The sequence below is a fragment of the Thermoactinospora rubra genome (assembly GCF_002093975.1).
GTDB lineage: Bacteria > Actinomycetota > Actinomycetes > Streptosporangiales > Streptosporangiaceae > Nonomuraea > Nonomuraea rubra_A.
Window position 1 is genome coordinate 55,022 of the sequence record NZ_MSZZ01000033.1, and the last position, 109,024, is coordinate 164,045.

The following is a 109,024-nucleotide window of genomic DNA, read 5'->3' on the forward strand; positions in this document are numbered from 1 at the left end:
AGGCACGCGCTGACCAGGATCCGCTCCACAGACCACAGGCTAGCCCCGCTAGCCTTCTGCTCATGTCCCAGACCGTCGCGACCGGCGTGATCGCCCTGGCGCTGCTGCTGGCCGTGGTGGCCCTGATCGTGGCCATCCGCGACCGGGCGATGGGCATGGTCCTGCTGATCGGCTTCGCCCTGCTGGAGATCGCGGTGCTCGTGCAGGCCGGGCTGGCGGTCGCCGCGCTGGCCGGCGGCCACGAGCCGAAGGAGAAGGTCACCTTCGTCGCCTACCTGGCGGGCACGGCGCTGATCCCGCCCGCCGGGGTGTTCCTGGCGCTGGCCGAGCGCAGCCGGTGGGGCTCGGCGATCCTCGTGGTGGCCGGGTTCGCTGTCGCCGTCATGACCGGGCGGCTGCTGCAGCTGTGGGCGGGCGCGTGAGCACGCCGATCGGCACGGGCCCGGGCCGGGCGCTGCTGGCCGTCTACGGGCTGTTCTCGGTGGCCGCGGGGTCGCGGGCGACCGTGCAGATCCTCCAGCGGTTCGACGAGGCGCCGCTGGCGTACTCGCTGTCGGCCTTCGCCGCGGCCGTCTACGTCGTGCTCACGGTCGCCCTGGCCCGCGGCGCCCGCCGGCTCGCGCTGTGGGCGCTGGCCATCGAGCTGGCCGGAGTGCTGGTGATCGGTACGGCGAGCGTCGTGCGTCCCGCGGCGTTCCCCGACGAGACGGTCTGGTCGGTCTACGGAAAGGGTTACCTCTTCATCCCGCTCGTGCTGCCGATCGTGGGTTTGTACTGGCTCCTCCGCAGGAGGCGTTAAGCGCCCGGGAGCCCGGGCAGGGGCAGGCTCATGAGCACGATCGAACACTCCGTAGACGTCAACGTCCCGATCCGGACGGCCTACAACCAGTGGACGCAGTTCGAGACCTTCCCCGAGTTCATGGAGGGCGTGGAGTCGGTCAAGCAGCTCACCGACACCCGCACCGCATGGGTGGCGGAGATCGCCGGCGTCCGCCGCGAGTTCGAGGCCGAGATCACCGAACAGCACCCCGACGAGCGCGTCGCCTGGCGCACGCTCGACAGGCCGCACCATGCCGGTGTGGTCACCTTCCACCGCGTCGGCGACGACACCACGCGCGTCACGCTCCAGATGGAGTACGACCCCGAGGGGTTCGTCGAGCAGGCGGGGGACTGGCTCCAGCTGGTGCGCATGCGGGTACGCGGCGACCTGGAGCGCTTCAAGAACTTCATCGAGTCGCGCGGCGGCGAGACCGGCGCCTGGCGCGGCGACGTCCCCGGGCCGCACCAGAAGGGCTCCACCTACGGCACGGGCACCGAGCCGATGCCGCCCGGCACCATCGGCGGCGACGACCTGCCGCCGTCGCCCGACCTGCCCCCGCCCGGCCCCGGACCGGTCCGGCCGCAGGAGCCGCCGACGCCCCCGCGGCCGATGCTGTGACCGCGAGTTCCCCAGGCCCCTTCCCGACTCGGGAAGGGGCCTTCGCTTGGGGTCAGGAATAAACCCCACTTTTGGGCCTGTTAGGCTAAAGGTCCCATCATTGGATGAGTGGAGGTTTTGCCCTGTCATGAGTGTGCTGACCGAGTCCAGGACCGAAAGCAGGAACGGATCGCTCGTCTGGCTGCTCGTGGTGGGGATCGTCCTCGCGGCGCTCAACCTCCGCACCGCCGTCACCAGCGTAGGCCCCCTGCTGGACCAGCTGGCCCGCGGGCTCGGCATGACCAGCGCGGGCACCGGCCTGCTCACCACGCTGCCCGTGCTGGCCTTCGCCACCGTCGGCGCCGTCACCCCGGCGCTGGCCAGGCGGATCGGCGAGCACCGGCTCCTGCTGGGGGCGCTGGTCCTGCTCGGCACCGGCATGCTCGCCCGGGCGGCGGTGGACAGCGCGCCGATCTTCCTGGCCGGCAGCGCGGTCGCGCTGTCCGGCGGCGCGATCGGCAACGTGCTGATCCCCACGCTCATCAAGCGGCACTTCCCCCGCCGCGCCGGGGCGATGACCACCGTCTACACCACCGCCCTGGCCGTGGGCACCATGCTCGCCGCCGCGGCCACCGTCCCGATCGAGCGCGCCGCCGGCGGCGACTGGCACATCGCGCTCGGCGTCTGGGCCGCCCTCGCCGCCGTCGCCGCCATTCCGTGGCTTGCGCTCCTCCGCGTGGACCGCAGTGAGCCGGAGCGGGACGCCGCCGGGGCCCCGGCCGGGCTCAGGCACCTGGCCAGGAGCAGGCTGGCCTGGTCCGTCGCCCTCTACTTCGGCACCCAGTCGATGATCGCCTACATCATGTTCGGCTGGCTCGCCAAGATGCTCACCGACGCCGGCTACAGCACCGGCCAGGCCGGGGTCGTCCTGGGCGTCTTCACCGCGCTGAGCATCCCCGTCTCGCTGGCCGTCCCGGCCGTGGCGGGCCGCTTCCACGACCAGCGCCCGGTCGTGGCCGGGCTGGTCGCCTTCTACGCGGTCGGCTTCGCGGGCATGTGGCTGGCGCCCCACTGGGTCTGGACCGTCTTCATCGGCATCGGCATGGGCTCCTTCCCGCTCGCGCTGACCATGCTGGCGCTGCGCACCCGCACGCCCGAGCACACCGCCGCGCTGTCGGCCTTCGGGCAGAGCGTGGGCTACCTGGTCGCCGGGGCCGGTCCGCTCCTGGTCGGCCTGCTGCACGAGGCGACGGGCGGGTGGGGCCTGCCGTACGCGCTCATCGCCGTGGTGCTCCTCCTGCAGCTGGCGACGGGCCTGTACGCCGGGGGCAACCGGTACCTGGAAGACGAGAGGATGGCGGGGTGAGAACCACCCACGTCACCTTCCCCCACGGCCAGGTCTCCGGCCGCTCCACCGTGGTCGCCACCGTCCCGGCGGACGGCCGGCACGGCGTGGTCGTCGCCGAGACCCCGTTCCACCCGCTCGACCACACCTGGCCCGACCAGCCCGCCGACCGCGGCACCCTGGACGGCTCGCCGGTCCTCGACTGCGTGACCGGCGCGGCCCGCGACGGGCAGGTCCTGCTCGGGTCCGACATCCCGGTACGGCGGGGCGACGACGGCTGGGCGTGGCTCGTCGTCCACGTCCTCGACAGGCCCGTCCCGGTCGGCGCGGAGGTCGAGCTGGAGGCCGATCCCGCCTACCGCGCGGCGCTGTCGGCCGGGCACACCGGCTGCCACCTGGCCGCGCTCGCCCTGAACGGCGTGCTGGCCGGTCGCTGGCGCAAGGAGGTCGCGCCCGACTCGCTCGGCCATCCCGACTTCGACCAGGCCGCGATCACCTCCTCGCGGATCGTCGAGCACGGCAGCCTCGACGTCTACCGCCTGGGCAAGTCGCTGCGCAGGAAGGGCTTCTCGGCCGACGGGCTCGACCCGGTGGAGATCGCCGACCAGGTCAACGAGGTGCTCAAGGGCTGGGTGGCCGCCGACGCGCCGGTCTGGGTGGACGCGCCGGGGCCGGAGCTGACGGCCCGCCGTACGTGGAACTGCGACCTGCCCGTCGGGCGGGCCACGATTCCCTGCGGCGGCACCCACGTCACCCGCACCGGCGAGCTGGGCGGGGTCCGCGTCGAGCTCTCGCTGGAGGAGGCGGCGCTGACCATGCGGACCACGGTCGGGCCGTAAGGCGCCGCCTCCTCCGAGCGAGCGGTTACCGGGCGTTACCGGGTGAACGTCCAGCCGGGCAGGCCGGGCAGCGGCCCGGCGATCGGCGGGCGGGCCTGCCGCGCCGACACCTCGGCGGGCGGTACGGCCGGGCACCGGGCGCCGCGCGCGGGCAGGGCGAGCGAGACCAGGTAGCGGTCGACGGCCGTGGTGGCGCACTCCCCGTTGCCGTAGATGCCGTGGCCCCAGCCCTCGTGGGTGAGCAGCCGCGCCTCACGGCCGATCTGCAGCGCCGTGCTCACCGCCCAGGGGTAACCCGTGGCCGGGTCGTGCAGCGTGTTGCCGACCAGCAGCGTGGGCGTGCCGTCGACCCGGAGGCGGTGCTGCGGGTTGGGGATCGGCGCCCGCTGCCCGAGGCACGCGGCGAGCATCGACGCCGCGAGCGGGCTGTAGCGCATGTCCGGCGCGATCAGGGCCGAGCGGCGCAGGTGCCGGGCGTACTCGCGGTAGTCGCGGACCGGCAGCAGGTAGTCCAGGCAGAACACCTGGGCCGGGTAGGGGACGACCTCCTCGCCGGCCTGGCGGGCCAGCGGGCGCAGCGCGGAGTCGGCGGTCCCGGCGCCCGTGTCGAGGGCGAGGAGGAACTCCGCCAGGCCCGCCCAGTCGGGTCCGTAGAAGGCGCCGAGGGCGTTGTAGACGAGCAGCAGCGGGGTGATCTTGACGTCCGGCTCGCCGGGGAGGTGCAGCTCGCCCCGCTCGGCGCGCTCCAGCAGCCGGGCCCACACGGCGCGCACGTCCTGGCCGTGCAGGGCGCACTGGGCGGACCTGCCGCACCAGGCGGCGAACTCGTTGAAGGAGTCCTGCGCGGTCCAGGCCTCGGTGTCCAGGAAGGCCGCGGTGCCCAGGCTGTGGTCCATGTTGCTGTCGAGCGCCAGGGCGCGCACCCTGCCGGGGAAGCGCTCGGCGTAGAGCTGGCCGATCAGCGTGCCGTACGAGATGCCGTAGTAGGTGAGCTTGTCCTCGCCGAGCGCCGCGCGCAGGGCGTCGAGGTCGCGCACCACGCTGCCGGTGTCGACGTGGTCGAACAGGGGCCCGGTCCGCGCCCGGCAGTCCTGGCGGAGCCGCTCGTTGTAGGCGAGCATCGCGTCGAAGTCCGCCTGGCTCTTCATGATCGGGTCGGGGGAGCGGCCGAGGAGCTCGCGGGAGCAGACCACCGGATGGCTGCGGCCCACGCCGCGGGGGTCGAAGCCCACGACGTCGAAGCGGCGGGTGAGCTCGGGGGTGAAGGGCAGCCAGTTCCGCACCACGGCGTCCACGCCGGAGCCGCCGGGGCCGCCGGGGTTGATCACCAGGGAGCCGATCCTGGCACCCGGGTCGGTGGCCTTGCGGCGCGCCAGCGCCAGCTCGAAGGTGCCGGCTGCGGGGTTGTCCCAGTCGACGGGTACGGCCAGCGTTCCGCACTCGGCGGTGGGGTCCTCCTCGCACGGCGCCCAGGAGATCGCGGCGGGGCTCGCCGCCGCCGGCGCGGTGGGGAGGAGAAGGGGGACGATGAGGGCGAGGAGAGGAACGAGGAGCAGCTGTGGTCTTCGCACGTCCGGTCCAATCGTCGGGGACTTGATCGTCCATCATGTGGACCGGGCGATCATCCGACTTGAGGACGAAAGTCGGGATCATACCCGAGGCTTGTCAGCATGGGCTGACAAGACGACACGTGTCAGCATATGCTGACAGTGTGGCCGACATGAGCGACAAGACCGACACGGGCGACACGGGCCTCGGCGAGCTCGCCGAGGCGGCCGCCGGCCCCGACCCGGGAGTGGGCCTGGCGGCGGTGGCGGCGCTCCGGGCCGTCCTGGAGGAGCTGGAGGCGGTCCACGTCACCAACGCGCGGGCGCAGGGCTGGTCGTGGGAGCAGATCGCGGACGCCCTGGGCGTCAGGCGGCAGACCGCGCATCGCAAGCACGCGCGCAGGATCGGAAGGTAGCGGGATGCCGGGAGGTAGCGGGATGTTCGACAGGTTCACCGAGGAGGCGCGGCAGGCCTTCGTGCGCGCGGGCGTCATCGCCGTGGACGCCGGGCTGCCCGCCCTGGGCACCGACGCGCTGCTCGTGGCGCTGGCCGAGCGGCGGCCCTTCGGCCGCGGCCTGCCCGCCTTCACCGCCTCGCCCGAGGAGCTGGCCGCCCACCTGGACCTCGGCCGCTCCCGCGAGCTGCTGGCGGCGCTCGGCATCGACCTCGACGAGGTGCGCAGGCGGGCCAGGCGGGGCGCCGACGACCCGGCCCGGTGGCGGCTCACCCGCTCGCGGATCCGTCCCCTGCGCGTCACGCTCGACGGCCCGCTCGGCCGCCTCCCGCTGACCATGCACCTGCGCAAGGCCGTCGAGGTCGCCCTGTGGCGGCCGGGACCGGTCACCGGCGAGCGGCTGCTGTGGGGCCTGCTGGCCGACTGGCGCAACGGCGCGGCCGCCCGGCTCAAGGCGGCTGGCGTCGACCTCGCGGCGCTCACCGCCGAGGCCGGGATCCCCGGCCGGCGGGCCTCAGCGTAGGCGGGCCAGCTTGTCGGGGTTGGCGATCAGGTAGACGGTCTCCACCCGCCCGTCGGCCACGACGAGCGAGATCACCGTGACGACGCGCCCGCCGGCGCGGAACACGACGGCGGGAGCCCCGTTGACCTCCTCGACGCCGGCCGCGAAGTCGGCGGCGCCCGCCAGGCCCACCGAGGCCAGGAACTTCTCGATCCCCGACGGGGTGGCGGCCGAGGCGAGGAAGCGGACCACGGCGTCCACGCCGGCCAGCGCCCGCAGCGGCGAGCGCGCCTTGCCGCCGCCGTCGCTGACCAGGGTGACCTCGCTCGACAGCAGCTCGCGCAGCCCGTCGAGATCACCCTCGGCCGCGGCGTTGACGAACCGCTCGGTGATCTTCCTGCGCTGCTCCATGTCCACGTCGAACCTGCGCCGCCGCTCCTGCACGTGCTCGCGTGCCCGCTTGGCCAGCTGCCTGGTGGCGGCCTCCGACCGGCCGATCGTCTCGGCGATCTCCGAGAAGGGCAGGTCGAACGCCTCCCGCAGCACGAACACCGCGCGCTCCAGCGGCGACAGCGTCTCCAGCACCACCAGCAGCGCGAGCTCCACGCTGTCCCTCAGCTCGGCGTCGTCGGCCACGTCGGGCGACAGGCTGATCGGCTCGGGCAGCCACGGCCCCACGTAGGACTCGCGCCGGGATTCGGCCCACTTCAGCCGGTCGACCGCCAGCCGCGAGACCACCCGGATGAGGTACGCCCTGGGCTCCTCGACCTTGTCCTGGTCCACGCCCGACCAGCGCAGCCACGCCTCCTGGACCACGTCCTCGGCGTCGGCCATGCTCCCGAGGATGCGATAGGCCACGCCGGTCAGCAGGTCGCGATGCCGCTGGAAGACGTCGTCGGTCATCCGGTCACACCTCTCGGTCGCTTCCGCTAGACTAACGGTCGAATCTTGAGGGGCTATAGCGCAGCTGGTAGCGCACCTCCATGGCATGGAGGGGGTCAGGGGTTCGAGTCCCCTTAGCTCCACCCGAGTGCCGTTACTCGCACACGGCTCGCTGAGAGCGGTGGCGAGTAGCGGGGACGTTCCGCCAGCGGCGGTGCCGGTCAAGGCGCCGCCGCTGTTGTGCGCAGCCCCGCGGAAGGCCTGCCGGCGAGTCGGTTCCGGCGGGTGGAGCGAGCCTCCGTCGCTTACGGAGGGTAATTGTCTCAATGTCTCATCTCGGCAGGCTGTCGTCCCGTACCGCACAGGCGTGCGCGAGGTGTTGAGACGATCGCAGAGAGTGATGGGTTCGGCTGAGGGGCTTGCCGTAGCACGACGTGGTACATCGGGGTACAGTGGCGCCATGGACGCTTCGAGGCTTCGTCCGACCGAGGTGAGCGTGCGCCAGTTCGTAAATGACTCTGGCAGCATCACGCGCGGCCTGCGGGAGGGGAAGCGGTACATTCTGACGATCAACGGTGAGCCGCTCGCCGAAGTAAAACCGATCAAGCGTCGCCGGTTTGTTCCCACGACCGAGGCGCAGGCCGTCTTCGCTACCGCCCCGGCCATTGACTGGAGCGAGGTTCGGGCCGACCTGGACACGGTGATCGATGACGAGCTACGCGATCCGTTCGAGGGGACCGGGCTGTGACTCGGTATGAACGGGGGGTCCTGGACACCACCATCGTGGCGGCGTTCAAGCTCTTCGATCCCACCGAGCTGCCCGCGGAGTCGGCGATCACCGCCGTCACGCTCGGGGAGCTGTCGCGCGGCCCGTACGCCACCGATGATCCGGTCAAACGCGCGGGAAGGGTCGCGGTGCTCCAGTACGCCGAAGCCGCGTTCGGTGATCCGCTGCCGTACGACGCCGAGGCGGCCCGCTTGTTCGGGCAGATCTGCGCCATCGTCTATTCCCAAGGCCGACAGCCACGAAGCCGGACCGCCGACCTGATGATCGCGGCAACGGCGGCCAGCAACGAGTTGCCGTTGTTCACCGCGAATCCCAAGGACTTCGACGGCTTGGAACGGCTGGTGAACGTGGTCACCGTGACACGGCCCCACAGCGCTACGGGCTGATCCGGACACTCCAGAGTCGTCTGGTTCGGGCTGCGGAGCAGGTGCCTGGGGCGGCCCAGCCGCGCGCCTGTCCGAGCTGGGCGGGCGAGTGGGGCGGGCTGACGGTTGTGGGGCTTTCGGGTGAGGAGAGCGCGTGTCGCCCCACACATCACCGATGGCGCGGCGTATAGGGCTCCAGAGCGGCGACGTCGATGTCCGCGTCGGGCCAGCGGCGGCGTAGCGCCTCGGCCAGGCGCTGACACAGGCCTGCCAGCTGCGGCAGGGCATGATGCTCCCGGGCGGCGCAAGCGGCCGCCTCCAAGGTGGAGACGAGCTGGGCACGGCTCGCGTCACCTGCCGCACGCCTGTCCAACGTCTGCAGACGCCAAAGCCGGACGAACGCGAACGCCATACACGCCGCCGCCAAAGCCCTCCCGTAGAGCCGCTCGTCCTCGGCCTGCGGTACCCCGGCCGCCAGAGCACGCCGGTAGACCTCGCCAACCCGCGGCAGAGGAGCCGAACCCGCACAGCGCGCCGTCAGATCCACCCGCATCCACGCCGGACCCGGAACGTGCAGGCAGACGGCATCGTGCAGGGCATGGGTGAAGCCGGCGAACTCGAAGTCGATCAGACGCGCATCGGGCGGCCCGTCCGCGCGAACCAGGACATTGTTGCTTTCCGGATCGCCGTTGCTCAGGGCCAGGAACGGCCCCGGATCGGCCAGCTCCGCCAACGCGAGGGCGAACTCGCGCTCCACCGCCCCGGTGACCGGCACCCCCAGCAGCCCGGCCTGCGACAGCCCTTCCCGGCGCAACCGGGCGACGTGACCGAGCCGATCGGCCTCCGCGTCAACCGGTCCCAGGCGCTCCCGCCGCCGATAGTACCGCTCCGCCTGTCCGGCGGTGACCGCGCCAAGCTCGCCGCGGGCGCGAGCGAAGGCCTCCAGGCGTTCGGCGTGCGCGGCGACGCCATCCCTGCGTAACAGCCCATCCAGCGCGACCCGCGGTGCCAGATCCTCGAGAATGACGCGCCCCGCGAGAAGGTCCTCCGCCAGCACGCGCGGTGCCAGATCGACTCGGAGATCCTCCGACAGGAACCGCAGCGCGGACACCTCTGTACGTAACCGCCACGCCTCGGTGTGCCTGCCGTCGACATGAGGGCCCGCCCACTTGACGATCACGGACTCCCCGCGGTCGGTGCGAGCGCGGGCGACCCGCCACGGCTCCAACCTGGTCCACTCCACCACGTTGATCACCGCTACAGCCTAGGACGGCACAGGCGAATACGGCCCGGCCTGCATTCCGGCTGGGGCCTTCCCGGCCCCGTGTGTCGTCGAGATGTCCCAAGGGCCGCTTGTCTGGAAAGACCGTCCCGGTCAACGTCGTCGGCCGGCCTGCGGAGGGCGGACCGTGAGCATCGGGCGTCATCCCTCTGTCCCAGAGGTCTTCTCCTACTATCGGGAGCTCCTGAAAGAAGAGGCACGGCTTGAGGCGGCCGTCTGCTGGACGGTCGTCGTTCCTCATGCTCCCGGGCCGGTCTCCGTCTCCGACATCGGAGCGCGAGTCAGCGGCGGGACCCGGTACGCCGTGCACGAGGCCGCGCCGCTGGAAGTCTTCCCCGACGGCGGGGAGCTGCCGATGCACGTCGGAGTGGAGGACGGAGCCGTTGTGCTGTTCGAGAACAACGGCTTCCTGGGAAGCCTGCCCGACGTCCTGCGGCGGCTGAGCCGCGGCGGCCGGGATAGTCGGGATAGTGCTGTGCGGTCGGCGGCGGTGGCGCGGGGGCATCCGACAGACCCGGGGCGGTTCAATCATCGCTGACCCGGAACAGCGCAGCGCCGTTCCCGACGAGATCGGCGCTCAGCGGAGCGGCACCATTGATCACGGATCTCTTCCAGGTAGCCCTCATCCGTGAACCCGGGCAGATGCCGTGCGGGGAGCGAGGGGCAAGGACTGCTCGGTCCAGATACACTTGCCGGTAGGGGTGTAACGGGTGCCCCAGCGGTCAGAGAGGGCAGCCACCAGTTGCAGTCCGCGTCCTCCCTCGTCGGTCTCCGAGGCGCGGCGGATCCGGGGTGTGGTGAGGCTCCCGTCGGAGACTTCGCAGATGAGCGTGTCGCTGCGGAGGAGACGCAGCCCGATAGGGCCCTTGGCATGCCGGATGACGTTGCCCACCAGTTCACTGGCCAGCAATTCGGTGCTCATCACCAGGTCCTCCAGGCGCCAGGTGGCGAGCTGGGCCCGGACGTGTTCGCGAGCTTGACGCGCAGCCTGGGCGGCTTCTGGTAGCGACCACGCGGCGATGTCGTCGTCCGGCATCGCGCGTGTGCGGACGACGAGCACAGCGGCGTCGTCCGTCATTCCCGGCCGGGCGGGCAGGGCGGTTGTGGTCAAGCGCTCGCACAGGTCTTCGAGGAACTCGACGTCGCCTCGCCGCGTCGTCTCGGGCGCCTTCGACTGCCCCGCCCCGCTGGCGAAGGTCTGGGCAAGGACGTCGGCAAGATTGGCCATGCCACGGTCGATGTTCAAGGTGGCGGATTCCACCAAGCCATCGGTATACAGCAGGAGGACAGTGCCTTCGGGCAGTTCCATCTCGACCGTGTCGAAGGGCGGGGTGGCGGCGCCGAGGGGCGGGTTGACGCCGGTGGTAAGGAAGTGAACGGTGCTGTCGGGGTAGACGATGGCCGGCGGGGGATGGCCGGCGCTGGCCAGGACGCAGCGGCGGTCTGTGGGGTCATAGACGATGTACTGGCAGGTGGCGTAGAAGTCCTCGCCGAGGTCGCAGACGAGATCGTTGAGGTGCGTGATGATCTCGTCGGGCGGTAGTTCAAGATCGGCGAGAGTGCGCACGGCGGTGCGCAGGCGTCCCATGGTGGCCGCCTCGGAGACACCGTGACCCATGACGTCGCCGATGACGAACGCCACCCGGGCCGCCGACAGGGGGATGACGTCGTACCAGTCGCCGCCGACCTCCATGTCCTTGCTGGCAGGAACGTAGCGCGCCGCGGTGGTGACGAACGGGAGCCTGGGCAGGGTGCGGGGAAGCAACTCTCGCTGCAGTGCCTGGGCGCGGGTACGCTGGGCGTCGTACAGCCGGGCCCGTTCCAGGGCCTGTGCGACCAGTCCGCTAAGCGTGGTGAGCAGGTTGCGTTCCTCACCGGTGAACTGCCGCGGCTCGTCGAAAGCGATCACGGAGATTCCCACGGTGCGGCCCGAAGCCGCCAGCGGCAGGAATGCCCAGGCCTGTTTGCCGCCCGCCGCCATAAGGTCTGCCGTATCGGGGTAGCGGCTGATGTACTCCTCCGCCGTGGAGAGAAACGTTGGGACACGATCGTTGATGACCGCCATGACCGCTAGGTTGCTCACGGGAGTCTTCTCACTGATGCGCTTGATGAACTCCTTCGGGTAGCCCGCGAACGCCACCGGCCGCCAGTGGTCGCCCTCAACGAAACCGAGCGTTAGCCCGCTGGCGCCGAACAGGGGCCGAATCTGATCGGCGACGGCGGCCGCCACATCCTGTACGGTGATCGCTTCAGCCAGGGTCCTGATCAGTTGTCTGACGTGGAAGCCTCGCCGGAGGCCAACCTGCGTTGCGATGTGCCTCGTGTGCTCCTTCGGATTCTCGGTGAGGACATCGAAGACGACGTGCGTTTCCGTGGTGTCCGTTAGCGTGCCGATCATGTGCGCCGGTCTGCCGTTCGTGTCGAAGAGCAGCAGGCCGCGGGCCTGTACCCAAGCCGGTTCTCCGCCGGGGCGACACACCCGATATTCGGCACGGTACGCCCTGCGATCGCGGATCGTATTGTGAATTTCGGCGAGCACCCAGGGCTGGTCGTCGGGGTGGATACGGCTCGTCCAGCTTTCTATCCGTCCGTCGAAGGCGTCGGGATCGAGGCCGAATATCAGGAGCATTGTGTCATTCCATACGACCTCACCGGTTCGGATGTCCCAATCCCACGCGCCGACCGTTTGGAGGGTCTGCTGCAGACGCCAGTTGACGGCCTGCTCCTGCCACCACGCAGGGCTCTGGCGGGGCGGCACGTCGGCGGGCCTGTGCATGTGGTCGTAAACCCACCGGGTGATCTCGTGGAGAAACGCCTGGTGTTCGGCGGATGGCTCGTCGGGCGAGGTCGTCAGTACCGACAACGCGCCGACGGGCCGGTGAGGACCAAGGAGCGGTACGGCTGTAATGGCGGTCTTGACTGCGGCGTCCGATGCACCGGATGTGAACTCTTGCGCAGACCGGGACGCATGATGCTCGTGGGGTGAGATGGCGACATCCGAAGACGGCGACCACACCAAAGCGTTCCTGCGAATTGCGCGGGCAGGAGCGATCGCGTCCTCCTCATCGATCTTCTCCCACGCCCGCGTGAGCGCGGGGGGCAATCCACTGGCCACAATCAAGCGAAGGTCACCGCCGGGAGAAGGACCGGTAAGGTGCGCCATACCACCGAGGCCACCGAGGAAGGCCACCGCCTGATCAACCGCGAATCGCAGGAGCTCGACGCCGTGCAGGTCGTCGTCGGCGGCCGCCAGCATTCGCATCCGCCCCTCGGCGTCTGGGATGCCGGGAGCAATGTGTGGACGTTGCGCGTCTCGCTTTTCCATCCGCATCCCCCTTGCCCGCCTGCTGCGGTACTCAGGGGCAACCTTGGGGGAGGGCACCTGGCAAGCGGTCGGCAGCTTGCGCATTCACGAATTGCCGTTCATAGGGGGATGCGGGCAAGTATATCTGCACGAGGCCGCGCCGTTGGAAGCTCTCCTCGACGGCGCGGAGCTGCCGATGCACGTCGAAGTGGAGGACGGAGCCGTTGTGCTGTTCGAGAACAACGGCTTCCTGGGAAGCCTGCCCGACGTCCTCCGGCGGCTCAGCCGCGGCGGCCGGGCATGCAGCGTCTACTGGAATGTGGAAGACGGCAACAGGCTGAGCTATGCGGCTGATGGAGAGCTGCTGTTCGCGGTGGACGCGACGTTTCCCGAAGAGTGGGGCGACCGTGACTTCGCCGTGCTGAGGCAGGAGCTCCACGCCGTGACGGAGTCGCTGTCCGAGCATCCTGACGATTGGCAGGCGGCGGCCATGGCGGTGGTGGAGTCGGCCACCGGGATCCGGCTGACCCGCGAATGGCTGAGGCAGGCGTGGTCGCCGTCCTGGCGGGACGGCGGCTCGGCACGGTGGCGGGCGTCCTGGCCGTTCCGGTCGTGGCGGTGGTCGCGCTTGACTGGCTGTTCCTCGCGATCTCCTACTTCCTGGTGCTCGACTGCGCGGGCTGGGAGGGAAGGCTCCCATGGCTGCTGTGGCAGCTGGTGCCGGTGTTCGGGTACGGCGGCGCGATCGTGCTGCTGATCGCGGGAATTCGTGCCCGCCGGCGGGTTTCGTAGGATTCCCGCGTGATCAGAAATTGGGCGGGCAACGTCACCTACCGCGCCGGGCGGCTGCACAGGCCGGAGAGCATCGAGGAGCTCAGAGCCCTCGTCGCCCGGACGTCGAAGATCAGGGCCATGGGCACCGGGCACTCGTTCAACACCCTGGCCGACTCGCCTGGCGAGCTGGTGTCCCTGGAGCGCCTGCCGTACCAGGTGGAGATCGACTCGGCGGCGCGCAAGGCGAGGGTCGGCGGCGGGATGACGTACGCGCAGGTGTGCCCCCGGCTGCACGAGCACGGGTTCGCGCTGCGCAACCTGGCGTCGCTGCCGCACATCGGCATCGCCGGCGCGGTCGCGACCGGCACCCACGGGTCCGGCGCCGGCAACAGGTGCCTGGCGGCCGAGGTGGCCGGGCTCGAACTGGTCACCGCCGACGGCGACGTGGTCGAGCTGTCCAGGGGCGAGCCCGGCTTCGACGGGGCGGTCGTGTCGCTGGGCGCGCTCGGCGTCGTCACCGCGCTCACCCTCGACCTGGTCCCGGCCTACGAGCTGCGGCAGTACGTCTTCGAGGACGCCTCCCCCGAGGACTACGCCGTCGACGGCTACAGCGTGAGCGTCTTCACCGACTGGAACGTCTCCCGGCTGTGGGTGAAGGACGCCGGCGAGCCGCGCGTCGACGCGCCGCCCGCCGACGGCCCGCGCCACCCGATCCCCGGCATGTCGCCCGAGCACTGCACCCGGCAGCTCGGCGTGCCGGGACCGTGGCACGAGCGGCTGCCGCACTTCCGGGCCGAGTTCACCCCGAGCGCGGGCGAGGAGCTGCAGTCGGAGTTCATGCTGCCCAGGAACCGGGCTGATGAGGCGCTCCGGGCCCTCGCCGAGATCGGCGACCGCGTCAGGCCCGTGCTGCACATCTCCGAGATCCGCACGATCGCGGCCGACGAGCTGTGGCTGAGCCCGTGCCGCGGGCGTGACACCGTGGCCGTGCACTTCACCTGGGTCAAGGCGCCCGAGCGGGTGCTGCCGGTGATCGAGCTGGTGGAGGAGGTGCTGCGGCCGTTCGACCCGCGCCCGCACTGGGGGAAGGTCTTCACCCGCTTCCCCGAGCCCGAGCCGCGCTTCCGCGAGCTGGCCGACCGGTTCGACCCGCGCGGCAAGTTCCGCAACGACCTGCTGACCGGCGTGCTGGGATGACCGTCGCCTCGGTCGTGTTCGACCTGGACGGCACGCTCGTGGACACCATGGGGTCGGTGCCCAGGGCGTACGCGGCCGCGATCCGGGCGCTGGGCGGGCCGGAGGTGACGCCGGACCAGGTCGTCGAGGTCTGGCACATGGGCCCGACGCCGGTCGTGCTGGCCCACTTCCTCGGGCGGGAGGCCACCGAGGACGACCTGGAGTGCTATTTCCGGCACGCCGCCACGGACGTGCGGGTCTTCCCCGGCGTGGCCGACATGCTCCGGGCGCTGGCCCGGACCGGCGTACGGCTCGGCGTCTACACCACCGCCACCCGCCGCGCCGCCGCGAGGGTCCTGGCCTCGACCGGCCTGGCCGGGTACTTCTCCGCGGTCGTCGCGGGCGACGAGGTGGCCAGGCCCAAGCCCGCGCCGGAGGGCCTGGAGCTGGCGTGCGAGCTGCTCGGCGTGCGGGCAGCCGAGGCGGCCTACGTCGGCAACGAGGAGGTGGACCTGCGGTGCGCCGAGGCCGCGGGCTCGCTGGGCGTCCACGCCGCCTGGGACGCGCCCGCCCGGTCCGTGCCTCCAGTGCCTCGCGTGCCGCTGGTCGCCGCCCGCCCGCTCGACGTCGTGACCCTGCTCGGGCTTCCCGGGGAGGAGTAGGCCCGCCTGACCGGTACCTGACGGCGGTTGACAGGTATCGCCCCTAGCGTCGGCCGCATGACCGCCAAAGGCACCTTCGACGTCCACGACTGGACCCCTCAGCCGCCCCTCGCCGACCACGACGGGATCTCCGTCGCCCACGTGACGCTGCGCAAGACCTTCCACGGCGACCTGACGGGCAGCAGCGTCGTGCACATGACCATCGCCACGACGCCCGTCGAGGACTCCCGCTCCTACGTGGCCGTCGAGCGCGTCACCGGCACGCTCGACGGCCGCGAGGGCACGTTCCTGCTCCAGCACAGCGCCGCCATGGACCGCGGCGAGCAGACGCTCCGCATCAGCGTCGTCCCCGACTCGGGCACCGGCGAGCTCGCGGGTCTGCGCGGCGTGATGGACATCCACATCGCGCCGGACGGCGGCCACTCCTACACCTTCGACCACAACCTTGAGGGCTAGCCGGAGCGCCCGGCCAGGTCGGTAACCGCCGCGATCAGCTGGGGGCCGTCGAGGAGCGCCCGGTCGTTGTGCCCGGCGTCCTTCACCTCCACCACCGTGGCGCCGGCCGCCTCGGCGACGCGGCGGCTCATCTCCGGCGGGATGATCGTGTCGCGCGTGCCGTACACCACGGTCGTCGGCACCCGCACCGAGGCCAGGTGCTCGGTCAGCGGGAAGCGGTCGCGCAGCAGCAGCCGCACCGGCAGGAACGGGTAGTTGTGGTTGCCCGCGTCGGCCAGCGAGGTGAAGGGGGAGCGCAGCAGCAAGGCGTGCGGCGGCTGCTCGGCGGCCAGCGCGGCCGCCACGGCCGCGCCCAGGCTCTCGCCGAAGTAGATCACCTTGCCGGACAGGAAGGCGCGGGCCGCGCGTGCGTCCTCCAGCAGGCCCTCCTCGGTCGGCGTGCCGGGATTGCCGCCGTAGCCGCGATAGTCCACGAGCAGCACCGACAGGCCCTCGCGCGCCAGCGCGCGGGCCAGCGGCGCCCGATACAGACGGTTGCCCGCGTTGCCGCCCGTCACCAGCACGGTCACCTCCGAGCGGCCCGGGACGTGCCAGGCGCCCAGCCGCAGCCCGTCCCGGGTCACCAGGGTGACGTCGCGGGCGCCGTCGATCACCGACCCGGCGGGCGGCACGGCACGCGGGTCCGGCAGGTAGATGAGCCGCCGCTGGAACACCCACAGCAGCGCCAGCACCACCGCCACCGCGACCAGCAAGCCGACGACCGCCCTCATGCCGGCCCGGCCGCCTGGGCCATCACCGGCACTCCGAGGCAGTGCTCAGTGTGCGATAGGTCACACTCTTGATGATCTCCCCGGTCTCGTGCGGTAACAAGGGGAGATGGAAAGTTGGTGGGCCTGGGGCCCCGAGCCCGGCCACGACGAGCTGCGCGCCACCGCCCGGCTGATCCGCGAGGCCACGGGGCTCGGCTCGCCGGAGTGGGAGCCGCCCGTCCCCTTCGAGCAGGTACGGCTGCCGCCCCCGCGCGTGCCGGTGCCCGCCGAGCTGGCCGGGTTCTGCACGGCCGAGCCGTACGGCAGGGCCACCCACACCTACGGCCGGGCCTTCCGCGACCTCCTGCGCGCCTACCGTGGCGACTTCCGCACCGCGCCCGACCTGGTGGCCGTGCCCCGCACCGAGGAGGAGGTCACGCGCACGCTGGAGTGGGCGGCCCACGCCGGGGTGGCCGTCATCCCGCGCGGCGGCGGCACGAGCGTGGTCGGCGGCGTGGAGGCCCGCTTCGACGGCCCCGCGCTCGCGCTGGACCTGCGGCGCATGGACCGGGTCCTGGAGGTGGACGCCGCCTCGCGCGCCGCGCTGATCGAGGCGGGCGCATCGGGGCCGGTCCTCAACGCGCAGCTGCCCGGCGAGCTGCGGCTGCGCTTCTACCCGCAGTCCTATGAGTTCTCCACGCTCGGCGGCTGGCTGGCCACCCGCGCGGGCGGCCACTACGCCACCGGCGACACGCACATCGACGACCTGGTGGAGGCGATCAGGGCGATCACCCCGGCGGGCGTGTGGGAGTCGCGGCGGCTGCCCGCGAGCGGCGCGGGCCCCTCGCCGGACCGCCTGCTGCTGGGCTCGGAGGGCACGCTCGGCGTGATCATCCGGGCGTGGGTGCGGCTGCAGCCCCGCCCGGCGGCCCGCGTCTCGGCGCCGGTGCTGTTCGAGGAGTGGGAGGCCGCCGTGGCCGCCGTCCACGAGCTGTCCCAGTCGGGGCTGCGTCCCTCGAACTGCCGCCTGCTGGACGCCCGCGAGGCCGCGCTCGCCGCCCGGGGCGACGGCAGGCACGCCGTGCTCATCGTGGGGTTCGAGTCGGGCCCGGTCGACGCCCTGCTGGCCGCGGCGCTGGAGATCGCCTCGCGGCATCGCGGTCGTGCCGGCGAGGTGCGCCAGGACCGGGACTGGAAGGGGTCGTTCGTGCGCATGCCGTACCTGCGCAATGCGTTCCCGGGCATGGGCGTGCTGGTGGAGACCGTGGAGACGGCCGTCACGTGGGACCGCTTCCCCCGCCTGCACGCCGAGGTGACGGCCCTGGGCGGCGTCACGTGCCGCTTCGCGTTCGTCTACCCCGACGGGCCGGCGCCGTACTACACCGTCATGGCTCCCGGCCGGGAGGTCGCCGAGTGGGACGCGCTCAAGGAGCGGGTCTCGGAGGTCATCCTGCGCGAGGGCGGGACGATCACCCATCACCACGCCGTGGGGCGCGACCACCGGCCCTGGTACGACCGGCAGCGGCCGGAGCCGTTCGCGCTGGCGCTGAAGGCCGCCAAGGCCGCGCTGGACCCCGCCGGGATTCTCAATCCCGGGGTGCTCGTCTAACCTACCGACCAACCGGTATGGGAGGTCGTGACGTGTGGGAGCCTGAACTCGCGGAGCTGCGCCGCCGCAAGGAGCTGGCCCGGCGGATGGGCGGCGCGGAGCGCGTGGCCCGCCAGCACGCCGGCGGCCGCCTGACCGTGCGGGAGCGCATCGCCGCGCTGGCCGACTCCTGGACCGAGGTCGGGGCGCTCACCGGGCGCGCCGCCTACGACGCGGACGGTGCCCTGAAGGACTTCACCCCGGCCAACGTCGTCGTCGGGCGGGCGGTCGTCGGCGGGCGCAAGGTCGTGGTCGTGGGCGACGACTTCACCGTGCGCGGCGGCGCGGCCGACGCGGCCATCCACGACAAGCAGGTGCTCGCCGAGCGCATGGCGGGGGAGATGCGGGTGCCCCTCGTGCGGCTGATCGACGGCACCGGGGGCGGCGGGAGCGTCAGGCAGCTGGAGGAGTACGGGCGCACCTACGTGCCCTTCAACCCCGGGTGGGACCAGGTGGTGGCCAACCTCGGGCGGATCCCGGTGGTGGCGCTCGCGCTGGGACCGGTCGCCGGGCTGGGCGCGGCCCGGCTGGTCACCTCCCACGTCTCGATCATGGTCAAGGAGCTGTCGCAGGTGTTCATCGCCGGGCCCGCCGTGGTCGAGGCGGGCATGGGCGAGCGCGTCGGCAAGGAGGAGCTGGGCGGCTGGCGGGCCGTCTCGGCCGCCGGGACCGTGGACCTGGTGGCCGCCTCCGAGCGGGAGGCGTTCGAGCTGACCCGCCGCGTGCTGTCCTACCTGCCGCAGAGCGCCTGGCAGCGGCCGCCGGTCGGGTCCGGAGGCGAGGCGCCCGACCAGGCGCCGCTGCGGGAGATCGTGCCCAGGGACCGGCGCAAGCCGTACGACATGCGCGCGATCCTCTCGCTGGTGTTCGACCCCGGCAGCGTGCTGGAGCTGGGGCGCCGGTTCGCGCCTTCGTCGATCACCGCGCTGGCCCGGCTCGACGGGCATCCGGTGGCCGTGCTCGCGAGCGACCCCCGCTTCTACGGCGGCGGGATGACGGCGGCCGGCGCCGACAAGATCGCCAGGTTCGTGGACCTCGCCGAGACCTTCAGCCTGCCCGTCGTCCACCTGGTCGACCAGCCCGGCTTCGTCATCGGCACCGCCTCCGAGCGGGCCGGGACCATCCGCCGCGGCGCCCGCGCGCTGGCCGCCGTCTACCAGTCCACCGTGCCCTGGGCCTCGGTCCTGGTCCGCCGCGTCTTCGGCGTGGCCGGGGCCGCCCACCGGCCGCATCACCGGTACGGCCTGCGCATCGCCTGGCCGTCGGGCGACTGGGGGTCGCTGCCCGTCGAGGGCGGGCTGGAGGTGGCCTTCAAGCGCATGCTGGCCGAGGCGGGCGAGGACGCCGAGCGGCTGAAGGCGGAGATCGCGGCGCGGCTGGAGGCGGTGCGCTCGCCGTTCCGCACGGCGGAGGCCTTCCTCGTGGAGGACGTCGTCGACCCGGCGGAGACCAGGCCGCTGCTGGTGGACTGGGTGCGCGACGCCTACGCCGTGCTGGAGCCCGGTCCCCGGCCGGCGACGCGGCCCTGACGATCAGCGCGCCGCGTGCGTGAACGAGCGGCGGTAGGCCGAGGGCGAGGTGCGCATGGCCTGGCTGAAGTGGTGGCGGAAGGTCACCGGGCTGTCGAAGCCGACCGTGGCGCCGATCTCCTCCACGGGCGCCGCGCTGGATTCCAGCAGGGGCAGGCTGGCCGCGATGCGCTGCGAGATCACCCAGCGCAGCGGCGAGGTCCCGGTCCGCTGCTTGAAGCGCCTGATGAACGTCCGCTCCGCCATGTGCGCCCGCCGCGCCAGGCCGGCGACGGTCAGGGGGGTGGCCAGGTTGTCCAGCGCCCAGGCCATGGCGGCGGCCACGCCGTCGGTCTCCTCCTCGACGGGAGCCACCGCGGCCTGGATGAACTGCGCCTGCCCGCCCTCCCGGTGCGGCGGCACGACCAGGCGGCGCGCCACGCTGTTGGCCACGCTCGGGCCGTGGTCCTTGCGCACGAGGTGGATCAGCAGGTCGAGCCCGGCGGCGCTGCCCGCGCTGGTCAGCACGTCGCCGTGGTCGACGTAGAGCACGTCGGGGTTGACCTTCACCTGGGGGAAGCGCCGGGCCAGCAGGTCCGCGTAGCGCCAGTGCGTGGTGGCCTCCCGCCCGTCCAGCACGCCGGCCGCGGCCAGCGCGAACGCCCCGGAGCAGATCGACACCAGCCGCGCGCCGCGACCGTGAGCCCGCCGCAGCGCGCCGGCCAGCGCGGGCGAGACCTCCCCGCGCACGTCGGCCACGCCGGGGACGATCACGGTGTCCGCCGCCGCCAGCTCCTCCAGCCCGTGATCGGTGCGCAGGGTGAAGCCGCCGACCGCGCGCAGCGGGGCGGCGGTCTCCGCGCACACCTTCAGCTCGTACCAGGGCACGTCCAGCTCGGGCCGGGGCAGGCCGAAGACCTCCACGACGCAGCCCAGCTCGAAGGGCGCCATGCCGTCGAAGGCCAGGACGGCGACGGTCGGCAGCCCCGGGGCCCTGACGGGCGGCGGCACGGGCCTGCCGGGCATTGCGGGCTTGTCGGGCGTCCCAGGCTGATCGGGCGTCCCAGCCTGGTCAGGCGGCAGCGGCATGGCGCGATGGTATCGGTCAGCCGGATCCGGCCACCGACCGGGCGTAGGCCGCCGGCGGCACGCCCACCGCGGCGGTGAAGTCGCGCGTCAGGTGCGCCTGGTCGGCGTAGCCGAGCTCGGCGGCCAGCTCGGCCACCTCCAGCCCGTCGGCCAGCCGCGCCGCCGCCTCGTGCAGCCGGAAGCGGCGGATCACCCACTTGGGGCCCACGCCCACGTACTCGTGGAAGAGCCGCTGCAGCGACCGCACCGACCGGCCGGCCAGCGCCGCCAGCCGGTCGACCCGCGTCAGCGCGGGATCGGACTCCGCCATTGCCACCAGGGCGGCCACCTCGTCCACGAGAGGGTCCGGCTCCGGCTCCCGATCGAGCACGAACCGCTCCATGAGGCGCATGGCCTCCTCGTCGTCCGCGCGCAGGACCCGGCGCACCAGCTCGGCCCCGGCCGCGCCGTACATCTCCTGGATCGGCACGAACCGGCCGGTCAGCTCGGACACCGGGCGGCGCAGCAGCGGGCGGAAGCCGCCCGGGCGGAAGCGCAGCCCCACCACCCGGCCCCGGCCGCTGAGCCGCTGGGCGAACCCGTCGCGGACGACCCCGGCCACCCTGGCGAAGTCCTCGCTGATCGTCATGTTGACGTTGGGATGGGTGACGAGCCTTTGCGTGTACGGCTCCACCAGGTCCCACGTGATGACCCAGAAGTGCATGGCGAAGGGGGCGACGGGCGCGGAGCAGGCGTAGGCCGTGTAGGCGAGGGGCGCCTTGTCCGGCTCGACCCAGCCGCGCCGTCGCGTTTGTACAAGCGGCCGAGTCGCTCCTTCCGGGACACTGGCGCCCATGCACGACATCATGACACGTCAGGCGGAGCGCACGGTCGCCCTGGTCGAGGCGGTGCGGGAGGACCAGCTGGGCCTGCGCACGCCCTGCCAGGACTTCGACGTCAAGGCGCTGATCAACCATCTGGAGTGGGTGGCGGCCATCTTCGAGTCCTTCGCGGGCAAGGGGCCGATGCCGCCGCAGGAGCCGTACGCCGGGGACCTCCGCGCCCGCATGGACCGCACGCTGGCCGCCTGGGGCAAGCCCGAGGCGTGGGAGGGAGCGCTGCCCGGCCTGGGGCTGCCCATGGCGGACGTGGCGAGGATGTTCGTGTGCGACCTCGTCGTCCACGGCTGGGACGTCGCGGTGGCCACCGGGCAGGGCTACAAGCCGGTGCCGGAGGCGGTGGCCGAGGCCCTGGACTTCGCCGCGCGGATGGCGCCCATGGGCCGGCAGCAGGGCGCGTTCGGCGAGCCGGTCCCGGTGCCCGAGGACGCCCCGGCCCTGGACCGGCTGCTGGGGCTCACCGGCCGGGATCCGGCCTGGCGACCGTGACGGGCTCCAGGCCCTCCGGCTCCTTGCCCGGGTACACCCCGGTCAGCAGCGTGCTGACGGTGTAGAGGTGCCAGGCCAGGGCGGGCTTGGCGACGACCGGGCCGGCGAACAGGGCGCGCACCTCGTCGGGGTTCACGATCGGCTCCAGCGCGTCGAGGCTGCCGAGCACCTGCTCGCGCAGGATGGCCGACAGCTCGGGGCCGGGCGAGGTGCGCCAGGACCAGCCGCCGCCCGTGGCGACCGTGGGCATGGGCGGCGGCGGGACGTGCTGCCCTGTCAGCCAGTGGGGCCACCGCTTGCGCAGCCCCTGCGTGAACCGCCACGGCTTCCCCTCGATCGGGACATCCCGCAGCTTCGGAGCGAATCGCAGAATAAGGCGATAAATCACCTCTTCTGAGAGCCGCCAGCCCTGGTCGAGGCCCAACGCGGCCCGCACGACCCGGTTGTCCAGGAACGGCCGCACCGGATCGCCCCGGCGCAGCGAGCCGGCCCTGGCGCTGGCCTGCCACCGGCCCACCTTGTACCAGATGTAGATGTGGTCCAGCGCCTCCAGCCGGTCGGGCCGCTCCCGCCACGGCCTGGCCAGCTCGCGGGCGTGCTCGTTGGCCGCCGCGCTGAAGAGCCCGGCGTCCTTGACGAAGGTCGTGTCGATGCGCTTGAGCAGGGCCTTGTCGCTCAGGTCGGTCTGCAGCAGGTTGAGGCTGCCCGCCCGCAGCGTCTCGCCGCTCTGCCCGGACATCGTCGGCTTGCCGGAGTACGGCAGGTAGCTCACGATCGACTCGTACGCCGAGGTCATCCCCTCGCAGGTGCGCAGCGTCTCCCACGCTCTGGCCAGGGGGTGCTCGACCACGACCGCGTCCTTGCTCGCGGTCTGCTGCGGCGGGATGACCGTGTGCTCCACCCCGAGCCGGGCGGCGATCCGCCCCGCCAGGATGACGTCCGGATGGGTGTCCAGGCCGTTGGTCGTCACGCGGAACGGCACCCGCGCGGCGTGCAGCAGCGCGGCCAGGATCCGCGTGTCCCGCCCGCCGGTCAGCGCCAGGTTCACCGGCTCGCCGGCGTCCCTGAGCGGCTCCACCGTGGCCAGCAGCGCCTCGGCCAGCTCGTCGATCGCCTTCCGCTTGAGCCGCGCCGACGCGGGCGGGGGCGCCGCCTCCGGCAGCGGAGTCTCGGTGATGGTACGGCGGCCGCCCCGGATGTCGATGCGCGAGCTCGGACGCAGGGCCGTGACCCCGAGGTAGGGCGTCTCGTCCGACAGGAAGAAGCCCTGCCGGGCCATGGACTGCAGGGCCAGGACGTCGAAGGCGATCCGGTCGTCCTCCCGCGCCACCAGGTGCACCAGCAGCGCCCGGCTGCCGATCACGTGCAGGCCGGGGGTCTCGGCGTAGAAGACCGGGCACACGCGGTTGATCGCGGTGGCGGCGCTCAGCTCGCCCTCGCGCGCCACCCAGGCCGAGAAGCAGCCGCCGACCGAGTCGTCGGGCAGCCTGACGACGTCGCGCGGATCCGCGAGATGCCCGTTCACGCCGACCACCCGGTCGCCCACGGGGTGCAGCAGCGTCGGCCGCCGGGAGTCGTCCGGCTCGTTCGTCCAGGCCAGCAGCGAGACGCCGGGGCGGTGCCACTCCCGTCCTCTGATCACCTCCGGGGGCACCGGGAAGGCGGTCTCGATCACGGAACGGGCCCTGGCCAGGACACGATCCGGAATATCGCCCGCCTTCGCGGCCAGGCCCAAGTAGACGCGCATGGTTCACATGCGTACCGGATGTCCCCGGTTCATCACAACCGATCCAATCTTCGCCACGGTTTGCACTCGCTTGCGTAACGGGCCCGTCCAGGAGCGTCCGGGTTCCGTCGTAGGCGGGTGGAGGTGCATGCCATGAAAACCCGCCCCCTCGTTGTCGTGGTCTTAGCCGCCCTGCTGGGCCTGTCCGCCTGCGGCGGGCCCGGCGGGAGCCAGAGCGGCGCCCACGACCGGGCTCCCCAGCCGGCCCAGGCCGAGTCCAAGACCCAGTCACAGGACGAGTCGCAGGCCAGCGCCGCGCCCGAGGAGGACTCCGCCGCGGCGCAGATCTCCACCTTCGCGCTCGACGTGGACACCGCGTCCTACTCCTACGCCCGCCGTACCCTCACAGAAGGCGGCCGCTGGCCCGAGCCCGCGTCGATCCGGCCGGAGGAGTTCGTCAACTCCTTCCGGCAGGACTACCCCGAGCCGCCGGGCGACGGCTTCGCGGTGCGCGTCGACGGCGCCCGGCTGCCCGGCCAGGAGGACGCCGCGATCGTCCGGGTCGGGCTGCGCACCCGCGCCACCGAGCAGGCCGAGCGCGGCCCGGCGAACCTGACCTTCGTCGTGGACGTCTCCGGGTCCATGGGCGAGGCGGGCCGGCTGGACCTGGTCCAGCACGCCCTCCGCAGGCTGCTGGACCAGCTGGCGCCCGGCGACCAGGTGGCCATCGTGTCCTTCAGCGAGGACGCCCGGGTGCTGGCGGGCATGACGCCCCTGAGCGCCAGGGACGAGCTGCGCGCCGCGGTCGACGGGCTGAGCGTCGGAGGCGGCACCAACGTCGCCGCCGGGCTCGTCAAGGGCTACGAGATCGCGGCCGGCGGCTACCGGCCCGCGGCCACCAACCGCGTCATCCTGCTGTCCGACGGGCTGGCCAACCAGGGCGACACCACCTGGCAGGGCATCCTCGAGCGGGTCAAGGAGCACGCCGGGCGGCGGATCACGCTGCTCACGGTCGGCGTCGGGCGCGAGTACGGCGACGAGCTGATGGAGCAGCTGGCCGACAACGGCGACGGGCACGCCATCTACGTCAGCACCCAGGAGGAGGCCGACAAGGCCTTCGTCGAGCAGCTTCCGGCGACCCTGGAGCTGCGGGCCCGCGACGCCAAGGCGCAGGTGGCGTTCAACCCGTCGGTGGTGGAGGGCTACCAGCTGGTCGGCTACGACAACAGGCGGCTGGCCGCCGAGGAGTTCCGCGACGACTCCCGCGACGGCGGCGAGGTCGGGCCCGGGCACTCCGTGACGGCTCTCTACACGGTACGGCTCAAGCCGGGCGCCTCCGGGCAGATCGCCACGGCCACCGTCCGCTGGCAGGACCCGGACACCAGGCAGCCGGCCGAGGCCAGCGCGACCGTCGCCTCGGCGCAGCTGGCCGAGCGGCTGTGGGCGGACGCCTCGCCGCGGCTGCAGGTGGACGTGGTGGCGGCGGCCTTCGCCCTGTACATGCGCGACCGCGAGGCCTTCGGGATGGACCTCGGGACGCTGGCGGAGCAGGCGCGCCGGCTCGCCGGCGAGGTGGAGGACCCGATGGTGGCCGAGCTGGCCGGGCTCATCGACACCGCCAGGTCGGTCGGCTGACCCGAGGCCGGGGAGCGGGCCCGGGTCAGCGGCGGCCGAAGATCGGCACGTCCGCCCCGGGCCCCGTCCCGAAGTGGTACTCGTAGAGGGCCTGCGCGAACTCGTCCTTGGACAGCAGGCCGTCGAGGTAGCCGTCGCCGTTCATGTCGCTGGAGTCGAAGGCGTAGCCCGCGTTGCGCGCGTGCCGGTTCGTCCCTCGCCCGTCACCCGTCAGTGGGAGGGCTTCCACATGGGTCATGTAACGGAAGGTATCAACTCGGACACCCACTGTGCCGGTGCTTGCGGATGTCCGAGGCACTGGTCGAAGTCCTATAGACTTGCGAGGTGCCGTTCGCGGCAGCGGGGCTATGGCGCAGTTGGTAGCGCGCCTCCATGGCATGGAGGAGGTCTGGGGTTCGAATCCCCATAGCTCCACCCGGTCCTGTGAAGAGGCGGCCGAGCTTTCCGGCTCGGCCGCCTCTTCACTTTCATGACAGCAGCTGGCGCACCTCGTCCATGGAGAAGCAGCGCAACGTCTCCGTCGTGGCGTTGCCGCGGCCGGCGATGAGGAAGGCCAGCTTGGCCATGGTCTCGTCGTCGGGCGCCTCCCCGAGGGCGACCTGGTCGTACTGCCCCATCGTGACGAAGACGCCCAGCAGCCTGCCTCCCATCTCCTCGAAGCGCTGCTTGACCTGCTCCACCCTGTCCGGCAGGGTGGCGACGTCGCGACGGCCCTGGTCGGTCCACCGCAGCAGGGTGACGTAGGTCGGCATGGTTCCCCCGATCCCGCGGCGGCCTCAGCGCCGCTTGGCGTAGTCGCCGAATTCGCCGAAGTCCAGCATGACGCACTGGTCCGAGCCCACGACCTCGGCGTCGTGGTTGGGCGGAATGGTGAATACGTCGCCGGGCCCCACCTCGTGCTCGGTGCCGTCCTGCATGAAGATCCGCATGCGTCCGGACAGGACGTAGCCGAGGTGCGAGACCTCGCACAGCTCGGTGCCGGCGATGGGCTTGACGTTTCGCGACCACCGCCAGCCGGGCTCGAAGGTGCCGCGCCCGACCGTCCGGTCGCCCAGCGTCACCACGTCGGCCCTGCCGTTGCCCTCGAACGGGCGTGTCTCGTCGGGCTTGTCGAAGTTCTTGACCTGCATCTGTGCCACCGTCGTTCCCCCCGTCAATGGCGATTCGTGGGGGTCCTACCCGGCCCGCGTCGCCCGACACGGGGCGCGGACCGCCTGACCCGCTAGGAGGCCCGGAACGTCTGCCGGTAGGCCAGCGGCGAGACCCCCACCACGGCGTTCAGGTGCTGACGCAGCGAGACGGCGCTGCCGAACCCCGAGCGCCGCGCCACCTGGTCCACGGTCAGGTCCGAGGTCTCCAGCAGGTGCCGCGCCAGCTCCACCCGCTGCCTGATCAGCCACTGCGCGGGCGACAGCCCGGTCTCCTGGCGGAAGCGCCGGGTGAAGGTCCGCACGCTCATGCGGGCGTGCCCGGCGAGGGTGGCGAGGTCGAGCGGCTGGTCCAGGCGCTCCAGCGCCCACGCCCGGGTGGCCGCGGTGCCCGTCCCGGAGGCGGGCGGGAGCGGCCGTTCGATGTACTGCGCCTGCCCGCCCTCGCGCCAGGGCGGCATGACGCAGCGGCGGGCCGTACGGTTGGCCACCTCGCTGCCGTGGTCGCGGCGGACCACGTGCAGGCACAGGTCCAGCCCGGCGGCGACGCCGGCGGAGGTCAGCACGTCGCCGTCGTCGACGAACAGCACGTCGGGGTCGAGCCTCACCCGCGGGAACAGGCGGCGGAAGCGCTCGGCGTCGCGCCAGTGGGTGGTGGCCGGGCGGCCGTCGAGGAGCCCGGCGGCGGCCAGGACGAAGGCGCCGGTGCAGATCGACATGACCCGGGGCCTGCCCCGCAGGGCCTCGCGCAGGACGTCCGGGATGGTCCCGTCGCGCACCACCTCGCCGCCGTGGACGCCCGGGACGACGACGGTGTCGGCCCCCTCCAGGGCCTCCAGGCCGTGGTCGGGCAGCACGCTGTAGCCGACGTGCGAGCGCACCGGGCCGCCGTCGACCGAGCACGTGACCACCTCGTAGAGGTGCTCCCCGTCGGCCGTGCGGGCGGCCCAGAAGATCTGCCCGGGCGCGCCGAGGTCCAGCGGGGCGAACTTGTCCAGCACCAGGACCGCTACACGATGCACCATGGCCGGATTCTTGCACACATTGGCTTTCCGGCCACTCGCCGGGCGGCGCCGGGAGCCAGAAGGATCGGGGCCATGCACCGCGCCTGGTTCGTCGCCGCCGTCGCCTTCGTCGCCATCCTGGGAGCAGCGGGCTTCCGCGCCACGCCCGGAGTGATGATCACCCCGCTGCACGAGGAGTTCGGCTGGAGCACCGCCACGATCTCGCTCGCCGTCTCGGTCAACCTCGTCCTGTACGGCCTGACCGCGCCGTTCGCCGCCGCGCTCATGGACAGGTTCGGCATGCGGCGCGTGGTCTCGCTCGCGCTGCTGCTGGTGGCGGCTGGCAGCGGCCTGACGGTCGTCATGACGGCGAGCTGGCACCTGCTGCTCCTGTGGGGCGTGCTGGTGGGCCTGGGCACCGGCTCGATGGCGCTGGTGTTCGTGGCCACGGTGACCGACCGCTGGTTCGTCCGGCACCGCGGCCTGGTCACCGGCGTGCTCACCGCCGCGGGCGCCACCGGCCAGCTGATCTTCCTGCCCGTCCTGGCCCACCTGGCGGGCGGGCCCGGCTGGCGGACGGCCTCCCTCACCGTGGCGGGCGCGGCGCTGGCCGTCGTGCCGCTGGTCTGGTGGCTGCTCCGCGACCGTCCCGAGGACGTCGGCACCACCGCGCTGGGCGCCGAACCCGGCGCCCGCCGTACGGAACCGGTGCGGGCCAACGCGGCGGTCAGGGCCGTCACGGTCCTCGGGCGGGCGGCGCGGACCCGGCCGTTCTGGCTGCTGGCCTGCGGCTTCGCCATCTGCGGCGCGAGCACCAACGGCCTGGTGGGCACCCACTTCATCCCGGCGGCCCACGACCACGGCATGCCGCAGCCGACCGCCGCCGGGCTGCTCGCGCTGATCGGGATCTTCGACATCGCCGGGACCGTCGTGTCGGGCTGGCTGAGCGACAGGATCGACCCCAGGCTGCTGCTCGGCGTCTACTACGGCCTGCGCGGGCTGAGCCTGATGGTCCTGCCCGGCCTGTTCGCGGCCACCGCCGAGCCGAGCATGCTGGTGTTCGTCGTCTTCTACGGGCTGGACTGGGTGGCGACCGTCCCGCCCACCGTGGCGCTGTGCCGCAGGATCTACGGGGCCGACGGGGCCGTGGTGTTCGGCTGGGTGTTCGGCTCCCACCAGGTCGGCGCGGCCGTCGCCGCCGTGGCGGCGGGCCTGACCCGCGACCAGCTGGGCGCCTACGATCTGGCCTGGTACGGCGCCGGCGCGCTGTGCCTGCTGGCGGCGGGAATGTCGCTGGCCGTCGGGCGCGTTGGAAGGCGGCGTGATGATGGTTCTCCCGCTGGTGGTCAGGATCGAGCGAGCCAGCCCGCCGGAGCGCACGGACGCGCTTGAGGCCGCGGCCATGGCCGTGCTGAGCATGCTGGCCGACCCGGGGGAGTGGGCCGGCGAGATCGACGCCTGGGAGGCCAGTGGCAGGATCCGCAAGGTGGTGCGCCGGGCGCGCGGCGCGGAATGGCGCCGGGCCGTCGCGCTGCCGGGCCGCACGATCGAGCACCGCACGGCCGAGGTGCGCGTGCACCCGCCCGTCCCGCTCGACGACTGGCCGCGCGACCTGGCCAGGCTCCAGGTCTCGGGCACCGAGCTGACCGACACCCAGGCGTACGGCGAGCCGCGGCCGCCCGTGCTGTGGGAGAACCCGGCGCTGGGCATGTCCGCGGGCAAGGCGATGGCCCAGGCCGGTCACGCGGCGCAGCTGGCCTGGTGGTCCGCCTCGGCCGAGGACCGGGAGGCCTGGCGCGCCAAGGGCCTGGAGGTGGCCGTGCGCACGGCGGCGCAGGAGCGGTTCGACCGGCTGGCGGCCTCCGGGCGGCCCGTGGTGCGCGACGCCGGGTTCACGGAGATCGCTCCGGGATCGTGCACGTTCGTCGCCGACGTGCCCTGGGTCACCCCAGTGCGATGACGTCGGCGTAGACGCCCTCGGGCGTCAGCCGGTCGGGACACGGGCTGTCGTAGACCACCAGGAGCCCGCCGCCGGGCAGCACGGCCACGCCCTCGGGACGGTCGCAGCCCACCCCGTGCGGCAGCTCCGCCACGACCTCCACCTCGTGCTCGACCGTCCTGCCCGGGTCCGGCCGCCAGCGCGCCAGCCGTACCGGCCCGTCCAGGTCCATGCTGGGCCCGGCGAGCAGCAGCAGGTCCTCGCCGTAGGGGCACATGTCCCGCACGCCCAGGCCGCCCAGGTTCAGGAAGTGCTTGCGGTACGGCTCCCGCATCCGCAGCCGCGCGCCGTCCGCCTCCACCCGCAGGCTCAGCACGCACGCCCAGCCGCGCAGCACCGGGCCGCGCAGCCCCACGTACACCCGGCCGCCGGCCACCGCGATGCCCTCGATGTCCAGGCCGTTGTCCTTGCCGGGAAGCGCCAGGAACGGTCCGAGGTGCGGGTCGTCACGGAGATGGGCGGCCAGGTTGCCGGCTCCCGCCATGATGGCGCCCTTGGCCGGCACGCCGTCGCGCAGCGGCAGCCGTACCAGGACGAACCGGTTCTCCTCCCGCACCACGGTGGCCAGGCGCCGCTCGGGGTCCTTCGAGGTCGGCTTGACGCGGCGGCGCTTGAGGCTGTGCGAGCCGATCGCCCACAGGTGCCCCTCGTGCAGGGCCAGGCCCTCGATGTCGGCCTCGTCGTCGGGACCGGCCGGCAGGTCGACGTAGTCGCCGAGCCGGAAGCTGCGCTGGCCGGCGTACATCTCGCCGGTCCACGTGAGGTGTTCCACCGTGGCGGTCTCGTCGCCCGCGACCCACAGCCCGCCAGAGTCGCCGCGCACGGCGGACAGGTTGGTGTGCGTGCGCGCCGCCCGCGACACCTCGTCAAAGCGCAGTTCGACCCGGTTCACCCCGACATGATGACACTTCGGCCACGACGTGGGCGTGAGGGGCGCGGATGCCGTACGCTCCCGATCGTGCTCGATGGGGAAGGTGAGACCGTGGGTCCTCGAGTCGTGACTTCCCCTCCCAAGCGGTCCCTCATCGGCGATCTGCGGATGAAGGTGGTCTACCGGGGGCTGGCCGTGGCGGCCGTCGTGCTCGGCGCGCTGGCCTGGCTGGTGCCCTCGCTTGGGCAGGGAGCGCCGGAGGAGGGGTCGGCACGGCCGGTCGCCGCGCCATCGGCGGTGCCGTCCTCGTCCGGCTCCGCCGTGCCGTCCGTGGAGCCGTCCGTGGCCGCGGGCGCGTCGCCGCCGCCCAGCGCCTCGCCGACGCCCGGCGCGAGGCCGGCGCCGACCAAGGGGGCCAGGCTCGCGCCCGGCTACACCGCCATGGAGGCCCTGCAGGCCGACCCCCGCGTCCCCGGCCTGCCCGAACGCCTCCCGCTCAAGGCCGCCGCCCGGCTGAAGGTCCCCTCCGTCAAGGACAGCCGCTCGGGACTGCTCCTGCCGCGCCTGGGCAGGCCGTGGAGCCGGTACGGCTCGGGCCCGTTCGAGACCAGGCAGGTCATCCGCGGGACGAAGGCCATGTTCGTCACCGCGCCCGTGCCCATCGAGCCGCAGCGCGAGATCCGCGACACCGCCCTGCTGACCGCCCGCTGGACGCTCAACCACCACCCCAAGGGCGCCAGGATCAGGTGGGTCGCCTCCCAGCGCGTCTCCAAGGGCTGGCTGCTGGTCTACCGCGTCGTGTACGGCAGGCGCTCCTCGCTCGCCGCGGTCGCCGTGGTCGACGGCGGCGGGGCCAAGCCCGGCATGGCGTTCGTCACCGTCCCCGACTCGCGCAAGAGCCAATGGCGGCACGTGGCCCGCATCGCGGGCGCCGTGCGTGCCATAGGCTCGAAGTGAGTGATCGCAAGGGGGAGGTGGCCGTGGAGCGCTCTGGCCCGCCGGCACAGGAACAGGACAAGGACAAGCCGAAGCCGTGGCGGGCCGAAGGCCTCCCCGGCACGCCGGGCGGACGCCCGAAGATCAACTGGATGCGGTTCGCGCTGACGCTGCTGGCGGTCTACGCGGTCTTCTTCCTGATCTCGTCCTTCTTCGACGCCGACGCACCGGAGACGATCTCCTACACCCAGTTCACCACGCAGGTGAACGCCGGGAACGTCAAGGAGGTCTACGCGACCGGCTACTCGGTCGAGGGCGTGCTGAAGCAGCCGGCCACCGACCCCGACGACAACCGCGCCTACACCAAGTTCGTCACCGAGATCCCCGTCTTCGCCAGCGACGAGCAGCTCTACCAGAGCCTCGTCGGCAAGGGCGTGCAGATCGTCGCCGAGTCGCCCACGCAGGGCCGCGGCCTGTTCTGGAACCTGGTGCTGTCGCTGCTGCCCGTGCTGCTGCTGGTCGGCCTGTGGGTGTGGATCATGCGACGCGGCGCCAGCCTCATGGGCGGCGGCGGGCTGGCCGGGCTCGGCAAGTCCAAGGCGGCCAAACCGGTCGAGGCCGGGAAGGTGCGCGTCAACTTCGACGACGTCGCGGGCATCGACGAGGTCGAGGCCGAGCTGGTCGAGATCGTCGACTACCTCAAGGACCCGGCCAAGTACCGCCGGCTGGGGGCCAAGCTGCCCAAGGGCATCCTGCTCGCCGGCCCGCCCGGCACCGGCAAGACGCTGCTGGCCCGCGCGGTCGCCGGAGAGGCCAATGTGCCGTTCTTCTCCGCCAGCGCCTCGGAGTTCATCGAGATGATCGTCGGCGTCGGCGCCTCGCGGGTGCGCGACCTGTTCGAGGAGGCGCGCAAGGTCGCGCCGTCGATCATCTTCATCGACGAGATCGACGCCATCGGCCGCGCCCGCGGCGGCGCCAGCGGCATCGGCGGCCACGACGAGCGGGAGCAGACGCTCAACCAGATCCTCACCGAGATGGACGGCTTCTCCGGCGCCGAGGGCGTCATCGTGATCGGCGCGACGAACCGCCCCGAGGTGCTGGATCCCGCCCTGCTGCGTCCCGGGCGCTTCGACCGCACCGTGGTGGTCTCCCCGCCCGACGCCAAGGGACGCGCCGAGATCCTCAAGGTCCACACGCGCGGGGTGCCACTGGACGCCGACGTCTCCCTGGAGCAGCTCGCCAAGACCTCGCCCGGGATGACCGGCGCCGACCTGGCCAACCTCGTCAACGAGGCCGCCCTCCTGGCCGCCAAGCGGGGCAAGGAGAAGGTCTCCATGGCCGACTTCGCCGACGCGCTGGAGAAGCTCCAGCTCGGCGCGGCCCGCAGCATCGTCATGCCGGAGGAGGAGCGCAGGCGGACCGCCTACCACGAGGCGGGCCACGCCCTGCTCGGCATGCTTCAGCCGGGCGCCGACCCGGTGCGGAAGATCTCGATCATCCCCCGCGGGCGGGCGCTCGGGGTGACCCTGTCGACGCCCGACACGGACCGGTACAACTACGACTACGACTACCTCCGGGGCCGCATCATCGGCGCGCTGGGCGGGATGGCCGCCGAGGAGGTCGTCTACGGCGTGATCACCACGGGGTCGGAGAGCGACCTGGAGCAGGTCACGATGATCGCCCGCGGCATGGTCGGGCGCTGGGGGATGTCGGAGAAGATCGGGCCGCTGACGATCCTGCCGAGCGAGGGCCAGCCGCAGGCCGCGCCCGCGACGCTGGCGGCGGTGGACGACGAGGTCCGGCGGATCGTGGACGAGTGCTACGAGCAGGCCGTGCGGCTGCTGAAGGAGAACCGGGAGCGGCTGGACGCGATCGTCGAGGCCCTGCTGGAGCACGAGACGCTGGACGAGGAGGCGGCCTACGCCGCGGCGGGGCTGCCCAGGAAGACGGAGTAGGCGTCCCGCCCTTGGCGTAATTTGGCGATCACCGGTAGGTCCCTCGATCAATCCCCGGGGACGCTCCACCAGAGCGACGATCGGGGGACTGCCGTGACACTCAACGACGAGCTCCTTGAGCAGCTGGGCCAGTCCGGCCTAGAGCAGATCGCCGGCCTCCTCGGCACCGACCTGGCCATGGCGCGCCAGGTGATCGAGGCGGCGACCGGCGCCATCGTCGGTGGCATGGCCCGCAACGCCCGGGAGCTCGAAGGCGCGCACGCCCTGCTCAGCGCCCTCGACGAGCACGCTCAGCGCAACCCCTTCACCGCCGACGTCCACGCGCTGAGCAGGGACGGGCAGGGCATCCTCGACCACGTCCTGGGCGAGCAGGGGATCATGCGGGTGGCCGCCGGCATCTCCAAGTTCGCCGGGATCGACAGGAGGGCCATCATGAGGCTGCTGCCCCTGATCGCTCCGATGGTGATGTCCCTGCTGGCGGACCGCGTGCGGCGGCAGGACATGGACGCGGGCCAGGTGGCCGGGGAGCTCAGGCGGGAGACCTCGGCGATCTCCAACGCGCTGGGCGGGCTGCTGAACGCCGTGCTGGGCGGATTCGGCGACGGGCCCCGGCCGTATCCGGACGAGACGCAGTAGCGCGGGCCGTACGCGGAGGGGATGCGGGAGGGCAGGCCGTACCCGGAAGGGGACACGGGGCCGCCGGGCGGGCCGTGGACCGTTGGTAGGCTGGGGCGATGATCGTCCTGGCCTCGGCTTCCAGTGCCCGGCTGGCGCTCCTGCGCGGCGCGGGCATAGATCCCAAGGTGATCGTCAGCGGTGTCGACGAGGAGGCGATCACCGCGCCCACGCCCGCCCAGCTCGCGCTCCGCCTCGCCCAGGAGAAGGCGCGCAAGGTCGCCGCCGGGCTGTCGGAGGGCGTGGTGATCGGCTGCGACTCGGTCCTGGAGCTCGACGGCAGGCCGTACGGCAAGCCGGGCACCGCCGAGGTGGCCGTCGAGCGGTGGCGGATGATGCGCGGCCGGACCGGGCGGCTGATCACCGGGCACTGCCTGATCGACGTGGCCGCGGGGCGGGAGGTCGCGGCCGAGGCGGCGACCGTCGTGCGGTTCGGGACGCCGTCGGAGGAGGAGATCGCGGCCTACGTGGCGACCGGCGAGCCGCTGGGCCTGGCCGGGGGTTTCTCGCTGGACGGCTACGGCGGGTGGTTCGTGGAGCGCATCGACGGCGACCACGGGAACGTGCTGGGCCTCTCGCTGCCGCTGGTGCGCTCGCTGCTGGAGGATCTCGGGTACGCGGTGACCGACTTCTGGCGCTAGGTTTCTGGCCATGCGTGAGTTCTTCGGCGGGGTCGGGTGCTTCTTCCAGGGGCTCGGCTGGGTGGCCAGGAACGGTCGGTGGTGGCTGTTCGGGCTGATCCCGGCGGTGATCGCGTTCGCGGTGTATGTGGCCGCGCTGGTGCTGCTGGGGATCTACGCCTTCGACATCGCCGACGCCCTCACGCCCTTCGCCGACTCGTGGAGCTGGCGCGATGCGTTCCGCACGGCGCTGGGCTTCGTCATCTTCCTGGGCGGGCTGGCGCTGGCGGTGATCACGTTCGCGGCGCTGACCCTGGCGATCGGGGAGCCGTTCTACGAGCGGCTGTCGGGGGAGGTGGACCCGGTGCCGGGGCACGAGGAGCAGCCCTGGTGGCGGACCCTGCCGCGGTCCATCCGTGACAGCCTGGTGACGTTGTTCTATGTGCTGCTGTTCACGGTTCCGTTGTTCGTGCTGGGGTTCGTTCCGGTCGTCGGGCAGACGGTGGTGCCGGTGATCGGGGCCGCCATTTCCGGATTTTTCCTGACAGTGGAGCTCACGACGCTGGCCATGGAGCGCCGCGGGCTGGCCCGCAAGGCGCGCTTCGCCCTGCTCAGGAAGAACCTGCCGCTGGCCCTGGGGTTCGGCGTGCCGGTCTTCCTGCTGTTCCTGATCCCGCTGCTCGCGGTGCTCGTCATGCCGGCCGCCGTCGCGGGCGCGGCCCTGCTGGTGCGCAACCGGCTGGCGCCGCGGGCCGTGTGACGGCGGGGCGGCGGCAGTCCCCGGCGGGCGGACCACAGCATCGCTGTCGCCCCAGCGGGCGGACGACGGCCTCGCGGTCTGCCGCAGCGGGCGGACGGCGTCGCCGTTATCCCCAGCGGCGGGCGACGGCCTCGCGGTTATCCCCAGAGCGGCTTTCGGCGGCCGGGCCGCCGTCCCGATCCGGCACCCTCATGGCCCATGACCACCGACGCCGCCGAGGCCCCGCTCAGCCTCACCAGCCCGTTCGACATCCTGGCCGCTGTGCCCTACCTTCTGGGGTTCCACCCCGCCGACAGCCTCATCGTCCTGGGGCTGGTCCACACGCGCCTGCAGTTCACGGCCCGATGGGGCCTCCCGCTCCCCGACGACGCCCTCGCGCCGCTCGGCGGGCTCGTCCGGCGTGAGGGCATCACGCACCTCATCGCCGTCGGCTACGGCCCCGGCCCCCTGGTCACTCCGGCGACCGACGAGCTGAGACGGGTCGCGGCCGGGCACGGCACTCCCGTCACCGAGGCGCTGCGAGCCGAGGGCGGCCGGTTCTGGTCGTATACCTGCGACCTCCCCGGCTGCTGCCCGCCCGACGGCACGCCGTACGACTCGACGACCACCGAGGTCGCCGCCCGCGCCACCCTCAAGGGCATGGTCGCGCATCCCGACCGGGAGAGCCTGGAGCGCGTCGTCGCCCCCTCGACCGGCCCGGTACGGCTGGCCATGCGCCGCGCGACCGCCGAGGCCGCCGCCTGTCTGGCCACCCGGATGTCCGCGTGCCGCGACCCCGACACCCTCGCCAAGGAGCTCGTCGCCGAGGGCCTGGCGCGGGTCCACGAAAGCCTCGCCCTCGCCGCGGCGGGCGGGCGGCTCGACGACCGGCAGGCCGCCCGCCTGGGCTTCGACCTGGCCGTGGTGCGGGTGCGCGACGAGGCCTGGACCCTGTCCACCGAGTCCCATCTCGCCCTCTGGAAGGACCTCACGCGGCGAATGGAGCCTCGCTTCGTCCCGCCGGCCGCCTCGCTCCTCGCCATGGCGTCCTGGCGCACGGGCGACTGCGTCCTGGCCTCCATCGCGCTGGAGCGCGCCCTGGCGATCGACCCTGACTACTCCATGGCGGTGCTGCTCCGGCACGCCCTGGACAATCTGCTGGCGCCCCGGCTGCTGACGGAGCGCATGCCGACGCCGTCGGAGCTCGACGCGACCATGGGCACGCCCACCGCGGCCTGGCTGATTCCCATGCTGGAGCTGCTCGACGACGCCGGCCCGACCGCGCGAGGGCAACGCCGCTCCATTGCGCGCCACGCCGACGACCCGCCTTACCCATGACCGGAATTCTCTTGCCGTCGCCGATCCGTACTCGCGAGCTGAGCAGCGCGTTCGTCAAACGCCGTGGCGGGAGGACACGGAAATTCGCCATGCGGCGCGACGCCGTACTCCTGTCGCGTTTCGAAAGTTTCGAAAAACGGCCGGCTCAGGTCTCTTCGCGACGGCGGCGCTCGTTGTACGCGCGCATGCGGGCCGGATATCCGGTGAGGTTCACGTCATACACGGGGAGGCCCAGACCATGGGCGACCTTGCGGATGACCGCGGGGGAACCGACGCGCCGCCGGGTCCATTCGCCGTCGTCGGCCACGGCGACGGCGGTGGTGTCGGTCGCGAACGTCTCGGGTTCGACGTAGAACTCGACGCCGCGCCTGGATTTGGCGAAGGCGATGAGCGCTTCGATGTCGGAGTCGGTCGCCTCGCGGTCGAACCTCGCGACCTTCGGTCCACGCAGGCGCCGGAGTCCATAGCGGTCACGCCATCTCATGACTCCTTTTTATATCGTCATGCAGCCCGGCGCGTCGGGGCTTATTAGGGGACACTTCGGGGTTCGCCCCGATGTCTGAAACTCCGGCGGGAGGCACGATGGGAGGACAACGCTCGATCTGAAGGGAACGGCATGGCTCGCATGGCAGGGGCGCCCACACCACCTCCGATGCCGGGACAGGTGCCCATGGAGCAGCTGCGCGTCGGCAACCAGGATCGCGAGAACGTGGTGGAGCACGTCAAGGCCGCCTACGCGGAGGGCCGGTTCGACAAGCTCGAGTTCGACGACCGGCTCGAGCGCGCGATGACGGCCAGGACGCATGCCGACCTCATGCCCATCATGCAGGAGCTGTACGGCACGCGCCCGGCTCCGATGGTCAGGCCCGCGCCCGTGGCGATGCACCGCCCGTCCGGCCACACGGAAAGCAACGAGCGCCTGGGCGCGGCGGTGTCACACTGGCTCGCCGCGGTCGGCCTCCCCATCGTGGGCCCGCTGATCCTGCTGCTGACCGCGGGCAAGACGTCGCCCTATGTCCGCGCCCACGCGGTGGAGTCCTTGAACTTCCAGATCACGGTGCTCGGCGCCACGATCCTGCTGCCCATCACGGTCGTCGGCGTCGTGCTCGTCCCGGTCGTGTTGGTGGCGGCGTTCGTCCTGGCGGTCGCGGGCGGCATCTCGGCACTGTCGGAGAGCAATTTCCGCTACCCGATGACTTTGCGCCTGGTGAGGTAGGGGGTTCTGCCGCTCGGGGCCTTGTGACGCGGCGACCTGCCGTCGACCTGCCCGACCTGCCCGACCTGCGGTCGATTGGCCGCCTCAAGATGCGGCCGCACGCCTCAGCTCGCTGCCTGGTCCCGGTGCCTGGTCCCGCTGCTTGATCTCGGTGTCCGGCCTCGGTGCCTGGCCGAGTTCGCAGCTGTGCCGAGTTCGCAGACGTGTGACCGACCGCGTGACGGGCCGTGTGTGACCAGCCATGTGTGGTCTAACCCCGGTGAACCATGACCGGCTCCGGCACCGCCATTGCCTCGACCGCTGCCAGGCCGCCCTGACCAGCGGTCGAACGACGAGCGGTCGGCCACTCGCCAGCGGCCGACCCGATGAGCCCTCATCACTTAGCCCTCATCACTTAGCCCTCATCACTTAGCCCTCATCACTGAGCGCTCATCACTGAAGGAGCGGCATGCCGGTACGGTCCATCCGCACAAAGGTGGGCGTGGGGGTGGCTCAGGGCGAGCGCTGGGGCGTTCCCGCACACGGAAGGTGACGGGAGGCCCCAACGCTGGGCATGGCCTGGCTCAGCGTGCCAGGACCTCGTACTTCACCCGCATGACCCCGGAGCCGAGGTTCCCGATGGCGTCGAAGGCGGCCCTGGACAGGTCGAGGCAGCGGCCCCCGACGTACGGGCCACGGTCGTTGATGCGCACGACCACCGAGTCGCCGTTCGACGGGTTCGTCACCCTGACCTTGCTGCCCATGGGCAGGGTCTTGTGGGCTGCCGTCATCGCGGAGGGGTTGAAGCGCTCGCCGCTGGCGGTCATCTGGCCTTCGGCGTAGTAGGAGGCGCCGCAGGCGCCGGAGGCGATGACCCGCTTGCGGGGCTTCGCCTTCGCGGGGGTCGCCTTGGCGGGCAGCGGCTTGGCGAGGGCGCCCTTGTTCGACGACGGGGAGGCGGTCGCCGCGGGGGTACGCGGGGCGGCGGGGCGCGCGGCCGAGTTCGGCTGCCGCGCCGGGGAGGAGGTGGGAAGCGGCGTGGTCGAGGCCGTCGTGGAGGGCGCCGCGTCGAGGGGCTGGCGGAGGGAGGCGCTGCTCGACGGCGCGCCCGCGGTGGTCTTCATGGCGCTGGCCGCCGGTGCCTCGTCGCGGGCCACGGTGGCCCAGGCGGCGGTGGAGGCGGCGGCGAGCACCGCGGCACCGGCCGCGACGGCGGTCCAGCCGCGCTTGACGGGGGTGAACTGACGAGACGGCTTGCTGGAATGCTGGCCCAAGGAGAACCACGGTCCTAGATCGGGGACAAGGACAAGGACCTGGCCGGAAGGAACGTCAGCCAAGTCCCATGGGCGGGCAAAGCGAAACCCGCAACGGGGTCGAACCTATGCGGAGTGAACCAGCCAATGGCAAATTAAACGGACAAAACGTGATATTTATCACTTATGGGGCAATCTTGATTGCAAGGTCATCGAGGGCCACAAAGGCTCCGGCGGGCTCCTGGTCCGGACCGTGCCGCGGGTGCGGTGGCGGGCCGCCAGCCGTGGCATAACAGCAGTTCAAGACCGTGAATGGCGTGGTGGTCAGGACCTGGCAATGAGCTGAGACGAGCCGATGCGCCCTCTTGCGCCGGGGTCAACGTGAAGTGCCGGGGCAGAGCAGACGGACGCGAGCCGTTCAGGACAGCGGCCACCAGGACAGCAGTCGCGGAGCGCTGCAGCCGCCGCCAGGACGGCGCCCGTTCAGCGGCGTCTAGCGAGGAACCTCGGGCGTTTACGCCGGGAGGAGTCGCTCCCCCGAACCTGGGGTTTTGTGTCCGGACGCCTCTGGTTTCCGATGTACTCTTTGATGATCGACAGGGGCGCCGCCGCGGGAGACGGCGAGGTAGGAGGGGGGCCAGAGGTGGCCGCCCCACAGATATTTGCCGATATGACCGGGGTATTCCTTGCTCAGCAGCCTGGATGAGACGCCCTTGAGGCTGTTGACCAGAACCGGCAAGGCGACCTTGGGCGGGTAGTGGACCAGCAGATGGACATGGTCGTGCTCGCCGTTGAACTCCACCAGGGCGGTGCCGAAGCTGTCACACCTCGATCGTGATGTCCCCGCAGCGGCGCAGGATCTCGTCGATGAACACCTTCCGCCGATACATGGGTGTGAAGGCCAAGGGGGCGTCCAGGCGGTAGACCATGCTGCGGCCTCGTTGGATATCGGGGTTCGGTTCCCACCGCGGCGACGTGGACCGAACGATAGTGTGTTCGATTGTGAGGCTGGTGGTGCAGGTGAAGCCATTGCCGACGCCCGAGCAGGCGGCGGCGTTGGAGGCCACCCTGCATACCGTCAACCGGGCCGCGACACTGGTCGCCCGCATCGCCCACCAGCAGCGCTGCTTCCGCAACTTCGACCTGCGCAAACACGCCTACGCGCGGATCAAGGCGGAGTTCGGGCTGGCCGCCCAGGCCGCCCAGCATGTGATCAAGAAGGTTGCCGACGCCTACCGGACGCTGCACGCCAACCTGGCGGTCGGCAACCTCGGCAAGCCCGGCTCGCGGCGGCGACGGGCGGCAGAGACCCGGCCGATCGTCTTTCGCTCCCGCGCTGCCCAGCCCTACGATGACCGCTGCCTGTCCTGGCAGCACGCCACCCGGACGGTGTCGATCTGGACGGTGGCCGGGCGGCTGAAAGCCGTCGCCTTCACGGGCTCGGCCCGGCAACTCGCCCTGCTCGCCGAGCATCGGCGTGGCGAGTCGGACCTGATCTGGCGGGAGGGGGCCTGGTATCTGTACGCCACCGTGGAGGTGCCCGATCGCCCCGTGGCCGCCCCCGACGGCTTCGCCGGGGTGGATCTGGGCATCGCCAACATCGCCACGACCAGCGACGGCATCCGACACAGCGGCAAGCACCTGAACGCCTTGCGCCACCGCCACCGCGAACTGCGCCGCCGCCTGCAGGCCAAGAAGACCAAGTCGGCCAAGCGGCTACTCAAGCGGCGGCGCCGTAAGGAAGCGCGGCTCGCCGCGCAGGTCGACCACGCCATCGCCAAGCAGATCGTGACCGAGGCAGAACGCACCGGACGCGGGATCGCTCTGGAAGATCTGGGCGGTATCCGCGAGCGGGTACGGCTTCGCAAGCCCCAGCGGGTCACCCTGCACTCGTGGAGTTTCCATCAACTGGGAGCCTTCATCACCTCCAAGGCCGCCAGGGCCGGGGTGGCCGTGATCTTCGTGAAGGCGGCCTACACCTCCCAGGAATGCTCCGCCTGCCATCACATCGATAAACGCAACCGGCCCGACCAGGCCACCTTCTCGTGTACGTCGTGCGGCTTCGCTGAGCACGCCGACGTCAACGCAGCCCGCACCATCGCCTCACGCGGTGAGACGGGCTGGGCAGTGAGTCACGCTGCCTGACGCGGACCAGACCGTGCACTCCATGTACGGCGAGGAGCTGCAAGCTCGGTCGTTTACGGCCGAGAAGCTGACAACATCAACGACCTGACGGTCTCCACCGTGTCCGCGTCCTCCGGCCGCTTGTCCGGCCGATACCGCAACACCCGGGCGAACCGCAGAGCCATCCCCCCGGGATAGCGCGGCGAATGCTGCACCCCGTCGAACGCGATCTCCACCACCAGCTCGGGCCGTACCTTCACCACCCACGAGTCGGTCGGCCCGTCCGCGATCTCCAGGAACCGCTCCGTCTGCCACGTCAGCAGCTCGTCCGTCAGCCCCTTGAACGTCTTGCCGAGCATCACGAACCCGCCCGTGTCGGGGTCTCGGGCGCCCAGGTGCAGGTTGGACAGCCAGCCCTCGCGCCGCCCGTGCCCCCACTCGGCGGCCAGCACCACCAGGTCGAGCGTGTGCCGGGGCTTGACCTTGATCCATCCCGATCCGCGCCGTCCGGCCGCGTAGACGGAGGCCGGCGACTTGACCACCAGCCCCTCGTGCCCCGCCCTGACCGCGTCGGCGAACCACTTCTCGGCCTCCGCCACGTCCTGCGTGACCAGCCGCGGAGTGATCAGTTCGGCGGGGACGACCCGCGCGAGCGCCTCCTGGCGCACGGAGTACGGCTCGTCCAGCAGATCCCGCCCGTCCAGCCGCAGCAGGTCGAAGAAGAACACGCTCAGCGGCGTCGTCTCCCGCAGCCGCGCCACGTCGTTCTTGGTGGTCGCCCGGCTCGCCGTGACCTGGAACGGGTGCGGGCGGCCGTCGGGACGCAGCGCGATGACCTCGCCGTCGAGGACGATGTCGGCGGCCGGGAGGGCGAGGACCGCCTCGACGAGCTCGGGGACCTGGCGGGTGATCTGGTCGAGCGTGCGGGTGAAGACCTTGACCTCCTGGCCGGAGCGGTGCGTCTGGACGCGGATGCCGTCGAGCTTCCACTCCAGCGCCGCCGTGCCGCCGACCTTCTCCAGGGCGGCCGCGACGTTGGGCGCGCTGCCCGCGAGCATCGGCGCGACCGCCCGCCCCACCTCCAGCTTGACCGCCCGCAGCGCTGCCACGCCGCCCGACAGCGCGGCGGCGCCCACCGCGGGCAGCCAGCCGCGCAGCGTGAGCGCCCGGCGGACCTCGGCGGCCGGCGCGCCGGAGGCCTTGGCGACGGCCTCGATCATGACCCCTTCGAGCGCGCCCTGGCGCAGCTCGCCGCTCAGCAGCCGGACCAGGAACGCCTGCTCCTGCGTGGTGAGCCCGGCGAACAGCTCGTCGACCAGCGCCTTGCGCATGGCCTGCGAGCCCGGCCCGGCGACCGCCTTGATCCGGCTGAGCAGCGCGTCGACGTCGGTGAGCGTCGCCGTGGCCACGAGCTTGGGCGGCGGCAGCTCCTGCAGGGCGCGCCAGCCGACGCCGACCTGCCGCTGCGGCAGCTCGCCGGACAGGTAGGAGATCGCGATCTCCGCCTCCTCGGGCGGCACGCGGCTCAGCAGCTCGGCCAGGTGGCCGATCTTGCCCAGCCGGGCCGACGTCCGAGTGACCGCCTCCGACACCCGCACCACGTCGATGAACAGCACACCGCTATCGTGCCCTACCCGGACGACAAACGCCCCTCCGCTTCGGGGCCGACGCGCTCCAGCACCACCACCGGGATCTCGTGCCGCGCCGCCGCCTCGTAACGCCGGTAGATCGGGGCCCGGCCGAGCATCATCCGCCACAGGCGCTCGCGTTCGGCGCCGCCCGCCGTACGCGCGCGGACCCTGAACCGCTCGGCCTTGACCTGCACCTCGGCCTCAGGCGTGGCGACCAGGTTGAGATACCAGTCGGGCAGCCGCTCGCGTCCCGGGACCGAGCCCGAGGCCACCAGGACGTAGCGGTCGCCGTCCCGGCCGAAGAACAGCCCGGTACGGCGCGGCCGCCCGCTGACGCGGCCGACGGTGGTGAGGACCAGGTTCGTCGTGCCGCCCTCGAGGTAGCCGTCCGCGCCGCCGGTGCGCAGGTAGCGCTGCACGTGCTCGGCCACCGACGGGTCGGCGCTGTCGGTCGCGTGGTCCCAGGCCGATCCGGAAGCGTGGGAAGGAGCCTCGTCAGTCATGCGCCCATGACGCCACGGCGGCCTTCGGCTTTCCTTCGGATCTGCCTCGGGCGTAGGCGTCGGCGAACCGCCGTTCGCCCAGCGCCGCCCGCGCGGTCGCGCCGATGCGGTTCACGTCCCCGCGCTCCGCCGCGGGCAGCGGCGCCCCGACCGACTCCCGCAGCGCCGCGGCTACGCCCAGCAGCCGCGCGGCCTCCTCGGCGGCGCCCGCCGCCGCCTCCACCCCCGCCAGGCCCTCGAAGGCCAGCGCGAGCGCACGCGGGTCACCGGTCTTGCGCGCCGCCTCCAGCCCTTCCTCGTGCAGCGTCCGCGCCGCCTCCAGGTCGCCGCGCTGCTCGGCGACGAAGCCCAGCTCGGCCAGGATCAGGGCCAGCGCGATGGCCGAGCCGAGCCGCCGGTCCCAGTCCAGCCACTCGCGCAGGTGCGCCTCCGCCTCGTCGAGCCGCCCCTGCCGCCGCGCGCTCAGCGCCAGCCCGAGGGCCGCGTACTCCTGCCCGATCGTGTACCCCTGCTCGGCCGCCAGCTTCCCGGCCCGCCGGTGCAGCTCGTCGGCCTGCGCGTGGTCGCCGGTCAGCAGGGCGATCCGGCCCAGCTCGGACAGCGCGTCGCTGACCTCGGTCCACAGCCCCAGTTCCTCGGCCATGCGCAGCCCTTCGCGGTGCAGGCGGGCGGCACGCCGGTAGTCGCCGGTGATCTGGGCGTGCCAGCCGAGGGCGACGGTGGCGTGCAGCCTGCCCCACTGGTCTCCGAGCTCGGTGAACAGCGCCCGGCTGCGCTCGCCGTACTCCCGCATCGAGGCCAGGTCGCTGCGCAGCAGAGCCCGCCGCGCGGACGTGCTGAGGGCGGCGGCGATGCCCCACTGGTCCCCGATCGCTCGGAAGACGGCGAGCGTCGGCTCGATGTCGGCGGGCTCGCCGATGCCGAGCATGGCGAAGGCGAGGTACCACTGGGCGCGCGTACGGCCTGCCAGGTCGTCGAGGTCCCGGTGCGGTACGGCGGGCGGAACCGGCTCGGCGGGGCCGGGCGGCTCGCCCATGCGCAGGGCGAAGGCGCTCCGCCAGAGTCTCGCGGTGACGGCGGCCGGGCTCTGCCCGTCGAGCGCGAGGGCGGCCTCCAGCGACCTGCGCCCCTCGCCGAGCCGGCCGCGCAGCACCCAGTACCAGGCCAGCGAGGTGGCCAGGCGCAGCGCGGTGTCGCCGTCGCCGTGCCGTACCGCGTCGTCGAGGGCGGCGCGCAGGTTGGCCGCCTCGGCGTCGAGCCGCCGCAGCCACTCGCGCTGCGCCGGGCCGCGCAGGTGCACGTCGGCCGTGGCGGCGAAGGCCGCGTAGTGGCGGCGGACGCGCCGGTGGACCTCCTCCCACTCGCCCGCCTCGCGCAGCCGCTCCTGGCAGTAGGCGGCCACCGACTCCAGCAGCCGGTACCGGGGCAGGCCGCCGTGCTCGGCGAACACCACCAGGGAGCGGTCGACCAGCCCCGCCAGCAGGTCGAGCACGTCCAGGCCCGGCTCGCCGCACGTGGCCTCCGCGGCCTCCAGCGTGCAGCCGTCGGCGTGGACGGCCAGGCGGCGCAGCACGGTCCGCTCCTGCTCGCCGAGGAGCTCCCAGCTCCAGTCGATCATCGCGCGGAGGGTGCGCTGCCGGGCGGGCGCGTCGGCGTGGCCGCCGGTCAGCACCCGGAAGCGGTCCTCCAGCCGGGCGCGCAGCCCGCTCAGGCCGAGCGTGCGCACGCGCGTGGCGGCCAGCTCGACGGCCAGCGGGATGCCGTCGAGGCGGCGGCAGACGGCGGCGACCGTCTCGGCGTTGCCTGAGTCGAGCGTGAAGCCGGGCGCGGCGCGTGCCGCGAACAGGCGCACCGCCTCCTCCTCGGTCAGCGGCGGCACCCGCCACAGCGTCTCGCCGGCCACCCCGAGCGGGCGCTGGCCGGTCGCCAGGACGCGCAGGCCCGGTACGGCCCGCAGCAGCCGCGACACGAGGCGCGCGGCGGCGTCGGCCACGTGCTCGCAGTTGTCCAGGACGAGCAGCATCCGCCTGTCGCGCAGGGCGTCGGCGAGCCGTTCCACGGGTTCGCGGGCGGCCTGCCCGCTCTCGTCGCGGATCAGCAGCGTGGCCGCGACCGTCTCCGCGACCGCCCGGTCGGCGTCCCCCGGCCGCGCGGGAATCGCCGCCAGCTCCACCAGCCACACGCCGTCGTCGAAGGCGCCGGCCAGCCGGCGCGCCGCCTCCACCGCCAGGCGTGTCTTGCCCACCCCGCCCGGTCCCGTGAGCGTGACGAGGCGGGCGTCGCCCAGCAGGCCCGCGATGAGCTCCAGGGCGCCGTCGCGCCCGATGAGGTCGCTGACCGGAGCCGGCAGGTTGGTCGCGGCGGGCCGGGCGGAGGCGGCGCGGAGGGCGGGGTCGCGCCGCAGGATGGCCCGGTGCAGCGCGACGAGCTCCGGTCCCGGGTCCAGGCCCAGCTCCTCGGCCAGCCGCTCCCGCAGGTCCCGGTACGCCTCCAGCGCCTCCCGCTGCCGTCCGGCCAGGTAGAGCGCCCGCAGGTGGGCCGCGCGCAGCCGCTCGCGGAACGGGTGCCGCGCCACCAGGTCGCCCAGCTCGTCGGCCAGCAAGGCGTGCTCACCCAGGTCCAGCCGGGCCTCGGCCAGCTCCTCCTGCGCCGTGAGCCGCAGCTCGGCCAGCCGTGCCGCCTCGGTCCTGGCGAACTCCTCGTCGGCGAAGTCGACGAGCGCCGGCCCCCGCCACAGCGAGAGGGCCTCGCCGAGCAGGTCCGCCCGGGCCCGCGGAGACCCGGCTGAGCGGGCGCGGGCCAGCAGGTCCTCGAAGCGGCGGACGTCCACCGCGCCCGGCGGGACGTCGAGCACGTAACCGGGGGAGTGGGAGCGGACCAGCGCACGCCCGCCGGGCTCGGCGTCCTCCAGGGCCCGCCGCAGCTGGGAGACCCGGCTCTGCAGCGCGGCGGCGGGGTTGGCGGGCAGGCGGGCGGGCCACAGGTGGTCGATCAGCCGATCGGCGGGCACCACCCGACCCGCGTCGATCACCAGCTCGGCCAGCAGCGCGCGGACTTTGACCTCGGGAATCCGCACCGGCCTGCCGTCGGAGGTCCACACCGCGAGCGGACCCAGCACCCCGAAGCGCATGGTCGCCACGGTACCCAATGCCGATCTGAAGGATTTCCGAAGCCCCTCCCCGCACGGTGGGCGGCATGGAGCGGATCCGAGTGGCGATCATCGCCGACCGCGCCGGGCCCGGCCGCGCTCTGGCCGACCGGCTGGCCGACCTCGCGTGCGAGCGGGGCGACCTCGAGGCCGACCTCCTCGACCTCGCGGTCGCGTGCCTGCCGTGCGAGGGCGAGGGCGGCGGCCCCTGCGAGGACACCCCGCCGCAGGTGCGCGACCTCTCGCCGTGGCTCGCGGCGGCCGACGCGTACGTGCTGGTCATCCCCGAGCTGGCGTGGTTCGCCCGGGAACTGGCCGGCAAGCCCGTCGTCCTGGCCGCCCCGGAGGCGGCGGATCTCCTCTTCGACGACCTGATCGGCAAGCTGAGGAAGGACCATTCATGACCGTCGAGACCCGGGCCGGAGCCAGGCAGTGGCTCGGCCTGGCCGTGCTGCTCTTGCCCACCGTGCTGCTGTTCCTGGCCATGACCGTGCTGTTCCTGGCCACCCCGAAGATCGCGGCGGACCTGCGGCCCAGCGCGGCCGAGCTGCTGTGGATCAACGACGTCTACGGCTTCATGATGGCCGGGCTGCTGGTGGCCATGGGCACCGTCGGCGACAGGATCGGCCGGCGCAGGGTGCTGCTGTTCGGCGCGATCGCGTTCGGCGCGGGCTCCGCGGCGGCGGCGTTCGCCCCGAATGCCGCGGTGCTGATCGCCGCCCGCGCCGTCATGGGGGTCGGCGCGTCGGCCATCATGCCCTCCACGCTCTCGCTCATCGGCGTCCTGTTTGAGGACCCGCGCCAGCGGGGCACCGCGATCGGCATGTGGGCGGCGTCGGTGTCGGTCGGCGTGGCCGTCGGGCCTCTGGTCGGTGGGCTGCTGCTGGAGTCCTTCTGGTGGGGTGCGGCCCTGCTGGCGGGCGTGCCGGTGATGGCGCTCGTGGTGGTGGGCGCGCCGCTGCTGGTGCCGGAGTACCGCGACGCGCGGGCCGGCACGCCCGACCTGCCCAGCGTCGCGCTGTCGATGGCGGCGCTGCTGCCGTTCGTCTACGGCGTCAAGGAGCTGGCCAGGGCGGGGCTCACCCTCACCGCGGTCGCGACGATCGCGCTCGGCTCGCTGCTCGCGGCGGCGTTCGTGCGGCGGCAGCTCACCCTGGCCACCCCGCTGCTGGACGTCAGGCTCTTCCGCGACCGCGTCTTCAGCGGCTCTCTGGGCGTCTTCATGCTGAGCGCGATCGCCCTGGGCGGGGTGTACCTGCTGTTCACCCAGTACCTCCAGCTCGTGGCGGGCCTGTCGCCCCTGGAGGCCGGCCTGTGGATCCTGCCCGCGGCGCTGGCTCTCGTCGCCGTCTCCACGCTGGCCCCGGCCGTCGCGCGGCGCGTGCGCCCGGCCTACGTCGTGGCCGCCGGGACCGCGCTGTCGGTGGCCGGCTATCTGGTGCTCACCCAGGTCGGCAGCGTGGGCGGGCTGCCGCTGCTCATCACCGGGTTCTACCTGCTGTATCCGGGCATGGCGCCGACGATGGCCCTCACCACGAACCTGGTGATCGGCTCGGCCCCGCCGGAGAAGGCGGGCGCCGCCTCGGCGGTCAACACCACGGCCAGCGACCTGGGCGTCTCGCTCGGCATCGCGATCCTGGGCAGTGTCGGCGCGGCCGTCTACCGCGCCCAGCTGCCGGCCTCCGCGCCGCCCGAGGCGGTGGAGAGCCTGGCGGGCGCGCTCGGCGACCCCGCCCTGGAGGCGACGGCACGCGCCGCCTTCGCCGGCGGGCTCAACGTGGCGAGCGGTGTCGCGGCGCTGCTGGCGCTCGCGGCCGTGATCCTGTCGGTGACGCTCCTGCGCCGCGTCCCCGCCGCGGGCCGGGCGTCCGAGGAGGAGGCGGCGCCGGAGCCGGTCGCCGCCTGAGGGTTGCGGCACCGCGGGGGAAGAGGACGCCGCGGCGGTGCCGTACAGCGGGAAGGGGCGGGCCCGGACGTCGGGCCCGCCCCTTCCCGAGGCGTCGCGCTCAGCGCACGCCGAGCAGGTCCACCATGAAGATGAGCGTCTCGCCGGGCTTGATGACGTTGCCCGCGCCCATGTTGCCGTAGCCGAGGTGCGGCGGGATGACCAGCTTGCGCCGGCCGCCGACCTTCATGCCGGCCACGCCCTGGTCCCAGCCGGCGATGACCCGTCCCCCGCCCAGCGGGAACTCGAACGGCGTCCCCCGGTTCCAGGAGGCGTCGAACTCCTCGCCCGTCGAGAAGGCCACGCCGACGTAGTGGACGCTGACGGTGTGACCGGGCTTGGCCTCGGGGCCGTCGCCCTCGACGACGTCGACGATCTGCAGGTCGGCGGGCGGTGCGCCGTCCGGGAAGTCGATCTCCGGCTTCTCCAGTGCCACGTGCTACTCCTTGTTCTGCGCGAAATCCTGACGCTACCAGCTCTGGTGGAGCGGCATGCCCTCGCTGTAGCCGGAGAAGCTCTGGATGCCGACGATCGCCCGCTCGTGGAACTCCTCGAGGTTCGACGCGCCCGCGTACGTGCACGCCGAGCGCAGCCCGGCCACGATCGCGTCGATCTGGTCCTCCACGCTGGGCCGCTGAGGGTCCAGGTACATCCGCGAGGTGGAGATGCCCTCCTCGAACAGCGCCTTGCGGGCCCGCTCGAAGGGGGTGTCCTCGGCGGTGCGCAGGCGGACGGCGCGGGCCGAGGCCATGCCGAAGTTCTCCTTGTAGCGGCGGCCGTCGGCGTCGGTGCGCGCGTCGCCGGGCGACTCGTACGTGCCCGCGAACCAGGAGCCGATCATCACGTTGGACGCGCCCGCGGCCAGCGCCAGCGCTACGTCGCGCGGGTGGCGCACGCCGCCGTCGGCCCACACGTGGCGGCCGAGCCGCCTGGCCTCGGCCGCGCACTCCAGCACGGCGGAGAACTGCGGCCGGCCGACGCCGGTCATCATGCGGGTGGTGCACATCGCGCCGGGGCCGACGCCGACCTTGACGATGTCCGCGCCCGCCTCGACCAGGTCTCGCACGCCGCCGGCCGTCACCACGTTGCCGGCGGCGACCGGCACGGAGGGGTTCAGCGCCCGTACGGCCCGCAGCGCGGACAGCATCTTCTCCTGGTGCCCGTGCGCGGTGTCGACCACCAGGCAGTCGATGCCCGCGTCGAGCAGTTCCTTGGCCTTGGCCGCCACGTCGCCGTTGACGCCCACGGCGGCGGCGACCCGCAGCCTGCCCCGCGCGTCGACCGCGGGCTGGTAGAGCGTGGCGCGCAGCGCGCCCGTGCGCGTCAGGATGCCCACCAGGCGGCCGCCGGCGTCGACGATGGGGGCCAGGCGGTGGCGTCCCTCGTGCAGCCGGTCGAAGGCCTCGCGCGGGTCCAGCCCGGCCGGCAGGGTCAGCAGTTCGGCGGACATGACCTGTTCGAGCTGCGTGAACATGTCCACGCCCTGGCAGTCGGCCTCGGTCACCACGCCGATCGGCCGCTCGTCCCCGTCGACGACGATCACCGCGCCGTGGGCGCGCTTGGGCAGCAGGTTGAGCGCCTCGCCGACGGTGGCGTGCGCGGTGAGGGTCAGCGGGGTGTCGTGGACCAGGTCGCGCTGCTTGACCCAGTCCACCACCTCGGCGACCACGTCGATGGGGATGTCCTGGGGGATCACGGCGATGCCGCCCCGGCGGGCCACGGTCTCGGCCATCCGGCGGCCGGCCACGGCGGTCATGTTGGCCACCACGATGGGAATGGTGGTGCCGGTGCCGTCGCTGGTCGCCAGGTCGACGGCCAGCCGGGAGCCGACGGCCGAGCGCGAGGGGACCATGAAGACGTCGCTGTAGGTCAGGTCGTACGCCGGTTCGATCCCGTTGAGAAATTTCACGTTCGTCTACCTTATGCGGTGATGGGTCATGCCTCGAGCTTTCCCCCGTTCACCAGGCGTTATGATCTGCTGCCATGGACGTCATCGAGCGGGACGAGCTGCTTGTCGTTGGCTTCGCCGTACGCACGACGAACGCCGAGGAGGCCGATCCCGCTCGGGCCCGGCTGCCGCGGCTGTGGCAGCGTGCCGCGCAGCCGGGGGCGTTCGCGCACGTGCCGGGGCGTGTCGACGAGAACCTCTACGCCGTGCTGACCGACTACGAGAGCGACCACCACGGGCCTTACACGCAGGTCGTGGGCGTCGCCGTCCGCGCGGTGCCCAAGCTGCCCGAGGGCATGGTGGCCGTGCGGGTGCCCGCCGGGGCGTGCCTGAAGGTGGAGGCGCGCGGGCCGATGCCGGGCGCGCTGATCGAGGCCTGGCAGCGGCTGTGGAAGCACACCGAGTCCGGCGGCCAGCCGGCGCGCTCGTTCGCTACCGACCTGGAAGTGCACCACCCGGGCGGGGTCGACCTCTACGTAGCGGTCTGAAGACCGCGTACGCGGCGCCCACGCACGCCACGGGCATCGCCGGGAGCATGTAGCGGTGGTCGAAGTCCATCGCGGCGATCGGCCCCAGGTAGAGGAAGACCGCGGTGGCCCACGGCAGCGACGGCCGCGCCAGCCCTGCCGCGAGCATGACCAGGAACAGCGGCCCGTGCAGGACATAGGGGTACGGCAGGGCCGCGGCGAGGATCGGCGCGTACGGCTCGACCGAGCGCAGCCCGGCGATGTCGCGGTCGTACTCCTTCCTGACCTTGCCGATGAGCGCGTGCTGCTCGGGCAGGTCCCAGGAGCCGATCGGGAACCCGGTCTTCTGCGGGATGCGCTTGGGATGGGCGACCGGCGTGAGCGACCACGGCAGCGAGGCGTCCCTGGCCACGTCGGCCAGGTAGTCCAGGGGCTGGGCGAGGATGGCCTTGACGGCGAAGCGCCTGGCCAGGTCGTTGTGGCTGAAGCGGTCGCCGCCGAGCCGGTTGAGGGAGGCGCCCGGCGCCCACACGTACTCCGAGGCCGCGTCCACCACGGTGCCGTTGGGGCACAGCCTGGCCAGGTCGGGGCCGGGCTTGATGATCGAGCAGTCGGCGAAGGTCATCGTGCGCGCCCACAGCGACACCCCGTCGGCGCCGCTGAGCGCGAAGCGGCCGTGGTGCTGCTGGAACCACGCGGCGTAGCCGGCCAGCGGCAGCCCGCCTGCGAGGAGGAGCGCCACGACGGGCCGCCAGCCGGCCCGCCTGACGACCAGGGACAGGACGAAGATCCCGAGCAGCGGCACCGCCGCGGTCCTGACCAGCCCCGCGCAGCCGATGAGCAGGCCCGCCAGCGCCGGGCGCCGCCACGTCATCGCGGCGAGCGCGCCGACGATCAGCAGCATGAGCAGCGTCTCCGACAGGATGGCGTGCTCGATGCGGAAGAACGCCGGGTTGAGCAGCACCGGCACCGTGGCCAGGGCGGCGGCCCACCCCGGCAGCCCCTTGCGGCGCAGGATCGCGTAGATCAGCACGCCGATGCCCAGCCCCATGACGTGCTGCACGCCGGCGACCAGCCGGACGCTGTGGAAGGGCGACAGCAGCCACAGGAAGGCCGAGTACCCGGCCGGATGGAAGGCTCCCGACGGCTTCATGTGGAGGGCGGTGTCCAGGTAGGTGAACGAGTCGTACCAGTACACCTGGGCGGTGTTGTAACCCAGCATCATGAGCACGCGCAGCGCCGCGGCCACCGCCAGCACGGCGGCGAAGACTCCGTGGCCGGTACGGCGTGCCCTCCGGACGGGCGTGCTGAGGACGGGACGGGTCAAGAGCATGGCTCAGGAGTCCACGCGAAGATCCATAACCCGGGTGTTACGGAAAGTGGTTACGCTCGCGTTACACCGCAGGGCTGACAATCCGGGGGATGTGGTGCGGATACTGATCGCGGAGGACGAGCAGATGCTCGCCGACTCGCTGGCCGAGGGATTACGGGCGGAGGCGCACGCGGTCGACGTGGCCTACGACGGCGAGGCGGCGCTGGAACGGCTGGCCGTACACGGCTACGACGTGCTGATCCTCGACCGGGACCTGCCCAAGGTGCACGGCGACGAGGTGTGCAGGCAGGTGGCGGGCGGGCTGGTGCGCATCCTCATGCTGACCGCCTCGGGCGACGTGCGCTCGCGGGTGGCGGGCCTCACCCTGGGGGCCGACGACTACCTGCCCAAGCCGTTCGCCTTCGAGGAGCTGCTGGCCCGGGTCCACGCGCTGGGCCGGCGGGCGCGTCCGGCCGACCCGCCGGTGCTGGAGTTCAAGGGCGTGACGCTGGACCGCGGCCACCGGCAGGTCTTCCGCGAGGGCCGCTACGTCCCGCTGGCGCGCAAGGAGTTCGGCGTGCTGTACGAGCTCATGCGGGCCAGGGGCGCGGTGGTCTCCAGCGAGGAGCTGCTGGAGAAGGTCTGGGACGAGCACATCGACCCGTTCACCAACACCGTGCGCACCACGATGGTCAAGCTGCGCAAGAAGCTGGGCGACCCGCCGATCATCGAGACCGTCCCGGGAGTGGGGTACCGCATCGCATGACGATCAGGGCCAGGTTCGCGTTCGCCTGCGGCGCGGTTTTCCTCATCCTGGGCACGCTGCTCATACTGGGCATCTACCTCCTCGTCCGGTCCCAGCTGGAGCCGGTGCCCGGCTGGCGCAACCCGGAGTACGTGAGGATCGACGGCTGGCAGTTCTGGCCGGGCGAGGCCGGCTACGAGGTGGCCAACATGCGGGGCATCCAGATCCGCCGCCTCTACCAGCAGCACACCCTCGAGGCCGTCCGCAACGTCGGCGTCCTCGCCGTCGCCGCCGGCACGGCCCTGGCGGCCTTCCTCGGCTGGCGCTTCTCCCACCTGGTCTTCCGCCCGCTCCAGGACGTCACGGTGACGGCCCGCCGCGTGGCCCAGGCCTACGACCTGAGCGAGCGCATCGACTACCGAGGCCCGTCGGATGAGCTCAAGGAGCTGGCCGACACCTTCGACACGCTGCTGGCCAGGCTGGCGCGGGTCTTCGAGGGGCAGCGCCGCTTCGTCGCCAACGCCTCGCACGAGCTGCGCACCCCGCTGGCCATCAACCGCACGCTGGTGGACGTGGCCGTCCGGCGGCCGGACGCGGGCGAGGACCTCAAGCGCCTGGGGGAGTCGCTGCTGGTGGTCAACGAGCGGCACGAACGGCTCATCAACGGCCTGCTGGCGCTGGCCGAGGGCGAGCAGGCGATGCTCGACCGGCGCGACTTCGACCTGTCCGACGTGGTGGAGCACGCCCTCGACCAGGCGGCGGGGGAGGCGGAGGAGCGGAAGGTCACCCAGCACCGGCTGCTCGACGCCGCCCCGGTGCAGGGCGATCCGGTGCTCCTCGAACGGCTGGTGCAGAACCTCGTGGAGAACGGCATCCGGCACAACGAGCTGGGCGGGGAGCTGTGGGTCACCACCCGGCAGCGCGAGGACCGGGTGGAGCTGGTGGTGGCCAACACCGGGCTGCCGGTCCAGCCGTACGAGGTGGAGACGATCTTCCAGCCGTTCCGCCGGCTCCACGGCGACCGGCTCAACTCCGACCGCGGCACCGGCCTGGGCATGTCGATCGTCAAGACCATCGCCGACGCCCACGGCGGCACCGTGTCGGCCCGCCCTCGCGAGGAGGGCGGCCTGATCGTGACGGTGGAGCTACCGCTCCAGGCCTAGCTCCAGCACGATCGGGAAGGACGTCACGCCGCGCACGAAGGCGTTGCGCATGATCCGCGGGCCGGTGTCGTCTGCCCAGCGCGCCGAGCCGACCCGGCGCACCCACTCCTCGAAGAAGATCCGCAGCTCCAGCCTGGCCAGGGCCGCGCCCAGGCAGAAGTGGGTGCCCAGGCCGAAGGCGATGTGGCCGCCCGGCTTCCTCGTCACGTCGAAGACGTCCGGGTCGTCGAACACCTCCGGGTCGCGGTTGGCCGAGCCGTACATCAGCAGCACCTGCTGCCCCCGCCGGATCCGCTCGCCGTGCAGGACCGTGTCGCGCGTGGCCGAGCGGCACATGTTGAGGACGGGCGTGGTCCAGCGGACGAACTCCTCCACCGCGTTCTCGATCAGGCCGGGGTCCTCGCGCAGGAGCCGCCACTGGGCGGGGTGGCGGATGAGCGCGTCGATGGCCGTGGCGATGACCGTGCGGGTGGTCTCCGCGCCGCCGTCGAGCAGCAGCAGCGCCTCGTTGGCCAGGTGCTCGTCGTCGTAGCCGGGCTGGCACGCCCACAGCGACAGCAGGTCGTCGCGCGGCTCGCGGCGCCGCTCGGCGGCCAGGGCCAGGACGGCCTGGCCGTACTCGGCCGCGGCCATCGCCGCCTCGTGGGTGACGTACCGCAGGCCGCCGCCGGCCGGGATGGTGGTCTGCGACCAGTGCACCAGCCGGGGCCAGTCCTCCTCGGGGAAGCCCAGCAGCCAGCCGATCATGCGGGCGGGCAGCGGGGCGGCCAGCGCGGGCACCGCGTCCACCGTGCCCTCCTCCAGCGCGCGGTCGATCAGCTCGACGACCACGGCGCGGATGCGGCCGGCGTATTCGGCGTGGACATGGCGGGGCGTGAAGCGGCGGTAGACCAGGCGGCGGCGCTCGGCGTGCTCGGGGTCGTCCATGCCGATCATGGACGGGTCGGAGGGCAGCTGCGGGCGGTAGCCGCCGGTGCTGGTCCACAGCTTGGAGTCGCGTTCGATCGCGCTGATGTCGGCGTGCCGGGAGACGCCCCACAGGCCGTTGGCCGCGTCCCAGTAGGCGGGGGCGTGCTCGCGCAGCCAGGCGTAGACGGGGCCGGGGTCGCCCGCGTACAGGTCGCCGTCGAGCAGGTCGATGTCAGGCATGTGCGCTCCGTGTCGTGAGGTTGTCGCGGAGCCGCACGATCGCTCGCGCCTTCGATCGGGCGGTGAGCCGGGCAAGGGGGTTAGGCCATCACCCCCAGGGAGCGGAGCTTGGCCGCTTCCTCGGCCGGGATGCCCCACTCGGTCAGGTCCTCCAGCCGGGTGGCGGGGGACAGGTCGGGGTCCGGCGCGCCCAGCAGCCGGGGCGCGGGCCGCGGCTGGCTGACGCCGCCGACGTCCACGAACGTGCCGCGCGCCACGTTGTGCGGGTGCCGTACGGCCTCGCCCATCGACAGCACGGGCGACACGCATGCGTCGGAGCCCTCGAAGAGGGCCTCCCACTCGGCGCGTGTCTTCTTGCTGAACTCCTCGGCCAGGCGGGCCTTCAGCGCGGGCCACTGGGCGCGGTCGTCGCGGTCGGGCAGGTCCGCCAGCCCCATGAGCCGCACCATCTCGGCCCAGAACTGCGGCTCCAGCGAGCCGACCGCGACGTACCGCCCGTCGGCCGTCTCGTAGGTGTCGTACATCGGCGCGCCCGTGTCGAGCAGGTTGGTGCCGCGCTCGCCCCACAACCCGCTCTGGACCGCCTGGTAGAACATCGCGAACAGCAGCGCCGCGCCGTCGACCATGGCCGCGTCGATCACCCGCCCACGCCCGGTCCGCTCCCGCTCGATCAGCGCGAGCAGCACGCCGTACGCGAGCATGAGGCCGCCGCCGGCGAAGTCGCCGAGGATGTTGATCGGCGGCGTCGGCTTGTCCCCGGCGCGGCCCAGCATGGACAGCACGCCGGAGATCGCGATGTAGTCGATGTCGTGCCCCGCGGTGGGCGCCAGCGGGCCGTCCTGGCCCCAGCCGGTCATGCGCCCGTAGACCAGCCGCGGGTTGACGGCGTGCAGGTCTTCGGGACCGATGCCGAGCCGCTCGGCCACGCCCGGCCGGAACACCTCGATCACCACGTCGGCGTGCCCCGCCAGCTGCTTGAAGGCGGCCATGCCCTCGGGGGACTTCAGGTCCAGGCCGATCGTGCGCTTGCCGCGGTCCATCACGTCCCGGCGCGGCTTGTCGGTCACGGCGGCCACCCGGTCCACGCGAAGCACCTCGGCGCCGTGGTCGGCCAGCATCATCCCGGCGAACGGCCCGGGGGCCAGCCCGGCCAGCTCCAGCACGCGCACTCCGGCCAAGGGTCCACTCATGACCATCACTCTAGAAGATTGTTCTCCTCTCGTGCCAGGACCGCTGCCGGGGGATCTTTCGAGCCCGCCCGAATGGCGTCCGCGCCCGCTGAGCGTGTGGGAAACTCTTCCCTTGTTGCGGAGGTTGAGATGGTTGGACGGCTTATCGCCCGGCGCTACCTGTTGAGGAGCGAGCTCGGCCGAGGCGGCATGGGAGTGGTGTGGCAGGGCCACGACACCCTCCTCAACCGGCCCATCGCGGTGAAGGAGGTCCTGCTCCCCGCCGGGCTGCCGGAGCTGGACCGCGAGCGCCAGCTCCTGCGCACCACCCGCGAGGCGCGCAACGCCGCCAAGATCAACCATCCGTCGGTCGTCGCCGTCTACGACGTCGTCGAGGAGGACGGCCGTCCCTGGATCATCATGGAGCTCGTCCAGGGCCGCTCCGTCGAGGAGGTCGTCGCCACCTCCGGCGCCCTGCCCATCCGGCAGGCGGCCGACGTCGGCCGCCAGGTCCTGTCGGCCCTGCGGACCGCCCACGAGCTGGGCATCCTCCACCGCGACGTGAAGCCCAGCAACATCCTGCTCACCCAGGAGGGCCGGGCCGTCCTGACCGACTTCGGCATCGCCACCGCCGAGGGCGACTCCTCGCTCACCTCCACCGGCATGGTCACCGGCTCGCCCGCGTTCATGGCCCCCGAGCGGGTGCGCGGCGAGGAGGCCGGGCCCGCCTCCGACCTGTGGTCGCTCGGCGCGACCCTCTACGCGGCCCTGCTCGGCCGCTCGCCGTTCGAGCGCGGCGAGCCCATGGCCACGCTCACCGCGCTGCTGACGGAGGAGCCCGACTACCGGCGCATCCCGCCCGCGATGCACCCGGTGCTGCAGGGCCTGCTCACCAAGGACCCCGCGCAGCGCGCCGACGCCGAGGCCGCCGACCGCATGCTGGCCGCCATCGGCTCGCCCGCCCCGGCCCGGGCACGTGAGCGTACGGCGGGCCGTACCCCGTGGATCCTCACCGCGGCGGTCGTCGCGGCGGCGGCCGGGGTCGCGTTCGCGCTGCTGCGGCCCACGGGGGAGGCGGTTGTGCCGGTCGCGCAGCGGGCCAGCACCTCTCCGCTGCCGAGCCTGACCCAGCCGGTCGCGGCCACCCCCACGCCGAGCCCCACGCCCACGCCGACGCGCAGCCGCCCGCCGCTGGTGCGCGCGTGGACCTCGCCGGCGGGCTGGTCGGTCAAGCGCCCGGCCGGGTGGCGGGGGAGCCGCAAGGACGCCTACACCGAGTGGATCAAGCCTGATAGGGGCGGACATTTCAGCATTCAGGAGCACTACTCCACCCAGGACCTCACCACCATCATGAACGGCGAGGCGGCGCTGCTGCCCGGCGGCGTGCTGCGCACCCGCAGGCCGGGCCCCGGCATGCTGGAGTGGGAGGCCCGCTGGACGGCTCCCGTCCCCTCGGCCGCCTGGGCGGTCCCCGGTGTGACCTACCGCCAGCTCAGCCGCGCGATCCTCGGCGGCGACACGGTCTACGTGCTGTCCTGGACGGCTCGCGAGGCGGACTGGGGCAAGAGCGCGAAGCTGGGCCGCAGGGTGATCGCCAGCTTCGTCCCGCCGGAGCGGCCCGGCCAGGACACGGAACAAGGCGACCAGAAGCCGGTGCAGCCGAGCCAGGAGCCTGGACAACCCAGCCAGGACCCCGGCCAGCCCGACCGGTAGGCGGGCCGGCGGCCCGATCGGCAGGCGGGTCGTGAGCCCGAGCCGGTGCGCTGATCGCGGTATCGGCAGGCGGGTCGTGAGCCGGTGCGCGGATCGCGGTTTCTGCCAGGATCGCCCCATGACGCCGTGGAACATCCTCGCCCTCCCGCCCCTGCCCCTGGAGGTCCTGCGCGCCATCCTCGCGCCGCTCGGCGACCGGGTCGCCGTGTCGGTCCCGCGCTCCCGCGACCGCGCCGCCGTCCTCGACGCGCTCCCTGAGGCCGAGATCGTCATCGGGGACTGGAGCGGCGAGCTCACGCTGGACGCCGAGGCCGTCAAGGCCGCGCCCAGGCTCGCCTTCGTCCAGCAGCCCAGCGTCGGCGTCGACGGCCTGGACCTGGACGCCCTGGCCGCGGCCGGGGTGCCGGCGGCCAACACCGCCGGGGTGAACGCCGTGTCGGTCGCCGAATGGTGCCTGGCCGCCGCCCTGGCGCTGAGCCGCAAGCTGGTCCAGGCCGACGCCGCCGTCCGCGCGGGCGAGTGGCCGCAGCAGACGCTCGGCCCGCGCGAGCTGTCCGGCGCCAAGGTCGGCATCGTCGGCTACGGCGCGATCGGGCAGGAGTGCGCCCGCCTGTTCGGCGCGCTGGGCTGCCAGGTGACCTACTGGACCAGGACGCCCCGCGAGGACCCGGCGTACGTGCCGCTGGAGACCCTGCTGGCCACCAGCGACGTGGTGGTCGTGGTCATCGCCCTGTCGGAGCGGACCCGCGGCCTGGTCGACCCGCGGGCGATGAAGCCGGGCGCCCTGCTGGTCAACGCCGCGCGCGGCGGGATCGTGGCCGAGACCGGCCTGGACCACCTGGGCGGGGTCGCGTTCGACGTGTTCGAGACCGAGCCGCCGCCGGCCGGGCACCCGCTGCGCGAGCTGCCCCATGCGCTGCTGTCGCCGCACGTCGCCGGGGTGACCGCGCAGTCGGCGGCCCGGCTGGTGGAGGCGGTGGTCGCCAACGTGACGGCCGCGGTGGAGGGACGCCCCGTGTCGCATGTGGTCAACGGCGTCGCGCCCACGATCGCAAGACGCTGACGCGGTGTTTCCCCACGTTTAACGACCCCGGTCTGGCCGAGGGCATGCCTGAGAGATAACGTCGTACGGACGATCTCTTGGGGGTGGAGGTAGGCCTATGACGAGCATGGCGACACACCAGAGGGCCGTTGAGCAGATCAGGCAGTCCTACACCGAGCTCCCTGACGGCGCGGCGCCGCGGCTGGCCAAGCCGACCTCCAACCTGTTCCGGTTCCGGGACCCGGGCAGGTCGGCCAAGCTCTCGGCCCGCGACCTCGACGAGGTCATCTCGGTCGACCCGGTCTCCATGACCGCCGAGGTCCAGGGGATGACCACCTACGAGCACCTGGTGGACGCCACGCTGCCGCACGGGCTGATGCCATACGTGGTGCCGCAGCTGAAGACCATCACCATCGGCGGCGCGGTCACCGGCCTCGGGATCGAGTCGACCAGCTTCCGCGACGGCCTGCCGCACGAGTCGGTGGAGGAGATGGAGATCCTCACCGGCGACGGCCGCATCGTCGTGGCCCGCGACGAGGGCGAGCACCGCGACCTGTTCCGCGCCTTCCCCAACTCCTACGGCACGCTCGGCTACGCGCTGCGCCTGCGGATCAAGCTGAGGCCGGTCCAGCCGTACGTCCACCTGACCCACGTGCGCTTCTCCGACGCCCACAAGTGCATGCTGGCCATGCAGGAGATCTGCGACGCGATGGAGCACGACGGCGAGCCGGTCGACTTCGTCGACGGGGTCTTCTTCTCGCCTGCCGAGATGTACATCACGGTCGGCCGCTTCGCCGAGCGCGCGCCGTACGTCTCGGACTACACAGGCATGCGCATCTACTACCAGTCGATCCGCACCCGCCAGCGCGACTGGCTGACGATCCGCGACTACCTGTGGCGGTGGGACACCGACTGGTTCTGGTGCTCGCGCGCCTTCGGCGTGCAGCATCCGGTGGTCCGTTCGCTGGTGCCGCGGCGCTGGCTGCGTTCCGACGTCTACCGCAGGCTCGTCGCCCTCGACAGGAAGTACGGCGTCACGGCGCGGCTCGACCGCTGGCGCGGCAGGCCGGTCAGCGAGTCGGTCATCCAGGACATCGAGGTGCCGGTCGAGAAGGGCGCGGACTTCCTGGAGTTCTTCCACGACAGGGTCGGCATGACGCCGGTGTGGATGTGCCCGCTGCGCTCGCAGTCCGAGTGGCCGCTGTACCCGCTGCGGACCGGCCGGCTGTACGTCAACTTCGGCTTCTGGGGCATGGTCCCGCTGCCGCGCGGCCAGTTCGACGGCTACTACAACCGGCTCATCGAGAAGGCCGTCCACGACCTGGACGGGCACAAGTCGCTCTACTCGACCTCCTTCTACAGCCGGGATCAGTTCTGGCGGCTGTACAACGGCGACGCCTACTGGCCGGTCAAGCGGGCCTACGACCCGGGAGGTCGCCTGCTTGACCTGTATGACAAGTGTGTACGGGGAAGGTGAGCAGATGGCACTGGCGTCCATCTTCGAGAAGATCGTCGGTCCGGACACCGGCGTCGCGTTCGCGGCCTACGACGGCAGCAAGGCGGGCCCGGACGACGCGGACATCCGCATCGAGGTGAAGTCGCCGATCGCGGTGGCCTACCTGGCGCAGTCGCCCGGCGAGCTGGGCCTGGCCAGGGCGTACGTGTCCGGGCACCTCGACGTGCAGGGCGACATGTACACGCTGCTCGACCGCATGTGGACCATCACCACCGACGACCTGACGCTCGCCGGGAAGCTGGAGGCCGTCCGCTCCCTCGGCCTCAAGCCGCTGCTCATGCGCATCCCCCCGCCTCCCCAGGAGGTACGGCAGAGCACGCTGGCCAAGCTCGGCTCCCGCCACGCCAAGCAGCGCGACGCCGAGGCCATCCACCACCACTACGACGTCTCCAACCGCTTCTACGAGTGGGTGCTCGGCCCGTCCATGGCCTACACCTGCGCCTGCTTCCCGCGCGAGGACGCCTCGCTGGAGGAGGCCCAGTTCGCCAAGTTCGACCTGGTCGCCAGGAAGCTCGACCTCAAGCCCGGCATGCGGCTGCTGGACGTCGGCTGCGGCTGGGGCGGCATGGTCATGCACGCGGCCAGGGAGTACGGCGTCAAGGCCCTGGGCGTGACGCTGTCCAGGCAGCAGGCCGAGTGGGCACAGAACGCGATCAAGGAGGCCGGCCTGGAGGGCCTGGCCGAGGTCCGGCACATGGACTACCGCGACGTCGCCGAGACCGGCTTCGACGCGGTCAGCTCCATCGGCCTGACCGAGCACATCGGCAAGGCCAACGTGCCGTCCTACTTCAGCTTCCTGTACGGCAAGCTCAAGCCGGGCGGCCGGCTGCTCAACCACTGCATCACCCGGCCCACCGGCAAGGAGAAGACCTTCAACAAGGGCGGCTTCATCAACCGCTACGTCTTCCCCGACGGGGAGCTGGAGTCGGTCGGCTGGCTCATCCGGCGCATGGAGGACCTCGGCTTCGAGATCCGCCACGAGGAGAACCTGCGCGAGCACTACGCCAAGACGCTGCGCTTTTGGTGCGACAACCTCGACGCCCATTGGGAGGAGGCCGTGCAGGAGGTCGGCCAGGGCACCGCGCGGGTGTGGCGGCTGTACATGGCCGGTTGCATCGTCGGCTTCGAGCGCAACAAGGTCCAGCTGCACCAGGTGCTGGCCGTCAAGCTGGACGAGCACGGCCGCTCGGGCGTCCCGCTGCGCCCGCACCGCGACTGGCCGTGAGCCGAGAGCGAAAGACCGCGGGTCGATACGATCCGTCAATGAGCGAGATGACCGAAACCACGCCCGCCTGGCTGTCCCCCGAGCAGCTGGAGTCCGTCCGCGCGCAGATGCCGGTCCTGTACGTCGACGCCGTGCCGGTCCGGGTCGACGAGGCGGGCGCGGTCACGCACGTCGGTCTGCTGCTGCGGATCGGGAAGGACGGGACGGTCAGCCGGGCCCTGGTCTCCGGCCGGGTGCTGCACCAGGAGCGGGTGCGCGACGCGTTGCTGCGCCACCTGGAGAAGGACCTCGGCCCGGCGGCGCTGCCGCGCGTCCCCGCCTCCCTGCAGCCCTTCGCGGTCGCCGAGTACTTCCCGACGCAGGGCGTCACGCCGTACCACGACCCGCGCCAGCACGCGGTGTCGCTGGCCTACGTCGTGCCGGTCGCGGGCGACTGCCGGCCCCGGCAGGACGCGCTGGACCTGGTCTGGTTCACGCCCGAGGAGGCCGCCTCGCCCATGGTGCAGCAGGAGATGACCGGCGGGCAGGGCGTGCTGCTCAAGCAGGCCCTCGCGCACGTCGGCTGCCTGCCCTGAGCCTCACCCCCACCTGCTGATCTGTTCGAACGCGGGCCGCCAGTCCCGGGCGTAGGTCTCCCGCAGATGCTCCGGGAAGCGCCCCAGGATGGCGGCCCTGCGCTCCTCGTCCATGCCGTCGAGCACCCAGGGCAGGTAGCCCCGCGCGTCGGGCCCGACGCGCCTGCTGTGCTCCTGCCCGAACTCCGTCCACTCCCGCTCGCCCAGCGTCGCGCCGATCAGCGGCAGGGCGTCGGTCTCCTCGTGCTTCAGATGCCCGGTCAGGTCGGTCGTGAGCTGGTCGACCAGGCCGCCGAGCCGTTCGTGCCCGGAGTCGGCGTCGGCCACCGCCGCGTCGATCGCCGCCAGCAGGGGGTCGATCACCGCGTGCTCGGCCTCCATGGCGTCGAGCAGCGCCAGGTCGTCGGGCCTGCCGGCCACCGCCCGCCGCATCGCGGGCCACAGCTTGTCGTCCTCCGAGGTGTGGTGGACGTGCAGGTAGCCCTTGAACAGCTCCCATCCCACGGCCGCCGCCAGCAGGCGGCGGGGGTCGTCGCCGGTCCGCGAGGTGATCCGGGCCAGGTGCGTCAGCTCGCGCCGGAGCGCGTCGTGCACCGCGAACATCATCGTCATGTCGAGCCTGGAATTCGTCATGTCACGACCTTAACCATCAATCCCATTAACCGTCAACATCTTAACTATCAACGATGGATAGGATGCCGCACGTGGCGGACGACCTGCTGGAGCGATCGCTCGGACACCTGCTGCGCCGCGCGTACCTGCTGTTCACGGCGGCGGACTCGCGCGAGTTCGTGGTGCTCGACGCGCTCGCCGACCAGGGCGGCTGCTCCCAGCAGGACCTGGCGGAACGGCTCGGCATCAACAGGACGATCATGGTCGGGCTCGTCGACCGGCTCCAGGCCGCCGGCTACGTGACGCGGGAGCGCAACCCGGCCAACCGCCGCGCCTACCTGCTCTCGCTGACCGATGCGGGCCGCCGGGCGCTCGGCGAGATGCGGGAGGAGGTGGCCGGCCACGATCTCAGCGTCACCGCCCACCTGACGCCCGCCGAGCGGCGACGGCTGAACGAGTTGCTGAGCCGGCTGCTCCCCGAGCCCGGCGACGCGGCCGTGCGGAGCACCGGCCACCTGGTCGCCCAGGCGCACCACCGGCTGCGCCGTATCGGCGACGGCCAGCTTGCGGAGCTCGGGCTGCGCACCCGCCACCTCGGCGCGCTGCTGACGCTCCAGCGCCTGGCCCCCTGCCCCCAGCAGGAGCTGGCGCGCCGGCTGGACATCACCGAACCCGGCGTCGCGCAGATCGTCGACGAGCTGGTGCGGGCCGGGCTCGTCGTCCGTGGCCGGGATCCGGACGACCGCCGCCGCTACGCGCTCGACCTGACCGGCCTGGGCCGCGAGCGGCTGGCCGAGGTTCGCCGTGCCATGGCGCGGATCCAGGCGGAGGTCCGCGGCATCCTGGGCGACGAGGCCGACGACGAGCTCCGGGCGCTGCTGCGCAAGCTCCTGGCGGGCTGAAACCCTGGCGACATTGGTCCGGATCTGACGCTATCGTGCCTGCGTGACCCCGATCTTCCAGTTGTGCGACGAGTACGTTTTCAAGGCAGCCCAGCTCGATCCCGTCGACGCCGTCTACAACGGCATCAAGGGCGACTTCGGCGTGGCGACCGACTACAGCCCCGATGGCCACGCGGCCAGGGAGGCGCTGATCCGCGACACCCTGTCCCGGCTCGCCGCCCTCGACCCCACCTGCGAGGCCGACCGGCAGGCCGCCGCCCACCTGCGCGAGCGGCTGGAGGCCATGGCCGCCTGGCACGAGACCGGCGAGCCGTACCGCGACCTCAGCGCGCCCTTCGGCCTGGTCTCCGGCGTCAGGGACAGCATCGACCTGCTCCCGCACGGCGACGACGAGCAGTGGCGCAAGGTCGCCGCCCACCTGGCCGCCGTTCCCGGCATGCTGGCGGGCTGGCGCCGGTCCCTGGAGGAGGGGCTGCGGCGCGGGCTGCCGGCCGCCCGCCGCCAGGCCCTGGGGGCGGCCGAGCAGGCCGAGCGTTACGTGGGCACCCACGACGACCTCGTCGCCTCCTACGGCGACGGCCCGGTGGCCGGCGAGCTGGCCGAGGCCGCCGGGGCCGCGCACGCGGGCTACGCCGAGATCGCGCGCTACCTGCGCGAGGAGTACGCGCCGCGCGCCGCCGAGCGCGACGCCGTCGGCCCCGAGCGCTACGCCGTCGCCGCGCGCCTGTCCCTGGGCGACGACATCGACCTGCGCGAGGCCTACGCCTGGGGCTGGGCCGAACTCGACCGCATCCAGGCCGAGATGGAGCGCGAGGCCGAGGCCGTCCTGCCCGGCGCCACGGTCGACGAGGCCATCGCCCACCTCGACGAGACCCAGGTCGTGACCGGGCCCGACGCCTTCCACGCCTGGCTGAAGGAGCAGCATGAGCGGGCGATCGAGGAGCTCGACGGGGTCGTCTTCGACATCCCCGAGCCGCTTCGCAAGATCGACGTGGTGCTGAACCCGGGCTCCACGTCGGGCGCGCCGTACTACACGCCGCCGAGCGAGGACCTGTCGCGGCCGGGCCGTACCTGGTGGCCGCTGGGCGGGCGCGAGAGGTTCACGGTCTGGAACGAGCTGACGACCGTCTTCCACGAGGGCGTCCCCGGCCACCACCTGCAGCTCGGCGCCGCCGTCGTGGCGGGCGAGAAGCTGTCGCGCTACTCCAGGTTGTCGTTCGTGAGCGGCCACGGCGAGGGCTGGGCGCTGTACGCCGAGCGGCTGGCCGACGAGCTGGGCTGGTTCACCGCCCCCGGCACCCGGCTCGGCATGCTGGCCGCCTCCGCGCTGCGCGCCGCCCGCGTCGTCATCGACATCGGCGTCCACCTGGAGCTGCCGCTGCCCGACGGGAGCGCGTGGACGTTCGAGAAGGCGTGCGAGGTGCTGCGCCACCGCGGACGCGGCGAGCCGCACGTGATCGAGCCCGAGGTGCTGCGCTACTTCGGCTGGCCGGCCCAGGCGATCTCCTACAAGCTGGGCGAGCGCGCCTGGCTGGAGGCGCGGGCCGAGGCGTCGGCCAAGCCGGGCTTCGACCTCAAGCGCTGGCACACCGCCGCGCTCGCGCTGGGCCCCATCGGGCTGGGCGGCCTGCGGGAGGCCCTGGCGCGGCTGTCCTGACCGTCTGGATGGGGCGGGCTGGATGGGGCGGGCTGGATGGGGCGGGTCAGCACCGCCCCATCCACCACCACCGCTCCGACAGCCGGATCTCGGGGCAGATGAGCATGCCGTACCCGTCGTACGGCCCGCTGTCCACCTCCCCGGCGAAGTAGGCGTATCCCTGGGAGTCGTCGGGGATGCCGAGCCGGTCGGGCACGTAGAGCACGTCCGGTCCGAAGGACGTGACGTGGCAGTTCGCCGAGACGAAGCACAGCGGGCCGGGCAGCCGCGCGCCGAGGTAGCCGTCCGCCGCGGGCAGCCGGTCCTCCCGCCACAGCGCGGCCACCGCCTCGAAGGCCGGGCGTTCGACGGCGAACCGCACCGCTACCCGGGCCTCCGGCCACGCCAGCAGCGCCACCGGGCCGAGCAGGCCCAGCGCCGCCAGTGCCATGCCCGTCCAGAACGCGGGGCGGCCCGCTCGCCGCGCGAGCGCCGCGAGCGCCGTCCCGTAGACGGACAGCGCGGCGAGGAGGGCCGCGGCGCCGAGGGGGAGGGCGAGCAGCCCGTACTGTGTCACCAGCCAGCCGACGTGCAGGGCGAGGGCGAGCAGGCCCGCGGTCACGACGCCGACGAGCCTGACGGGAAGGGGGACGCTCACCCGGCACACCGTAGGCGCCGCATGTGCAGGAAGCGTGGAGACAGGGGGAGACCCGCGTAGAGGAACGGTCGAGATCGGACGGCGCCCTCACGCCGGGCGGTCCGCGGCGGGCGTCCACGACACGGACGCCCGCCGTACCGGCCGCTAGCGCAGCTCCCGCTTGAGGATCTTGCCGGTGGCCGTCATCGGCAGCGAGTCGCGGAACTCCACGATGCGCGGGTACTTGTAGGCCGCCATGTTCTCCTTGCACCACGCGATGAGCTCGTCCTCGGTAATGGTCGCGCCCGGCGTGCGGATGACGTACGCCTTGACCTCCTCGCCGTGCGACTCGTGCGGCACGCCGACGACCGCCGCGAGCGAGACCGCCGGGTGCGTCATCAGCACCTCCTCCAGCTCGCGCGGATACACGTTGAACCCGCCACGGATGATCATGTCCTTGGCGCGGTCGATGATCGCGTAGTAGCCGTCGGCGTCGCGGGTGGCGATGTCGCCGGTGCGGAACCAGCCGTCGCGCATGACCTCGGCCGTGGCCTCGGGCCGGTTGTAGTAGCCCTTCATGACGTTGTGCCCGCGCACGGCGATCTCGCCGGGGCCCTCGCCCTCGATGGTCTTCCAGTCGCCGTCGATGAGCTTCATCTCCACGCCCCAGATCGGCGTGCCGATGGTCCCGGGCTTGGTGGGCCGGCCCGGCTGGTTGAAGCACGCCACCGGCGAGGTCTCCGACAGGCCGTAGCCCTCCAGGATGCCGACGCCGAAGGTCTGCTCGAAGTCCTTGAGCACCTCCACGGGCGCCGAGGCGCCGCCGGCGACCGCGACCTTCAGCGTGGTGGGCACCTCCGCGCCCTCGGCGTGGATCTTGCTCAGCATGCCCCAGTACATGGTCGGCACGCCCGCGAAGAAGGTGACGCCCTCCTTGCGCATGAGCTCCAGCGCGTCGCCCGGCTCGAAGCGGGGCAGCAGCACGAGCGTCCCGCGGCGGCGCAGGCCGACGTTCATGACGCAGGTCTGGCCGAAGGAGTGGAACAGCGGCAGCACCGCCAGGAACACGTCGCCGTCGGGGCTCTTGGGGAACATGTCGTCGCTGACCATGCAGTTCAGCAGCATGTTCTGGTGGCTCAGCTCGGCGCCCTTGGGCTGGCCGGTGGTGCCGGAGGTGTAGAGGATGACCGCGGTGTCGTCGGGCCCGGTCTGCACGGTCTCGAACTCGCCCGGCATGCCGGACAGGGCGGCCCAGATCGACTCGCCGTAGGGCGACTCGGTGGCCAGCGGCGTGGCGGGCAGCACGAAGAAGTGCTCGCAGCCCGGGGCCGCCTCGAAGCCCTCCTTGCCGCGCTCGCCCAGCGGCAGCTCCGCCGTACCCTCGAAGCAGAACAGCGTCTTGGCCTCGCTGTCCTGCAGGTGGTAGGCGATCTCCCTGGCCTGCAGCAGCACGTTCAGCGGCACGACCGTGGCCCCGGTCTTGAGGATGCCGAAGTAGACGAACGGGAAGTACGGCAGGTTCGGGCAGGCCAGCGCCACCTTGTCGCCCTTGCCGATGCCGCGCGACACCAGCAGGTTGGCGACCTGGTTGGCGAAAGTGTTGATCATCGAGTACGGCAGGCGCAGGTCCCCGAAGACCACCGCCGTGCGGTCGGGGACGTTGCGCGCGCTGTCCTCCAGGACGACCGACAGGTTGAGCATGGGACGCCTCTCCTCATGACGGGGTTCTGCGGCCCATCCTGGCAGCACGGCCATACCAACTGGTAGGTAACAAAGGTTACGAATCCATATGGACGGCGGGGCGCGGCGGGAGTATGCAAGGAGCTAGCCGCTTGCCTCCAGGAGGAGCCGATGGAGTTCGACTACGTGGTCGTTGGCGCGGGATCGGCCGGCTGCGTCCTGGCCAACAGGCTCTCCGCGGACCCGGAGGTGTCCGTGGCGCTCGTCGAGGCCGGCGGGAAGGACGACAAGCTGGAGATCCGCATCCCCGCCGGGTTCCCCAAGCTGTTCAAGACCGAGTACGACTGGAACTACAGCACCGCCAAGCAGCCGGAGATGGCCGGGCGCGAGCTGTACTGGCCGCGCGGCAAGGTCGTCGGCGGCTCCTCCAGCCTCAACGCCCAGATGTGGGTGCGCGGCCACCGCCTCGACTACGACCAGTGGGACGTCCCCGGCTGGGGCTATGAGGACGTCCTGCCGTACTTCCGCAAGGCCGAGCGGCGCGTCGGCAGCAACAGGGGCGGCGTGTACGGCGAGGCCGGCCCGCTGGTCGTCTCCGAGCTGCGCAGCCCCAACGTCACGACCAAGGCGTTCCTCAAGGCGTGCGAGGAGATGGGCTTCACCCGGCTGGAGGAGCTCAACGGCCCCTCCAACGAGGGCTACAGCCCCACGCCGGTCACGCAGAGCCGCGGGCGGCGCTGGAGCGCGGCCGACGCCTACCTGCGGCCCGCGCTCAAGCGCCCCAACCTCCGCCTGGTCACCGGCTCGACCGTGCGCCGGGTGGTGTTCGAGGGCAACCGCGCGGTGGGCGTCGAGCGCGAGGGCGGCGGCCAGATCAGGGCGCGCCGCGAGGTGATCCTGTCGGCCGGGGCGATCGGCTCGCCGTGGATCCTGCTGCGCAGCGGCGTCGGGCCCGCCGACGAGCTGCGCGACGAGGGCGTCGAGGTGGTGCGCGACCTGCCGGAGGTCGGCAGGAACCTCCAGGACCACCTGGCCACCGGCGTCTACGTCGAGTGCAAGCAGCCGGTCACGCTCGTCAAGGCCGACACCCTGGTCAACCTCCTGCGGTACGTGATCTTCCGGTCCGGGCCGTTCACCACGAACGTCGGCGAGGCGGTGGCCTTCATCCGCACCTCGCCGGCCGAGCCCGCCCCGGACGTCGAGCTCGTCTTCGCCCCAGGGCCGTTCATCAACCACGGCCTGGACAAGCCGGAGGACCACGGCCTGACCGTCGGCGTGATCCTCCTGCAGCCGGAGAGCCGGGGGCGGATCACGCTGAGCGGCGGCCAGCCGGTGATCGACCCGGCCTACCTGACCAGCGAGGCCGACGTCCGGCGGCTGGTGGAGGGGCTGAAGGTGGCCAAGCAGGTCTTCGCCACCTCGGCGATGAGGCCGTACGCGGGCGGGCCGCTCGCGCCCTACCGCGACCCGGAGAGCGACGAGGAGCTGGCCCAGTGGGTGCGGGAGAGGGGCGAGACCCTCTATCACCCGGTCGGGACGTGCCGGATGGGCACCGACCCCGGCTCGGTCGTCGACCCGTCGCTGCGCGTGCGCGGGCTGGAGAGGCTGCGGGTCGTCGACGTGTCGATCATGCCGACGCTCAACCGCGGGCACACCCACGCGCCCGCGATCATGATCGGGGAGAAGGCCGCGGACCTCATCCTGGCGCCTTGACGTAAGTGAGCACTTGCTCAACTCTGGGGGCATGGACGTCGACCTCTCCCAGATCCCGTTCTGGGCCCTGCCCCAGCACGAGCGGATGGCCGCCTTCCGCGAGCTGCGCCGGCTGGACCGGCCGGTGTTCGTGCGGGAGAACCACGTGCCCTTCGTCGGCGGCGGCCCCGGCTACTACGCGCTGGTACGGCACGCGGACGTGGTGGAGGCCAGCCGCCATCCGGCGATCTTCAGCAGCGAGCCGTGCTCCAACAGCATCCCGGACATGCCCAGGTGGCTGGCTGTGTACTTCGGGTCGATGATCAACATGGACGATCCGCGGCACGCCCGGCTGCGCAGGATCGTCTCGCGCGCCTTCACGCCGCGCATCCTCGGGCAGATGGAGGAGGACCTGGCCAAGGCCGCGGCGCAGATCGTGGACGAGGCGATGCGGGAGGGGCCGGGGGACTTCGTCGCGCAGATCGCGGCCCGGCTGCCGGTGCGCGTCATCTGCGACATGATGGGGATTCCCCCGAAATTTCATGATCTGGTGCTTCGCCGTACCAACGTGATCCTCGGCAACGCGGACCCCGAATACACGGGCATCCAGCCGGACTTCTCCCGCTGGAACGTCGCCCGCGGCCTCGCCAAGCTCCTCCACGCCGGCCACTCGCTCAACCGCCTGGCCGCCCGCCTGGGCGCCGAGCGCCGCAGGAACCCCACCGGCGACCTGGTCAGCCTGCTGGTCAACGGCGAGGAGTCGCTGACCCCGCAGGAGCTCGGCTCGTTCTTCATCCTGCTGGTCGTGGCCGGCAGCGAGACCACGCGCAACGCGATCGCCTACGGGCTGAAGCTGTTCACCGACCACTCCGAGCAGCGCGAGCTGCTGCTGAGCGACTTCGACAAGCACATCGGCAGGGCCTGCGAGGAGATCGTCCGCTACGCCACCCCGGTGATCCAGTTCCGCCGCACGCTCACCCGGGACCACGGCATCTTCAGGAAAGGCGACAAGGTCCTGCTGTTCTACAACTCCGCCAACCGCGACGAGACGGTCTTCGACGACCCCGACGCCTTCGACATCACGCGCGACCCCAACCCCCACGTCGGCTTCGGCGGCCCCGGCCCGCACTACTGCCTGGGCGCCCACCTCGCGCGCCGCGAGATGACCGTGATGTTCCGCGAGCTGTTCACCCGGATGCCCGCCATCCGCTCGGTCGGCGAGCCCGACTTCCTGCTGTCGAACTTCATCAACGGGATCAAGCATCTACGCTACGAATGGTGATCCACTTACCGGCCGCACGCGCCGACGTGCACGTCTCCTATCACCAGCTTCTCCTGTCCGAGCCGGGGGCCACGATCCGGCCCCACGTCCCCAACGGCCTGGTCGCCGGCGACGTCGGCGGCGCGGTGATCCTGACCGGCATCCACACCGGCGTCGTCGACGTGACCGTACGGCTCGCCGACGCGCCGCCGCCGCTCCCGCCGCCGGCGCGCGGGGTCGCCCTCACGCGCGATCACCGCCTCCGCATCGTCAACCCCTACCAGGACGTCGCGACGCAGCCCGCGCTCCCGGAGGGGCTGGTCGCCGCGTCGCCGGACTGCGTGGTCATCCGGACCGAGAAGAGATCCGGAGATATCGGCATCTGGGTATCGGCGTCTGGGTGAATTGGCGGCACGAGCGCCCGCCCCAACAGCACACGAGCTGGGAGGAGGTGGAAGAGATCGAGTTCGTGACCACCACGGGGATCATGCAGCTGGCCGGCTTCCACGCCGACGCGCAGCCCAACCTCACCTTCCAGGGAGCCGGGCGCTACGGCCTGCGGGTCCACGGCAGGCGCCCCCGCGCCGCCCGGCCCAACGACCCGAGGGAGGGCTACCTGCTCGTCGTCTGGCCCATCGCGCTGGGGGCTCCGTCCGGCGCGGCGCGGTGCTAGGTTCCCCGCTATGGAGATCAGGACGATCCATGCCAACGGCGTGGAGTTCGCATACCTGGCACTGGGTGACGGGCCGCTGGCGATGTGCCTGCACGGGTTCCCCGACACCGCGCACACCTGGCGCCACCTGATGCCGGCGCTGGCCGAGCGCGGATATCGCGCCGTCGCGCCCTTCATGCGGGGGTACGCGCCCACCGAGGTGCCGTCCTCCTTCGAGGTGGGCGCGCTCGTCGCCGACGTCAACGCGCTGCACGAGGAGCTGGGCGGCGACTCCGACGCGGTGGTGATCGGGCACGACTGGGGCGCCTACCCGGTCTACGGCACCACCGAGCGGTTCCGGCGGTCCGTGGCGCTGGCCGCGCCGCCCGTCGAGGCGCTGCTGTCGGGATTCTTCGGCTACGAGCAGCTGAAGAGGTCCTTCTACATCTTCCTCTTCCAGACCGGCCTGGCCGAGACCGCCGCGGCGTCCCCCGGCTTCCTGGAGGGCCTGTGGGCCGACTGGTCGCCCGGCTACGACGCCACCCGCGACCTGGAGTTCGTCCGGCGCAGCCTCGGCGACCCCGCCAACCTCGCCGCGGCCGTCGGCTACTACCGCGCCATGCTCGGCACCACCCCGCCCTCCGGCCGCCACCCCGAGCCGCCCAAGCCCTCCAGGCCCGTGCTGTACCTGCACGGCGAGCGGGACGGCTGCATCGGGGCCGACCTGGTCAAGGACGTGACGGCTCACCTGCCGGAGGGCTCGCGCGCCGAGGTCGTCCCCGGCGCGGGCCACTTCCTGCACCTGGAGCGCCCCGACGAGGTCAACGCCCTCATCCTCGACTGGCTACGGTGATCACCGGGTGCCGGCCGAACAGGCTCACGGGGATCTCGCGAGTCACGCGCAGGCCGTACTTCTCGGGCAGCGCGGGCTCGTGCAGCAGCGCCACCACGCGGCCCGCGCCGGTCAGCACCCTGTCCACCTCCCGCCACAGCAGGCCGGGATCCCCGGCGAGCACGCCGAGGCCGCGCACCTGCCGGTCCCACGGCGGGTTGACCAGCACGCGGTCGACCGATCCGTCAGCCAGCGGCAGCCGCCCGCCGTCGGCCACCGCCCACGTGATGCCGCGTCCGGCGGCGTTGCGTGCGGCGATCCGCACGGCCTCCGAGCTGGCGTCCGTGCCGAGGTAGCGGGCGCCGGGCGCGACGGCGTGCGCCTCGACGAGCGTCGTGCCCGCGCCGCAGCAGGGGTCCAGGACGAGCCCGCACGGCCCGGCCAGCCGGGCCATCGCCGCGGCCAGCGGCGGGTGCAGCGTGCCGGGCACCGAGCCGACCTTGTACGGCCTGCGGTGCAGGGGCCGCTCGGCCGGCCGCATCGCGATCGCCGCCTCCTCGCCCTCGATCGTCACGCGCCAGGCCATCGTGCCGGGCGGCGGCGCCGTACCCGCTCGGCGCGAGTGGTACGGCAGGCGCAACCGGCGGGCGAGCGCCTCGCCGACCGTGTCCTCGATGTCGTAGCGCGTGTAGGAGCGGCGGCCGAGGAAGGAGGCCGACACGTCCAGGCCGGTCCACCTCCCGGCGCCGGGCAGGGGCGCCTCCAGGACGGCCCGCGCGAGCCGCCGCAGCGCCGTACGCCCCGGGTGGACGCCGCGCGCCACGGCCACCAGCGCCAGCACGTCGTCGGCCAGCCGCAGCCGCGGGGGAGCGGCCGCGTCGAACCACACCTCGCGGTGGCGCACGCGGCGCACGCCCCCGCCGATCTCCTGACACACCAGAGATTCGATGCCCCGGATGGTCCGGGCAAGCAGAAGCACCTGTTCTTCCCCACGTCGAGACCCGGGACGGCGGACAGCCGTCCCGCATCGCCGGCGGTGGGTCGGGCCGCGGCCCGCCGGCGGGTCGTCAACGCAGGTGGAAGAAGGTCACGCGGTGAGGATAGCGAGCGATCTTCCGGACCCGCCACGCATTTTGTGACTTACGCCGTAAGCCATTGACGTAAGTGGCCGCTTTTAGAACGATGTTCTTATGAGCGTGATCGACTTCGACCTGTCGGCGCCTGAGTTCTGGGCGCGGCCCATGGCCGAGCGCGAGGAGGCCTTCCGGCGGCTGCGCGAGCTCGACAAGCCGGCCTTCTTCGAGGAGATGGAGATCTCCTTCGCGCCCAAGGGCCCGGGCTACCACGCTCTGGTACGGCACGCGGACATCTTGGAGGCCAGTCGCAACCCCGAGCTGTTCTGCTCGGGCGACGGCGGCGCGACGAACATCCCGGACATGCCGGCCGAGTTCGCCGAGTACTTCGGCTCGATGATCAACATGGACGATCCCCGGCACGCCAGGCTCCGCCGCATCGTCTCGCGCGCCTTCACGCCGCGCATGATCAAGCAGTTCGAGGCCGACGTCGAGGCCGCCGCCGCCCGGATCGTCGACGACCTCATCGCCCGTGGCCCCGGCTGCGACTTCGTCACCGAGGTCGCCGCCCGCCTGCCGTTGAAGATCATCTGCGACATGATGGGCATCCCGCCCGGCGACTACCGGTTCGTCTTCGAGCGCTCCAACAGGATCCTGGGCGGCTTCGACCCCGAGTACACCGATCTGGACAACGTCGCCACGCAGCTGCTCACCGCCGGGCACGAGCTGCAGCAGCTGGTGCAGGAGCTGGCCGCGCACCGCGCCGAGCACCCCACCGACGACCTGACCTCCGCGCTGGTCAACGCCAACATCGACGGCGAGCGCCTGACCATGCAGGAGCTCGGCTCGTTCTTCATCCTGCTCGTGGTCGCCGGCAACGAGACCACGCGCAACGCCATCTCCTACGGCCTGCGCCTGCTCACCAAGAACCCCGATCAGCGCGCCCTGCTGCTGGAGGATCTACCGGGGCGCCTGCCCGGCGCGGTGGAGGAGATCGTCCGCCTGGCCTCGCCGGTGAACTTCATGCGCCGCAAGGTCACCCGCGACTGCGAGATGAACGGCAACGCCTACCGCAAGGGCGAGAAGGTCGTGCTGTACTACTGGTCCGCCAACCGCGACGAGCGGGTCTTCGACGACCCGCTGCGCTTCGACATCACGCGCGACCCGAACCCCCACGTCGGCTTCGGCGGCCCGGGTCCGCACTTCTGCCTGGGCGCCCACCTGGCCCGCCGCGAGATCACGCTGATGTTCCGCGAGCTGCTCACCCGCCTGCCGCACATCGAGGGCGGCAGGCCCGACCGGCTGCACTCCCACTTCATCAACGGGATCAAGCACATGGAGTGCACCTTCTAGCCGGACCCGGGTCGACAAACCTACAAATCGAGTTTAAACTTTTCTGTAGGTGGATATAGAGGTATTGAGAGCGACCATCTGGTCTCGGAGGTGGTGAGATGCTGCTGACGTCGTTCGACCCGATCCTGAAGGAGCTGGAGCAGCTGACCCGCCACGTCCTGCATGGAACCGCCGGGATGGTGCCGATGGACGGCATCAGGCGGCCCGGCGAGGTCGTCCTCCGCTTCGACGTGCCGGGCATCGACCCCGGCTCCATCGAGGTGACCGTCGACCGCGGGATCCTCACGGTGAGCGGCAAGCGGGAGGAGACCTACGACGACGGCGAGCGGCTGTTCGTCGACGAGCGGCCCAAGGGCGCCTTCATGCGCCGGGTCTACCTGCCTGAGCACCTTGACGCCGACGGCATCCAGGCCGCCTGCAACAACGGCGTGCTCGTCGTCCGCATCCCGGTCCTGGAGCAGGCCCAGCCGCGCAAGGTGGAGATCGCCAAGGGCGAAACCCCGTTCCTCACTAAGTGAGGTGCGCCCCGGTCGCGCCGGACCCCGGTTTCCGCGTTGGGAGTGAGGAGGACCCACGATGATCGAGACGGCTCCGGCCGTCGGGTGGGCGGGGGTCGGCGACCGTCCCGTCGTCGGCTCCTACGACACCTACGACCAGGCCCAGAAGGCGGTCGCGTTCCTGGCGGAGAACGGCTTCCCGATCCAGCGGGCCGGCATCGTCGGCTCCGGCCTGAGGACCGCCGAGACGGTCCTGGGCCGCCTGACCGTGACGCGCTCCGCGGGGATGGGCGCGGCCACCGGCGCGCGGTTCGGCCTCATGGCGGGCCTGCTGGTGGGGCTGTTCGCGGCGAGCGGGCCGGTGCTCGCGCTGGTGCTCAGCGGGGTGGCGGACGGCGCGCTCTTCGGCGCGGCCTTCGGACTGGCCGCGCACTTCACCATGCGCGGCCGCCGCGACTTCGTCTCCCGCCACGCGATCGTGGCCGCGCGCTACGACATCGTCGCCGACGTCGCGGTGGCGGACGACGCGCGCAACCTTCTGATCAAGTACGGCTGGCGCACCGGCTGAACCCGCCGGGCGGACGCCCCGAGCCCGCCCCTCGGCGGACGTCGGCGGGCGGGGCGGTGGGGCAAGGGACGTCGGCGAAGGGCACCCTCAGGGGTGGGCACGCCAAGGACGAGAAGTGCCGCGCCCGCGAGGTCAGCCGGCCGTGTTGAGCTTGATGGACTTGAACACCGTGTTGACGTCGGGCAGCAAAGCCTTGCTGTCGCCCGGCACCGCCATGTACACGATCGCGGGCACGTCGCCGCCCGTGTTGACGGCCGCGACGACGACCGTCGCCGTGAAATCCCCCGCCTTGAGCGAGTAGGCGTTGACCTGGCCGCCGACCTTGAGCTTCTCCCGGGCGGCGGTCTTCACCGTGTTCGGCACCGGGAAGAAGCGCTTGCGCGCGTCCACCACGACCTTCCTGATCACCTGCTCCAGGCTGTCCGGGCCCGTGTAGGCCGCGGCGAGCTTGGCGGGGAGCGGCCCGGTCAGCACCTGGGCGAAGACCGGCTTGCCCGTCGCGTCCAGGCCCGTCTGGACGTACTGCCGCGTGCGGTAGCCGTACGTGGACTGCACCAGGGGACGCTGGTCCAGCAGCCACTTGCCGCCCAGCCTCGGGATGTTGATCCCGGCGGCGGCGTCGGTCAGCCGCCCCATCACGGGGGAGGCCTCGCCCGGGTACTTGGGGAGCCGGGGGATCCTGCTGGTCGCGGGCGCGGACTTGCTCGGCGTGGCGGGCGACTTGGCCGGCTGGCTCGCGGCGGTGCTCGGCTTCTCGCTCGCCAGCGGACCGGCCAGGAACGCCCACACCAGGCCGATGACGAGCGCGACGGCCACCGAGCCGGACAGCGCGTAGATCCAGACCGGCTTGCCGGGCTCGTCGAAGGAGTCCTCCTGGTCGGCGTCGGAGAAGACGGCGTTCCAGAGCTCCTGCTGGCGGTCGGGCGGCGGGGTGCGCGAGCCGCTGATCTGGCCCGCGGTCACGAAGGGCCGGTCGGGGTCGGACGGGTCGCGGCCGAGGTTGCCGCCGGGCCGCCCGCTGTCGCCTGCCCGTCCGTCCTGGCCCGGCTGCCCGCCCTGGCCGAGCTGTCCAGGCTGCCCGTTCTGGCCGGGCTGTACGGCATGGCCGCCCCGGCCGGTGTCGCCCGGGACGGAGGAGCCGCCGGGCCGGGTGTGGTCGGCCGGGGGCGGGGTGGTGTACGCCACGGTCCGCTCCAGCGGGTCGCCGGAGGGCGCTGAGCGCCCGGTCGCCTCGGGCATGGGCCGCCCGGTCGCGTCGGGCATGGGCCGCCCGGTCGCCTCGGGCGCGGGACGCCCGGTCGCGTCGTGCGCCTGGACGGTGGCCTCCTGCGGCCAGGCGGGAGGCGGCGGAGCCGCGGCCGGTTCCTGCGCCGCCCACGCGGGCAGCGGCGGGTTCTCCTGGTGACCGCCACCGGACGCCGACGAGTGCGGACCCGTGGGCGGCTGCTGCGCCGTCCCGGCCGCCCCCAGGCGCTGCCCGAACGGGTCGGGGTTCAGCGGGGCGAACGGGTCGGCCGGCGGCTGCCGGTCCGCGGACGGCTGCGGGGGCCAGGTGCCCTGCTGCGGCGTGTCGCGTGGCGGCCACGGCGCGGGCGTGTTGAGGTTCGACCACGCCGACTGGCCGCCGTCGCCCGCCTTGGGCGGCTCCGCCCAGGCCGGAACGGGGTCCTGGCGGGGCGCCTCCGGCCAGCTGGTGGGGACCTCCTGCGGTGGCAGCTCTGGCCAGGCCGGTGGCAGGTGGGATGCTTCGGACTTCTCCGACGCCATTGCTGCCGTACCTCCCGAGGTTATGTCCGAATTTGCCGCATCGGGCATGATCTCATGCGGGGCGGGGGGTTCCGCAGGGAAACGCGCGAAGCCGTGGTGAATCCGCACGCCGAAAGGGTCGGTGGGCGGGTCCTGTAGCGGCAGGTCCTCCCCCGGCTCTTCGGAGGGGAGCGGATCGGTCACGGCGACGAGAGTAATGTAATAGGACAGAAGAGGTCACAACGGAAACATCACCATCAGATCTCGCCAGATCTGAAGCGTCCATTGTGCCGGGCCGTATCCCCCGAGGACCGGCATTCCCGTGAAGAGGTGCGCTACTCTTGGTATATGCGTCCCGGGACCCTGCTTCTTAGCGGGCCGCGACGGCCGTAGGACTCTCGCCGTCGCGGCTGCCCCTCGTTGTGTGCACGAGGGGTTTTCTTATGGGTCCCGAGCCAATGGGTCTTCAGCCAACCGAAGGACACCGCCGTGAGTGAGTACGACCCGCAGGCGCTGCAGGCCAAGTGGCAGCAGCGCTGGGAGGAGATGGAACCGTTCCGCGCCAGCGAGGATCCCGCCGACCCCCGCGAGCGGCGCTACATGCTGGACATGTTCCCCTACCCCTCCGGCGACCTCCACATGGGCCACGGCGAGGCCTTCGGGCTGGGCGACGTGGTGGCGCGCTACTGGTTCCAGCGGGGCTACAACGTCCTGCACCCGATCGGCTGGGATTCCTTCGGCCTGCCGGCGGAGAACGCGGCGATCAAGCGCAACGCCCACCCGGCCGAGTGGACCTACGCCAACATCGAGACGCAGGCCGCCTCCTTCAGGCGTTATGCGGTCTCCTTCGACTGGTCGCGCCGTCTGCACACCAGCGACCCCGAGTACTACAAGTGGAACCAGTGGCTGTTCATCCGCTTCTTCGAGCGGGGGCTGGCCTACCGCAAGGGCGGCCTGGTCAACTGGTGCCCCAACGACCAGACCGTGCTGGCCAACGAGCAGGTCATCGCCGGTCACTGCGAGCGCTGCGGCGCCGAGGTGATCAGGCGTGAGCTGACCCAGTGGTACTTCAAGATCACCGACTACGCGCAGCGGCTGCTGGACGACATGGAGCAGCTGGAGGGCGGCTGGCCGGAGCGCGTGCTGACCATGCAGCGCAACTGGATCGGCCGCTCCGAGGGCGCCGACGTCCAGTTCTACATCGAGGGCCGCGAGGAGCCGGTCACGGTCTTCACCACCCGTCCCGACACGCTGTTCGGCGCCACCTTCTTCGTGGTCGCCGTCGACGCGCCGCTGGCCGACGAGATCTGCGCGCCGGAGCGGCGCGAGTCGTTCGAGGCCTACCGCAGCGCGGTGGCCAAGCTGAGCGACATCGAGCGGCTGTCCACCGAGAAGGAGAAGACCGGCGTCTTCCTGGGCCGCTATGCGATCAACCCGGTCAACGGCGAGCGCATCCCGGTCTGGGCGGCCGACTACGTGCTGTCCGACTACGGCCACGGCGCGATCATGGCCGTGCCCGCGCACGACCAGCGCGACCTGGACTTCGCGCGCAAGTTCGGCCTGCCGGTGCGCGTCGTGGTCGAAACCGGGCTGCCCGACCCGGCCGAGAGCGGCGTGGCGACCCCCGGCGAGGGCGTCCTGGTCAACTCCGGCCCGCTGGACGGCCTGCCCAAGGCCGAGGCCATCCGCCGGATCATCGACATCCTGGAGGCCGACGGCAAGGGCCGGGCCACGGTGAACTTCCGCCTGCGCGACTGGCTGCTGTCGCGCCAGCGGTTCTGGGGCACGCCGATCCCGATCATCCACTGCGGCGACTGCGGCGAGGTCCCGGTGCCCGACGAGCAGCTGCCGGTCACCCTGCCCGACCTGCGCGGCGAGGCGCTGGCCCCCAAGGGCGTCTCCCCGCTGGCCGCCGCGACCGACTGGGTCGACGTCGAGTGCCCCAAGTGCGGCGGGCGCGCCAAGCGCGACACCGACACCATGGACACCTTCGTCGACTCCTCGTGGTACTTCCTGCGCTACTGCTCGCCGGGGTATGAGGACGGGCCGTTCGACGTGGAGCAGGTCCGCAAGTGGGGCCCGATCGACCAGTACGTCGGCGGCGTCGAGCACGCGGTGCTGCACCTGCTGTACTCCCGGTTCTTCACCAAGGTCCTGCACGACATGGGCATGCTGGACTTCACCGAGCCGTTCGTGCGCCTGCTGAACCAGGGCCAGGTGATCAACCAGGGCAAGGCCATGTCCAAGTCGCTGGGCAACGGCGTGGACCTGGGCGAGCAGATCGACGCCTACGGGGTCGACGCGGTCCGCCTGACGATGGTGTTCGCCGGTCCGCCGGAGGACGACATCGACTGGGCCGACGTCTCGCCGGCCGCCTCGCAGAAGTTCCTGGCCAGGGCCTTCCGGGTGTTCACCGACGTGGCCAGCGAGCCCGGCGTGCCGTACGACCAGGGCGACCTGGAGCTGCGCCGCGTCACGCACCGGACCGTCGACGAGGTCACCAAGCTGATCGAGTCCTACCGGTTCAACGTCGCGGTGGCGCGCATGATGGAGCTGACCACGGCCGCGCGCAAGGCCATCGACAGCGGCCCGGGGCCCGCCGACCCGGCCGTCCGGGAGGCCGCCGAGGTGCTGGCGATCATGCTGTCGCTGGTCGCGCCGTACACCGCCGAGGAGGGCTGGGAACGGCTGGGCCACACCGGCACCGTCGCGCTGGCGGGCTGGCCGCAGGCCGACCCGGTGCTGCTGGTCCAGGAGTCGGTCACCTGCGTCGTGCAGGTGGCGGGCAAGGTCCGCGACCGGCTGGAGGTCTCGCCGGACATCTCCGAGGAGGAGCTGCGCGCGCTGGCGCTGGCCTCGGAGAAGGTCCAGGGCTACCTGTCGGGCGAGCCGCGCAAGGTCATCGTCCGCGCGCCCAAGCTGGTCAACATCGTTCCCTGAGCCAGGCCGCGCATCGCCCGGACCCCAGTGCGGGGTCCGGGCGTTTCGCTGTGGGCCGCGTTTATCGGCGGGCGGCGTGCCGGTGATCCGAATTAGGGTGCGCTTGTGACAAATGGCGCATACCTCAGACATCCACATCTCCACGGGGAGCTCATCACGTTCGTCGCCGACGACGACGTGTGGGTGGCTCCGCTCGACGGGGGCCGGGCCTGGCGCTTCACCGCCGACCGGGTTCCCGTCTCCTTCCCGCGCTTCTCGCCCGACGGCGGCCGGATCGCCTGGACGAGCACCCGGGAGGGCGCGCCGGAGGTGCTGGCCGCCGACCTCGACGGACCGGCCGGCGAGCGCCTCACCCACTGGGCCGACCCGCTGACCGCCGTGCGCGGCTGGACCGCCGACGGGCGCGTGTTAGCCGTGACGTCCGCCGCGCAGGCCTCCCGCTCCCGGACCTGGGCGCACGCCGTCCCCCTCGACGGCGGGCCCGCCGAGCGCCTGCCGTACGGGTGGGTGAGCGAGGCGGCGGTCAGCGGCGGGAAGGTGGCGACGGTCTCGTCGTACTGGCGCGAGCCGTGGCAGTGGAAGCGCTACCGCGGCGGCACGGCGGGCAAGATCTGGGTCGACGCGACCGGCGACGGCGAGTTCACCAGGCTGTTCGCCGACAACCCGGCCCAGCACTCCTGCGTCATGTGGGTGGGGGAGCGCCTGGCCTTCCTGGCCGACACCGACGGCACCTCGAACCTGTACTCCTGCCTGCCCGACGGCTCGGACCTGCGGCGGCACACCTCGCACACCGGCTTCTACGCCCGCAACGCCGCCACCGACGGCCGCCGCGTCGTCTACGGCGCCGGCGGCGACCTGTGGCTGCTGGAGAGCCTGGAGGCCGAGCCGTCCAGGCTGGAGATCAGGCTCGGCGGGCCGCGACCGGCGAGGGCGCCGCGGCCCGCGCCCACCCGCGTCGGCTCCTTCTCGCCGGACCGCACCGGCCGGGCCAGCGTGGTGGAGATCCGCGGCACCGCCCACTGGGTGACCCACCGTGACGGGCCCGCGGGTGTGCTGCGGGCCGAGCCGGGCGTCCGGGTACGGCTGCCGCGCACGCTCGGCGGCGACGGCCGGGCCGTGTGGGTGTCGGACGCCACGGGAGAGGACGCGCTGGAGGTCGGCACGCCGGGCGGCGAGCTGCGCACGCTGGCCGCCGGGCAGCTCGGCAGGGTGATCGACCTGGCCACCGCGCCGGACGGCAGGCACGCCGCCGTGGCCGCCCACGACGGCCGGGTCCTGGTGGTGGACCTGGAGACGGGCACGGTCCGCGAGCTGGACCGCACCACGCAGGGCAACGCCGACGACCTGGCCTTCTCCCCGGACTCGGCGTGGCTGGCGTGGACCCACCCGTACGCGCCCTGGCGCGGCCACGTCAAGATGGGACGGGTCGACGGCAGCCAGACCGTGGCGGTGACGCAGCCGCGGTTCCGCGACTTCAACCCGGTCTTCACGCCGGACGGCAAGCACCTGGCGTTCCTGTCGGTGCGCACCTTCGACCCGGCCTACGACGCGCATGTCTTCGACCTGTCCTTCCAGGGCGCGTGCCGCCCCTACCTGGTGCCGCTCAAGGCGACCACGCCCTCGCCCTTCGACCCGTCGCTGCGGGGGCGGGGCTTCAACGGCGAGGACTCCGACGACTCGCCCAGCAAGGCTGGCAAATCCTCTAAATCCGATAAATCGAATGAAGGCGACAAGCGGCCGCCGGTCACGGAGGTCGACCTGGAGGGTCTCGGCGCCCGGATCGTCCCGGTACCGGTGCCCTCGGGCGAGTACGGCAACCTGCGCGCCGCCAAGGACGCCCTGCTGTGGCTGCGCTACCCCCAGGCGGGCACGCTCGGCGACGGCAGCGAGCGGGAGGAGCCCGTGCTGGAGCGCTACGACCTGGCCAAGCGGTCCAAGGGCGAGCTCGGCAAGGAGTACCGGGCCTTCGAGGTCAGCGGCGACGGCACGCGGCTGGTGATCAGCGGCAAGCACGGCCTGCAGACCCGCGCCGCCGAGGAGGGCGACGAGGTCGTCACCATCGACCTGGACCGCGTGCGCGTCACGCTCGACCCGGTGGCCGAGTGGCGCCAGGAGTTCCACGAGGCCGGCCGCCTCATGCGCGACCACTTCTGGCGCGCCGACATGAACGGCGTCGACTGGCAGGGCGTGCTCGACCGCTACGCGCCGCTGGTCGAGCGGATCGGCGCCTACTCGGAGCTGATCGACCTGCTGTGGGAGGTGCAGGGCGAGCTGGCCACCTCCCACGCCTACGCCCGCCCCAACGGCTCGCCGGCCGACCCCCGGCGCCGCCAGGGCCTGCTGGGCGCCGACCTGGTCCGCGACGAGGAGGGCGTCTGGCGGGTCGCCCGCATCCTGCCCGGCGAGTCCTCCGACCACGAGGCCCGCTCGCCGCTGCTGGCCCCCGGCGTGGCCGTCCGGGAGGGCGACGCGATCGTGGCGGTCGCCGGCCGCCCGGTCGACCCCGTCCGCGGCCCGCTGGCCTCCCTGGCCGGTATGGCGGGGCGGCCCGTGGAGCTGACCGTCCGGCCCGCGGCGGGCGGCGAGACGCGCCGGGTCGTCGTCACGCCCATCCGGGACGAGACGCCGCTGCGGTACCACGCCTGGGTCGAGGACCGCCGCGCCTTCGTCCGCGAGCTGTCCGGCGGGCGGCTGGGCTACCTCCACGTGCCCGACATGGCCGCCGTCGGCTGGGCGCAGTTCCACCGCGACCTGCACACCGAGATGGGCTTCGACGGGCTCGTCGTCGACGTGCGCGACAACGGCGGAGGCCACGTGTCTGAGCTGGTGCTGGAGAAGCTCGGCCGCCGCGTCACCGGCTGGGCCCTGGCCCGCGGCTACGAGCCCATGCGCTACCCCGAGGACTCCCCCCGCGGGCCGATCGTCGCGGTGACGGACGAGTTCGCCGGCTCCGACGGGGACATCGTCAGCGCGGGCATCAAGAACCGGGGCATCGGCCCGCTCGTGGGCACCCGCACGTGGGGCGGGGTCATCGGCATCGACTCGGCCTACTCCCTGGTCGACGGCACCGTGGTGACCCAGCCCCGGTACGCCATCTGGATCGAGGGGCCCGGCTGGGGCATCGAGAACCACGGCGTCGACCCGGACGTCGAGGTCGTCGTCACGCCGCAGGACCGGGTCGCCGGGCGCGACCCCCAGCTGGAGAAGGCGGTCGAGCTGGCCCTGGCCGCCCTGGCCGAGCGTCCCCCGGCCACGCCTCCGGAGCTGCCGCCGCTGCCGTGATCCGTGCGGGGGTACGGCCCGGCCGCACCCCCGCACGCCGGGTCAGGCGTGATCGCGGATCCGGCGCAGGACCTCCTCCAGGATGGGACGGGAGGTGGCGAAGTTCAGCCGGGCGAAGGTCTCGCCGCCGGGGCCGAAGTGCTCCCCGCCGCTGAGCAGCACGCCCGCCTCCCGCTCCAGTCGCTCGGCCGTGCCGGGCCGCCCGAAGTCCAGCCAGGCCAGGTAGGTGGCCTGCGGGAGCCGGTAGCCGACCCCCTCGGGCAGCGCCTCGGCGATCATGCGGCGGTTGCGGTCGAGCAACGCCATGATCTCCTCCAGCCAGGCGTCGCCGTGCCGCCACGCCGCGATGGTCGCCTCCACGCCGAACAGGTTCGCCTCGCCGTACAGGAACCTGGGCATCGACCAGACCGCCTTGCGGGTGGGGGCGTGGCCGAAGTGCGCGACGCTGCAGCGGACGCCGCCGAGGTTGAACGCCTTGGACGCGGACGTGAGCGTGATCGTCCGCTCGGGGAGGATCGTGGCGAAGGGGATGTGCCGGTGCGGGGCGTAGACCAGGTCGGCGTGGATCTCGTCGGAGATCACCAGCAGGTCGTGGCGCTCGGCGGCCTCGGCCAGCTCGGTCAGCTCCTCGCGGGTGAGCACCCTGCCGGTGGGGTTGTGGGGGTTGACCAGGAGCAGGACCCGGCAGCCGGACAGGTCGGGCAGCTCGAAGCGCCAGCCGTCGCCGTCGGAAAGCGCCGGGATGGGCAGGATGGGGCGGTTCATCTCCGTCAGCGAGGCGACGAAGGCGTTGTAGGCGGGGGTGTGGAGGGCCACCTTGTCGCCGGGCTCGGTGACGAGGTGCAGGATCACCTGGAGCGCCTGGTTGAGGTCGGTGAACGACCGCGCCATGCCGGGCTCGGGCCGCCAGCCGTACCTGGTCTCCATCCGCTCGGTGAAGGCGTCGATGAGCGGCGGCGGGGCGCTGTGCTCGTCCCAGGTCGGGTAGCCGAGGTCGGTGACGATCCGTCGCTGGAGCGACTCGCGGATGACGGGGGCGACGGGGAAGTCCATGTCCGCGACCCAGGCGGGGATCACTCCCGGACCCGCTTTGGACCACTTCACTCCGTCTCGTAGCGCCTTCAGCTCTTCTGCCCGGAAAGTGTCATTCACCGGGCCAGTCTAAGAGCGGGCACGGCACGATGGCCGAGCGGCCCGGAGCCCGCGCGGCGCGGACTCCGGGCTCTCCTGACGACGCGGGGCGCGGGAGGGTCAGAGCTTGCGCAGCACCGCCACGACCTTGCCCAGGACGCTCGCCTCGTCGCCCGGGATCGGGTCGTAGTTGGGGTTGTGCGGGACCAGCCACACGTGCCCGTCCTTGCGCTTGAACGTCTTGACGGTCGCCTCGCCGTCGATCATGGCGGCCACGATGTCGCCGCTCTCGGCGACGGGCTGCTGGCGGACCACCACCCAGTCGCCGTCGGCGATCGCCGCCTCGATCATCGAGTCGCCGGTGACCTGGAGCAGGAACAGCGTGCCCTCGCCGACGAGCTGCTTGGGCAGGGCGAAGACGTCCTCCACGCTCTCCTCGGCCAGGATCGGGCCACCGGCGGCGATGCGGCCGACCAGCGGCACATACGCGGCCGTCGGCCGGTTGACCGTGGGCTCCACGTCTTCGGCGTCGGGGTCGACCCACAGCACCGGCTCGCCCGGCAGGCGCACCTCGAGCGCGCGCGGCCGGTGCGGGTCGCGGCGCAGGTAGCCCTTGCGCTGCAACGCGGTCAGCTGGTGAGACACGCTGGACGTGCTGGTGAGCTGCACCGCCTCGCCGATCTCGCGCATCGACGGCGGGTAGCCGCGCTGCTGGACGGAATCGCGGATCACTTCAAGGATCTTGCGCTGCCTGGGAGTGAGTCCCAGGGAGTCACGCCTGCGCACCGCGAGGTCGGTGACCCCGTTGTCGTCATCGCGCTCGGTCATGCCCCTCTACCTCCTCACCGGCGGACCTTCCGGTCCGTGGTCCTCATGTCGCTCACAGCGACGATATCGCCGTCGAAGATCAATCTCAAACAGGTGTTCGAGTCTTCCTCGAAATTGTCGTCTCGCTGTGGTACACCATCGTACGGGAGTTCGATCGACATCGTGTTCGATTCGCCGATCTTTTGTTCGGCCGGTTTCGGACGCGAGGGGGCGGGAGGCCATTCATGCCGACGACCAGAATCCCGGACCAGCCAGGCGAAAACGACGCGAACCTCACCCTTCTGGCCGACCTCACGCGCGAACCCCGGCATTCGAACGGCCGGGCGCGTGCGGCGTCCGCCGCCCGCCGCCGCGCGGACGGCCCGGCGCTGTGGCTGGTTCCCCCGCCGCGTCCCGGCACGGTGATCACCGGCGGGGCCGACGGCTCCCGTACGGCTCGCGGCGGGCGAGACCGTGAGGGCGTCCGGAGCGATCCGGGCGACACCCGTGAGTGCCAGGCCGGCGCGACGCGCGAGACGCCGGGGCGGGGAGCCTTTCCGGGTCGCGGACGGCCGGCGCGGGGGCGGCGTTTCAGGGTGACGACACACCAGGCCGCGACCTTGCGTATCACGACACCCCAGGGGAGAGGCGTCGGACGCGGTCCGACCGAGCAGGGAACGGGCGGGCCGGGGCGCGGCCCGGCTATGGAAGGCGTGGCGGCCGAGCGCGGCGGGCGGGATCGCGAAAAGCTCGCGTCTTCGCGTCGAGAAAGGCCCGTGCCTCCTGGCGAAAAGCTCGCGTCTTCGCGCCGGGAAAAGCTCGGGCCGCGTCGCGATGGGTCCGCGTCTTCCCGCCGCGAAAGGCTCGCGCTGCGTCGCGAAAGGCCCGTGTCTTCGCGCCCTGAAAGGTCCACGCCGCGTCGCGATGGGCCCGTGTCTTCGCACCGGGAAAGGTCTGTATCTTCGCGCCTCGAAAGGCCCGCGCCGCTGCGCCTGACCAGGCGGGGCAGGGCCGCCGTGGTGACCCTGGTCGCGGCCGTGGCGCTGGGCGGATTCTGGCTCGGGACGAGGGCGGCCGGATTCGCCGCCGAGGCCGCCGGGATTCCCGCGACCGCCGGCCTGCCGTGGGTCGTCGTGGAAAAGGGCGACACGCTGTGGAGCATCGCGGACGCGGTGACGGCGGAAGGCCGCGACGTCGATGCGACGGTCGAGGAAATCATGCGGTTAAACCGTCTGGACAATTCCCTGATCCGCCCGGGAACGCGGCTTTACGTCCCCGGCGGATGAACAGCTGCACAGGGACCCGCCCACCGGATAGGCGATAGCCGTACGAGATCGCAGAAAGGGCGCCCCCGGCGGCTCGGGCGGCCGGGGGCGCCCTGCTGCCGTGGGTCTCCCACGAGCCGTGTCATGAGCGTAGAATGGATACGGTGCTGACAGTTTCGCGGGAGGATCTGGAGGGCTCGCGCGACACGCCCGGGCGTCACGCCGGCGTGGGTGCTGACCAGCGACTTCGGTGCGACCTCCCGCGGCGAGTTGCGAACCGGCCCGCGCAGTCCTACGTTTGGACCACAACATCTAGTAGTTACACCGATGTAGTTCACCACAACTTGTGTTTCGTGACCGCGCCGTGGCGGGCCGTGGCGTCGGCGTGAGCGTACGGGGACGAGCCTTTGACTCGTGTTGGGAGGCCATGGTGCACTGTCCGTTCTGTCGCCATCCCGACACGAGAGTCATCGACAGCCGGTCCACCGACGACGGGGCGGCGATCAGGCGCCGGCGGACGTGTCCCGACTGCGGGCGCCGGTTCACCACGCAGGAGACGGTCCTGCTCATGGTGAGCAAGCGCAGCGGGGTGACCGAGCCGTTCTCCCGGGACAAGGTGGTCGCGGGTGTGCGCAGGGCCTGCCAGGGCAGGCCGGTGAGCGAAGACTCGCTGGCCCAGCTGGGGCAGCGGGTCGAGGAGGCCATCAGGGCCAAGGGCGTCGCCGAGATCCCCTCCAACGAGGTGGGCCTGGCGATCCTGGGGCCTCTGCGCGACCTGGACGAGGTGGCCTACCTGCGGTTCGCATCGGTATACCGCGGCTTCGAGAGCCTGGCGGACTTCGAGGCCGAGATCCAACAGTTGAAGGCGGAAAAGGGGGAGCGATGACGGAGACGGTCAGCGGTTCAGTGTCGCGCAAGCGCAAGGGGCTGAAGATGAAGCGCATCTTCACCCGGCCCGGCGTGCACCCGTATGACGAGATCACCTGGGAGCGCCGCGACGTCGTCATGACGAACTGGCGCGACGGCTCGATCAACTTCGAGCAGCGTGGTGTCGAGTTCCCCGATTTCTGGTCGGTCAACGCCACCAACATCGTCACAACCAAATACTTCCGCGGCGCCGTCGGCACGCCGCAGCGTGAGTGGTCGCTGAAGCAGCTCGTGGACCGCGTGGTCGGCATGTACACCAAGACCGGCCTGGAGCACGGCTACTTCGCCACCCCCGAGGACGCCGAGATCTTCGACCACGAGCTGAAGTACGCGCTGACCCACCAGATCTTCGCCTTCAACTCGCCGGTCTGGTTCAACGTCGGCACCAAGTCGCCGCAGCAGGTCAGCGCCTGCTTCATCCTGTCGGTCGACGACACCATGGAGTCGATCCTCGACTGGTACAAGGAAGAGGGCGTGATCTTCAAGGGCGGGTCCGGCTCGGGCGTCAACCTGTCGCGGATCCGCTCCTCCAAGGAGCTGCTGTCCAGCGGCGGCACGGCCAGCGGCCCGGTGTCGTTCATGCGCGGCGCCGACGCCTCGGCCGGCACGATCAAGTCCGGCGGCGCCACCCGCCGCGCGGCCAAGATGGTCGTGCTCGACGTCGACCACCCCGACATCGAGGAGTTCATCGAGACCAAGGCGCGCGAGGAGGACAAGATCCGCGCGCTGCGCGACGCCGGGTTCGACATGGACCTGGGCGGCAAGGACATCGTCAGCGTGCAGTACCAGAACGCCAACAACTCCGTGCGCGTGTCGGACGAGTTCATGCGCGCGGTGGAGAAGGGCGAGAAGTTCGGGCTGCGCGCCCGCCTGTCCGGCGAGGTCATCGAGACCGTCGACGCCCGTGACCTGTTCAGGAAGATGGCCCAGGCCGCGTGGGAGTGCGCCGACCCGGGCGTGCAGTACGACGACACGATCAACGACTGGCACACCTGCCCCGAGACCGGCCGGATCACCGCCTCCAACCCCTGCAGCGAGTACGTCCACCTCGACAACTCCTCCTGCAACCTGGCCAGCATCAACCTGCTGAAGTTCCTCAAGGACGACAACACCTTCGACGTCGCCACCTTCGTCAAGCTGACCGAGCTGATCATCACGGCGATGGACATCTCCATCACCTTCGCCGACTTCCCGACCGAGAAGATCGGCGAGACCACGCGGGCCTACCGCCAGCTCGGCATCGGCTACGCCAACCTCGGCGCGCTGCTCATGGCCACCGGCCACGCCTACGACTCCGACGGCGGCCGGGCGGTCGCCGCCGCGATCACCAGCCTCATGACCGCCACCTCCTACCGGCGCAGCGCCGAGCTGGCCGCCGTGGTCGGGCCGTACGACGGCTATGCGCGCAACGCCGAGGCGCACAAGCGGGTCATGCGCAAGCACGCCGCCGCCAACGACAACCTGCGCACGGTCGGCGCCATGGACGCCAAGATCCACACCGAGGCGTCCAAGCAGTGGTCGGAATGCCTCAAGCTGGGCGAGAAGAGCGGCTACCGCAACGCCCAGGCCTCGCTGCTGGCGCCCACCGGCTGCCTCACCGGCGACACGCTGGTGACCACCGACCGCGGCCTGATGCGCCTGTCGGAGATCGGCGACGTGTACGGCGACCGCTGGCAGGACCTCGACATGACGGTCTCCACCGACGAGGGCCCGCGCCGGGCGACCAAGTTCTTCGTCAACGGTGAGGAACCGACCCGCCTGATCCGGACGGAAGGCGGCTACCAGGTCCAGGGCACGCTCACCCACCGGATCAAGGTGGTCGACTCCGCGACCGGCGCGTGGGAGTGGAAGCGACTGGCCGACATCGAGCCGGGCGACCTGGTCCCGATGCAGATGCGCACCCTTGTGGGTGAGCCGCGGCGGGTACCGCTGCCCGTCCTTGACCAGGCCCACTATGCGGGCGACCGCGGCGTCGTGGTCCCCGATGCGGTGACGCCCGAACTGGCCGAGCTGGTCGGCTACTTCATGGGCGACGGCAGCCTGCACGCCAAGGGTATCCGCCTGTGCGTCGCCGACGCCGACCTCGACGTGGTCGAGCGTATCCGCATCCTCGCCAAGGGTCTGTTCGACCTGGAGCCCGTCGTGACCGCGCAGGAGGGCTACCACGAGGTCACGCTCCAGTCGGTACGGCTGGCGCGCTGGTGGCAGGCGGCCGGCTTCGCCAAGGACCTGCCCGGTGTCGACCATGTCGGCAAGGGCTGGACGCCGCGCGTGCCGTCGGCGATCCTCGAGTCCAACGACCCGCAGGTCTACACCGCCTTCCTCCGCGGCCTCTTCGAGGCCGACGGCACCGTCACCGAGGGCGTGCCCAGCCTCTCCACCGCGTCGGCGTCCTTCGCCGGCGAGGTGCGCACGCTCCTGCTCGTCCTCGGCATGGTCAGCACCACGCGGCAGACCGTCAGCGGCTTCGGCGGGCCGATCTTCCAGGTACGGCTGCGCAACGTCGACCACGCGCTCCTCTTCGACGAGCTGGTCGGTTTCATGGGCGACCGCAAGAACCGGCTCGTCGCCGAGCTGGAGCCGGAGCGCTCGGCCAGGAAGGACTACGTCGTCCTGCCGCGTGAGGTGTGGGAGTCGCTGGTTCCCGCCGGCCACCCGTCGCGTGAGGCGGTTCTGCAGTCCGTCCGCAAGCACGGCGGCGTCGTCCGGATGCTCGCCAGGACCTTGTTCGAGGAGACCCGTGACGAGCGGCTGGGTCACGCGCTGACCTACGCCTTCGAGCGGGTCGAGGCCAACGACGACGGCGGAGTCCAGCCGACGTATGACCTGTCGGTTCCTGAGAACGTCACCTACGTGGCCAACGGCATGGTCAGCCACAACACCATCGGCCTGATGATGGACTGCGACACCACCGGCATCGAGCCGGACCTGTCGCTGGTGAAGTTCAAGAAGCTCGTCGGCGGCGGCTCCATGCAGATCGTCAACCAGACGATCCCGCGGGCCCTGAAGACCCTTGGCTACCAGCAGGAGCAGATCGAGGCCATCGTCGAGTACATCGCCGAGCACGGCCACGTCGTCGACGCCCCCGGCCTGCGCAAGGAGCACTACGAGGTGTTCGACTGCGCGATGGGCGAGCGGGCGATCGCGCCCATGGGCCACGTGCGCATGATGGCCGCGGTCCAGCCGTTCCTGTCCGGCGCCATCTCCAAGACCGTCAACCTGCCCGAGTCGGCCACGGTCGAGGACATCGAGCAGGTCTACATGGAGGGCTGGCGGCTGGGCCTGAAGGCGCTGGCCGTCTACCGCGACAACTGCAAGGTCGGCCAGCCGCTGTCCAACGCCAGGAAGAAGGACGAGGACAAGGCAGAGGACAAGGCCGAGCCGCAGGTCAAGGTCGTCGAGATCAACCGGCCGAGGCGGCGCCGCCTGCCCAACTCGCGGCCCAGCACCACCACCCGCTTCACGGTGGGCGGCGCCAAGGGCTACATGACGGCCTCCTGCTACCCCGACGACGGGCTGGGCGAGGTCTTCCTGAAGATGTCCAAGCAGGGCTCCACGCTGGCCGGGGTCATGGACGCCTTCTCGGTGGCGATCTCGATCGGCCTGCAGTACGGCGTGCCGCTCGAGACGTACGTGAGCAAGTTCGTCAACATGCGCTTCGAGCCCGCCGGGATGACCGACGACCCCGACGTGCGCATGGCGACCTCGGTGATGGACTACATCTTCCGCCGCCTGGCCCTGGACCACCTGCCGTACGAGGAGCGCGCCGCGCTCGGCATCTTCTCCGCCGCCGAGCGTGCCGCCCAGCAGCGCGGCGAGGACCCGGCGGCCCTGGTGGAGCCGCCCGTCGACCGCGACGCGCTGGCCCAGTCCGCGCCCATCGAGGTCAAGCCGCCGGCGCCGCAGCCGGAGGACAAGCCGGCCAGGGAGCAGCTGACGCTGGAGAGCCACCAGCGCTTCACGGCCGACGCGCCGCTGTGCATGACGTGCGGCACGAAGATGCGCCCGGCCGGCAGCTGCTACGTCTGCGAGGGCTGCGGCTCGACCAGCGGCTGCAGCTGAAACCCGGGCCGGCCCGCGCGGTCGCCGGAAGTGACGTCGAGCCGTCCGGGGGTTGAGCCCCGGACGGCTCGACAAGGTCGCGGCGTGCCTGATCGATGCGGCCGCGCTGCCTGGCCGCCGTGCCGTGCGGCCGGGCCGCGCCGAGCGGGATCACCGTTCCAGCTGGGCGGCCAGGCCCTCGGTGTCGGACACGACCCAGTACTCCGCGATCTTGCCGTCGGACACGCGCACGATGTCGTGCCCGCTGAAGGCGACGCGGCGGCCATCGCGCGTCCCGCTGAAGGTCCAGCGGGCGGCCACGAGGTCGCCGTCCACGATCGGCCCCACGTCGAGCGTGACCGAGACGTCGGTGAAGGGGGCGTGGCCCTGCCGTACGATCGCGGCCAGCTCGTCCGGGCCGTGCACGTCCAGGCGCGGCCAGTGGCCGGTGAAGTCGGGCGTGACGAGCTCCCCGGCGAGGCCGACGTCGCCGTTCCAGAGCTCCAGGAGCCATCTGCGGTACAGGTCGCGAACATCCATGCCATCGACGATGCCCCGCTGGAGGCGGCCGATGCGCCTGGGGCGGTCGGGTCGGCCGGAAAGCGCTGTAGGTTGTCGCTTCATGAATGTGGCGATAACGGGCGGATATGTGGTGCCCGTCGACGGCGACCCCATCGACGGCGGCACGGTTCTCATCCAGGACGGCAAGATCACCGCGGTCGGGGCGGACGTGACGATCCCCGACGGCGTGGAGCGGGTCGACGCGGCGGGCCGGTGGGTGCTGCCCGGGTTCGTGGAGGCGCACGGGCACGTGGGCGTGCACGAGGAGGCCGAGGGCTGGGCCGGTCAGGACACCAACGAGATGACCGACCCGAACGGCGCCCGGCTGCGCGCCCTTGACGCGATCAACCCGGCCGACCTGGGCTTCGCCGACGCGCTGGCGGGCGGGGTGACCACCGTCGTGATCAAGCCGGGCTCCGGCAACCCCATCGGCGGGCAGACGGTGGCGGTCAAGTGCTGGGGCAGGACCGTGGACGAGATGCTGGTCCGCGAGCCGGTGAGCGTGAAGAGCGCGCTGGGGGAGAACCCCAAGCGGGTGTACGGCGACCAGAAGAAGCTGCCCTCCACCCGGCAGGGCGTGGCCGCGGTGATCCGCGACGCCTTCCGCGCGGCGCAGGACTACGCGGCCAGGCGGGCGCGCGCGGAGGCGGAGGGCAAGCCGTTCGACCGGGACTCGACGCTGGAGGTGCTGGCCAGGGTGCTGGACGGCGAGCTGCCGTGGTGCCAGCACGCCCACCGGGCCGACGACATCGCCACCGCGTTGCGGCTGGCCGAGGAGTTCGGCTACCGGCTGGTGGTCAACCACGGCACCGAGGGGCACCTGCTGGCCGACCTGCTCGCCGAGCGCGGCGTCCCCGTCATCATCGGCCCGCTGTTCACCAGCCGGTCCAAGGTCGAGCTGCGGCAGCGGTCGCTGCGCAACCCCGGCATCCTGGCCCGCGCGGGCGTCGAGATCGCGATCACCACGGACCATCCGGTCGTGCCGATCCACTTCCTGGTCCACCAGGTGACGCTGGCCGTCAAGGAGGGCCTGGACCGGCGGACGGCCCTGCGCTCCATCACGGTGAACCCGGCGCGGATCATGGGGCTGGACCACCGGGTCGGCGCGCTGAAGCCGGGCCTGGACGGTGACGTGGTGATCTGGTCGGGCGATCCGCTGGACGTCATGAGCCGCGCGCTGCGGGTCTTCGTCGGCGGCCGGGAGGTCTACGGCTACGGGGAGGACGGCGGCACGGTCGCCGACCCCTTCTACCGCGAGAGTCGCTGACGCTTCCACCGCGCGAGCCGCTGAGGCTTCTCCCGCGAGAGCCAATGACGGCGGGCTCCTCCCTCGGGTATCAATAGCGCTCGAAGGGCACTCGAGAAAGGCACGCCGTTGAGCACCGTCGGACACCGCCGCCCGCCCGCCCTGCGCCCGCGCCCGGCCAGGGGCCTGATCGCCGCCCTGGTGATCTCCAGCGTGTGCGTCCTGCTCACGCTGGGCGCGTTCCTGCTGAGCGGCGGCGTCCTCGGCTTCGGGCTGTCCCTGCTCATGGCGGTCGCGCCGCTGCCGCTGCTGCTGGCCGGGGTGCTGGCGCTGGACCGGCTGGAGCCCGAGCCCGGGCTCAACCTGGCCTACGCCTTCGCCTGGGGCGGCGGCGTGGCCGTCGTGCTCACCCTGGTGATCCACGGCCTGGGCGAGGCGGCCGTCCTGCACGCGGGCGTCGGGCGGCGGGCCGCCGACCAGCTCGGCGCGGTGGTGTTCGCGCCGGTCATCGAGGAGGCGCTGAAGGGCCTGGTGCTGGTGCCGCTGCTGCTGCGGCGGCGCAGGGAGATCCACGGGCTGACCGACGGCGTCATCTACGCCTCGATGTCCGCGCTGGGCTTCGCCGCGGTCGAGAACGTCGGCTACTACCTGATGGTCTACTCCGAGGAGGGGGTGGGCGGCGCGGTGGGGCTGTTCGTCGTCCGCGGCCTCATCGCACCGCTCGGCCATCCGATCTACACCTCGCTGATCGGGCTCGGCGTGGCCTACGCCGCGACCCGGCGCGGGGCCTTCCGGTTCGCGGCCATCCCGCTCGGCTACCTCGGCGCGATCACGCTGCACGGCCTGTGGAACGCCATGGCCACCTTCGGCGGGCTGCCCGGCCTCGCCGTGGCCTACCTCGTCATCATGCTGGTGCTGGTCGCGCTCATCGCCGTGACGGTGCGGGAGCGGCGCAGCCTGGCCGCGCGGGTCCGGCCGTACCTGTCGAAGTACGTGCACACCGGGCTCGTCACGCCCCAGGACCTCGACATGCTCGCCTCGCTGCCGGCCCGGCGGGCGGCCCGCAAGTGGGCCGGGGCGCGCGGCCTGGGCCGGGCCATGGGGGAGTACCAGCAGGCCGCCACCGAGCTGGTCATGCTGCACGAGCGCGCCGACCGCGAGGGCATGGACCCTGGGGCGTTCGCGGCCGAGCGCGACGCCCTGCTGGGGATGATGGCCGCCGTCCGCCGCTGGTGAGGTCGTCCGTATAGTTCGGGGTAGATCCCTGGACGAGAGGATTCCTCATGACGTGGGCGGAAGTCACCTCAGAGCAGGAACTGCGCGAGATCCTCGGAGAGGTCATGCCGCGGGCCGCCGCCAAGGACCGGCCCAAGCTGCACGAACGCGACCGGGAGTGGCTGGCCGCCTCGCCGTTCTGCCTGATCGCCACCAGCGCCGCGGACGGCACCTGCGACGTCTCGCCCAAGGGCGACCCGCCGGGCTTCACCCACGTCATCGACGACACCACGATCGCGATCCCCGACCGGCCCGGCAACCGCCGGGCCGACGGCTGGCGGAACGTCCTGTCCAACCCGCACGTCGGGCTGATCTACCTCATCCCTGGGCGCAACGAGACGCTGCGCGTCAACGGCCGGGCCCGGCTCCTGCGCGACGCGCCCTTCTTCGACGAGATGGTGGTCAAGGGACACCGGCCGCGCCTGGCCCTCGTGGTGGAGATCGAGCAGATCTTCTTCCACTGCGCCAAGGCGTTCCTGCGCTCGCGGCTGTGGCAGCCCGAGACCTGGCTGCCGGACGCGCTGCCCTCGCACGCGGCCCTCGTCAAGGAGGTGCAGACGACCCGGGAGACGCTGGAGGAGCTGGAGCGCTACTACTCGCCCGAGAACTACAACGCCAAGCTCTACGCGGGCTGAGCGCTAGGCCGCCGGCGTGGGGCCGCCGGGGAAGCGGATGACGTTGCGCCCGCTGTAGGCGCGCAGGTCGACGACCTTGGCGTCGGCCGGGGACGGCCTACGGCGGGCGGCCGACCGGATGTCGCGGACCTTGTGGCGAGCGACACGTGGCGGCACCACCACAAGCCTCTTCATGCTCGAACCCCCCGACAGGACTCACGTGTAACAGGAGTCTGTTTACACAAATCCCCGTAAGTTTCGCGTAAGCCTCAGTACGGCAGGCGCCGGCCGGACGGCGACCGCAGGTCGAGGTCGGCGGGCCTGCTCGGCCTCCGCTTGGTGGACTTGACGATCCTCGTCCGTCTCATCGGTCTGCCCCCCTTCTCGGCTTACCGGTCCGAGTCCTGCTTGTGGGCGAATGTATGCAACCTAGTCAGCCCGCGCGCCGGGCTCAATGCATTTCTCCACATTGTGAGACAGCTTGTGAGACAGCTTGTGAGACGGCGCCCTGGCGGCGAGGAGGTCGGCGATCGCGCGGACGGCGGGCGTGGCCGCGTTCCCGCGCCGGGTGGCCACGTGCGTCAGGCGGCTCAGGCGCGTCCCGGCGATCGGCAGGAGCCGCACGCCGGGCGGCACGCCGTACTGCGCGGCCGGCTCGGGGACCAGCGCGGCGCCCAGCCCGTGGCCCACCATGCGCAGCACCACCGCGTAGTCGTCGGCGGTGTGCGTGATGCGCGGCCGGAACCCCGCCAGCGCGCAGGCCCGCTCGGCCAGCTCGTGGTCGGCCGAGCCGCGCGATCCGGCGATCCACTCCTCCTCGCGCAGCAGCCGCAGGTCCACCTCCGCCCCGGCGGCGGGATGGACGGCGGGATGGACGGCGGGATGGGCGGCGGGCAGCGCGACGAGCACGGCCTCGGCGCCGGCCGGCTCCAGCAGCACGCCGGGCGGGGGCTGCTCGGGGAGCAGGTCGTAGGAGTAGACGAGGGCGACGTCGCAGCGCCCGTCGCGCAGCTCCTCGATCGCCTCCCCGGGTTCGAGCTCGTGGACGATGACGTGCAGGTCCGGGTGGCGCGAGCGCGCCGCGGCGATGGCGGGCAGCAGCCGGGCCACGATCGCCGTGGCGAAGCTCGCCACCCGCACGGGGCCGCGCGGCGTGCCGGCGGCCCGCAGGTCGGCCTCGGCCGCGTCCAGGGCGTCGAGGACGGCCTGCGCGTGCCGTACCAGCCGCTCTCCCTCGGCGGTGAGCCGCACCCGCCGCCCGGCCCGCTCCAGCAGCCGCACTCTCGCCTCGCGCTCCAGCGTGGCGAGCTGCTGGGACACGGCCGAGGAGGTCATGCCGCAGGCCGCCCCGGCGGCGGTCATGGTGCCGCGGCGCGCGAGCTCGCACAGCAGGCGCAGCCGTACCGGATCCAACATCCAGTTTTCCTTAGCGGTCAGTGAAGGAAATCGAAGTGGACCTTCGCATTTGAGCACACGAGACTGGCCGGGAGCCATCTGAGGGAGGCGTGGTCGATGCGTGACGTGACGGTCGTCGAGGTGGGGCAGACGCTGGGGTCGTCCTCTCGGACCAGGGACCGGCTGGCCGACGGGGCCGCCCGGCTGGCCGCGCTGGTTCCAGGCGCCGAGCGGGTGCGGGTGGCGGTGGAGGAGACCTTGGCCGGTACGGCCCGGCGCACCCGCGAGGCGCTGGAGGCGGCGCGGGGACGCCTCGTCGTCACCGTGGGCGGCGACTGCGGCGTGGAGCTGGAGCCGATCGCGGCGGCGGCGCGCAGGCACGGCGACCGGCTGGCCGTGGTGTGGTTCGACGCCCACGGCGACCTCAACACCCCGGCCACCTCGCCGTCCGGGGCCTTCCACGGCATGGTGCTCCGCACGCTGCTGGGGGAGGGTCCGGCCGGCCTGGTGCCCTCCCCGGCGCTCAAGCCGTCGCAGGTGGCGCTGGCCGGGGTGCGGGCGCTGGACCCGGACGAGGCGGAGTACGTCGGGCGGGCCGGCATGGGCGATGAGGCGGCCCTCCCGGCGGACGCGGCGGTGTACGTCCACGTCGACCTGGACGTGCTGGATGAGGCGTGCTTCCGCTCGGTGGGTTTCCCCACGCCCGGCGGGCTGCGGCCGGAGGAGCTGCTCGACCACGTCGCGGCGCTCGCCGAGCGGCACGAGGTCGTCGGCCTGGGGATCACCGAGTACGAGCCCGCCCGGCCGCAGGACGAGGAGCTGCTGGCCCGGCTGGTGCCCGAGCTGGTACGGCTGTGCGCGGCCTCCGGCCCCCTCCAGATCGAACGGCGTGCCGCCCGCGCCTGGCCCGCCGAGGTGGCCGAGACCCGCGGCGGCTGGCTCCTGCGGCACACGCGGGGCGCCGACCGGCGGCGCTGCAACTCCGCGCTGCCGCCGCTGCGCGGGGCGGCCGTGGAGGAGGCCGAGGCGTTCTACCGCGAGCGCGGGCGGGAGGCGAGCGTCCAGGTGACCCCCGCGAACCACCAGCGGGCGCTGGACGGGGAGCTGGCGGACCGCGGGTACCGCGCGCACACGCCGGTGGCCGTGCTGGTCGCGCCCACCGCCGAGGTGATCTCGCGAGCGGTTCCCCGCCTGCCCGTGGAGACGGTGGCGGACCGCGGCACGTGGGCGGAGATCTTCACCCGTCTCGACGGCCGCGCGGGCACCCGCGAGATCGTCTCCCGCATCGCCACTCCCGCCGCGTTCCTCGCCGCCGAGGGCGGGACCGGGACGGGGCTGGTCGTGGCCGACTCGGGCTGGGCAGGGGTCTTCTGCATGGCCACCGAGCCCGGCCACCGCCGCCGGGGTGTGGCGACCGCGATCCTGGGACAGGGCGCCCGCTGGGCGGCCCTCCAGGGCGCCGAGCGCATGTACCTCCAGGTGGAGGCGCGCAACGAGGCCGCGATCGCGCTCTACTCGCGGCTGGGCTTCACGTTCTCGCACGACTACCACTACCGTTCCCGCCCCTGACCCCGCCTTCCTCCCAGGGGCGGAAGGGGTGCGCCCCCGACCCCGCGCCGCCTTCCCAGGGGTGGAAAGGGGCACGGCCCGCAGCCTCTGTTCCCTCTCCCTCGCCCCGCAGGGTGGGAAGTGGCGGTACGGCGGGGCGCGGTGACGGCGAGCGGCGCCTCCGGGCCCCGGCACCACACAGGGGGCGTGAGGGAAGATCGGACGCATGCCGTTGATCGTGGTGTGCGCCGCATGGGGCGTCTTCTGGGGCTCGTGGGCCGCGCTGCTGCCGGCGGTCAAGGACCAGCTCGGCACCTCCACCGCCGGTCTCGGCCTGGCGCTGTTCACGGTGCCCGTCGGCGCGATCCCCGCGATGGCCCTGACCGGGCGGCTCGCCCGCGGCCGGGAGCGCACGGCCCTCGCCCTGTCCACGGCCGCGTTCGCGCTGAGCATCCTGGCCGCCGCCCCCGCCTCGACCCCCCTCACGCTCGGCCTCGCCCTCCTGCTCGTCGGCGCGTGCAGCGGAGCGCTCGACGTGGCGCTCAACATGGCGACCGGCAGGGCCGAGCGGGAGAGCGGGCGCCGGCTGTTCCAGCCGGTCCACGCGGCCTTCCCGGTGGCGGTCATCGTGGCCGCCCCCGCCACCGGCCTGGTCAGGGAGCTCGGCCTGGGCATCCCGGCCGTGCTGGGCGCGATCAGCGTCCTCGTCCTGGCCGCCGCCCTGTCCCTGGCCCGCTTGCCGATGGGAGCGGAGCCGCCGCCGCCCCCGCCGCCCGGCAAAGCCGCCCGCCGGCGGGACGGCCTGGCGCTCGGCGCCCTCGCCGCCTGCGTGCTCATCATTGAGAACGCCGTCGAGCAATGGTCGGTGCTGCTGCTGGAGGAGCATCGCGGGGCCGGGACCGTGCTGGCCGGTACGGCTCCCGCCGCCTACATGCTCTCCCTCACCGCCGGACGGCTCATCGTCCAGGCGGCGCCCCGGATCACCGCGGCCACCCTCCACCTGGTCGCCGCGCTCGGGGGAGGGGGCGGCATCGCGCTCGCCGGCCTGGCGCCCACGTCCTGGCTGTCCCTCGCGGGCTTCTCGCTCACCGGCCTGGCGCTGGGCCCGCTGGTGCCCGCCATGCTCAGCCGCGCCGCCGCGGCCGACCCGCAGGGCAGGCTGGTCTCGGCCGTCTCGACCGTCTCCTACACCGGCTTCGTCGTCAGCCCCCTGCTCGTCGCCGCGCTGTCCGCCTGGCTCACGCTGCCCTGGGCCCTGGCCGCCCTGGGGCTGCTGGCCGTACCCCTCCTGATCCCCCTGATCGGCCGCTCCCGCTAGCCAGACGCACGACAGGCGGAAAGATGGCGCTCCGTTGGCCGGAAGGGGAGACGCGGCCGGGTATCCCCTCCAGCCAGAGGAGGGACAAGATGGCCGTCTGTGAAACCTGTGGCAACGACTACGACCTGAGCTTCGAGGTGCACGCCCAAGGCGCGGTGCACACCTTCGACTCCTTCCAGTGCGCGATCCACGCCATGGCGCCGATCTGCGAGCACTGCGGCGTCAAGGTGATCGGGCACGGCGTGCAGGCGGGGCGCAACTGGTACTGCTGCGCCCACTGCGCCCGCGAGGAGGGGGCGACGGACATCGTGGACCGCGTCCCGGAAGGCGCGTCCGCCTAGGGATCCGGTCGTCCGAAAAATAAGGAAAACTCCCTACGAGTGTGGAGCGAAAGGTAACTACGCTCCTGTCCCGTGCAAGGTACTCCCGTGGGGCGTTGGCTGCCCGCCTTCCTCCTGCTCGCGCTGATCTGGGGAAACAGCTTGCTGTCTAGTCGCTAAACACAACTCTTTTCGCCTAGGCTCGCCGCATGACCCCCAAGAGCCAGCAGATGATCGGGCTGCTCTACGCGCGCAAGTCCACCTATCGGGCACGCCGTGGAAGCTTCGAGCAGGGCCGATCCGTCCGCGAGCAACTGGACGAAGAGCGTGCCTGGTGCGCGGCCAACGATGTCGTCGTAGGTGGAGAGTACGTTGACGACGACCGGTCCGCCTCACGATTCGCGACCAGGGCGCGCGAGGAGTTCGAGCGGCTGATCGCCGACATCGAGGCGCGCAAGGGCCACATCGTCGTCTGCTGGGAGTCCTCTCGCATGCAGCGCGACCTGGCCGTGTATGTCCGCCTCCGGGATGCGTGCTGGCGATCTGGGGTGCTGTGGTGCTACAACGGGCGCGTCTACGACCTGTCCAAACGGGACGACCGGCGGGTGACGGCCTACGACGCGATCCGCGACGAGGACCAGTCGGAAGCGATCTCCGAGCAGGTGCAACGGGCGATGCGGGCCAACGCCCGGGCCGGCCGCCCGCACGGCAGGCCGCTGTTCGGGTACCGCCGCATGCACGACACGGCGACCGGGAATCTGGCCAGCGTGGTCGTCGACCATCTGCCGCGGACGTCATTCAAGCTGGCCTGTGTCCAGCGCCATGCGTTCGTGGAGATTGGCACCTACACGCGTGCCTGGATCGTGGGAGAGATCTTCGCGCGCATCGCAGCACGGAAGTCGATCAACTCGACCGTCAAGTGGCTCAACAACTCCGGCATCGTGACGCACATGCGCAGCTTGTGGGCGCACGCAACGATCCGCGGCATGGTGACCAACCCCGCCTACATCGGCAAACGCAGCTATAAGGGCCAGCTCATCGGAGATGCGATCTGGCCGCCGCTCGTCGAGGAGGCCGTGTTCTACACCGCCAACGAGGTCCTGGCGAGTCCCGAGCGGCGCACGAACCGGGACGGGTCGATCAAGCACCTCATCAGCATGATCGCCGAGTGTGCGATCTGTCGCGCGCCGGCCGCGACCGGCAAGCATCGCGGCAACTATCGCGGCTACGTCTGTTCCACCCATCGCCACTTCTTCTGCCGCACAGACATGGTCGACCGCTACATCGAGGCGGCGTTGGTCAGACGGCTTGCCGAGCCGGACGCGGTCGAATTCTTCGCCCCCGAGGTACCCGGCGATCGGGTGGCGGAGGAGCGCGCCAAGATCGACCGGTGGAACGCCGAGCTCGCGCAAGGCGAAAAGCTCGTCGAGGACGGCGAGATGTCGATGGAGTTGCTGGCCAGGATGGAGCGGCGGCTGCGGCCGTTGATCGAGGCCGCCGAGGCCCGCATCCGTGCCGCGTCGACGCATCCGTTGCTCGCGTCGCTGATCCGCCCGGACGTGGAGGAGGTCTGGGCGGAGTGGCGGCGTCTCGACATCGCACAGCGGCGGTCGGTGATCCGGGCGACCATGGCGTACATCCGCCTGTCGCCGGTCGGCCAGGGCCGCCGCAACGTCCCACCATCGGAGTATGTCGACTACAAGTGGCGGCGGCCCTAGTCGAGCAGGCAGGCGTCGACGTCGGCGAGCGGGTCGAGCGGGACGCGTAGGTGGATGCCGCCACATGCCGCCGGGGCTGGCTGCTCCGGCGTGGTGGCCGCCGGCGGTCCGGGATCCCGGATGGGGGTCGTGTCGGCCGGGGCGTCGTCACCGGGCGAGCTCGTGGCCGGCGTCGCGGGTTGGGTGGTCTCCGGCGCGTCGTCGGGTGTGCGCTCGCGGGGTGTGCGGTCCGGCTCGTCGTCCGGTCCGGGCCGCTCCACGGAATCGTTTACCTCCTGGCGCCGGTCAACGCGGCTGTCGTCGCGGTCCTGCCGTGGTGTCGCCCGGGGCCGCTCGGCGCGTGGTGAGCGTGAGCGGGTCGTCGTTGGCTCGGGCCTGGCACTGGTCGTGGGAGAGGGCTGAGCGGTCACGACGACGGGCGGCGGCGCGGCGCCGCGCTGAGGCTGATCGCCCTCGGTGAGCTGTACCACGGCCGCCGCTCCTAAGGCGGTCACAGCGGCGGCCATGACGGCGGCGCCGGCGGGTGTCCGAGCCTTCTTGCCGACCCATCCGGCGGCGGCGACGACGACGGGGAGCGGCAGCCAGGCGTGGTATTCGCGCCGTAGGGCTGCGCGTGCGGCGCGGCGGGCGGTCCGCTGCTCCTCCTCGGTGAGGCTCTCGTTGATGAGGATGGTCACCTCGTCGTCCGCCCGGTGAAGAGTCCAGTCCTGCCCCTCGGGGAGCGGCGCGGTGATGACGCGGGGCATGCGCGAGATCATGATTCCCCCCTTCGCTGCCGGATCTCCCGCACGACCGTGACGAGCTGCTGCCAGTCCCGCATCTCGCGCAGCGGGTCCGGGTCGGTGGGCCGGTCGCGCCGTAGGCCGATCGTCCATGGCTCTCCGTCGATCTCGACGGTCACGGCGCGGTACGGCTCCCGCTGTGGGGTGCGGACCGCGGTGACGTACTCGCGAGGCGGCATCAGGTCGGGATCCAGGCCGGCGGTGCGGGCCTCTCGGCGGCGCCAGAAGGTCAGCTCCTGCTGCGCGAGAGCGAGCTCGGCTCGGACGGCGGCCAGCTCTGTCTGAAGCTCGGCGGCGCGTTCCGTGGAGCGGGATGCCCAGAAGCTCAGCGCGGTGACGCGCTTGACGCGTTGCTGGACGCTGTCGAGGAGGCGCTGGGCGTCGTCGAGGAGTTCCTCGTCGGGCTGGGGATGCTGCTGGGAGTGCGGCATGGAGATCGTCCATCTGTAGTGCTGTTTGCGCTTCCCAGGCGTATCTTCTATGGCACGTTCCCCATTGGGAGATTTCTACCGCTTTAAGATCCTCGTGACCAAGTCGTTACTTTCTGTCACCCTGTCTCGCGGGTCTCCTGGTACGGCTGCTCAACGACGGGCGCGGCGGGGGACTCGCTGATCATGTCCTCCAGCAGGCGGACGACCGCTCGGCGTTGCCACTCGACGGTTTGAGGCCAGAGCTCAAGCAGACGCCGCATGTATGGATCGACAGCCTTGACCTCCGGCTCTGAAATGCGCGCTGCTCGTCGGATCAGCTCGCGGAGGACCGCAGCCGCCCGCTCATGTCCAGCTTCGGCTAGTTGTTCGGGGATGACGCCTGCGGTCAGCGCGACGCGAGCCACCACATTCGCCCGGCTGGGATCTTCGGCCCGCGCAGCCTCGATGGATGGCGAGCCCGACGCAACGTCCCGCCACTCCTCTTCCGTCACACCTGCGATCTCTGTAGCTTCCCGCTCGGTAAGGTGCCGTCGCTCCAGGCCGTCGGCGATGAGCTCCGCCGCCGTAGGGAATTGAAAGCCGGAAGCTCGACCTGCGGCTATGTCCTCAAGGGCGCCGCCCACCCATCCCAGAGCCTTTTCGATCTTTCCGCGCGTGGCCGCCTGTGGCCACCGCTCTCCCGACTCAAGGTTGTAAATCGTCTTCACGTCAACACCCGCTCGCGCCGCGAGTTGCTGCTGCGTGAGACCAAGCTCGCCGCGCCTTGCGATCACAAACTGGGCGGCTCGTGCGCGGTCTCGGCTCATGGTGACCATCATGCCGGGAACAACTGGGAACATCCACACGCCCCGAGGCCCAAAGACGTGCTTGGTTACGAGAACCTGGCAAGCAGGTCAAGCCCAAAATCGGGAAGCTCTAGAGATCATCTTGCTGTTTCTTCCCTACTCTTCCACGTTCCCATCTTGAGATATTCCCTGTTGTTCCCTAGTCTTGCCGGTATGGCAGGCAGTGAAGAGCTGGACCCCGAGGCCGTGCGCATCGGTGCCACCATCCGAGCGCTGCGCGACGCGCTGGGCTGGACGGTCGGCGAGCTAGCGAAGGCGGTCGACAAGAGCCACGCGTACCTCTCGAACATCGAGCACGGACGCAAGAAATGCCCGCCCAAGCTGTGCCGAGAGATCGCCGCCGCTCTGGGTGTCCCGCCTGCTGCGATCGTCAGCCCCGCCTATGACGTGGAGAGCCTCACGGCTGAGGCGAGGTCGGCATGACGATCACCAACGCTCCGCACCCGAAGAAGAAGCCCAAGCAGCAGTGGTGGATGTGCATGCACTGCAAGACCAAGAACGATCCCGACTTCCACCCCAACAAGTGCCGCGGGTGCGGGAGGGACCGATGAGCAGCTTCGCGGAGCTGTGGCAGTCCCTGCCCGCGTGCTCCCGCGAGGCGATCGAGGCATCGGTCGCCGACGCGCCGCCCTTCACGACCGACGCCGCCCGCACACTGCGCCGCGTCTTCGCCGGCGCCGGCGACCGGATCGCACAGCGGCGCGCCACCCGAGACGTCCACTCCATCCGGGGGGCGGCATGAACGCGCCCGGTAGGCAGGGCGTGTCGCGCCGCGTCACGGCTAGGCACGGCAGGGAACGGCGGGGCTTGGTGCGGCATGGTGCGGCAGTCGAGGCGCGGCCGGTCAGGGAGTGGCTAGTCCGGGCTGGGCAACGCATGGCAGGCGCGGCATCGCAAGGCGCGTCAGGGCTCGTCCCCGCGAGGCTCGGTGGGGCTGGGCCAGGTTCGGCAGTCGGGGCATGGCAGGTCAAGGCCAGGCGCGGCTCGGCTTGGCTCGGCGAGGCAGGGCCAGGCGAGGCAGGTCTTGGCGCGGTCGGGCAAGGCTCGGTCGGGCAGGCGTGGCGAGTCTGGGCGAGTTCCGGCAGGTCACCGCTTGGCCCGGCATGGCAGGCGCGGTTCGGCTCGGCACGTCTAGGCGCGTCCCGGTGCGTCCAGGTGTGGCATGCCCCGGCCACTTCCGCCTTCAACGAGAGAGGTCCAGCCATCTCGCGACGGCTGGACCTCAGCAACCAATCGAAAGGCTAGCAATGGCAGCGAAGAAAAGCGATGACGCCACGGTCGAGATCGACCGCATCGCCGCGGAAACCATCCGCGTGCCGATCGTCGGCACGACGCCGCTGATCATGCACAAGTTCAGCGAGAAGGCCAAGCGGCAGATGCTCGACAACATGCAGGGGCGCAAGTCCCCGAAGGAGCCGAAGGATCCGCTGGCCGAATACGAGGCCGCGTTCTATCGGCTCAAGGACGGCAGCCCTGGCTTCCCGTCGATCGCGTTCAAGGCGGCCACGGTCGGCGGTGCCCGCTTTTACTCGGGCGTCACCATGACCGCGCTCAAGCAGTTCATCTTCTTCCGTGGCGAAGTCGGTGATGACGGCCGGGCGCTCACCCGTATCGAGGGCGAAGCGCAGATGCGCGAGGACGTCGTCACCGTCGGCCGCGGCGGAACCGACCTTCGCTACCGGCCCGAGTTCCGGGAATGGCGGGCCGTTCTGGAGGTCACCTACGTCACCTCCGCCCTCACTCGCGGCTCGGTGCTCTCGCTGATCGACGCCGGCGGCATGGGTGTCGGGGTCGGCGAGTGGCGGCCCGAGCGGGATGGCGACTTCGGCTGCTACCAAGTCGACCCGACCAAGGAAGTCGAGGTCATCAGGTGAGTCAGGCGTCTCCCGGCATGGTTTGGCAAGTCGTGGTCCGGCAAGGCTCGGTCCGGCTCGGCATGGCAGGTGCGGCATGAGCCTCCGCGACCATATGCAGGCGATCTACGACCAGTACGGGAAGCTCACGCCCGAGCTGGTGGTCGAGGTGGCGAAGGAGCCGGACCACCCGCTGCACGACCGGTTCGAGTGGGACGACTCCGTCGCCGCCGAGGCGTGGCGGCGCGAGCAGGCGCACCGGCTGATCCAGAAGTGCAAGGTCGTCTACCGCGAGGCCGACGACAAGAACCCCGAGCAGAGCGTCCGTGCCTTCCACGCGGTGCGCAGCGAGAAGGGGCACGTGTACGAGCCCGTGGAGCGCGTCACGGCCGACCCCTTCATGGCTCAGCTCGTGCTCCAGGACATGGAGCGCGAGTGGAAGGCGCTCAAGCGCCGCTACGAGCACTTCAGCGAGTTCTACGCGATGGTCCGCCGCGACCTCGACAAGGACGCGGCGTGACCGGCAGGCGTGACGTGGCTCGTCCCGGCGCGGCTTGGCCCGGCAGGGCTAGGCGGGGTCCGGCTGGCGAGGCCCGGCACGGCAGGCATGGCATGGCATCCCAGGTAACCCAACGGACGGTCCTCCGTCCCCAACCAAGAAAGATCACTCGATGAAGAAGATCGTCCTCACGCTCGTCGGCGGCATCGCCGCCTTGGGCCTGTCCTTCGGCGTCACCGCCGCATCGGCCGACGAGCAGGGCACCGGTCTCCAGATCGTCCGCGTCGACTACAACGTCAAGGGCGTCGACACGAGCGCCAACGCCTACCAGGAGTCGGTGCGCGTCCAGAACAAGGGCGCGACGCCCGCCTCCCTCGCGGGCTGCACCCTGGAGGACCTGACCGGCCACACCTACCACTTCCCGGCCAGCTTCAGCCTGGCGCCCGGCGCGTACGTCAACGTCCGGACCGGCAAGAGCCCCTCGACCGACCCGGCGAACTGGTGGAACAGCCCGGTCAACCTCTACTGGAACCGCACCAGCCACATGTACGGCAACTCCTCGGACTCCGTGACCTTGGAGTGCGGCGGCTCCCGCCTGGACCGGGTGGCCTGGAACGACTTCGCCATCCGCCCGTAGCCGAGCAATCAAAGGGCCCGGGCTGCACCACCAGCCCGGGCCGCGCCGGAGGGACCCCCGGCGTGTCCAACCCTACTCCCACTGGAGGGACCACCCCTATGAGCACCAAGAACTTCGACGCCGAGCCGCTGCTCACCCCCGCCGAGGTCGCGACCATGTTCCGCGTCGACCCGAAAACTGTCACCCGCTGGGCGAAGGCGGGCAGGCTCACCTCGATCCGGACGCTCGGCGGGCACCGCCGCTACAGGGAGTCCGAGGTCCGGGCGCTGCTGAAGGGCGACGACCCGAAGGCGAGCGCGTAGCCATGGCCGTCAACGCGCTCCTCCTCCGCGCCACGCTGGCGCACATCGAGGCACATCCGGAGACCTGGAACCAGAAGGTCTACCGCTGCAAGAGCGGCATGTGCTTCGCCGGGTGGGCCGCCGAGCTCGCGGGCGGCCGGTGGATCACTCAGGACCCGACTGCGCCGTTCTCGTTGTATCTCGCGGCGGACCGCGACGACGACCCCGACTACGTGCGCGAGTTCCCGCTGGTGGGCCGGGTCATCGACGTGGATGACCGCGCCAGGCAGGTGCTGGGTCTCGATGACGACCAGGCCGACGAGCTGTTCAGCGCCGACAACGGCATCGACGACATCCGTCGGATCGTCGGCGAGCTGATCAACACGGTGCACCACGTGACGATCCGGCTCGTCCCGGACGACCAGCGCGGTGTCGACGAGGTCGTGGACGGCCGTGCCCCGCTGGAGATCCTGGAGCGTCACCCCGACCGGGCCCCGGTGATCCACGGCACCGAGCTGGGCATCCCGCGCGAGCAGCTGCGCGACCGGGCCCGCGCGACGGCTGACCGGCTCGGCGTGCCGTACATCGACCCGATCGACCTCGCCGCCCTGGCCCTGCTGCCAGTGGAGGTGACGGTCTGATGGTCAACACCACGCTGCTCAGGCAGACCCTGGCGCACATCCTTCGTCATCCCGAGGGCTGGCGGCAGTCCACCTGGCGGTGCGGCACCACCGCATGCTTCGCCGGGTGGGCCGCGATCCTGGCCGGCGGCCGGTGGCTCCTGGAGGTGGACGACGGCACGCCCGCCGCCCTCTACTTGGTGGCCGCCGAGGAGGAGATCCGCGAGGGCCTGGCCCTGGAGCACGTCCTCCCGGGCGGCGACATCGGCCGCGGCGTCTTCGTGGCCGACCGCGCCCAGCGCGTCCTTGGGCTCACCGCCGACCAGCGCACGCGGCTGTTCGCCAGCACCAACGACCTCTCGCGGCTGCATGTGATCGTCAGCCAGCTGTGCGAGGAGGCGGCGGCATGATGCAGCTCACGACCACCGTCTTCCTCGGCGAGTTCGAGGCGTACACCGTCGAGCATGTCGCCCGCCGCCCCGGCGGCGACCTCGACGCCGTGGTGTCGGCCACGCCGTACGACCACCGTCCCCGCGCCTACCTGCCGTTCCGCCGCTGCGAGGGCCAGTGGCGGCCGCTGGCCGGCCGGGCGCACGACCTGGAGTCCGCTGTCCGCCTGGCGGAGCACGAGCTGCGCTACGCCGGGTGGGACAGCCCTGAGCTGGCCGCCGTGCTGGCCACCCTGGAGGTGGCGTAGATGGCGCCCAACCTCGTCGACATGATGCGCGAAGTCACGCGCGAGCTGCCCACTGACTACCTCGTGAGCCAGCGGCGGCGCGGGATCGCCTACGACTGGGCGACCCCGTTCGGATCGGAAGTGCGGCAGGCGATCGAGTCCACGCTCGCCGAGCGCGGCATCCCCTTGGAGGACTCCTGATGGCCGTACCCACCTTCGAGATGGGCGAGGTCGCCCCGCACGAGGTG

The 109,024-nt window shown here is 72.0% G+C and carries 109 protein-coding genes, 2 tRNA genes and 2 pseudogenes (2 of these 113 cut by a window edge); 75 read left to right on the plus strand and 38 right to left on the minus strand.

What is annotated here, in order from left to right:
- Positions 1–29, minus strand: partial view of a 2-thiouracil desulfurase family protein gene (locus BSB02_RS26680; protein ID WP_084963108.1) — the 5' portion only. Its footprint begins 466 nt before the window's first position; the window shows 29 of its 495 coding nt (coding positions 1–29); its start codon is at positions 27–29; its stop codon lies off the left edge, out of view.
- Positions 30–62: 33 nt separating this feature from the next.
- Between BSB02_RS26680 and BSB02_RS26685 the strand changes: the two genes are divergently transcribed.
- The 5 genes from BSB02_RS26685 to BSB02_RS26705 all read left to right on the plus strand — a co-directional run bounded on the left by BSB02_RS26685 (position 63) and on the right by BSB02_RS26705 (position 3,601).
- Positions 63–422, plus strand: a complete 360-nt coding sequence (locus BSB02_RS26685) for a hypothetical protein (protein ID WP_084963110.1) — start codon at positions 63–65, stop codon at positions 420–422.
- A complete protein-coding gene (locus tag BSB02_RS26690; protein ID WP_084963360.1) occupies positions 419–799 on the plus strand; it encodes a hypothetical protein in 381 nt (126 codons plus the stop codon). The genes BSB02_RS26685 and BSB02_RS26690 overlap by 4 nt, the downstream gene beginning before the upstream one ends.
- A gap of 30 nt (positions 800–829) precedes the next feature.
- Positions 830–1,438, plus strand: a complete 609-nt coding sequence (locus tag BSB02_RS26695; RefSeq protein WP_084963111.1) for an SRPBCC family protein — start codon at positions 830–832, stop codon at positions 1,436–1,438.
- A 127-nt stretch (positions 1,439–1,565) separates the two neighbouring features.
- Entirely contained in the window at positions 1,566–2,783 is a 1,218-nt protein-coding gene (locus BSB02_RS26700) for a CynX/NimT family MFS transporter (RefSeq protein ID WP_084963113.1), read from the plus strand.
- Complete coding sequence (locus BSB02_RS26705) at positions 2,780–3,601, plus strand: alanyl-tRNA editing protein (protein WP_084963115.1); 822 nt, start codon at positions 2,780–2,782, stop codon at positions 3,599–3,601. Before BSB02_RS26700 ends, BSB02_RS26705 begins: the two co-directional genes overlap by 4 nt.
- Positions 3,602–3,636: 35 nt before the next feature.
- On the opposite strand, the gene BSB02_RS26710 is transcribed toward BSB02_RS26705, so the two are convergent.
- Entirely contained in the window at positions 3,637–5,172 is a 1,536-nt protein-coding gene (locus BSB02_RS26710) for an alpha/beta hydrolase (protein ID WP_206184905.1), read from the minus strand.
- Between the two features lie 149 nt (positions 5,173–5,321).
- Between BSB02_RS26710 and BSB02_RS26715 the strand changes: the two genes are divergently transcribed.
- On the plus strand, positions 5,322–5,564 hold the full coding sequence (locus tag BSB02_RS26715; RefSeq protein WP_084963118.1) for a hypothetical protein: 243 nt from the start codon (positions 5,322–5,324) through the stop codon (positions 5,562–5,564).
- 22 nt (positions 5,565–5,586) lie between these two features.
- Complete coding sequence (locus BSB02_RS26720; protein ID WP_084963119.1) at positions 5,587–6,126, plus strand: Clp protease N-terminal domain-containing protein; 540 nt, start codon at positions 5,587–5,589, stop codon at positions 6,124–6,126.
- On the opposite strand, the gene BSB02_RS26725 is transcribed toward BSB02_RS26720, so the two are convergent.
- On the minus strand, positions 6,118–7,008 hold the full coding sequence (locus tag BSB02_RS26725) for an RNA polymerase sigma-70 factor (protein WP_084963121.1): 891 nt from the start codon (positions 7,006–7,008) through the stop codon (positions 6,118–6,120). The genes BSB02_RS26720 and BSB02_RS26725 overlap by 9 nt on opposite strands.
- Before the next feature lie 49 nt (positions 7,009–7,057).
- Between BSB02_RS26725 and BSB02_RS26730 the strand changes: the two genes are divergently transcribed.
- From BSB02_RS26730 to BSB02_RS26740, 3 genes are all read left to right on the plus strand, one after another.
- Positions 7,058–7,130 (plus strand) — tRNA-Ala (locus BSB02_RS26730).
- Between the two features lie 317 nt (positions 7,131–7,447).
- The gene (locus BSB02_RS26735) at positions 7,448–7,735 is read left to right on the plus strand and encodes a hypothetical protein (RefSeq protein ID WP_084963122.1); all 288 of its coding nucleotides are present in this window, start codon (positions 7,448–7,450) and stop codon (positions 7,733–7,735) included.
- A gap of 35 nt (positions 7,736–7,770) precedes the next feature.
- Positions 7,771–8,160 carry a type II toxin-antitoxin system VapC family toxin gene (locus BSB02_RS26740; RefSeq protein ID WP_240506670.1) on the plus strand — a complete coding sequence of 130 codons (390 nt, stop codon included), beginning with the start codon at positions 7,771–7,773 and terminating at the stop codon, positions 8,158–8,160.
- A gap of 148 nt (positions 8,161–8,308) precedes the next feature.
- Here BSB02_RS26740 and BSB02_RS26745 read toward each other — a convergent pair whose 3' ends face one another.
- Complete coding sequence (locus BSB02_RS26745; RefSeq protein ID WP_143591193.1) at positions 8,309–9,394, minus strand: phosphotransferase; 1,086 nt, start codon at positions 9,392–9,394, stop codon at positions 8,309–8,311.
- A 154-nt stretch (positions 9,395–9,548) separates the two neighbouring features.
- Between BSB02_RS26745 and BSB02_RS26750 the strand changes: the two genes are divergently transcribed.
- Positions 9,549–9,959, plus strand: coding sequence for a hypothetical protein (locus BSB02_RS26750; RefSeq protein WP_084963128.1), 411 nt, complete (start codon positions 9,549–9,551; stop codon positions 9,957–9,959).
- Positions 9,960–10,043: 84 nt separating this feature from the next.
- Here the strand turns inward: BSB02_RS26750 and BSB02_RS26755 are convergent, their stop codons facing one another.
- Positions 10,044–12,746, minus strand: a complete 2,703-nt coding sequence (locus BSB02_RS26755) for a SpoIIE family protein phosphatase (protein WP_206184906.1) — start codon at positions 12,744–12,746, stop codon at positions 10,044–10,046.
- A gap of 175 nt (positions 12,747–12,921) precedes the next feature.
- On the opposite strand from BSB02_RS26755, the pseudogene BSB02_RS43665 reads away from it, so the two are divergent.
- The 5 genes and pseudogenes from BSB02_RS43665 to BSB02_RS26780 form a co-directional block, all read left to right on the plus strand.
- A pseudogene (locus BSB02_RS43665) lies at positions 12,922–13,215 on the plus strand (DUF6461 domain-containing protein); the annotation flags it as partial.
- Between the two features lie 44 nt (positions 13,216–13,259).
- The gene (locus BSB02_RS26765) at positions 13,260–13,517 is read left to right on the plus strand and encodes a hypothetical protein (RefSeq protein WP_143591195.1); all 258 of its coding nucleotides are present in this window, start codon (positions 13,260–13,262) and stop codon (positions 13,515–13,517) included.
- A gap of 12 nt (positions 13,518–13,529) precedes the next feature.
- Complete coding sequence (locus tag BSB02_RS26770; RefSeq protein WP_476756187.1) at positions 13,530–14,696, plus strand: FAD-binding protein; 1,167 nt, start codon at positions 13,530–13,532, stop codon at positions 14,694–14,696.
- Positions 14,693–15,337 carry an HAD family hydrolase gene (locus tag BSB02_RS26775; protein ID WP_084963137.1) on the plus strand — a complete coding sequence of 215 codons (645 nt, stop codon included), beginning with the start codon at positions 14,693–14,695 and terminating at the stop codon, positions 15,335–15,337. The genes BSB02_RS26770 and BSB02_RS26775 overlap by 4 nt, the downstream gene beginning before the upstream one ends.
- 57 nt (positions 15,338–15,394) lie before the next feature.
- Positions 15,395–15,793 carry a DUF3224 domain-containing protein gene (locus BSB02_RS26780; protein WP_084963139.1) on the plus strand — a complete coding sequence of 133 codons (399 nt, stop codon included), beginning with the start codon at positions 15,395–15,397 and terminating at the stop codon, positions 15,791–15,793.
- Here the strand turns inward: BSB02_RS26780 and BSB02_RS26785 are convergent.
- Entirely contained in the window at positions 15,790–16,563 is a 774-nt protein-coding gene (locus BSB02_RS26785) for an alpha/beta hydrolase (protein ID WP_084963141.1), read from the minus strand. The two genes, BSB02_RS26780 and BSB02_RS26785, sit on opposite strands and share 4 nt — an antisense overlap.
- A 106-nt stretch (positions 16,564–16,669) precedes the next feature.
- Between BSB02_RS26785 and BSB02_RS26790 the strand changes: the two genes are divergently transcribed.
- Both BSB02_RS26790 and BSB02_RS26795 read left to right on the plus strand, forming a co-directional pair.
- Complete coding sequence (locus BSB02_RS26790; protein WP_084963143.1) at positions 16,670–18,151, plus strand: FAD-binding oxidoreductase; 1,482 nt, start codon at positions 16,670–16,672, stop codon at positions 18,149–18,151.
- A gap of 32 nt (positions 18,152–18,183) precedes the next feature.
- On the plus strand, positions 18,184–19,719 hold the full coding sequence (locus BSB02_RS26795; protein ID WP_206184907.1) for an acyl-CoA carboxylase subunit beta: 1,536 nt from the start codon (positions 18,184–18,186) through the stop codon (positions 19,717–19,719).
- 3 nt (positions 19,720–19,722) lie between these two features.
- On the opposite strand, the gene ftrA is transcribed toward BSB02_RS26795, so the two are convergent.
- On the minus strand, positions 19,723–20,682 hold the full coding sequence (ftrA, locus tag BSB02_RS26800; RefSeq protein WP_420855891.1) for a transcriptional regulator FtrA: 960 nt from the start codon (positions 20,680–20,682) through the stop codon (positions 19,723–19,725).
- A gap of 121 nt (positions 20,683–20,803) precedes the next feature.
- Positions 20,804–21,622 (minus strand): helix-turn-helix domain-containing protein, encoded by an 819-nt coding sequence (locus tag BSB02_RS26805; RefSeq protein ID WP_084963150.1) that lies wholly within the window; start codon positions 21,620–21,622, stop codon positions 20,804–20,806.
- Here BSB02_RS26805 and BSB02_RS26810 point away from each other — a divergent pair.
- Entirely contained in the window at positions 21,621–22,154 is a 534-nt protein-coding gene (locus tag BSB02_RS26810; protein ID WP_084963152.1) for a TIGR03086 family metal-binding protein, read from the plus strand. The two genes, BSB02_RS26805 and BSB02_RS26810, sit on opposite strands and share 2 nt — an antisense overlap.
- Here the strand turns inward: BSB02_RS26810 and BSB02_RS26815 are convergent.
- Positions 22,123–23,901 (minus strand): asparagine synthase-related protein, encoded by a 1,779-nt coding sequence (locus BSB02_RS26815; RefSeq protein ID WP_084963154.1) that lies wholly within the window; start codon positions 23,899–23,901, stop codon positions 22,123–22,125. The genes BSB02_RS26810 and BSB02_RS26815 overlap by 32 nt on opposite strands.
- 132 nt (positions 23,902–24,033) lie before the next feature.
- Between BSB02_RS26815 and BSB02_RS26820 the strand changes: the two genes are divergently transcribed.
- Positions 24,034–25,515: a vWA domain-containing protein gene (locus tag BSB02_RS26820; RefSeq protein ID WP_084963156.1), complete on the plus strand. Its 1,482-nt coding sequence runs from the start codon at positions 24,034–24,036 to the stop codon at positions 25,513–25,515.
- Positions 25,516–25,540: 25 nt separating this feature from the next.
- Here the strand turns inward: BSB02_RS26820 and BSB02_RS26825 are convergent, their stop codons facing one another.
- On the minus strand, positions 25,541–25,753 hold the full coding sequence (locus BSB02_RS26825) for a hypothetical protein (RefSeq protein ID WP_084963158.1): 213 nt from the start codon (positions 25,751–25,753) through the stop codon (positions 25,541–25,543).
- 103 nt (positions 25,754–25,856) lie between these two features.
- Here BSB02_RS26825 and BSB02_RS26830 point away from each other — a divergent pair.
- Positions 25,857–25,929: transfer RNA gene (locus BSB02_RS26830), tRNA-Ala, on the plus strand.
- Positions 25,930–25,982: 53 nt separating this feature from the next.
- Here the strand turns inward: BSB02_RS26830 and BSB02_RS26835 are convergent.
- From BSB02_RS26835 to BSB02_RS26845, 3 genes are all read right to left on the minus strand, one after another.
- Positions 25,983–26,267, minus strand: coding sequence for a GYD domain-containing protein (locus BSB02_RS26835; protein WP_084963159.1), 285 nt, complete (start codon positions 26,265–26,267; stop codon positions 25,983–25,985).
- A gap of 24 nt (positions 26,268–26,291) precedes the next feature.
- On the minus strand, positions 26,292–26,645 hold the full coding sequence (locus BSB02_RS26840) for a cupin domain-containing protein (RefSeq protein WP_084963161.1): 354 nt from the start codon (positions 26,643–26,645) through the stop codon (positions 26,292–26,294).
- A 92-nt stretch (positions 26,646–26,737) separates the two neighbouring features.
- Positions 26,738–27,688: a GlxA family transcriptional regulator gene (locus BSB02_RS26845; RefSeq protein WP_084963366.1), complete on the minus strand. Its 951-nt coding sequence runs from the start codon at positions 27,686–27,688 to the stop codon at positions 26,738–26,740.
- Between the two features lie 72 nt (positions 27,689–27,760).
- On the opposite strand from BSB02_RS26845, the gene BSB02_RS26850 reads away from it, so the two are divergent.
- Together BSB02_RS26850 and BSB02_RS26855 are read left to right on the plus strand one after the other, a co-directional pair.
- The gene (locus BSB02_RS26850) at positions 27,761–29,059 is read left to right on the plus strand and encodes an MFS transporter (RefSeq protein WP_084963163.1); all 1,299 of its coding nucleotides are present in this window, start codon (positions 27,761–27,763) and stop codon (positions 29,057–29,059) included.
- Entirely contained in the window at positions 28,992–29,627 is a 636-nt protein-coding gene (locus tag BSB02_RS26855; RefSeq protein ID WP_084963165.1) for a peptidyl-tRNA hydrolase, read from the plus strand. Before BSB02_RS26850 ends, BSB02_RS26855 begins: the two co-directional genes overlap by 68 nt.
- Here BSB02_RS26855 and BSB02_RS26860 read toward each other — a convergent pair.
- The gene (locus BSB02_RS26860; protein ID WP_143591197.1) at positions 29,611–30,558 is read right to left on the minus strand and encodes a DUF3616 domain-containing protein; all 948 of its coding nucleotides are present in this window, start codon (positions 30,556–30,558) and stop codon (positions 29,611–29,613) included. The genes BSB02_RS26855 and BSB02_RS26860 overlap by 17 nt on opposite strands.
- A 90-nt stretch (positions 30,559–30,648) precedes the next feature.
- Here BSB02_RS26860 and BSB02_RS39930 point away from each other — a divergent pair, with 90 nt between their 5' ends.
- The 6 genes from BSB02_RS39930 to BSB02_RS26885 all read left to right on the plus strand — a co-directional run bounded on the left by BSB02_RS39930 (position 30,649) and on the right by BSB02_RS26885 (position 36,800).
- Positions 30,649–31,494: a hypothetical protein gene (locus tag BSB02_RS39930; RefSeq protein WP_143591199.1), complete on the plus strand. Its 846-nt coding sequence runs from the start codon at positions 30,649–30,651 to the stop codon at positions 31,492–31,494.
- Entirely contained in the window at positions 31,491–33,428 is a 1,938-nt protein-coding gene (gene ftsH / locus BSB02_RS26865; RefSeq protein WP_276206358.1) for an ATP-dependent zinc metalloprotease FtsH, read from the plus strand. Before BSB02_RS39930 ends, ftsH begins: the two co-directional genes overlap by 4 nt.
- A gap of 93 nt (positions 33,429–33,521) precedes the next feature.
- Positions 33,522–34,064 carry a DUF937 domain-containing protein gene (locus tag BSB02_RS26870; protein ID WP_158088733.1) on the plus strand — a complete coding sequence of 181 codons (543 nt, stop codon included), beginning with the start codon at positions 33,522–33,524 and terminating at the stop codon, positions 34,062–34,064.
- A 98-nt stretch (positions 34,065–34,162) separates the two neighbouring features.
- Positions 34,163–34,744 carry a Maf family protein gene (locus BSB02_RS26875; RefSeq protein ID WP_084963171.1) on the plus strand — a complete coding sequence of 194 codons (582 nt, stop codon included), beginning with the start codon at positions 34,163–34,165 and terminating at the stop codon, positions 34,742–34,744.
- A gap of 10 nt (positions 34,745–34,754) precedes the next feature.
- Positions 34,755–35,483: an EI24 domain-containing protein gene (locus BSB02_RS26880; protein ID WP_084963173.1), complete on the plus strand. Its 729-nt coding sequence runs from the start codon at positions 34,755–34,757 to the stop codon at positions 35,481–35,483.
- A 198-nt stretch (positions 35,484–35,681) separates the two neighbouring features.
- A complete protein-coding gene (locus tag BSB02_RS26885; protein ID WP_084963175.1) occupies positions 35,682–36,800 on the plus strand; it encodes a DUF4192 domain-containing protein in 1,119 nt (372 codons plus the stop codon).
- A gap of 145 nt (positions 36,801–36,945) precedes the next feature.
- On the opposite strand, the gene BSB02_RS26890 is transcribed toward BSB02_RS26885, so the two are convergent.
- Positions 36,946–37,284 (minus strand): hypothetical protein, encoded by a 339-nt coding sequence (locus BSB02_RS26890; protein ID WP_084963178.1) that lies wholly within the window; start codon positions 37,282–37,284, stop codon positions 36,946–36,948.
- Between the two features lie 168 nt (positions 37,285–37,452).
- On the opposite strand from BSB02_RS26890, the gene BSB02_RS26895 reads away from it, so the two are divergent.
- The gene (locus tag BSB02_RS26895) at positions 37,453–38,016 is read left to right on the plus strand and encodes a DUF1707 and DUF4870 domain-containing protein (RefSeq protein ID WP_240506671.1); all 564 of its coding nucleotides are present in this window, start codon (positions 37,453–37,455) and stop codon (positions 38,014–38,016) included.
- A gap of 563 nt (positions 38,017–38,579) precedes the next feature.
- Here BSB02_RS26895 and BSB02_RS42520 read toward each other — a convergent pair.
- Positions 38,580–39,269: a septal ring lytic transglycosylase RlpA family protein gene (locus BSB02_RS42520; protein WP_240506672.1), complete on the minus strand. Its 690-nt coding sequence runs from the start codon at positions 39,267–39,269 to the stop codon at positions 38,580–38,582.
- A 462-nt stretch (positions 39,270–39,731) separates the two neighbouring features.
- Positions 39,732–40,177: pseudogene (tnpA, locus tag BSB02_RS26905) on the minus strand (IS200/IS605 family transposase).
- 73 nt (positions 40,178–40,250) lie between these two features.
- Between tnpA and BSB02_RS26910 the strand changes: the two are divergent.
- Positions 40,251–41,393, plus strand: coding sequence for an RNA-guided endonuclease InsQ/TnpB family protein (locus BSB02_RS26910; protein WP_084963182.1), 1,143 nt, complete (start codon positions 40,251–40,253; stop codon positions 41,391–41,393).
- A 53-nt stretch (positions 41,394–41,446) separates the two neighbouring features.
- Here the strand turns inward: BSB02_RS26910 and BSB02_RS26915 are convergent, their stop codons facing one another.
- Genes BSB02_RS26915 through BSB02_RS26925 form a run of 3 tightly spaced genes read right to left on the minus strand, consistent with a single transcriptional unit; the run spans position 41,447 to position 46,636 of the window.
- Positions 41,447–42,988 (minus strand): ATP-dependent DNA ligase, encoded by a 1,542-nt coding sequence (locus BSB02_RS26915; protein WP_084963184.1) that lies wholly within the window; start codon positions 42,986–42,988, stop codon positions 41,447–41,449.
- Between the two features lie 14 nt (positions 42,989–43,002).
- Positions 43,003–43,506, minus strand: coding sequence for a nitroreductase/quinone reductase family protein (locus tag BSB02_RS26920; protein ID WP_084963186.1), 504 nt, complete (start codon positions 43,504–43,506; stop codon positions 43,003–43,005).
- A complete protein-coding gene (locus BSB02_RS26925; protein ID WP_084963188.1) occupies positions 43,499–46,636 on the minus strand; it encodes an ATP-binding protein in 3,138 nt (1,045 codons plus the stop codon). Before BSB02_RS26925 ends, BSB02_RS26920 begins: the two co-directional genes overlap by 8 nt.
- A 65-nt stretch (positions 46,637–46,701) precedes the next feature.
- Here BSB02_RS26925 and BSB02_RS26930 point away from each other — a divergent pair, with 65 nt between their 5' ends.
- Both BSB02_RS26930 and BSB02_RS26935 read left to right on the plus strand, forming a co-directional pair.
- Positions 46,702–47,058: an NAD(P)H-dependent oxidoreductase gene (locus tag BSB02_RS26930; RefSeq protein ID WP_084963191.1), complete on the plus strand. Its 357-nt coding sequence runs from the start codon at positions 46,702–46,704 to the stop codon at positions 47,056–47,058.
- A complete protein-coding gene (locus tag BSB02_RS26935; protein WP_084963193.1) occupies positions 47,055–48,560 on the plus strand; it encodes an MFS transporter in 1,506 nt (501 codons plus the stop codon). Before BSB02_RS26930 ends, BSB02_RS26935 begins: the two co-directional genes overlap by 4 nt.
- A gap of 100 nt (positions 48,561–48,660) precedes the next feature.
- Here the strand turns inward: BSB02_RS26935 and BSB02_RS26940 are convergent, their stop codons facing one another.
- Together BSB02_RS26940 and BSB02_RS26945 are read right to left on the minus strand one after the other, a co-directional pair.
- Complete coding sequence (locus BSB02_RS26940) at positions 48,661–49,035, minus strand: FKBP-type peptidyl-prolyl cis-trans isomerase (RefSeq protein ID WP_084963195.1); 375 nt, start codon at positions 49,033–49,035, stop codon at positions 48,661–48,663.
- A 33-nt stretch (positions 49,036–49,068) separates the two neighbouring features.
- Positions 49,069–50,508 (minus strand): GuaB1 family IMP dehydrogenase-related protein, encoded by a 1,440-nt coding sequence (locus BSB02_RS26945; RefSeq protein WP_084963196.1) that lies wholly within the window; start codon positions 50,506–50,508, stop codon positions 49,069–49,071.
- A 74-nt stretch (positions 50,509–50,582) separates the two neighbouring features.
- Between BSB02_RS26945 and BSB02_RS26950 the strand changes: the two genes are divergently transcribed.
- Positions 50,583–51,035, plus strand: coding sequence for a GyrI-like domain-containing protein (locus BSB02_RS26950; protein ID WP_084963199.1), 453 nt, complete (start codon positions 50,583–50,585; stop codon positions 51,033–51,035).
- Here the strand turns inward: BSB02_RS26950 and BSB02_RS26955 are convergent.
- The gene (locus BSB02_RS26955; RefSeq protein WP_084963201.1) at positions 50,980–52,347 is read right to left on the minus strand and encodes a glycosyltransferase family protein; all 1,368 of its coding nucleotides are present in this window, start codon (positions 52,345–52,347) and stop codon (positions 50,980–50,982) included. The two genes, BSB02_RS26950 and BSB02_RS26955, sit on opposite strands and share 56 nt — an antisense overlap.
- Positions 52,348–52,441: 94 nt before the next feature.
- Between BSB02_RS26955 and BSB02_RS26960 the strand changes: the two genes are divergently transcribed.
- Together BSB02_RS26960 and BSB02_RS26965 are read left to right on the plus strand one after the other, a co-directional pair.
- Positions 52,442–53,092 (plus strand): response regulator transcription factor, encoded by a 651-nt coding sequence (locus BSB02_RS26960; RefSeq protein ID WP_143591201.1) that lies wholly within the window; start codon positions 52,442–52,444, stop codon positions 53,090–53,092.
- Positions 53,089–54,234 (plus strand): sensor histidine kinase, encoded by a 1,146-nt coding sequence (locus tag BSB02_RS26965; RefSeq protein WP_084963203.1) that lies wholly within the window; start codon positions 53,089–53,091, stop codon positions 54,232–54,234. Before BSB02_RS26960 ends, BSB02_RS26965 begins: the two co-directional genes overlap by 4 nt.
- Here BSB02_RS26965 and BSB02_RS26970 read toward each other — a convergent pair.
- Both BSB02_RS26970 and BSB02_RS26975 read right to left on the minus strand, forming a co-directional pair.
- Positions 54,217–55,383, minus strand: a complete 1,167-nt coding sequence (locus BSB02_RS26970; protein ID WP_084963205.1) for a cytochrome P450 — start codon at positions 55,381–55,383, stop codon at positions 54,217–54,219. The two genes, BSB02_RS26965 and BSB02_RS26970, sit on opposite strands and share 18 nt — an antisense overlap.
- Positions 55,384–55,463: 80 nt before the next feature.
- Complete coding sequence (locus BSB02_RS26975; RefSeq protein WP_143591203.1) at positions 55,464–56,573, minus strand: CaiB/BaiF CoA transferase family protein; 1,110 nt, start codon at positions 56,571–56,573, stop codon at positions 55,464–55,466.
- A 129-nt stretch (positions 56,574–56,702) separates the two neighbouring features.
- On the opposite strand from BSB02_RS26975, the gene BSB02_RS41600 reads away from it, so the two are divergent.
- The 5 genes from BSB02_RS41600 (at position 56,703) to BSB02_RS27000 (ending at position 62,623) form a co-directional block, all read left to right on the plus strand.
- Positions 56,703–58,265 carry a serine/threonine-protein kinase gene (locus BSB02_RS41600; protein ID WP_240506673.1) on the plus strand — a complete coding sequence of 521 codons (1,563 nt, stop codon included), beginning with the start codon at positions 56,703–56,705 and terminating at the stop codon, positions 58,263–58,265.
- 118 nt (positions 58,266–58,383) lie between these two features.
- Positions 58,384–59,328, plus strand: coding sequence for an NAD(P)-dependent oxidoreductase (locus tag BSB02_RS26985; RefSeq protein WP_084963209.1), 945 nt, complete (start codon positions 58,384–58,386; stop codon positions 59,326–59,328).
- A 97-nt stretch (positions 59,329–59,425) separates the two neighbouring features.
- Entirely contained in the window at positions 59,426–60,784 is a 1,359-nt protein-coding gene (locus BSB02_RS26990; RefSeq protein WP_084963211.1) for an FAD-binding oxidoreductase, read from the plus strand.
- A 4-nt stretch (positions 60,785–60,788) separates the two neighbouring features.
- Positions 60,789–62,048: an SAM-dependent methyltransferase gene (locus BSB02_RS26995; protein WP_084963214.1), complete on the plus strand. Its 1,260-nt coding sequence runs from the start codon at positions 60,789–60,791 to the stop codon at positions 62,046–62,048.
- Between the two features lie 38 nt (positions 62,049–62,086).
- The gene (locus BSB02_RS27000) at positions 62,087–62,623 is read left to right on the plus strand and encodes an NUDIX hydrolase family protein (RefSeq protein ID WP_206184909.1); all 537 of its coding nucleotides are present in this window, start codon (positions 62,087–62,089) and stop codon (positions 62,621–62,623) included.
- A gap of 3 nt (positions 62,624–62,626) precedes the next feature.
- Here the strand turns inward: BSB02_RS27000 and BSB02_RS27005 are convergent, their stop codons facing one another.
- Entirely contained in the window at positions 62,627–63,256 is a 630-nt protein-coding gene (locus BSB02_RS27005) for a hemerythrin domain-containing protein (RefSeq protein WP_084963218.1), read from the minus strand.
- A 62-nt stretch (positions 63,257–63,318) separates the two neighbouring features.
- On the opposite strand from BSB02_RS27005, the gene BSB02_RS27010 reads away from it, so the two are divergent.
- Both BSB02_RS27010 and BSB02_RS27015 read left to right on the plus strand, forming a co-directional pair.
- The gene (locus BSB02_RS27010) at positions 63,319–64,137 is read left to right on the plus strand and encodes a MarR family winged helix-turn-helix transcriptional regulator (protein WP_240506674.1); all 819 of its coding nucleotides are present in this window, start codon (positions 63,319–63,321) and stop codon (positions 64,135–64,137) included.
- A 43-nt stretch (positions 64,138–64,180) separates the two neighbouring features.
- Positions 64,181–65,794, plus strand: coding sequence for a DUF885 domain-containing protein (locus tag BSB02_RS27015; protein WP_084963221.1), 1,614 nt, complete (start codon positions 64,181–64,183; stop codon positions 65,792–65,794).
- Between the two features lie 46 nt (positions 65,795–65,840).
- On the opposite strand, the gene BSB02_RS27020 is transcribed toward BSB02_RS27015, so the two are convergent.
- Both BSB02_RS27020 and BSB02_RS27025 read right to left on the minus strand, forming a co-directional pair.
- On the minus strand, positions 65,841–66,431 hold the full coding sequence (locus BSB02_RS27020; RefSeq protein ID WP_084963223.1) for a hypothetical protein: 591 nt from the start codon (positions 66,429–66,431) through the stop codon (positions 65,841–65,843).
- 144 nt (positions 66,432–66,575) lie between these two features.
- Positions 66,576–68,111, minus strand: coding sequence for a long-chain-fatty-acid--CoA ligase (locus BSB02_RS27025; RefSeq protein WP_084963225.1), 1,536 nt, complete (start codon positions 68,109–68,111; stop codon positions 66,576–66,578).
- A gap of 150 nt (positions 68,112–68,261) precedes the next feature.
- Between BSB02_RS27025 and BSB02_RS27030 the strand changes: the two genes are divergently transcribed.
- From BSB02_RS27030 to BSB02_RS27050, 5 genes are read left to right on the plus strand one after another with little or no spacing between them, the layout of a single operon-like run.
- Complete coding sequence (locus tag BSB02_RS27030; protein ID WP_084963227.1) at positions 68,262–69,803, plus strand: GMC family oxidoreductase; 1,542 nt, start codon at positions 68,262–68,264, stop codon at positions 69,801–69,803.
- Between the two features lie 31 nt (positions 69,804–69,834).
- The gene (locus BSB02_RS27035; RefSeq protein WP_084963229.1) at positions 69,835–71,064 is read left to right on the plus strand and encodes a cytochrome P450; all 1,230 of its coding nucleotides are present in this window, start codon (positions 69,835–69,837) and stop codon (positions 71,062–71,064) included.
- Positions 71,061–71,447: a hypothetical protein gene (locus BSB02_RS27040; protein WP_143591205.1), complete on the plus strand. Its 387-nt coding sequence runs from the start codon at positions 71,061–71,063 to the stop codon at positions 71,445–71,447. Before BSB02_RS27035 ends, BSB02_RS27040 begins: the two co-directional genes overlap by 4 nt.
- 47 nt (positions 71,448–71,494) lie before the next feature.
- On the plus strand, positions 71,495–71,716 hold the full coding sequence (locus BSB02_RS27045) for a hypothetical protein (protein ID WP_084963233.1): 222 nt from the start codon (positions 71,495–71,497) through the stop codon (positions 71,714–71,716).
- 10 nt (positions 71,717–71,726) lie between these two features.
- The gene (locus BSB02_RS27050; RefSeq protein ID WP_084963235.1) at positions 71,727–72,548 is read left to right on the plus strand and encodes an alpha/beta fold hydrolase; all 822 of its coding nucleotides are present in this window, start codon (positions 71,727–71,729) and stop codon (positions 72,546–72,548) included.
- On the opposite strand, the gene BSB02_RS27055 is transcribed toward BSB02_RS27050, so the two are convergent.
- The gene (locus BSB02_RS27055; protein ID WP_084963237.1) at positions 72,526–73,506 is read right to left on the minus strand and encodes a methyltransferase domain-containing protein; all 981 of its coding nucleotides are present in this window, start codon (positions 73,504–73,506) and stop codon (positions 72,526–72,528) included. The two genes, BSB02_RS27050 and BSB02_RS27055, sit on opposite strands and share 23 nt — an antisense overlap.
- A gap of 211 nt (positions 73,507–73,717) precedes the next feature.
- Here BSB02_RS27055 and BSB02_RS27060 point away from each other — a divergent pair, with 211 nt between their 5' ends.
- The 3 genes from BSB02_RS27060 (at position 73,718) to BSB02_RS27070 (ending at position 76,018) form a co-directional block, all read left to right on the plus strand.
- Entirely contained in the window at positions 73,718–74,953 is a 1,236-nt protein-coding gene (locus BSB02_RS27060; protein WP_084963239.1) for a cytochrome P450, read from the plus strand.
- A 98-nt stretch (positions 74,954–75,051) separates the two neighbouring features.
- Complete coding sequence (locus tag BSB02_RS27065; RefSeq protein WP_084963241.1) at positions 75,052–75,471, plus strand: Hsp20/alpha crystallin family protein; 420 nt, start codon at positions 75,052–75,054, stop codon at positions 75,469–75,471.
- A 58-nt stretch (positions 75,472–75,529) separates the two neighbouring features.
- Positions 75,530–76,018 carry a YflT domain-containing protein gene (locus BSB02_RS27070; RefSeq protein WP_084963243.1) on the plus strand — a complete coding sequence of 163 codons (489 nt, stop codon included), beginning with the start codon at positions 75,530–75,532 and terminating at the stop codon, positions 76,016–76,018.
- Between the two features lie 132 nt (positions 76,019–76,150).
- On the opposite strand, the gene BSB02_RS27075 is transcribed toward BSB02_RS27070, so the two are convergent.
- The gene (locus BSB02_RS27075; protein ID WP_084963245.1) at positions 76,151–77,785 is read right to left on the minus strand and encodes a hypothetical protein; all 1,635 of its coding nucleotides are present in this window, start codon (positions 77,783–77,785) and stop codon (positions 76,151–76,153) included.
- Between the two features lie 468 nt (positions 77,786–78,253).
- Between BSB02_RS27075 and leuS the strand changes: the two genes are divergently transcribed.
- Together leuS and BSB02_RS27085 are read left to right on the plus strand one after the other, a co-directional pair.
- On the plus strand, positions 78,254–80,704 hold the full coding sequence (gene leuS, locus BSB02_RS27080; RefSeq protein WP_084963247.1) for a leucine--tRNA ligase: 2,451 nt from the start codon (positions 78,254–78,256) through the stop codon (positions 80,702–80,704).
- Between the two features lie 105 nt (positions 80,705–80,809).
- Positions 80,810–83,986: a S41 family peptidase gene (locus tag BSB02_RS27085; protein ID WP_084963249.1), complete on the plus strand. Its 3,177-nt coding sequence runs from the start codon at positions 80,810–80,812 to the stop codon at positions 83,984–83,986.
- A 42-nt stretch (positions 83,987–84,028) separates the two neighbouring features.
- Here BSB02_RS27085 and BSB02_RS27090 read toward each other — a convergent pair whose 3' ends face one another.
- Both BSB02_RS27090 and lexA read right to left on the minus strand, forming a co-directional pair.
- The gene (locus BSB02_RS27090; protein WP_240506675.1) at positions 84,029–85,138 is read right to left on the minus strand and encodes a MalY/PatB family protein; all 1,110 of its coding nucleotides are present in this window, start codon (positions 85,136–85,138) and stop codon (positions 84,029–84,031) included.
- 99 nt (positions 85,139–85,237) lie between these two features.
- Positions 85,238–85,945, minus strand: a complete 708-nt coding sequence (gene lexA / locus BSB02_RS27095) for a transcriptional repressor LexA (RefSeq protein WP_084963251.1) — start codon at positions 85,943–85,945, stop codon at positions 85,238–85,240.
- A 995-nt stretch (positions 85,946–86,940) separates the two neighbouring features.
- Between lexA and BSB02_RS39935 the strand changes: the two genes are divergently transcribed.
- The 3 genes from BSB02_RS39935 to BSB02_RS27110 all read left to right on the plus strand — a co-directional run bounded on the left by BSB02_RS39935 (position 86,941) and on the right by BSB02_RS27110 (position 92,178).
- Positions 86,941–87,210: a LysM peptidoglycan-binding domain-containing protein gene (locus BSB02_RS39935; protein WP_158088734.1), complete on the plus strand. Its 270-nt coding sequence runs from the start codon at positions 86,941–86,943 to the stop codon at positions 87,208–87,210.
- Positions 87,211–87,619: 409 nt separating this feature from the next.
- Positions 87,620–88,075 carry a transcriptional regulator NrdR gene (nrdR, locus tag BSB02_RS27105; protein ID WP_084963375.1) on the plus strand — a complete coding sequence of 152 codons (456 nt, stop codon included), beginning with the start codon at positions 87,620–87,622 and terminating at the stop codon, positions 88,073–88,075.
- Positions 88,072–92,178 carry a vitamin B12-dependent ribonucleotide reductase gene (locus BSB02_RS27110; RefSeq protein ID WP_084963254.1) on the plus strand — a complete coding sequence of 1,369 codons (4,107 nt, stop codon included), beginning with the start codon at positions 88,072–88,074 and terminating at the stop codon, positions 92,176–92,178. Before nrdR ends, BSB02_RS27110 begins: the two co-directional genes overlap by 4 nt.
- A 150-nt stretch (positions 92,179–92,328) precedes the next feature.
- On the opposite strand, the gene BSB02_RS27115 is transcribed toward BSB02_RS27110, so the two are convergent.
- Complete coding sequence (locus tag BSB02_RS27115) at positions 92,329–92,697, minus strand: ester cyclase (protein ID WP_084963256.1); 369 nt, start codon at positions 92,695–92,697, stop codon at positions 92,329–92,331.
- A gap of 82 nt (positions 92,698–92,779) precedes the next feature.
- Between BSB02_RS27115 and BSB02_RS27120 the strand changes: the two genes are divergently transcribed.
- The 3 genes from BSB02_RS27120 to BSB02_RS27130 all read left to right on the plus strand — a co-directional run bounded on the left by BSB02_RS27120 (position 92,780) and on the right by BSB02_RS27130 (position 95,874).
- On the plus strand, positions 92,780–93,985 hold the full coding sequence (locus BSB02_RS27120) for an amidohydrolase (RefSeq protein WP_084963258.1): 1,206 nt from the start codon (positions 92,780–92,782) through the stop codon (positions 93,983–93,985).
- 108 nt (positions 93,986–94,093) lie between these two features.
- Entirely contained in the window at positions 94,094–95,200 is a 1,107-nt protein-coding gene (locus BSB02_RS27125; RefSeq protein WP_084963260.1) for a PrsW family intramembrane metalloprotease, read from the plus strand.
- Positions 95,201–95,247: 47 nt separating this feature from the next.
- Entirely contained in the window at positions 95,248–95,874 is a 627-nt protein-coding gene (locus tag BSB02_RS27130; RefSeq protein ID WP_084963262.1) for a pyridoxamine 5'-phosphate oxidase family protein, read from the plus strand.
- Positions 95,875–95,877: 3 nt separating this feature from the next.
- Here the strand turns inward: BSB02_RS27130 and BSB02_RS41130 are convergent, their stop codons facing one another.
- Together BSB02_RS41130 and BSB02_RS27135 are read right to left on the minus strand one after the other, a co-directional pair.
- Positions 95,878–96,048: a hypothetical protein gene (locus BSB02_RS41130; RefSeq protein WP_169729441.1), complete on the minus strand. Its 171-nt coding sequence runs from the start codon at positions 96,046–96,048 to the stop codon at positions 95,878–95,880.
- A gap of 234 nt (positions 96,049–96,282) precedes the next feature.
- Entirely contained in the window at positions 96,283–97,269 is a 987-nt protein-coding gene (locus BSB02_RS27135) for a LysR family transcriptional regulator (RefSeq protein ID WP_084963264.1), read from the minus strand.
- 96 nt (positions 97,270–97,365) lie between these two features.
- On the opposite strand from BSB02_RS27135, the gene BSB02_RS27140 reads away from it, so the two are divergent.
- From BSB02_RS27140 to BSB02_RS27155, 4 genes are all read left to right on the plus strand, one after another.
- Complete coding sequence (locus BSB02_RS27140) at positions 97,366–98,817, plus strand: GNAT family N-acetyltransferase (protein WP_084963266.1); 1,452 nt, start codon at positions 97,366–97,368, stop codon at positions 98,815–98,817.
- A gap of 205 nt (positions 98,818–99,022) precedes the next feature.
- The gene (locus BSB02_RS27145) at positions 99,023–100,114 is read left to right on the plus strand and encodes an MFS transporter (protein WP_084963268.1); all 1,092 of its coding nucleotides are present in this window, start codon (positions 99,023–99,025) and stop codon (positions 100,112–100,114) included.
- Between the two features lie 89 nt (positions 100,115–100,203).
- Positions 100,204–100,455 carry a hypothetical protein gene (locus tag BSB02_RS27150; RefSeq protein ID WP_084963269.1) on the plus strand — a complete coding sequence of 84 codons (252 nt, stop codon included), beginning with the start codon at positions 100,204–100,206 and terminating at the stop codon, positions 100,453–100,455.
- 188 nt (positions 100,456–100,643) lie between these two features.
- The gene (locus BSB02_RS27155; RefSeq protein ID WP_084963271.1) at positions 100,644–102,152 is read left to right on the plus strand and encodes a recombinase family protein; all 1,509 of its coding nucleotides are present in this window, start codon (positions 100,644–100,646) and stop codon (positions 102,150–102,152) included.
- Here BSB02_RS27155 and BSB02_RS27160 read toward each other — a convergent pair.
- The 3 genes from BSB02_RS27160 to BSB02_RS27170 form a co-directional block, all read right to left on the minus strand.
- Positions 102,149–102,898, minus strand: a complete 750-nt coding sequence (locus tag BSB02_RS27160; RefSeq protein ID WP_143591209.1) for a hypothetical protein — start codon at positions 102,896–102,898, stop codon at positions 102,149–102,151. The genes BSB02_RS27155 and BSB02_RS27160 overlap by 4 nt on opposite strands.
- A gap of 8 nt (positions 102,899–102,906) precedes the next feature.
- Complete coding sequence (locus BSB02_RS27165) at positions 102,907–103,365, minus strand: hypothetical protein (protein WP_084963276.1); 459 nt, start codon at positions 103,363–103,365, stop codon at positions 102,907–102,909.
- 116 nt (positions 103,366–103,481) lie between these two features.
- Entirely contained in the window at positions 103,482–104,171 is a 690-nt protein-coding gene (locus BSB02_RS27170; protein WP_158088735.1) for a helix-turn-helix domain-containing protein, read from the minus strand.
- Between the two features lie 192 nt (positions 104,172–104,363).
- Here BSB02_RS27170 and BSB02_RS27175 point away from each other — a divergent pair, with 192 nt between their 5' ends.
- From BSB02_RS27175 to BSB02_RS27225, 12 genes are all read left to right on the plus strand, one after another.
- Positions 104,364–104,633, plus strand: coding sequence for a helix-turn-helix domain-containing protein (locus BSB02_RS27175; protein WP_084963280.1), 270 nt, complete (start codon positions 104,364–104,366; stop codon positions 104,631–104,633).
- Complete coding sequence (locus BSB02_RS43150) at positions 104,630–104,761, plus strand: hypothetical protein (RefSeq protein ID WP_276206359.1); 132 nt, start codon at positions 104,630–104,632, stop codon at positions 104,759–104,761. Before BSB02_RS27175 ends, BSB02_RS43150 begins: the two co-directional genes overlap by 4 nt.
- Entirely contained in the window at positions 104,758–104,952 is a 195-nt protein-coding gene (locus BSB02_RS27180; RefSeq protein WP_084963282.1) for a hypothetical protein, read from the plus strand. The genes BSB02_RS43150 and BSB02_RS27180 overlap by 4 nt, the downstream gene beginning before the upstream one ends.
- A 505-nt stretch (positions 104,953–105,457) precedes the next feature.
- Positions 105,458–106,084, plus strand: coding sequence for a hypothetical protein (locus BSB02_RS27185; protein ID WP_084963284.1), 627 nt, complete (start codon positions 105,458–105,460; stop codon positions 106,082–106,084).
- A 76-nt stretch (positions 106,085–106,160) separates the two neighbouring features.
- Positions 106,161–106,583: a hypothetical protein gene (locus BSB02_RS27190; protein ID WP_143591212.1), complete on the plus strand. Its 423-nt coding sequence runs from the start codon at positions 106,161–106,163 to the stop codon at positions 106,581–106,583.
- 151 nt (positions 106,584–106,734) lie between these two features.
- A complete protein-coding gene (locus tag BSB02_RS27195; RefSeq protein WP_084963288.1) occupies positions 106,735–107,199 on the plus strand; it encodes a lamin tail domain-containing protein in 465 nt (154 codons plus the stop codon).
- A 98-nt stretch (positions 107,200–107,297) separates the two neighbouring features.
- Positions 107,298–107,501, plus strand: coding sequence for a BldC family transcriptional regulator (locus BSB02_RS27200; RefSeq protein WP_084963290.1), 204 nt, complete (start codon positions 107,298–107,300; stop codon positions 107,499–107,501).
- 2 nt (positions 107,502–107,503) lie between these two features.
- The gene (locus BSB02_RS27205; protein ID WP_084963292.1) at positions 107,504–108,121 is read left to right on the plus strand and encodes a hypothetical protein; all 618 of its coding nucleotides are present in this window, start codon (positions 107,504–107,506) and stop codon (positions 108,119–108,121) included.
- The gene (locus BSB02_RS27210; protein ID WP_084963294.1) at positions 108,121–108,510 is read left to right on the plus strand and encodes a hypothetical protein; all 390 of its coding nucleotides are present in this window, start codon (positions 108,121–108,123) and stop codon (positions 108,508–108,510) included. Before BSB02_RS27205 ends, BSB02_RS27210 begins: the two co-directional genes overlap by 1 nt.
- Complete coding sequence (locus BSB02_RS27215; RefSeq protein WP_084963296.1) at positions 108,507–108,797, plus strand: hypothetical protein; 291 nt, start codon at positions 108,507–108,509, stop codon at positions 108,795–108,797. The genes BSB02_RS27210 and BSB02_RS27215 overlap by 4 nt, the downstream gene beginning before the upstream one ends.
- The gene (locus BSB02_RS27220; protein ID WP_084963298.1) at positions 108,798–108,977 is read left to right on the plus strand and encodes a hypothetical protein; all 180 of its coding nucleotides are present in this window, start codon (positions 108,798–108,800) and stop codon (positions 108,975–108,977) included.
- Positions 108,977–109,024, plus strand: partial view of a hypothetical protein gene (locus tag BSB02_RS27225; RefSeq protein ID WP_084963300.1) — the start only. The gene runs 306 nt beyond the window's last position; only the first 48 of its 354 coding nucleotides appear in the window; it begins with the start codon at positions 108,977–108,979; its stop codon lies off the right edge, out of view. The genes BSB02_RS27220 and BSB02_RS27225 overlap by 1 nt, the downstream gene beginning before the upstream one ends.

Bases quoted from the DNA above. Each gene is read 5' to 3' on its own strand.
- BSB02_RS27205 (WP_084963292.1), top strand. From the start codon at position 107,504: ATGGCCGTCAACGCGCTCCTCCTCCGCGCCACGCTGGCGCACATCGAG.
- BSB02_RS26950 (WP_084963199.1), top strand. From the start codon at position 50,583: ATGGACGTCATCGAGCGGGACGAGCTGCTTGTCGTTGGCTTCGCCGTA.
- BSB02_RS26780 (WP_084963139.1), top strand. From the start codon at position 15,395: ATGACCGCCAAAGGCACCTTCGACGTCCACGACTGGACCCCTCAGCCG.
- BSB02_RS26895 (WP_240506671.1), top strand. From the start codon at position 37,453: ATGCCGGGACAGGTGCCCATGGAGCAGCTGCGCGTCGGCAACCAGGAT.
- BSB02_RS26985 (WP_084963209.1), top strand. From the start codon at position 58,384: ATGACGCCGTGGAACATCCTCGCCCTCCCGCCCCTGCCCCTGGAGGTC.
- BSB02_RS26790 (WP_084963143.1), top strand. From the start codon at position 16,670: ATGGAAAGTTGGTGGGCCTGGGGCCCCGAGCCCGGCCACGACGAGCTG.
- BSB02_RS27025 (WP_084963225.1), bottom strand. From the start codon at position 68,111: ATGCTCAACCTGTCGGTCGTCCTGGAGGACAGCGCGCGCAACGTCCCC.
- BSB02_RS27070 (WP_084963243.1), top strand. From the start codon at position 75,530: ATGATCGAGACGGCTCCGGCCGTCGGGTGGGCGGGGGTCGGCGACCGT.
- BSB02_RS26840 (WP_084963161.1), bottom strand. From the start codon at position 26,645: ATGCAGGTCAAGAACTTCGACAAGCCCGACGAGACACGCCCGTTCGAG.
- BSB02_RS27060 (WP_084963239.1), top strand. From the start codon at position 73,718: ATGAGCGTGATCGACTTCGACCTGTCGGCGCCTGAGTTCTGGGCGCGG.
- BSB02_RS26990 (WP_084963211.1), top strand. From the start codon at position 59,426: ATGACGAGCATGGCGACACACCAGAGGGCCGTTGAGCAGATCAGGCAG.
- BSB02_RS27175 (WP_084963280.1), top strand. From the start codon at position 104,364: ATGGCAGGCAGTGAAGAGCTGGACCCCGAGGCCGTGCGCATCGGTGCC.
- BSB02_RS26695 (WP_084963111.1), top strand. From the start codon at position 830: ATGAGCACGATCGAACACTCCGTAGACGTCAACGTCCCGATCCGGACG.
- BSB02_RS26935 (WP_084963193.1), top strand. From the start codon at position 47,055: ATGACCGTCGAGACCCGGGCCGGAGCCAGGCAGTGGCTCGGCCTGGCC.
- BSB02_RS41130 (WP_169729441.1), bottom strand. From the start codon at position 96,048: ATGAAGAGGCTTGTGGTGGTGCCGCCACGTGTCGCTCGCCACAAGGTC.
- BSB02_RS27115 (WP_084963256.1), bottom strand. From the start codon at position 92,697: ATGGATGTTCGCGACCTGTACCGCAGATGGCTCCTGGAGCTCTGGAAC.
- BSB02_RS26765 (WP_143591195.1), top strand. From the start codon at position 13,260: ATGGCTGAGGCAGGCGTGGTCGCCGTCCTGGCGGGACGGCGGCTCGGC.
- BSB02_RS27065 (WP_084963241.1), top strand. From the start codon at position 75,052: ATGCTGCTGACGTCGTTCGACCCGATCCTGAAGGAGCTGGAGCAGCTG.
- BSB02_RS41600 (WP_240506673.1), top strand. From the start codon at position 56,703: ATGGTTGGACGGCTTATCGCCCGGCGCTACCTGTTGAGGAGCGAGCTC.
- BSB02_RS26885 (WP_084963175.1), top strand. From the start codon at position 35,682: ATGACCACCGACGCCGCCGAGGCCCCGCTCAGCCTCACCAGCCCGTTC.
- BSB02_RS27110 (WP_084963254.1), top strand. From the start codon at position 88,072: ATGACGGAGACGGTCAGCGGTTCAGTGTCGCGCAAGCGCAAGGGGCTG.
- BSB02_RS26755 (WP_206184906.1), bottom strand. From the start codon at position 12,746: ATGGAAAAGCGAGACGCGCAACGTCCACACATTGCTCCCGGCATCCCA.
- lexA (WP_084963251.1), bottom strand. From the start codon at position 85,945: ATGACCGAGCGCGATGACGACAACGGGGTCACCGACCTCGCGGTGCGC.
- BSB02_RS27210 (WP_084963294.1), top strand. From the start codon at position 108,121: ATGGTCAACACCACGCTGCTCAGGCAGACCCTGGCGCACATCCTTCGT.
- BSB02_RS26720 (WP_084963119.1), top strand. From the start codon at position 5,587: ATGTTCGACAGGTTCACCGAGGAGGCGCGGCAGGCCTTCGTGCGCGCG.
- BSB02_RS26925 (WP_084963188.1), bottom strand. From the start codon at position 46,636: ATGCGCTTCGGGGTGCTGGGTCCGCTCGCGGTGTGGACCTCCGACGGC.
- BSB02_RS43150 (WP_276206359.1), top strand. From the start codon at position 104,630: ATGACGATCACCAACGCTCCGCACCCGAAGAAGAAGCCCAAGCAGCAG.
- BSB02_RS26810 (WP_084963152.1), top strand. From the start codon at position 21,621: ATGCACGACATCATGACACGTCAGGCGGAGCGCACGGTCGCCCTGGTC.
- BSB02_RS27195 (WP_084963288.1), top strand. From the start codon at position 106,735: ATGAAGAAGATCGTCCTCACGCTCGTCGGCGGCATCGCCGCCTTGGGC.
- BSB02_RS27170 (WP_158088735.1), bottom strand. From the start codon at position 104,171: ATGAGCCGAGACCGCGCACGAGCCGCCCAGTTTGTGATCGCAAGGCGC.
- BSB02_RS27130 (WP_084963262.1), top strand. From the start codon at position 95,248: ATGACGTGGGCGGAAGTCACCTCAGAGCAGGAACTGCGCGAGATCCTC.
- BSB02_RS27050 (WP_084963235.1), top strand. From the start codon at position 71,727: ATGGAGATCAGGACGATCCATGCCAACGGCGTGGAGTTCGCATACCTG.
- BSB02_RS27000 (WP_206184909.1), top strand. From the start codon at position 62,087: ATGAGCGAGATGACCGAAACCACGCCCGCCTGGCTGTCCCCCGAGCAG.
- BSB02_RS26820 (WP_084963156.1), top strand. From the start codon at position 24,034: ATGAAAACCCGCCCCCTCGTTGTCGTGGTCTTAGCCGCCCTGCTGGGC.
- BSB02_RS27010 (WP_240506674.1), top strand. From the start codon at position 63,319: ATGCCGCACGTGGCGGACGACCTGCTGGAGCGATCGCTCGGACACCTG.
- BSB02_RS27215 (WP_084963296.1), top strand. From the start codon at position 108,507: ATGATGCAGCTCACGACCACCGTCTTCCTCGGCGAGTTCGAGGCGTAC.
- BSB02_RS26805 (WP_084963150.1), bottom strand. From the start codon at position 21,622: ATGGGCGCCAGTGTCCCGGAAGGAGCGACTCGGCCGCTTGTACAAACG.
- BSB02_RS27145 (WP_084963268.1), top strand. From the start codon at position 99,023: ATGCCGTTGATCGTGGTGTGCGCCGCATGGGGCGTCTTCTGGGGCTCG.
- BSB02_RS27030 (WP_084963227.1), top strand. From the start codon at position 68,262: ATGGAGTTCGACTACGTGGTCGTTGGCGCGGGATCGGCCGGCTGCGTC.
- BSB02_RS26785 (WP_084963141.1), bottom strand. From the start codon at position 16,563: ATGAGGGCGGTCGTCGGCTTGCTGGTCGCGGTGGCGGTGGTGCTGGCG.
- BSB02_RS27190 (WP_143591212.1), top strand. From the start codon at position 106,161: ATGAGCCTCCGCGACCATATGCAGGCGATCTACGACCAGTACGGGAAG.
- BSB02_RS27155 (WP_084963271.1), top strand. From the start codon at position 100,644: ATGACCCCCAAGAGCCAGCAGATGATCGGGCTGCTCTACGCGCGCAAG.
- BSB02_RS26875 (WP_084963171.1), top strand. From the start codon at position 34,163: ATGATCGTCCTGGCCTCGGCTTCCAGTGCCCGGCTGGCGCTCCTGCGC.
- BSB02_RS26955 (WP_084963201.1), bottom strand. From the start codon at position 52,347: ATGCTCTTGACCCGTCCCGTCCTCAGCACGCCCGTCCGGAGGGCACGC.
- BSB02_RS27150 (WP_084963269.1), top strand. From the start codon at position 100,204: ATGGCCGTCTGTGAAACCTGTGGCAACGACTACGACCTGAGCTTCGAG.
- BSB02_RS26685 (WP_084963110.1), top strand. From the start codon at position 63: ATGTCCCAGACCGTCGCGACCGGCGTGATCGCCCTGGCGCTGCTGCTG.
- BSB02_RS26825 (WP_084963158.1), bottom strand. From the start codon at position 25,753: ATGACCCATGTGGAAGCCCTCCCACTGACGGGTGACGGGCGAGGGACG.
- BSB02_RS26890 (WP_084963178.1), bottom strand. From the start codon at position 37,284: ATGAGATGGCGTGACCGCTATGGACTCCGGCGCCTGCGTGGACCGAAG.
- BSB02_RS26835 (WP_084963159.1), bottom strand. From the start codon at position 26,267: ATGCCGACCTACGTCACCCTGCTGCGGTGGACCGACCAGGGCCGTCGC.
- BSB02_RS26735 (WP_084963122.1), top strand. From the start codon at position 7,448: ATGGACGCTTCGAGGCTTCGTCCGACCGAGGTGAGCGTGCGCCAGTTC.
- BSB02_RS27075 (WP_084963245.1), bottom strand. From the start codon at position 77,785: ATGGCGTCGGAGAAGTCCGAAGCATCCCACCTGCCACCGGCCTGGCCA.
- BSB02_RS27220 (WP_084963298.1), top strand. From the start codon at position 108,798: ATGGCGCCCAACCTCGTCGACATGATGCGCGAAGTCACGCGCGAGCTG.
- BSB02_RS26815 (WP_084963154.1), bottom strand. From the start codon at position 23,901: ATGCGCGTCTACTTGGGCCTGGCCGCGAAGGCGGGCGATATTCCGGAT.
- BSB02_RS26965 (WP_084963203.1), top strand. From the start codon at position 53,089: ATGACGATCAGGGCCAGGTTCGCGTTCGCCTGCGGCGCGGTTTTCCTC.
- BSB02_RS26715 (WP_084963118.1), top strand. From the start codon at position 5,322: ATGAGCGACAAGACCGACACGGGCGACACGGGCCTCGGCGAGCTCGCC.
- BSB02_RS27035 (WP_084963229.1), top strand. From the start codon at position 69,835: ATGGACGTCGACCTCTCCCAGATCCCGTTCTGGGCCCTGCCCCAGCAC.
- BSB02_RS27185 (WP_084963284.1), top strand. From the start codon at position 105,458: ATGGCAGCGAAGAAAAGCGATGACGCCACGGTCGAGATCGACCGCATC.
- BSB02_RS26975 (WP_143591203.1), bottom strand. From the start codon at position 56,573: ATGAGTGGACCCTTGGCCGGAGTGCGCGTGCTGGAGCTGGCCGGGCTG.
- BSB02_RS27135 (WP_084963264.1), bottom strand. From the start codon at position 97,269: ATGTTGGATCCGGTACGGCTGCGCCTGCTGTGCGAGCTCGCGCGCCGC.
- BSB02_RS26920 (WP_084963186.1), bottom strand. From the start codon at position 43,506: ATGACTGACGAGGCTCCTTCCCACGCTTCCGGATCGGCCTGGGACCAC.
- BSB02_RS26970 (WP_084963205.1), bottom strand. From the start codon at position 55,383: ATGCCTGACATCGACCTGCTCGACGGCGACCTGTACGCGGGCGACCCC.
- BSB02_RS27165 (WP_084963276.1), bottom strand. From the start codon at position 103,365: ATGCCGCACTCCCAGCAGCATCCCCAGCCCGACGAGGAACTCCTCGAC.
- BSB02_RS26930 (WP_084963191.1), top strand. From the start codon at position 46,702: ATGGAGCGGATCCGAGTGGCGATCATCGCCGACCGCGCCGGGCCCGGC.
- BSB02_RS27160 (WP_143591209.1), bottom strand. From the start codon at position 102,898: ATGCCCCGCGTCATCACCGCGCCGCTCCCCGAGGGGCAGGACTGGACT.
- BSB02_RS26995 (WP_084963214.1), top strand. From the start codon at position 60,789: ATGGCACTGGCGTCCATCTTCGAGAAGATCGTCGGTCCGGACACCGGC.
- BSB02_RS26775 (WP_084963137.1), top strand. From the start codon at position 14,693: ATGACCGTCGCCTCGGTCGTGTTCGACCTGGACGGCACGCTCGTGGAC.
- BSB02_RS27200 (WP_084963290.1), top strand. From the start codon at position 107,298: ATGAGCACCAAGAACTTCGACGCCGAGCCGCTGCTCACCCCCGCCGAG.
- BSB02_RS27120 (WP_084963258.1), top strand. From the start codon at position 92,780: ATGAATGTGGCGATAACGGGCGGATATGTGGTGCCCGTCGACGGCGAC.
- BSB02_RS26880 (WP_084963173.1), top strand. From the start codon at position 34,755: ATGCGTGAGTTCTTCGGCGGGGTCGGGTGCTTCTTCCAGGGGCTCGGC.
- BSB02_RS27180 (WP_084963282.1), top strand. From the start codon at position 104,758: ATGAGCAGCTTCGCGGAGCTGTGGCAGTCCCTGCCCGCGTGCTCCCGC.
- BSB02_RS26855 (WP_084963165.1), top strand. From the start codon at position 28,992: ATGATGGTTCTCCCGCTGGTGGTCAGGATCGAGCGAGCCAGCCCGCCG.
- BSB02_RS26700 (WP_084963113.1), top strand. From the start codon at position 1,566: ATGAGTGTGCTGACCGAGTCCAGGACCGAAAGCAGGAACGGATCGCTC.
- BSB02_RS26845 (WP_084963366.1), bottom strand. From the start codon at position 27,688: ATGGTGCATCGTGTAGCGGTCCTGGTGCTGGACAAGTTCGCCCCGCTG.
- BSB02_RS26850 (WP_084963163.1), top strand. From the start codon at position 27,761: ATGCACCGCGCCTGGTTCGTCGCCGCCGTCGCCTTCGTCGCCATCCTG.
- BSB02_RS26725 (WP_084963121.1), bottom strand. From the start codon at position 7,008: ATGACCGACGACGTCTTCCAGCGGCATCGCGACCTGCTGACCGGCGTG.
- BSB02_RS27005 (WP_084963218.1), bottom strand. From the start codon at position 63,256: ATGACGAATTCCAGGCTCGACATGACGATGATGTTCGCGGTGCACGAC.
- BSB02_RS27140 (WP_084963266.1), top strand. From the start codon at position 97,366: ATGCGTGACGTGACGGTCGTCGAGGTGGGGCAGACGCTGGGGTCGTCC.